The following is a 111,611-nucleotide window of genomic DNA, read 5'->3' as shown; positions in this document are numbered from 1 at the left end:
TCGCGTCCCGGCTTTGGTATCGAACGCACTCACCATCCCCTCGATGGTCCGGTGCTCTGTCGGGTCAGTAAGTAGTCCTTGGCCCGGATTCTCGACCTCTTCGTATCGCTGTCCGGCGCTCCGGGGGTACCGAATCAACTCCGTTGACCCGTTGTACCAGTAGCCCTCGATACCGGCGTAGTTCGACGGCGCGAACTTTTCCGTCCGTTCGGTGCGAGTGATTCCGTAAGCCCGTGCCTCCGCCCCAACCTGACGACGACGGGTCGTGACACGGCGGGGGTCCCCATCGATGACGAGCCGCTCCGAGAGTGTGAGCGTGTAGTTCGTCCGCATCAGAGCTTGTCGGTGGAGCTCGGCAAGCCGACCGGCGTCGACGCCCTCTGCCGAGAAGGCTTCACTTGCTTGGTCCGGCACGACGGCGGGGGTTACGGTGGGTGTGTCAGAGGAGCGCTCGTCTACTCCAACCAATCCCTGACAGCCGGCGAGCAGCAAACATATGACAAGTAGCCACACCGCTCCGTACCGTCCAGCAGATGTACTCGCCACGGGCGGTTACCTTCTCTCGTCTCGGTTCGGCCAGTGTCGTGCTGGCATGATGGTGGATTCGTTCGAATCGTAGTCCAGAGCCATGGACGATTTCATTGGGTATCACACGTCCGCTGTCCACCTAAGTGGTTCGCTAGTCGCGGTCCGACTCGGAGTCGCTCTCCAAGGAGTGGAAAGACACCGACGTTCATTTTTCCGGGACGACGATCGTTTCACGGAGGCGCCCGAGACCAGTAAGTACCGGGTACGTCCACTGTTCGTCGCCATAGAGGTATTCGCAGAGCTGGTGGCCGTTGGTGAAACCGGACGTTCGAGTGCGTCTAATCATTGCCTGCCGGTTGCATGCGACTTCGTCGATACGTGTGAGGAACGTCTTGGCGTACCAGTAGGGGATATGAGCGCCGTCCAGTTCTTCAACGAAGTCCCGAATCTGTTCTTGTGCCGTCTCCAGTGACTGCTCCTCCGCGTCGAGTCGCTCAAGCATCGCGGTCCGTTGTTGGATACTGTTTTTCGCAGCGGTGACGACGAGTCCTCGTGTCCGTTCGGTGAACGATGTCTCCGTGGTCGGATGGACTACGGCGGCGAGTTCTGAGCCAAACTCCGCCTCAACGTCCGCAAGCAGCGTGTTGTTGTAGACGTCGTCGTAGTGACCCACGCTCATGACCGTCTGCTGGTAGGCATCACGTACCTTTGGGAGTTTCCGGCTTTTCGCACCGTCGATTCCGTCAGCGTGTCTCCACTGTGGCGGCTCACATTCGATCTCCTCGACTCGGTCAAGGAACGTTTCGAAGGCTCGCAGTTCGGCTTTGACCTGCTCTCGCTCATGCGAGATGATTCGGAGTGCGGTAGGGAACGGCGAGAGGACGTAACCTCGAAGCGACTCGAAGTACTGGGTGGACGAGTCGTACTCAGCGGTCGACGCCATCGGTGTGGTAGTTGTACACAATCACATATAAATATTTATTTACCCATACTACTGTCACGTCCTTTATTCGTTTCAACCGAACTCGAACGCGAGTCGAGTCGAATACGAACTTCGGAACTGCCGTCCGGTCCGTCTAGATGGACAAATTTCGAGTCCGTTGATCGTCGTTTCCTATCGTTCCATCGTGTAGCGGCCTGTTCGATAAGACGGAACTGGCTGAGATGGCTCGATTGAATCCCCAGGTAAACGAGCTTGATATAAATAGTTGAACGGGGTTCCGCCCCAGAACATCACACCGTCTCGAGTCGAGTGAATCGAACCAAGGGGCAGACTCCAGCGACCGGAATCATCGAGGGAAAGTCTAAACCACCTAGCTGATTGGGCTAATTGTCAGTATGTCAAGCCCAGCGCAACTCGAGCCGGTATCAAGCGGAAGGAATTCGTAATCATTACTCTGCCCACCTTCTATAACAAGCTTAATTTTGTTATATTTGGTGGAAAGTGCTCGATCTTCGAGGGCTTATTTCCTCCAACTGTTCTCGGAGTGAGAACGCACACCGGTTGGAGCGTATGCAAACGCTACCAGATACTAAACGCAACGGGAGCACAAAATTACGAAACCGGCTCTGGAGTAGCTTCCACAACGTTTAACGCTTAGCTACATAAGCGATAGACGCTAGTTTACACATGAGATATACATTCTAAGAATATTGTAGACTGGCAACTGGCTACCGGAGTCGACGAACCAACTGCGACGAGGTGTACGGCCGAGACTACCAACAGTAGAACCACACCAGGGTTATTTTGTACGAACGTCAGCCCAAAACGGCGTGGTCACGTGATACAGTGTCGCGTTATCCGCCCGAGCAGGGCGGAGTCTATGACAGGAGTCGCCGGGCTACGGAGTCGGCAGGTGGCGCCGCTTTACGGCGTCGGCGGTAATGGCAGATTGCCAGAGCGGTCGGTCGATTCACCGAGCGTCGTCACACACCACAGGTACTCGTTCCTTCGACAGGGTCCCACGTGAGAGTCCCCTCTCGCCATCATAGGATTCACGACTCCAATCGACGAATCCCTCAAGACGCAACCACGGATCGGTGTACTCCCCTTTTCGACTATTCGCGAACGCATGACAGCGGCGACCCGCATCTAACCGTTGGTTGAACTCCAAACGAGACCATATCACGAGTATGGAATAGAAAGGGGAAAAGCCATCTTAGAGACGCTAATACGCACGAATCCGTTGGCTACGAATCGTGCAAAATCTGGATGGGCCCTGCCGGGGGCCATCCAGAACGTTCGGGACGCTCAGCCAGCCGAATATCGGCCTAACAGTCCACAACGTGCCGGGTCAGAATCGTCGTTGTTGTCGGTAGCTTCGCACTCAGACCAATGACAGACGAACTGGAACCACTATCACCGGCAGAAGCTCGGCAAATGTATCTCGACGAACGACGCCACGAACTCGCGGATGCGACCATCCAGGCGCATGGGTATCGACTGAAGCAGTTCGTTGCGTGGTGTGATACCGAAGACATCGACAACATCAACGAGCTATCCGGGCGTGATATTCATCGCTTCCGGGTCAAACGCCGAACCGACGATAATCTGGCTACAGCGACAATGAAAGGCCAGATGGCGACGATGCGCGTGTTCCTCAGATTCTGTGCCAGTATCGATGCGGTCAAAGGTGGCCTCGATGAGAAAATCATCCTCCCGACGACCACCGAAGCCGATGCTCGTGAAGAGTTGTTGGAAGCCGATAGAGCCCGCGACATATTCGAATTCCTCGACCAGTACAGATACGCCCAGTTGGAGCATGCGCTACTCGCAGTACTCTGGCACACTGGGCTGCGGATCGGAGCCGCAGTTGGCGTTGACATCGAGGATTACGATCCAGACGAACAGTACCTCGCGATGGTCCATCGCCCCGAGCAGGGAACGGCACTCAAGAACGCCTCAAAGAGTGAGCGACTGGTCGCACTGAGCGATAGCGTCTGCCGGATACTCGATGATTGGCTTGAGCACAATCATCCCGGTATCGTGGATGACTGCGGTCGGAATCCGCTGTTTGCTACGTCCAGAAGTCGACTAAGCAGGAACCGCGGTAGGACGATCGCGTATCAGTATACTCGGCCGTGTATCTACGCAAAAGAGTGTCCTCACAGCCGGGAAATCGACGACTGTGATGCATATCGAACCGAAAAGGCACACTCCTGCCCGTCAGCGCTGAGTCCGCACCCGGTTCGGCGCGGTGCAATCACCCACCACTTGCAGTCGAATACACCAGAGAAAGTAGTCAGCGACCGGATGGACGTTGGACTGGGCGTGTTGGAACGGCATTACGACCAGCGCACAGAACAAGAGAAGGTTCAGCAAAGGCGACGGTACCTTCCTGATGAATAGCTTTCATTCGGTGCATATTGTTTTGCACGAGGTAGAAGATCAGTTTGTACCATATCTGTTTCCTTGAATCGAAGTTGTGTCTGCGCTTCCCGTTGGCTTCAGTGATTAGTTACCCTGTGCTTCATTGTCGTCACCTCGGATATTCGTCGATGGGGGCGCCCACACGATCCCGAAGTTCGAGCACTCTAATTTTACGTTTTTGTCACCTAACATCGTGTGAAATCCGGAGTGTCGTGCCCGCAGTCGCACGAAAATTTGATTTCCATCATAGTAAAAAATTTACATAAAGATAAAAGCTGTTTCTTTCGAAGTGATAGGAACTAATGCATTTGCAGAATCCCAGCCGCCGTTTCAAAATTAAATTTATAACTGACACATAACCAAATTCACTTGGCTACATATGCGTTTTACGTTGTGAGAATAGGAATTAAGCACCTTTGAACAAGGTATTTTGACTACGTGCTCCAAAATATGACCACAGACAGTTGCACGTGAATGATCAGGGTGACGAATCAGTCCCGACCAGAACTATATTTAAAATAAGTGATGAAATAGTGTTAAGTCCTATCGTGTTAATATCTGTCACATAGGTTCGCGACAGGTTGCAGACCCAGCGGTAGCCTACAGTAACACCATGACCACCGAATGTGAGATACTCGATCGGGCAGCAAAGCGTGTCACGGAGGAAAAGCAGAGCCTACAGCAAGAGCGTAGGGCATTCGAAACGTTCCGCGAGTCGGTCAGCCAGGCCCAGACAGCCACCGGCAACGGTGGAACAAGGACCGGATGTCTCCTCGAAGCATACAAAAAGACGGTTATGTCGACGCCAGACTTCGAGGCGACCTACGATGAACTGGTTTCTGAAAGCCTTGAAGCCGAATTCACGCCGTCGCTGGCCGATGCGCTCCAGGAGGACGAACCGGTGACACAGCAGTTCAAGCGGAATTTGCTGGTTGCGACGACCGAGGCTATCGAATCGCGTACCCGATTTATACAGGCACTGGAGACCGAACACGAGTCGGTGCGAACGGTCCAGAAGGCAGTCATCGATATTGAGGATATGCTTCAGGAACTGCCGGCCTGTACGTTGGGATGCCTCCAGTTCGAGAGGTTCGTGGACATCTGGGAGACCTACGAAGAGGCTGTCGAGCGATGTGACCAACGTTCCGAACAGCGACAACACCACATCGCCGAGCGGCAAACCATTGACGAGCACGCGAACGTCGGGGCACACGCTCTCAATGCCTACCTCTACAGCGACCTCAAGACCCAATTTCCAGCGTTGCATGCCCTCGCCAAAACACGATATCGCATCGAACAATGTCGTGGCGAGGCGACCGGACCGGCCAGTCACGCACTGGACGGCAACTGCGACAGCGGCGTTGGAGCATCATTGAACTGAAAGGTCAAGACTCCAGTCGACAGTTGTGTCTCGAGGGAACTAAATCCGGATGGAAGCGCTGAAGGCGAACGGTGTAGAGACAGGTTCTAACGACGTCTTAGGCAGACGTATAGAATTTAGAATATTTTTGCCCTACGAAGAGAACACTGGCGTAGTCTATCCAAACGCTAGATGGTCAGTACCAGAATCAAAGTCGGGGAGCACCTTCCTCTTTCAAGAATTTCGCGATTTCATTTTTGAGAATTTCATCGGTACCCCCACCGATGCGGAACCCTCTTGCGAATCGATAGAGGTACTCGAGATCATGGCCTTGCATGTAACCATTGGCACCGTGAATCTGTAGCGCCTCGTCAACGACAGTTCCCGCAGTCTGTGCTGCGTACAAGCTCGCCATCAGTGTCTCCATTGGGTCGGGAACTCGCCCTTGGTCAACAGCGTTCTTCCCCGTCTGGAACAAGAGCTGGCGGGAGGCCTGCAACTCGGTGACCATATCGGCGAGTTTGAATTCGATACCCTGGAAATCTCCAATAGGTTGACCGAATTGTTTTCGGTCCTGAGAGTAGTCAAGCGCTTTATCGAGCGCACACAACGCGGTTGCGTTCGCGATAGTGGTTCCCGCAAGACGCTCCCAATTCAACGCTTTCATCTGGAGTTTGAATCCCTCACCCCGGGTCAAAACGTTCTCTTCCGGGATGATGACATCGTTCATGCGAATCTGGGATTGAACTTCTCCTGCCATGTTTGTGAAGTCGCTAACGAACTCAACACCGTCTGCGTCAAGATTCAAAATAAGGGTCCCCATCCCTTCAGGGAACATCGCCCATATGATAGTAGCGACACACTCTGGTGCCGAACTCATCCAAATTTTTTCGCCGTTCAGCACCAATTCACCATCTCGTTCCTCAACCGCCGTTGTCATTGCCTTCAAATCGGACCCCGCTTCTGGCTCAGACATCCCGACAGCGATTCGGTCTTCGGCCTCCATAATCGATGGGAGATATCGTTCTTTGACAGCTTCGCTACCGAACTCTTGAATAGCACGCGGAGAAATGAGATGCTGGTCACCATAGTGCCAAGCGGTCAACGGGCACTCACGCCCGATTATTTCCGTCGCGAGTATGGCCTCAAACTCCGTCATCCCCGCGCCACCGTATTCTTCGTCAAAGTTGATACCATAAAACCCGTGGTCTGCGAGAATTTGCAGGTTCTCCCATGGCATTTCACCGTTCCAGTCAGATGCGGTCTTCTCGAACTCCTCCTGAACAATATTTCGCAATGACGATACTATCATCCGTTGCTCGTCGTTTAGGTCAAGCATACAATAACCTTTGAAAAGAATCTACATTAACTCTTCCCCCGCACTAATGGCTGCGTTCAAGCGTAATTCTAGAGTAAAAGCACCTGGAAACGCGACAAATCGTGTTTGCCAAAATCACGGAGACTAGTTTCTGCAATGCTCCATATAGTATGCCACCATCTTGTTGATATTCTCCACGTCATTTCACAACCACTCTTGGATTCGGTAGCCAAGAGTACCACATCGATTCAAGAGAGGTTTCGCGTCTATCGTTCCGGGGCGTTCTCTCGGACGAAATCGATGGTGTCCTGCATCGACGAACCGGGACCGAAGATTTCGGAGACTCCCAGCTCATAGAGTTCCTCTCGGTCGTCGTCGGGGACGATACCGCCGACCAACACGAGGGTGTCCTCGAATGCGTCGTACTCTTTCAGCCCATCGATGATTTTCGGGACGAGGGTGTCGTGGGCCCCCGACAGAATCGAGATACCGAGCACGTCAACGTCCTCCTGAACTGCCGCCTGGACGATTTGGTCTGGCGCTTGGTGGAGCCCCGAGTAGATGACTTCGAATCCAGCGTCGCGGAAGGCCCGAGCAATGACGTGGGCGCCGCGATCGTGGCCGTCGAGTCCCACCTTCGCCACAAGACACCGAATCGTCCGCTGACCATCCGTGTGTTCGGCGCTCATGCTAGACTCGCCGTCTCTTGATAAGCGCCGTGATGATCCTCGAACACTTCCATGATTTCACCCATCGTCACGTACGCTTTCACCGCGTCGATGATGTAGGGCATCACGTTCTCGCCGTTGTCAATGGCTTCCGACAGCTCTTCAAGCATCTCTTCGACGGCCGCGTCGTCGCGTTCATCTTTGACCGCCTTAAGCCGCTCAAGTTGCCGGTTACGGGTTTCAGGGTCGATTTTCAGGATGTCCGGATCGGCCTCTTCGTCGATGGTGTACTCGTTGACGCCAACGACGACCTCCTCGCCCGAATCAACACGTTTCTGGTATTCATAAGAGGCATCCTGGATTTCGCGGTGGAAGTACCCCTGTGGTATGCCGTTTAGAACACCGTCTCGGACAGATCCGTCACCCATCTCTTTGATCTCCTCGATGTAGGCCATTATTTCGGCCTCCATCTCGTTAGTGAGTTTTTCGATAGTAAAACTGCCGCCCATCGGGTCGACGATGTCGGCAGCGCCGGACTCATCTGCGATAATCTGCTGGGTCCGCAGCGCCACCCGAACGGCCTCCTCGCTCGGCAGTGCGAGTGCCTCGTCGTAGCTGTTAGTGTGCAACGATTGGGAACCGCCCATGACTGCTGCTAGGGCTTGAATCGTAACTCGGACGATATTGTTCAGCGGCTGTTGGGCTGTCAGCGATTGACCCGCCGTCTGGGTGTGGAACTTCAGACGTTTCGACTCGTCGGCCTCGGCGCCGTACCATTCTTCCATCACGCGAGAGTAAATGCGTCGTGCGGCGCGGAACTTCGCGACTTCCTCGAAGATGGAGTTATGTGAGTTGAAGAAGAAGGACAGTAGCGGCGCGAACTCGTCGATTTCGAGGCCGCGGTCGAGACAGTCCTCGACGTAGGCGAAGCCGTCCGCCAGCGTGAACGCTGCCTCCTGTACAGCGGTCGATCCCGCCTCGCGGATGTGATACCCTGACACCGAGATCGGGTGGAACTTCGGCGTCTCCTCAACGGCGAACTCGACGGTGTCGGTGACGACATCCAACGAGGGTTCAGGTGGGATGACCCACTCCTTCTGTGCGATGAACTCCTTGAGCATGTCGTTTTGAAGGGTTCCGCGGACCTCCTCACGGGGAACACCCTGCTGGTCGGCCAACGCGATGTACATCGCATAGATAACGGCAGCGCTGGGGTTGATGGTGAAACTCGTCGAAATTTTGCTGATGTCGATGCCGTCGAAGAGAATTTCCATGTCTCGGAGGGTATCGACAGCGACGCCCTCCTTTCCAACCTCGCCCTCGCTCATGGGGTGGTCGGAGTCGATACCCATCAGACTCGGCATGTCGAAAGCCGTCGACAGTCCCGTCTGGCCTTCATTAATTAGGTAGTGGAACCGTTCGTTGGTCTCTTCGGCCGTGCCGAACCCCGCAAACTGCCGCATCGTCCACGTCCGACCGCGGTACATCGTCGGGTACGGACCACGCGTGTACGGTGGTTCCCCGGGATAGCCGAGGTCCTCGTCGTAGTCGATGTTGGACACATCCTCCGGCGTGTACAGCCGGTCGACCTCGTGGTTCGAAACCGTTGCGAATCGCTCCTTGCGCTCGCCTTTCTCTAGAAACGGCTCCAGCGTCTCGGATTCCCACTCCTGACGAGACTCACGGATCGAGTCAAGGTCTTTTTGGTCAAACATATCACAGAGATTGTTATCATATGGCAAAATACTTGCCATTGATGCAGATACTCGTGATGACACCAGCAGACAGCGTGATCTATTGAGGCCAGGTATAACAGATTGGCAACCATATTCGACCGATGTACTCACACGAGATGAATTTGAGCATAGCCGTGAAATTTATCATGGATTGGATTTGAATATCCGACTCGGAGGGTAACAAAACTCAGTAATCATGGTTGCAATTATTGAACCAGTTGGAAAGGTAGAGCGCTCCGTTCCGGTAAGCGCTACCCGCTGTACAAGTGCGGATAGCCGGGACCTGCAAGACAGGAAATCGTATGCCAAGAATTTGCGAAGAACCAGATCCGAATGAGTTCCAAAATTACACCCGAGGACTACGAGGAGGATCTCGGGACTACCGACGTATACGAATACGGTTTAGTTACCCGGCGTGATGTTCGCCGATACGCACGTGCCGTTGAGGACGACAATCCGATTTTTCACGATGTCGAAGCGGCCCGAAGCCAAGAGTACGACGACCTGGTTATCCCGCCGAATTTTCTTCCTGCGATTATTGAACGGTCCACAGGATGTCCTGATGACAATCTTCGAGAAGATGGACTCGACCCTCATCTGTATCCGATAGAGTTACCATCGGATTCGATTCTCATGGGTGGTGGACAGAAATTAACCATTGAGACGTACGCGACAGCAGGATCCAGAGTCACGATCCACGAAACGTTTGTCGACATATATCAGCGTGAGAGCGCGTCGATGGGGCAACTCACGTTTTTGGAGTTACAGTCGGAGTATTTCACCGATGCTGAGACCAGGGTGTTGAGTTGTGATGAAACCGTGATTGTGGGGGACAGACAATGAACGATATCGACAGCGTATCGGTGGGGGATCGACTGACGCTGGAGAAAGAGCCGAGTCGACCCCAACTGTTCCGCTTCAGTGCGATGGCGTGGAACCCACATCGAATCCACTACGACCCAGAGTACGCAAAAGACGTCGAAGGTCACCCAGACGTTCTCGTTCAGGCACACTTCCATGGAGCCTCGATCCAACAACTACTTCTCAACTGGTTGCCTGCTGACGGACGGTTAGCCGAGCTTGAGTGGAGTAACGTAGGTCGGGCCGTGCCCGATGAAAAATTAACCGCCAATGCGGAAATCACTGCAATTGACGAAGAGCATGGTCGTATCGAATTCGAAGTGTGGACAGAATCTGACGAAGGGCGGTGTGCCGACGGGACAGCGGTTGTCGTACCTCACGAGTGAGTGTAAATAAGAGAACAACGGTTTCGAGGCAAAGAATCGACTCTGACAGTTCTCTCCGGCGCTTCAGGGAGTGTTTGAGTCTCTGGTTTAGCTATTCTTCCTCTCGAAGTGCGCTCTTTTCGATTTTTCCGATACTGGTTCGGGGAAATTCATCGACGAACTCGATTTCTTCGGGGACCTTGAAATTCGCTAAATTCTCTTGCGCGTACTCGAAAACCTCTTCTTCGGTGAGATCGTCAAACAATTTTATATATACTTTCACAGCTTCGCCGTAGATTTCGTGGGGTATACCCAAGGCGACAGCTTCATCGATGTTGGGATGTTCTCCGAGAACTTCTTCGACTTCAGCTTCACTAACGTTCTCACCACGGGTTTCAATGATATTCTTTTTCCTATCTACGAAATATAGGAACCCATCGTCATCAAACCGACCGAAATCTCCCGTGAGGAACAGTCCATCTTCGTTGAAAGCCTCCTCAGTCTTTTCCGGCATATTGTAGTATTTTTTCAGGACGGTCCGGCCACGTTTTGCGTTGACAGCTATTTCACCCCGTTCCCCGATATCGACTTTGTTCCCCTCATCGTCCAAGATGTGAAGGTCTCTCCCTAACACAGGGCGGCCTATGGACGGCCATCGACGCTCATTGTACACAGGAGCGAGCGTCAGAAGAATGAGCGCCTCGGTACACCCGTAGCTGTTGAGCAAGGAGACATCAAACCGATCTTCGAATTCGTTCTTCATTTCCTCAGGGACATTAAACGCGGTAAAGGCGTGTCGCAGGTCGTTATCCCCGTCGGTTCCCGATTCAGGAGTAGCCATCAGTGCACGAACCTGTGTCCCAATGCAAGTGGTTACTGTTGCTCGGTGTTTACGCACCTGATCCATGAACTTTGAGGCTTTGAATTCCTCATACAGAATAGCTGTAGCGCCAGCGGTTAGTGATGAGAAAATTGCTAGAATTTGTGGACTACCGTGATACAGTGGTAGTGCAGATAGGTTACGGTCGGAGGGTTGCAGGGCCAGATGTTTGGCGATACGCTCGCCGCCAGTCATTAGGGTAGCGTGAGTGTGAAGGGCCGGTTTCGGCATACTCGTCGTCCCTGATGTGAATAGGATTTCGGCGTGGTCTTCGGTATCAATCTCTGTATCAGGGAGGTCCGGTTCGGCGTTCTCAACCAGTGAGGAGAGCAGCAAATCCCGCTCTTTTTCGATTTTCTCTGGACGAGCCCACACGATTTCGTCGATATCAGTTTCTTCGATCCCCGCCGCAATGTCGTCCTCAAAATCGGGTTCGGTAATCAGTAACTCCGCATCCGCGATATCCAGCGTGTATTCGATCTCTCTAGGTGTGTGCTGTGTATTGGAATGAACCGCTACGGCACCGAGCTTCATCAAGGCAAACCAGACCTGAACGTACTGCGAGCAGTTCGGGAGATGAATCGCTACATGGTCTCCTTTCCGAACCCCCAGTTCGTCGTGGAGTGCTCTCGCTGTCGTATCTATCTTTTCATTAAATTTTTTGTACGAATATACTTCTTCGTCACCTTCAGCCGACTCGTATATTAAAAACGAGTCATCACCAGAGGTGGCCACTCGGTCTTTCCATAGCTTACGGATGTTTCCACCGGAGACGATATCCATGGAAGCCGATTATACGAACACATATAAAAATTTACCCCCATAGCATATTGTTCAAATTTGCTGTTTGGAATTCGTGGCAAAACTACAACCCAGTCCTGCGGGTTTCGAATCCACATGTCTATTTGCTAGACAAAGAACCCTGGCGATTCACGTTCATAGCCGGTTCAATATCACCCCCATACTGGAGGACATGTTAAAGCTAGAGGGTTTAGCTATTTTGAACCGATTTACGCCTTCAGTAAAGAATGAGATCGCTCAAAGCTTGGTTGTAGAACAGATGCCGGATAGCTGGCAGTAGTCTCGAGGTCAACCGCAGCAATCAGCCAGTAATGCATATTATTCACCCAGATTTCGGTCTCGTCAGTGGCCAAAAATTCGGATGTGAATCCTTGTGAATGGTGGGTCGACATTAAGACCGTTGACGATAGAGACGGTATCTGACAGCCATCATCCGGTCATATTCAGTCGGGGACGACCTGCATCCTCAATTCAAATGTCCCCTCGCTCTCCAGTGCTCACAGCGTCGGAGGACACGTTGCTTTTGATGAGGCGGCGGATTTCTTGCATATGCAATGAAAATTGCGGCATCACCTTCAGGACTTATACTGGCAGAGGTCCGCAAAGGCCCTACCGTGAACAGTACCCTTTGCACGGCTGAAGCGACAGCAAAGCATATACACCGCTGTAAATAACCCTCTGACACGAGAATGAGTACAGAAGAATTCATCAATTCTGCACCATTAGTCCAGCTCTTGGGGATCGAAATTACAGAAGCAAACGATGGATACGCGGAGGGAAAGTTAGATTTACGCAAGGAACTTTCTGGACACTCGGATAAGGTAATCGCTCATGGCGGCGTGACGTATTCACTCGCGGATACGGTCGGGGGCGCAGCGATGATGTCCAAAATAAACCAACCTCCGCCAACAATCGATATGCGTGTCGACTATCTGAATGCAGGGACCGGAACACTGTTTGCGGAAGCTACTGTGGAACGTGTCTCTAGGTCGGCAGGGGTCGTTCATGTGAACATAACCGATAATGAGGACACTCGAATCGCGGTTGTCAGAGGCGTGTACGACGCTCATGGCTGGTAACTGAAGTGTAAAAGAAAATACCAAGCGATTCGATGCGTTGGCAAACTACAGACGGTCAACTCCTTACAGAATCGGCGGCGCTGAGATTACTCTACGCCACCACCAGCTAAGCCAAAAAACTCACCCGAAAAATGGTCGGACTGACAGAACACCTTGATTGGTTCACCAGACTCTGCAACGTGTTTCGAATCCTCCGTGAGTCCCCACTCTTGTGACGTCCCCTCAATCACCTCCCCTTCCTCGTCGTATCGCCGAGTAGTTAGATAGAGGGTTTCCCTGTCGTCTCCAACAACGTACTCGTTTTCCACTTTATGTTGACCGCGTCTGTGGATACCCAAGAATCGTTTTCCGTCCTCCGTCTCGTTGAACCGAGACTTGAGTATGGACGGATTAGAAAGCCTATCGTCGTTATCTTGGTTCGACATCACGCTCGACCCTTTTTCGTATGGAATGATAAATTTATGGGCAGCTCCGTGAGCTTACATCCAAACAGCAATTCTCTAATTTCGTATATACCGAGATGTCTGTGTTTTTATGCAGCATATCGTACGACGACTGAGTGTGCTACACTCATGGACGCATGTACCAGGTCGAATTGCAGATACTTCGAAAAGTATGTTTCTGCTGATGGTTCTGTGAGTTCCTCGATGGTCATTAGTAATTTAGACGCTCATTGCGCCAGAGATTACATTGATCTACGAACTGTGAAACCCACTTATTCTCTATTCGGTAGGACCAATTCCACACCTCTGTTTAATACTCACCGTACGGCGGTAATTCGAAACTCTCGTCTTTGACCTCCATCGATTCGGCGAACTGACGCATGTAGTGGTCAATGTCGTCGCCGATTATCGGGGCGCCGTGTGCAGGTGCGATAACTTCTGGTTCGTATTTGTCCAGCAAGCCCATGATTCGCGAGACGGTACGCTCGGCATCCACGTACTTCGCCCACGCCACGAAGTCATCCGCGTAGTAGTCGTCGATATAGTTGTATTCGAGACCTTCTCCGTATTCGTTTGATACCAAATTACACTGGTTTCCTTCATGGAAGTATCCAAACCCTTCCAGTGTGAACCACACGTTGTCGACCTCGTCGAACACCCAAGTGGTCGTCTGAACGTCGATTACCGGTACTTCGGTGAGACTCATTTTCCGGCCCTCGATGGATATCGGCCCGACCAGTTCGTCGAAGCCGGTAACCGGCGTCGGGATTCCCGATACTTTCGCGCCTCCGATGGGGAAGACCACCTCCATGTTCTCCCACGTCTCCTTGAAATGACCTGCGTTCCCGGAATGGGGAGTGTGGGGTTTGAAAATGAAATTTGCATCCGGACCTTCGGGACCCGTAATGTCCTCAACCTGTTCTTTTAGTCCCTCGGCGTGAAGGAACGGACCATCGTCAAGCAAGATGTAGCTCCCCTCGTGTTCGATGATGTAGAGCGAGGTGTGGATGTGGTGATCTGCATCCGGTGCTTCGGTGCACTCATGAATCCAATACAGACTGTCTGTGATTTGTCGGACCATTGGTTTAGAACGATATGTCGGTGAGTTCTTCCGCGCTAACGTATTCGGTACCCAGTGAGCCGTCTCGAGAGATGCGCTCAACCATTGAATCCATCAGCCCCCGGTATCGGTCGATTTCCTCTCGAATCGGCTGTCCGTGAGCGGGGAAGATATGTTCGATATCGTAGTTGTCGTAGAGATGATTGTGTTGGTCGATTATTTTCCACGGATTACAGTTCGGAATATACCGGAAAGCCCGCCCGTTGTACTCCATCATTTGGTCTTGGGAAACACGGTGTTCGAGTTCATCAGCCCACTTGCCGCAGTCACCACTACAATGGGGGAATCCATAGGAGTCGACACAGTAGAGGCCCTTATCCTTGTGGTCATACATCCACAGTGTCGGTGCCCCGTCCTGCCAGACAGGTTCTATGAATTCGACAACTCGACCGCCACCCAAGTCAATCGTATGCCCAGGTTCAACTAACTCCGCGTCATCGAAGTAGTGGAATTCAGGAGCAACTCGAGACGGCTTCCGGGCAATCAGCGTCGAATGGAGTTCTTCTTGTAGTTCGTAGGTATCGTCGGCGTCTTCTTGGTAATCTGGGTGCACCATGGCCGCTTCCCTACTAATCGGGTATGCGTTCCCCACATGAGCAGCCTCGTCGTGGGATAACACGAGATACGACAATTCCACATCTTCCTTCTCAAGAATCTCTCGAACCCCGTCGGTAATGGCGTTTCTGACATTCGGAGACGACGTGTCGAACAACAGGGCTTCGTCCTCACCGACCAGCAGATACGTATTAATCGGCGTGTGGAACTCGTGACCGCGCTTGAACCACTGTGGGTTCTGAGCGGCTTTTAGTTCGCGGAGATGAGGGTTGATAGTACATTCCTCAAGAAGATAGACACCTTCGGTGAGTTCTGTTGGCTCATTGAGGAACGAATCAGGACCGTCGATTCGCCTCGAATGAATTTCATCCCGTTGCTGCTCCGTCTCTCCCGATTCTTCGCCTTCGGACTCCGAGACCTCCGAAGGATTTGTATCGAAAACCATTGCGTGTGCGCAATAGATTTACGTCCGCATATAATTTTCCCCGCTCCCCGATATATTCCAGGCATTAGTGAGGATACACGCAGAGAGCACAGCGTATAACAACGTTTTCGACTGCTGAAAATCAGCAGCACCGAGGTCGCACACCGCTATCAGACGGTCCGAATAACCGATTTAACACCGGTTTAGCCATCAGTTTACAATTTTTACCGGTAGATTTATCCCATACCACGTTATGTGTTATCATGGTGCTTTGGGTATGTACAAAGATATGCTCATCGGTGACGGGGTACTCCATTCCCTGAACAACTCCGACGAGAACCTACGAAACAAAGAGGCCGAACGGTTGATGGAAAATGTCGTAGAGCTCCAGAAGGGGCAAGCCCTGGAACCAGAACTTGCACATTCCAGAGAACAGTGGTGCAGGAACTGGACCGCCGATGAAATCGAGGAAGCGACGTTTCTAGAAAGCGATGTTGACTTCGGGGTCTACCACTCGACGCCGATTTATGACCTTTTTTATGACGGGTATTCCTCGTTGGAAACCGGCCTCAAACTGAAAGAAAACAATCCCAAGCGTGTGAAACTCTTGGGTGACGTAGACCCACTAGGGAAAGACGCAATAGATGAAATGGAACGGCAGGTCGAGGAGTACGGTGTTGATGGCTTCAAAACGTATCCTACGTACTACCGCAATGACGGACGAGTACGCGAACTACGGCTTGATGACGACCTACTTCCCATAGTAGAGAAGGCACACGAATTAGGTATCAAGCACATCGGCTCTCATAAAGTGCTCCCCCTCGGACCCGTTGGCATCCACAACGTCGACCCGAACGATGTCGCGGAAATAGCCGCGATGTATCCAGACATCCAGTTCGAGTTACTCCATCCCGATATCCACTACATTCACGAAATTAAGCCGATGACAGCCAACTTCGATAATATCTGGCTCAATCTGGAGCTCTCGCTGGGAATCCTCGCCCTCCAGCCGCGACGATTCGCCGAAGTTCTCGGGGAACTGGTCCTTCATGGTGATCCGAGTAAAATCATCTGGGCGACAGGGGTACCGCTTGTCCATGCCCAGCAATACATTGAGGCCTTCTGGGAGTACCAGTTCCCGGAAGACATGCAGGAAGAATATGGCTATCCAGAGCTAACCGACGAGATGAAACGTGGAATTCTCGGCGAGAACCTCATTAATCTTTACGACTGGGACGCCGACGAACTTCGAGAGCACGTCCAGAACGACAAGTGGGCAGAGCGTCTCGAAGAAGAGGGTCGGCCGGAGCCGTGGTCGTGTGCAGGGATAGATGTCGAACCCGAGCCAGCAGCGGGTGACGACTGAGATGTCGGTTGAGAGTCAAGCGACGCAGGACCACGTCGTTCAGCAACTTGAGGAGGTACTTGATCCCTGCAGCTGCAACACCGCAAGCCCAGTCAGTATCGTTGAGCTCGGATTAGTCGAAGAGATACAGGTGGAAGACCGATCAGTCTCAATCCGTTTGCTCCCAACCTCGCCTATGTGTCTTTACATGGGACAAATAATGAGGGACGCTGAGCGAGAAGTACAGAAGATTGACGCCATTGATGATGTTGACATTGAGATAATTAACGCCACCGAAAAAATGTGGAGACCGGAGCGGCTGTCCGAAGATCTTAAGAAGGCACGAGATGCTGGACAGCTCATCAAAAATTCACCTGAGTAACCGAACGAACCCAGAGGACTGCCTTCACCGAAAGTCATTATTTTTAGAGACAGTCCCATAATGGGCCGATTGTGAACGACTCTACCCGATCTCACCGAATAATTCCCACCCCAATATGACAATTATTGTATGAAAATGTTGATACAGATGTATGTACACACTACTGAGTATGCCGTACAACGGTTATCAAGACTACTTCGAGAAACCAGTGATACTCAGCGTCGCATTGACGGGGGGCGCCCAAGGTAAGGAAGCCAATCCGAACCTCCCCGAGCAACCTGAAGAGATTGCGACTGACCTCGCTGCTTGTGAGGAGGCAGGAGCGTCGATAGCTCACATTCACGCGAGAGACGAGGACGGGAATCCGACGACCTCCGTTTCGAAGTTCCAAGAGATACGTGACGCGATAGACAACCACTGCGACGACATTCTCGTCAATTTCACCACCGGTGGGTTCGAACTCGGGCCCCACCGCCTACGGCCCGCCCTTGAAGTTGAACCACAACCAGACATGGCAACGATTGACCTCGGGCCACTCAATTTCGGATACGACACCTCAGCACTCAACACGAGAGAACAGAACGAAACATACGCCCGCGAGATGCTCGAAAACGGGGTCAAGCCTGAACTGGAAATTTTCAATACGGGGCACCTCCCTGAGATGCAGTATCTTGTTGAAGAGAATTTACTCGAAGAGCCATACTGGTGTACGCTCGTGTTTGGCATGCAGAACGGGATTCCTGCCCGGCCGCGGAACCTCGTGAACGCAGTCGATAATCTTCCAGATGCCTCCGAATGGCAGTGTCTGGCAGTCGGTCGACACCAGCTACCGCTGACCACAATGGCCATGTCGATGGGTGGCCACGTCCGGGTCGGAATGGAAGACAACGTATTCTACGACAAGGGAGAACTCGCAGAAAGTAACGCTCAGCTCGTCCAGCGGGCCGTGAGAATCGCGGATGAACTCAATCGTCCCGTGGCGACCCCCGACGACGCCCGGAGGATTCTCGGCCTCTAATCCAATCAATTACACCATCCTGACGTTCGGATATTCATTTTCACCGCGACAGCATAGGACGATATAGAGACATCAGATACCGTATGACCGGGGTAGTTCAAGGACGTTATTAGCGATATAGTTCAGTTTCATTTGGTCTGTAATGGGAGCGATTCGCTGATGGCGGGCGTAGCTCCAGATAGCGGCGATACCGTAATCCTCCGTTGCGCTAGCTCCACCAAACGTTTCGAGCGCGTTATCGGCCGCTTCGAAGCCTGCCTCTCCAGCCTTGAAATGGGCGATATTGGAAAGCTCGCCGACGTTATCATACCCTTCGTCGTAGGCTCGTGCCGCTCGTGTCGTCATGGTCCGGGCAGTCTCTAAATTGGCGTGTGACTCCGCTAGTGGATGCTGGATAGCCTGATGGGAACCGATCGGCTCCCCCCCCCCCAGACTTCCCGCTCTTTCGCGCGTTCGACCGCCTGATTTAGAACCCACCGACCCCGACCGATATGTTCGGCAGCAACGCTAATCCGCTCTGGGTTGAGTACGTCGAATATCGGCTTGAAGCCACCATGAACCTCTCCAATAACCTGTGATTCGTGTACACGGAGGTCGTCAATATGCACGGTGAATGTTCGTTCGCCTGCTGGCCAGTAGATGTCAAGGCCCACCGGATCGTATTCGATTCCGTCGGCTTCCGGGTCCACCAAGAACACGGTGAGACCGTCAGTTCGGTTGTCCGCTTCTTCCGGCTTTTTTGTTCGTGCGAGGAAAGTGTATCCGTCAGCGTGGTCTAGTCCGGAATTGAACACCTTTTCGCCATTGATGACGAACTCGTCACCATCTCGTTCGGCAAACGTCTGGGTGTTAAGCATATTCGAGCCGGCTTTTTGTTCGGTGACGCCGAGCGCCCAGCTCTTTTTACCCTTAGCCAAGGCCGAGAGATGCTCTTCTTTCTGCTCATCGGTTCCATATCTTGAAAGCACGATGCCGCCGAAAACCGTATTCAGCGTAAACCGGCTACCAAGCAGCCATCCTCCGGCCTCGGAAAGTGCCTCGATTGCATACACCAGTTCTTCCATTCCCATTCCCTCGCCACCGTGTTCAATGGGAATCGGGATGCCGAAGAATCCGGCCTCGGCAATAGCCTCAATGTACTCGGTTGGCTCCTCGTCGGCCAACCGCTTCTCCCGGAAATACGAATCACCGAAGTCTTCAGTGATATCATGCGCGATATCGACAAGCATCTGCTGCTCGTCTGTGAGCTCTTGACCCATACAAATCACGTTAGGTCATAGCAACATATAAATTTCGAGTGAGTACATTCCAATAGCTCCTCAACACCAACCAAACACACAGGACCCATAGACTACCAGATACTGTATTTTTTAAAAGAGTCGTGCGGTTACTGGTTGCTCAGTGTTGACCGGACTTTCGCTAGGCCGAACACATCGCCAATCAGAAAGAGGAGAGAGACCCCTCCGGCAGCAACCATGACCGTCGGTGGGCCGACGAGGATGGCCAATCCGAGTCCGAGGTATAATCCTCTCAAGGGGATACCGATAGACCTTGCACCGTTGTGTCCACTTAGTCCCATTCCGAGTATCACGAACCCAAACAGAACGCCAAGGAATACTAACACCGTACTTGGGAAACTCCAGAAGATGAGCGAGTCGTTGGCAACAAAGGCAAACGGGAGTACGAACGCTGGCGCACCGATTCGGAGCGCCTGCTTGCAGGTACCTATAAAGCTACAATTCGCTATGCGTGAGCCGATGGCGCAACAGAGGGCAACAGGTGGTGTGATTGCCGAGAGCATCGCGAAGTAGAACACGAACAGGTGTCCGGTGAGCTGCTGGACGCCGAACTCAAGAAGTGCTGGTGCGACGAGGAAAACGACAAGAATGTACGCTGCCGGTGTCGGCATTCCGAGGCCGAACAAGAGACTCGTAAGCATCGCAAGCAATAGTAGAAGCACAAAAACGCCACCTGCAAGGCCAAGCATCTGAGCGCTAATCTTTCCCGAAAGCCCGGTCTGTGTGACCATCTGGACGACGATTCCGAGCGCACCGAGGACTCCGAGCAGCGGAACCATTTCAAGGGCGCCTTCCTTGACCCCCTCGAGATACGAAGCGCCCAATTCTTTGAACGTGTCAACAGTGATATTTTCTTGATAGACGGTCCAAAGGAAATTAATCGCGATGAGCGAGAGAATCGTGTACAAACCCGCACCCAGTGGCGTCATTCGGAGAACAACAAGCGTAAACAGCAACACACCCAGCGGGACAATAAAGTAGTACCCCGTCGAGAACACTGAGTAATCGATTGGTTCGTCCGATGTGTCGATGGTCCAGTTGTTTTTCAGTATCAGCAAGTGGATGATAATCGCAATAGAAATGAAAAACAGTAGCGCTGGGAGAGCAGCACCACGTATAACTTCGAAGTAGGAGATGCCGATAATTTCAGCCATCAGGAACGCAGCAATCCCCATCACGGGCGGGAGGACTTGAGACCCTGATGATGCAACGCTTTCAATTGCGGCGGCGTACTCGTCTTTGAGGCCCTGGTCTTTCATCAATGGAATAGTAAACGTCCCGGTCGTCGCCGTATTGGCTGCCGCGGCACCGGTCATCGAACCAATAATGAAACTCGAAACGACCGCAACGTGCGTTATTCCCGTCGTGACTTTGGATCCAATCTCCGTTCCGACGCTCATGACATAATCTAGGAGACCAAGTGATTTAGCCATGCCAGCAAAGACTATGAAAATGGCGACCCACGTTGCACCGACCCGCGGAATAAATCCATAAACCCCGTTAAGAGCCATCGTATTATTGAAGACGATTTGATTGACGTCCATCCCCGAGTGACTGAAGATCCCGGGCATCCATGGGCCGGCAAAGCCGTACAAGACGGTCAACACGGTGAAGAGAGAAATGATCCATCCAAAGGCAACCTTGGTAGCGTGGAGGATAATCAGCATGATGAGGATACCGACGTACAAATCTGCGGAAGTCATCCCTGCGAGCGGTACATCGACACGAATCCGGTCGAAGTGATACTCGACATACACCGAAAACGCAAGAGACAGGACCGCGATCAACGGATACGCATAGACAGCGATCTTTCGAAGTGGTCTCATTCGGGCTAACAGCGCCGAAAATCGGTCGTCAGTTGCTTGCGAAAACGAAGACCAGTCATCCCTATCCACGAACTGGTGGAGGTAGAAAACAGCGAGACCCGGACCGAGGAAGAGGTTAAGAAAACGGACTCGGTTCATTCCAAGCGTAGCAGCGTACCAAAGGAGCAGGAAGACTAGGTAGATACTGAAGAAGTAAATACCTGCAGTAGCCAAAGAGTCAAAATCAATCTCATCGTCAATTATTGAACGGGTTATCATGGGGTCTGATTCTGTCGTCTGTTCAGGAAGTCATAAAACTATCGCCGAAAGCGATTCTGTTGTGAAATGACCGCCGTTACAGCAGGCCCTGATCCTCGTAGAAAGACTGTGCTCCGGGATGGATGCCTCCTCCGTCGTAAAAGGCCCGAGTCCAGTAATCCATATTTTCATGGAAGCTAAAGGCGCTGTTGGCCTCTATCAGTGCGTCTAAATTATTATTCATCGTGCTCAACATCGTCGAGATCGAGCTGTCAGAGACCTCCGTGGTTGACGCCAAGAAGAATCCGATATCCCAGCCGATGTGATCGCCATCCGGCACCCTGTCGAAGTCGGGGATCTGTTCCTGTTCCCAGGTGACCGAACTAATAAGTTCATCTTCGACAATCATATCACCGCCGTCGGGCCACTCGACGACGTACGTGTCTTCACTCGCCATAATCTGTTCGACCCATGGGACTATGACTTCGAAGTTAGTGAGGGTTATTGCAGCCGCGTCGATGATCCCTTCACTGAACGCTCCCTGCTTGTCGCCGAAAGCGACATCGGGGAAGTCGGCATCAACACCATACATATCACAGATACGCCTGGTGATTTGATTCACCGCTGCACCCTCTGGGCCCGCTCCGATACTACGACCGTCTAAGTCCTCAATAGTTTGAACACTCTCGTCGTTGGTAATTAGCATCCATGTAGAATAGTTGTACGTGACCACTTGGTCAAGACTGACACCAATGTCGGCATACGGCTCGTTCCCCGCCTCAAGATTGGCAAGTTCCCAGTTACCGACGAACGCGAGGTCAGTTTCGCCACGGGCGAACCGGCCGATGTTCTCACGGACGCTGCCACTCGGACGAACGTCCAGTCGAATCTCATCGGTTGCATCGTTGACGACTGCCGCGGTAGCTTGACCTTGAGCGAACGCGTTCGTTCCCTGTTGGTGCATACTCACCACCAGTTCGGTGGCACCGCCACCAGAGCCGTCGTTGCCATCAGAGTCGCCGTTACCGTCAGAATCTCCGTTGCCGTTTCCATTTCCATTCGACCCACCGTTACCCGAACAGCCGGCAAGGGTTAGTGCCCCACCTGCAGCCGCTGCTTGGATGTACCGCCGCCTACTCATTCGGTCTGATAATTCGCTCCCGCTAGTCTCTGAAGAGTCTCGTGTCATAGATTGTTACACCTTCACAGGAGTGGTATTGTTTAGAAGTTATAAAATTACTGGTGTCGGTATTTAAAAGAACGCGTGATTAACCGATTTTCACGAACTTCCGCTACATGAGACACCTTTTTCTCATCCTAACGCATCGGTACGAATATGTTCCAAGTATTGCTGCCTGTCGATTCCGATGACGACCGTGCGATAGCGGCGGCAGAAGCCGTTGTATCATTACCGAACGCACCCGAAGAAGTGCACGTGACTATGCTGAACGTCGAAGAAGAGTTCGAAGTCTCAACGGAAGGCGGGTCTGTGCGTTCCGAAGACTGGTACGATGAGACAAATTTCCCATCAAGTGTCGAACAGGCAAGTGCCTATCTCACTGATGCTGGGGTAAGCGTCAAGCAACGACGAGTACACGGAGATCCCGCGAAAGCCATCCTTGATGTCGCGGGTGAGATTAAGGCGGACCGTATCATCATGTGTGGGCAGAAGCGGACGACAGTAGGAAAAGTGCTGTTGGGAAGTGTAACCCAATCCGTGTTACTCAATGCCGATATTCCGGTGACAGTCGTGTACGCCCGTACGTAGCGAGAGCTGTTACCGAACAGGACCGGGGGACAACGGCCGGTCTCACTGATTGTGACCCAGTATAAGCGAATCCCTCTTGATTTCGGTGGCGCCTGTTCCAATAGCCTCAACTTGAAAAGCAGGGGAACTTTTAATCACAACGTAAGTTGAGTGGAGGTACATGGAGATCCCAGTTACTGCTGCATCTCTCGGTGTCGTCCTCGCAGTTGTTGCTGCCATGCTGTTCGCAGTCCAGAACACCTGTGTGCGCCTCGGGACGGAGAAAGGGGATGTCACCGGCGTTATGATGACTTCGCTGATTTGTAATGTCCTCATCTTAGTGCCAATCGTCGTAATCATCTATCCACGTCCGTACTTGGACCTATTTACACCGGTTTCGTTCCTCTCGTTTGCCGCAGCAGGGCTGTTCGGGTCGCTGATAGCGCGAGTACTTTTGTTCAAGAGCATACAGGTCATCGGAGCGAGTCGTACGACACCAATTATATCCTCAAGCGTCTTTTTCGCTTCAGCTCTCGCAATCATTTTCTTAGAAGAGACGTTGACGGTGCCGCACCTCCTCGGTATCGTCCTGATTGTCGGTGGGGTGGCATTCATCTCTTGGGAGACAGCGACGGCATCGAATTCAGAGACATCGCTTCGAGAAGTCGGCATCTCACTGTTGGTTCCACTCGCGGCCGCAGCGGCAACCGGAATCGAACCGGTGTTCGCCTCGCTGGGACTGTCCGAAGGAACGCCGGTGCTTCCCGGCGTGGCGGTGAAAGTGTTGGCTGCAACGATTGGATTCGGCACATACGTTCGGTTCAAATCTTCTTTTCGAGTGCCGATTCGGCAACCCATTTTTCGATGGTACATCGCCGCTGGTGTCGCGGCGTCGCTGGGATTAATCTCCTATTTTGCGGCTCTAGAAATAGCACCCGTTGTCATCGTTGTGCCGATTTTACAGACGATTCCACTATTTGTACTCCTACTGTCCGCGCTTTTCTTGCCACAGCGGCTTGAGCAAATCAACAGACGCCTCATTGCCGCCGCAGTTATCGTCGTGGTGGGAGCAACAGTAGTTTCCTTATCCGGATAGGACCCTCCACCCGTAAGCGACCGCCACCAAACAAGTGGGAACAAGGCACAAAAGCTATAAAACAACCGAGACGAAACACGCAACTCAGATGAGCCAAGATTACCCCGAGCAGGTACAAACCCAGCAGGCAGGGTTATCGAACTACGATTCGGAGTTACTACGGCGGATGTACAGAATGATGCGCGAAATTCGCGAATTTGAGTATACGGCCGATGATTTGAGCGACGCAGGAGAGATTCCAGGACCGATTCATCTCTATCTCGGTCAAGAGGCGGTCGCAGTTGGAGCGTCGTTGGCCCTCGGCGAGGATGACGTCATCGCGAGTACGCATAGAGGTCACGGCCACGTACTCGCCAAAGGCGCCGACATAGACCGGATGATGGCGGAATTGGTCGGCAAGGAGACTGGACTAAACCGCGGTCGGGGGGGGGTCAATGCACATGGTGGATTTCTCGCTTGGAATCTTCGGATGTAACGCAATTGTCGGAGCCAGCGTCCCCCACGCAGCGGGGGCGGCCTTCAGCTCGAAGATGGACGGCGACGACCGAGTTTCGGTCTCGTTTTTCGGGGACGGTGCCTCGAACCAAGGTGTCGTTCATGAAACGATGAACATGGCCTCCATCTGGGATTTACCGGTCGTGTTCTTATGTGAAAACAACCAGTACGGAGTCAGCACCAGTCAAGAAGACGCTGTTGCTGGCGAACAAATTTCGGGGCGAGCGGATAGCTACGACATGGACGGAGAGACGATTAACGGTCAAAACGTCCTTGAGGTGTATGAAACCATCCAAGAAGCCGTCAAGACGACACGAGAAACCAGTCGCCCTCGGCTAGTAGAGTGTAAGACATACCGGTATAAGGGCCACTTCTCCGGCGAGAAGGACTTGCTTAGGGACCGGCCGTATCGAGCAGAGGAAGAAATAGAGGAATGGAGACGCGAGCGCGACCCGATAGACACGTTCCGGAAGGCACTCATCGAGGAGGATGTTTTCACCGAAGAAACCCTCGATCAGATTGACGTGGATGTCAAAGCGCGCCTCGAAGACGCCGCCGAATTCGCACTCGAAAGCGAGTATCCAAGCGGCGACCGAGCACCCGAATACACCTACTCCGAACAGTCGTACCCCAACTTCCCCGCAGAGAAGTACTAATATGAGCAACCAAAGTTACATCTCGACCATTATTCAGTCGTACCACGAATCACTGAACGATTACGATGACACGTTCATCATCGGCGAAGACATCCAGCATGCGCTGATGGGAACGACTCGCGACCTCGTCGACGAGTTCGGCGAAGAGCGAGTGTGGGACGCACCGATATCGGAGCAGGGGTTCCATGGGCTTGCTATCGGAGCAGCTATGGACGGTAAGCGACCCATCATCGAATACCAGATCAACACGATGGCGTACATGGCCATGGACCAGTTGGTTAACAACGCCCAGAAGCTCCGACACATGACTTACGGGCAGGTGTCGATTCCGCTCACGATTACGGTACCACAAGCCGGGACTCCCGGGGGAAGCGCGGCCCAGCACTCCGATAATCCATATCCGTCGTTGCTCAATCTCGGTATCAAGACTGTCGTCCCAAGTACGCCATATGACCAACTCGGCCTGTTCCGGAGTGCCGTTGCCGAGGACGATCCTGTGATGGTGTTCTGGCCCGCACCCGTAATCGGCAATAGAGCAGAGGTTCCGGACGAGCACTATACGATACCGCTCGGGGAGGCCGACATCAAACGCGAAGGTGAAGATGTCACGGTCGTCGCTATCGGAGAGACCGTCCCCGACGTTCTGTCTGTCGCTGAAACCCTCGCACCGGAGGTGAGCATCGAAGTCGTGGACCCACGGACCCTGCTACCGCTCGATGAGGAGACGATACTTGAGAGCGTGGAGAAGACTGGTCGGGCTGTTGTCGTCGATGCGACGAACCGAACCTGCGGGACAGCCGGGGAGATAGCGTCCCGTATCTCGGATAAGGCGTTCTGGTACCTCGATGCGCCAGTTAAGCGTGTGACACGTGCGGACGTTCCCGTTTCGTACAGTCCACCGGAGGAACAGTTTGTTATCCCTGACGAAGAAACAATTACGGAAGCGATTCGTGACGTAGCGCCCTGAGGACTATCGTTCCGTCGACCCAATCGTTTATACCCTTCCTCGAATACCCTTCGTTCATGGCTGAAGAGCAACAGGAGACAGAACTGCTTGTTGTAGGTGCTGGTCCCGGTGGATATGCAGCCGCAATTAAAGCTGCACAACGCGGGGTCGATACGACGCTCGCCGATCGCGACGCTGTCGGGGGGGACTTGCTTGAACTACGGGTGTATCCCATCGAAGGCACTTCTCACAGCAACTGGACAACTGGAAAACATCCGGAATGCCAATCGAATGGGTATCGACGCCACTGCCAGCGTCGACGCCGAGAAGATGGTCGCTTGGAAAGACAAGGTGGTCGATAGTCTCACAGATGGTATCGGCGGTCTTTGTCGGAAGAGTGGCGTTTCAATTCGCGAAGGACACGTAACATTCGTCGACAAAACGACAGCGCACATAGACACAACAGAAGGCTACGTGGAGATGTCGTTCGATGCAGCTCTCATCGCAACGGGGAGCCAGCCCATCGCCGTTCCGAACTTCGAGTTCGATGGCGATCGAATCCTCGATTCCCAGGGTGCATTGTCGCTGTCCGATATCCCGGATAAGCTCGTCGTCATCGGTGCTGGCTACATTGGTATGGAGCTATCGACGGTGTTCGCTCGCCTCGGAACTGATGTCACCGTAATCGAAATGCTCGACGAGGCGTTGGCAGCTTACGATGAAAACCTCTCGCAGCCAGTCGTGAAACAGCTTCGTTCGCTGGGCGTAACGTTCCAGTTCGGCGAGGCGGCCCTCGACTGGCAGGAAAACGGCGAAAGTATCACGATCTTCACCGAAACCGAAGACGGGGAGATAGCCGAATACCGGAGTGATAAAGCACTCGTCGCAGTTGGACGGACGCCGGTGACCGACGGACTCGGGCTTAATGCACTTGGATTGTCAACGAGTGAACCAGGGTTCATCGAAACAGGCAGATATGGTGAAACCAACGTCGAGAACGTCTTCGCAGTAGGTGATGTCGCTGGCGAGCCAATGTTGGCACACAAGGCGACCCACGAGGGGATTGTCGCCGCCGAGGCAATTGCCGGCGAGAACCCGACCACATCCGAACAGCCGATTCCAGCCGTCGTTTTTACAGATCCCGAGATTGGGACTATCGGAAAGACGGAACAGGATGCAATTGATGCAGGATACGATCCTGTAGTGGGTGAATTCCCGTTTACTGCAAGCGGACGCGCACAGACGAGGAATAAGACGGATGGGTTTGTCCGACTTGTCGGAGATTCAGAGACAGGGGAAATTATCGGCTGTCAAGTGGTCGGCGAGGAGGTAGCTGAGTTGCTCGGTGAAGTGGGCGTCGCGATGCGTGCAGAGCTGACGCTCAATGAACTATCATCAACCATTCACACCCACCCGACACTCTCTGAAGCGATTATGGAGGCGGCGGCGGACGCACTAAACGAAGCAATCCATATTTAGACGCGATCCAACAGAAGGGGCCACGGATCGCGGACGTGCTCATCGAGTGTTGCGAGGAACCGTGCTGCATCGGCACCGTCAACGACGCGGTGGTCAAACGATAGGTCAAACCCGATGTGTTTTTTGAACGCAATACTGTCGTCGTTCGGAACGGGAGCCTCCGAAATGGCATCGATACCGAGAATCGCAACCTCGGGAGGGTTGATAATCGGCGTGAAGGACTCGACACCGAAACCACCCAGATTCGAGACAGTGAATGTACCGCCAGTGATATCATCACTCGTGTAATCTCCGTCAAGTACCTTTTGAGTGAGCGACTGGCGCTGTTCGGCGAGTTCCGTCAATAATCGCGATTCAACATTCTTGATGACAGGCGTTACGAGACCACCTTCGATATCGACGGCCACACCGATGTGTTGGTCGTTATAAATGGTGTGAACATCGTCTTCGAGGGTTCCATTGAACTCGGGATATTCAGTGAGCGTCGCTGAGACAGAGATTAGTAGGAGATCCGTGATTGAGATGTCAACCTCTGCGTAGCGATCAGCGACCTCCGCCGCTTTGAGGAGTTCCTCAACATTAACTTCGCGGTGGACAGTTACATGCGGTGCTTCGCGGTGGCTCTGTCCCAGTCGCTGTCCGATGGTTCGTCGCATCCCCGAGAGTTCGCGTTTCTCCTTGATGCCTTCAGTAGCTCGTTCGATATCGGCGACGGTGACGACATTCCGGGGTCCTGTTCCCTCAACTGTCGCGGGGTCCACACCAAGTTCGGACGCTCGCTGCCGAGCATCAATAGTCGTTTTACCCTCGGATTCCGCCCGCCGTTCGATATCCTCGGAAATCACCGCGCCTTCTGGACCAGATCCAGTAACGTTCGATACGTCAATGCCGAGTTCCTCTGCACGCCGTCTCGCCGCCGGGCTCACGCGGTTGGGGTGCGAGGGGCCGCCACCGTGTGTTCCAGACGCTTGGCTCTCGGAGTTTGCTTCCCGTCGCTCTGCATCAGTGTCCTGTTTGGAGTCAGTAGATTCTGAGTCACCTGCATTCGGTTCGGTTTCGGAACTCGTGTCTACGTCAACCGATGCAAGGAGGTCGTCAATCGATTCGTCGGGTGCAGCGACGACGCCAAGTGGCGTTCCCGGAGAGACGGTTTCTCCAGGCTCAACAAACGTCTGGCGTAGTACACCATCCTCGCGTGCGTCGATTTCTGCAACCGTTTTTTCTGACTCGATTTCTGCAATCGGTTGCCCCTCAGTGACTGACTCGTCGATATCAACCAGCCACTCAATGAGCACCCCCTGTTGCATGCCCTGTTCAAGTTTGGGCATATTTACTAAGTACGCCATTTGTCTATCGTGATATCACGCCCAGTATAAAGACTATTCGTCTAAGCCACAATTTATCAAATAGGAAGTCATACGCCTGAGCATGTCAAGGAAAAAATACAGGTACAAACCGAAAAAAAAGATGGAGAGTTTCAGCGGAGGTGAGACATTGTGACGGGCGCGATAGATATCTGGGTGAACCCGTTCACGGAGGATGCTACGGAACGAATGGCAGCTTCTGCGATTCAGGATATCGCAGACCTCGTGGGGGAAGAAGGACTGTACCAAGATGCCGGACAAACGCCGGCTGAGTTCGTCGACTATATGGACGCCTACAACGTGGATATGGCTCTTATTCCATCTTTGAAGTTCGACGGTGATAATAATCCGCGAGATGGAGTAAAAATCCCGGAAAGTTTGGTTGCGGATATCTGTGAAGAGAACCCGGACCGTTTCAAAGGCTTGGTCGGGATTGATCCGTTCACTGGGATGGAAGGCGTTCACAGACTTGAGCGGTACGTGGAGGAGCACGGATTTGTCGGTGCACACATCGTTCCCCACGGATTCCATTTGCCAACCAACCATCGACGGTACTATCCCTTCTATGCGAAGTGTGCCGAACTCGACATTCCAGTGATAATTCAGATTGGTCATACGGCAGTCCGGATGCCAAACGATCCGGGGCGTCCGAAGTACCTCGACGACATCGCACTTGAATTTCCCAGTCTAGACATCGTCGCGGCAAATATCGGCTGGCCGTGGACCACCGAAGCGACCGCACTGGCATGGACCCATCCGAACGTCTACATCTCGACGACCGGACACTCTCCCCAATATTGGGAGACGGAATTCGTCGATTTTGTCCGAGGGCGGGGACAGGACAAAGTGATATGGGGAACGAGTTACCCAACTATCGAGATTGGGGAAACTCTGGCAGGTGTGTCAGACCTGAATCTGGGTACCGAGTCGGAGCGAAAACTGCTCTCTGAGAACGCTCGACGCGTCTTCAACCTGTAAATAATCACGAAGCAACGTTCCGTTCGGCCCTTGGGAACACTCAACGGAAGCAGACATCGTTATCAATTCGGAGTTCGATTTCGTTGGCTGCCGAACGAATAAGGGATTTCGTATCTTCGAGGTGTTCACCCGTCAGACGCTGGCGTGGTCCTGAAACGACGACTGAGCCGTAGATTTCCTCTGTGCCGGACACCGCTACAGCAACCGATTTTACCCCACGGTTGGTCTCATCGGAAGTCACAGCAATACCGGTATCTCGTATGTCTTTGAGGTCTTTCAGTAGGGTTTCCGTGTCCGCGATAGTTTTCGGCGTCTTCTGGTCAAACCCTTGCTTGTCCGTGATTTCCCTGACCCGCTCGTCTGAGTACCCAGCCAGTATCACTTTGCCCGCAGCCGTCGCGTGGAGGCCGGTCCGGGTACCGGACCGACAAACGAGGTCAACTCCCCGTTCTCCAATCTCTCGATAGAGATAGACTGCCTGACCACGCTCCTCAACCACGAACCAAACCGTCTCCTCAGTGTCGTCCGCCAGCTGACTAATCGGCGGAGTGACGGCTTCTTTGAGAGCAAGACGCTCACGGGTGTAGCTTCCGTGATCCAGAAAGCGAAGAGAAAGGTAATACGTGTCGTCCTCCTTGACCACATATCCATGCTCGTGTAGCGTCATGAGGTGGTCATGGACAGTGCTTTTCGCCATCTCTAGGTGGGTTGCCAACTCCGTAACGCCGGCACCGTTCAGCGCCTGTAGCTGGTTAATCACGCTGAGAAGTGTGTCGGCCGTCTTCACCGTTCGGGTTGGCTTCATCCTATTCCACGAATATGCGCCCGGTATAAAAACACTTGTGCTGGTAGGCGGAAAATAAACATTCAGTTTAGTGTTGATGTTCGGGTTTAAGGAACAGAACAAGAAACATATTTGAACAACCACACAACATATTTTTCGCACATAATTTAGATATGTATACTACTATACTCTTATTTATAACACAATTCTTCAGAAAGAGACAGATTTGAATGGCAGTCTTAGCGAACTTGTGTTCGGCCCGTGTGAACGAGGACCACAGTTTTGATAACAGCGTTATGCTTGTTATCTCATAGTGAACTGGCCCTATAGCTGATGAAGTATCTACTTGTCATATGTATCAGGGAGTATGTTTCTGGGCCAGCTCTACAAGGTAATAATGGAATCAGGTGCAACGGCGTCTCAAACACGACAGTGTCGATCTTGGCACCGAAAACTGAATCGTACCAAGCGATTCGAACATTCCATAACGATGTTAGGATTGTTATTGTCTATCAGAATTGCAAAGCGTTAATGTGTGACCCGCACATTAATCCAGACATATGAGTACAAAAAAAGTTGAACCGAAAGGAGCGCTTTCCGTTCGTAACATCGGTGGTATCGACGAGACGGAACTCACCTTCGAACCAGGGATAACAATCCTCTCGGGCCGAAACGCCACCAACCGAACCTCGCTGCTACAATCAATCATGGCAGCTCTCGGCAGCGACAACGTCTCTATCAAAGCTGACGCCGACGAAGCACACGTCGAACTCACCATCGATGGAAACACGTACACCCGGACGCTCCAGCGCCGCAACGGCACGATTCAAACCAGCGGCGACCCTTATCTCGACGACCCAACCGTTGCCGACCTCTTCGCGTTCTTGCTTGAATCTAACGAGGCCCGACGCGCCGTCGTCACCGATGCGAACCTCCGTGACATCATTATGCGACCGGTCGACACTGACGAAATTCAAGCCCAAATCGACCGACTCCTCGACGAACGACGGCAGCTCTCCGACGAACTCGACGAACTCGACTCACTCAAAAACCGCCTCCCCTCCCTCGAAGAAGAACGCACCCAACTCCAACAGCAAATCGAGGAGAAACAAGCCGAACTCCAAGACCTCGAAGCCGACATCGAGGAGCGGGACACCGACGTCGAACAGAGCCGCGACGACAAAGCCGAACTCGAAAACACACTCGAAGTCCTCCGCTCGAAACGCTCAGACCTCGAAACCGTCCGATACGAACTCGAAACCGAAGAAGACAGCCTCCAATCGCTTCAGGCCGAAAAACAAGAGGTCGAAGACGACTACGAGAACCTCCCCGAGACGCCCGCTGGCGACCTCGACGAAATCGAATCCAAAATCGACCAACTCCGAAGTGAAAAACAGGCCCTGGAATCCGAAGTCAACGAACTCCAGAGCGTCATCGGGTTCAACCAAGACATGCTCGAAGATGCGGGCAACGGCGTCTTCGACGCCCTCCAGACCAGCGCTGAAAACGACGACGTGACTGACGAACTACTGCCCGACGACACCATCACGTGTTGGACCTGCGGCAGCGATGTCGAAGCCGACCAAATCGAAACCACCGTCGAAAAACTCCAAGACCTCAGCAAAGACACCGTCAGCGACATCAACGAGATTGACGCGGAACTCGATGACCTCAAAGAGCAGCGCCGCGAACGCCAAGACCAACAGCGCCAACGCGAACGCCTCGAGCGCCGCCAACGAGAACTCGAATCTGAAATCGAAGACACTGAAGCCCGGATTCAAACCCTAACCGAACGTCGAGACGACCTCCGGGAGGAAATCAAAACCGTCGAAGCAGAGGTCGAAGAGCTGGAAGACGAATCCAACGAGGAACTCCTTGAGTTGCACAAGGAGGCCAACCAGCTCGAGTACGACCTCGGATCCCTCGAGAGTGACCTAGAGCGCATCGAAGACAACATCTCGTCCATCGAAGCCCGACTCGACGAAGAGAGCGACCTCAAGAGTCGTCGCGAAGCCATCAACGACGAAATCGAGGAATTGCGGACGAAAATCGAACGTATCGAACAGCAAGCCATCGAGGGGTTCAACGACCACATGGACACGGTGTTGGAGACGCTCGACTACGAGAACATCGCTCGAATCTGGCTCGAACGAACGGAACAGCAGGTCCGCGAGGGCCGTCGAAAGGTAACCAAGAGCGTCTTCGAGTTACACATCATCCGCCAAACCGAGTCGGGAACGACCTACGAGGATTCGATAACGAACCTCTCCGAGAGTGAGCGCGAAGTAACAGGGCTAATCTTCGCCCTCGCGGGCTATCTCGCCCACGAGGTGTACGAGACCGTCCCGTTCATGCTGCTCGACTCCCTGGAAGCGATTGATTCCGACCGCATCAGCCGCCTCGTCGACTACTTCGCCGGCTACAGCGACTTCCTCGTCGTCGCGCTACTGACCGAAGACGCCCAAGCACTGGACGACTCCTACAATCGGATTACCGAAATCTAAGATTCACCACCTGGAGATTCAGTCGGTTTTCTCGTCGAGGATTTCTTTGAGCCGGCTCTTCCCGAGTTCCTCGATGAGGACGGACAACTCGAGGATTTTCTCTTCGCCCAACTCCTCGACGAGCGCTTCGATTTCGTCGGGCGAGAAGGTGCGTGCGAGACTCGACATCGTGTCGATGACTTCGCCGGTTTGCTCTGCAACCTCCGGTGTGGGAGCGATTGTGAGCGGCCGATTGACGAACTCACCGTCCTTGTAGTAGCAGAATCGGAGCTGGTTGTCCTCTGTCTCTTCCGGCGTGACGATTTGGACGACGCCGTATCCGTCTTCCCACGTCTCAATCGTTTGTTCGAGCAGCGTTCTATATCGCATATACACAACGTATTACGCATGAATACGTAAGCGTTTTCATTTGTTATAGTTTTGTGAGTCCATGCCCTTCGCCCTTTGCACCTAGTCCGGTGGAACTCGAATATGTTCAGCCCCTCCAATGGCACCCAGGATTGGGTATCACAATCATCCGTCGGTGAGGAACGGAATCGGATCGACAACAGGACGAGAGTCTGTTTCTATATCCTGAGTCGTCGCTATTCCCAAGCACCCTTTACCGCCTGCCGTCGATCATTCAATCTATCCTGCTCGGTACGGGGGTCGTAGTGTTTCTTGATGACTTTAACTGAGACATCGAATCGTTCACTAGCCAACTCCCGCCGCAAACCACCGCTGAGATGGTTGACAATCGACCCACGTCGAATAGCATGGGGATAGTAAGATTGGTTGCAGGGGTCCGAATCTGGATTGCAGCCACCATCACAACACGAATGAGAATTCGTTTGAGGCTGCCACCGACAGCCCGTTGCTTCGTAGACCCACCGTCGAAGCGTCGATCGGGCAGCTCGGCCATATTCAGTTGCAAATAGAGGCTTCCGTCCAAACTCGTCAGTAGCGGCTGGACGCCCCACCTGAATGTAGAGCTGGAGCGCGTCCGCGACGGTGTCCTCAAGGACGATATTCCGTTCCCCATCGCCGCTGGAACCGGTATCGTCATCGCCATTTTTCAACCGTGTACCACTCTCGGGACGATGACGAAATCGGAGTTCGTTGTCCTGTGTATCAAAATCATCGACATCGAGTGAATGGACACCCCCGATACGAGGACCTGCGTTCCAAAAGAGCGCGACGAGTGCGTGGAGTCGCGATCCTCGACGATGCTTTTGGAGATTGTCGAGTACAGCAGTTATCACTCTCTTCGGTATCGCCTCGTCTCGAGCAGTTGGGGTCAATCCTAATTCTTGCTTATCAAGAATTCGGTACACCGCTTCACCACACAATTGGCGCTCGTTGAGCCACCGAAGCCATCCTCGAACGTTCTTCGTATAGGTGAGTACGGTTGCATCCGAATCGTACTCACCTTGGAGTTCATCAACGTAGGCGTCGACGACTTCCGTTGAAAGCTGGCCAGGGGACGTAATATTTCGCTCATTAGCAAAGTCGACAAAATCAGGAATTGTACGCTTGTACTGGGCTTTCGTTGCTGGACTACGATTCTGTCTCCGTGAAAGAAATCGTTGATAGAGCTCCGAAAGGGTAGCAGAAGTCGAACTGTCGCCTAATGGATTATTTGTCTCCCCGGTGGAGTTGACCACTTGGAGGATTTGATCTACAATCTCAGGGTCATCAATCTCAGACAACACAGTTGCTATTTCTTCGCTCATGATGGCGTAATCGCCTCCAAAGCAGCGTACTGGTAGAGATCATTAGGAGAGAGTGGAACCGGCATGGATAACCTGCTGGGGTTGTGACTAGGAGTACATACGTCAAGCTGTTCTACTGGGAACTGAGAGGCGGTACGGCTCGCATCTCCTATTGAACGACGGAGAGTCGAGACACTCATCCGCCCATTTCGAGAGGTAAAGAGTGGCTCATTATTGCCGCTCACGGGTTCTCGTTCGTGCTCGAGGTACATTTTAAGTGCTTCACAGGTTAGCTCCGAAATGCTGGCAGTGTATTTGCTAACCAACCCTGCGCTGCCCACAACGTAATCCTGCGAAACATCCACTGTGACGGTCCCTTGCTGGAGATTAATATCAGCACAGTCAATCTGCACAAGTTGTTCCACGCAGCTTTTCGACTCAATCAACAGTTCCGAATAGACGTGAACGCGGGAGCCAAACAGACATTGGCGCAGATACATTAGGAGACAGTTGACAGCTCTCGAGAGAGCTGTTTTTGTTGAGGTGCTTCGAGCAACAATCGTCGAGAGATTTTGTGCGAGGGCTTGCAGTCGGGGAGAGTCACTCGTTATGAGATTTGCCACGACTTCGATTTTTGTAGCTCTCGGACTTCGAGATCTGATGTAGGCTAGAAAGTTCGAGAGGGAAGATGCATATCCGGAAGCCGTGTCTATGGATTTCTCTAATTGTATGACTGCATGTCGTATGAACAAATACGCGTGGTCCGCTGTTGGTAGTGACCGAGGTTCGCTATTTTCCGAGTACCACTCAATAAAGCTTGAGAGGGTAGTTCGATAAGAAGAGACTGTTGGGTCAGAAACTGAATCAGTGAGTTCGCTGCAAAACCGGTCAACTGCACCTTCCAGAGACCTCGCTTGGGCCGGTGTCCCTCGATGGAAGTGGTTCATACGACCCCCCCTGCTACACCACCATTTGTGCTGGATAGTCCCCCTGAGATCAGCTGATGGCCACTGAATGGCCATTTTGAGTCTTCAAACCCGTCTTTTACCAACTGTAGTGGCTACTGAGTGACCATCGGCTAAATCGCGTATACTTATTGAAGAAGTAGTAAATCAGATAGGTCTGGAAGAGGATTAGAAATCGCGTAGTCTTTTTTGTGAGTCAAAAATCGAACGAATTATGTTATCGTATTCCCCCTCAGTATGTTCGTATCTCTTTGTTGTGGACATATCGCTATGATTCGCTGCTTGCTGCCTCGCCTCACTAGGTGCCCCAGAGTTCTTAAGAAATGTAATATAGGTGTGCCGTAGGGCATGTGGCGTGACTTTTGACCATTTTCTCGTTATTTCTTTTCCATTTCTAGTTTCGGTAGTTGTTCCTAAAATATCCTGAATACCAGCGCGTTCAGCTGCTTTTTTAACAGGTATACCAAAAGATGCGTTGCACCCGAGTTTCCCAATACCCTTTTTCGAGGGAAATACGTAGTTGTGCTCCATCGGTGATGAGTGGCTTTTCCGCCCAACCTTTTCCCATTGTTTTAATTTGAGCGAAAGAATTTGAGGCATGGCAGCTGAGTAAGCCGGACCTCCACCCTTGGGGTTTCTAACTCGAATTGTTGATTGTTCGTAATCAATATCATCAAGCCGGAGGTTACGAATTGCCTTATTTCGTAAGCCTGTACAAAATACAGTAAAGGCCATTAGTTTATTTCGTAGATATTTGAAGGAACTCAATAATTTTTCAACTTCTTCGATGGTCAATGCTTGCCGTTCAAATCCTCCGGCAAAAGAATACCCCCTTAGACTGTGTCCTTTGATAATTTCATAAGACAAATTTGCAGTCTTGTCAGATAAGGTATCAACATAGTGATATATATTCTGAATGGTTGTCTTGTACCCCCTCACGGTTTCTTCCGCTCTTCCCAAGGACGTTTTGTACGATAAGAATTTCAAATAATGTTTAAAATCTTCAGATAGCAAATCAACACCCAGATCCCGCAAGAAATCAACATACTGCCGCTCGTTACATGCCGATAATCGAATACTGTGCTCTGTAGATTTCCTCGCCTTTCTAAGCTCTAGCCAATTCTTAGAGACCTCATGGCGGACTCGATGAGGATCAGTCATCAATTTGTCCTCCTGATTGATTAATACCGAATGTGACAGAGTCTACACCTTCAGTATTAATCCGGCCTAATTCTTGTAACTCCAAGAGACACCGAGAAACATCGGTTTTTGATCCGGGAATTTCTGTGAGGATTGATTCGAACGTTGTTCTATTGGGATGGTTTTCAAGAATATATTCGAACACCTCACCAGTTCCATCACTTAATTGTTGCTCTGAGGGGATATTGAATGCATTTGGATTCTCTCTTGATGGCTTATCTCTCTGAGATGTGGATTCCTCACAGTCGGATTCAAGCAAAATCTTCTCAATCTGATCCAATTGAACGGACATTTCCCTAAGGAGATTATCTCCGCTCCCCTCAAGCGTCTGCGAGTGGTCCTCGATCGCATTCCGAACACACAAGCTGGCATTTCCACCATAGCAGTTCTCAGCTATTTCATTCAGACGGTCATCATGATATTCAGTTAGAGTAAACCGCCGAGCATTGAATCGAGACCCATTGCCTGATTGATTTTCAGGCATGCTATGTCCACCTCATAATCTGCGCGATACAGACTGAAAACGCGGGGACACTATCGGCTTCAACAGAAGAGAACCCCAAACGGTTGCTTTTGGTTACGCCTTCTGAACGGTTCACGTGCTTTTTTACAGTGCGGCCGCTATTGGCCGCTAGAGCTGGTGTTTGCATTGTTCGAGACCGGCTCTATGTCCGGGGTGGCCTCCCCGGGCAGATTATGGCACAACTGCACAGTCCATGATCTGCGATGTCATCGAGCCGGTGTGTGACGATTACGCCAAAGAAGATTATAACTTTTGGTTAATTATAGACGTAAGAATATTGCAAACCAGTAAGTATAATGGAACTTGGTATGGTATTTTTACTTTCTCTATTTATTTTGTAATAGAAACCAATACATTATGTTAAAGGCTATAAGTATTCAGAACCATATTGCCGCAATTGTTGCTGGTATTAATGGAGGTCGACGGTTAAGGCTAAGAACTCTCGAAAGAGTGGCGTGACTGTTAATCAACCAACAGTAACTAACAGACTATTCAGTAATAGATAATACATTATTTTATTTATTTATTAGAAGATACTAGTGCGGAGACAGATGGGAAACCGGATAATATGATGTCTAAAGCGCCTCATTTCGGCAAATTAAATCGGTGCATCTTATTCAGGAGCAGTTTTCGTTAGAAACAGGCTGCATACAGACTAACAGAGGGTATTTATTCGGTATCTACTCCAGAATCAAAACTGGAATATTCATACCAATTATATTATGAGTGCTTCAAAAGAACAATAATCAGACCATCGAAACAGCACCAAGTCAACTACCGTAGATAGGGAGCTCCGCAGTGAATGTGAGAATAAAATTAAGTTGAATTATACGGTAACTCTCACAGATTGCACCTGTTGGGAAAGTACTTTAAAACATCAAAATCGTGTAGATATGGCAGATTATCGCGGTGGATCAAACTTCGCTCGAATAGACTCGAACCCATCTCTCGAGCCATGTGAGTATCCTTTGGTCGTCTCAGAGGTGGAGTGATTCGCAATGAGTTGCCTGTAAGGTAGACTCACACCTGCTTCCTCGAGTAAAGTGATACAAGAATGACGAAGAGTATGTACCGTGACCCGTTTCCACTCTCTGTATTCCTTCTCTGTATTCATCATTTGCTGCTGCTTGGTGGACAGTCGAGATCGACCAATCACGCCCTGAATCCCTGCTTTTTCAGCGGCATCAACGATGATTTTGTTCAAGCTTTCATTCCGGCCGAGCTGTTCTTTCGTCTGACCAGGAAATAGATACGGACCTCCTAGTGCGAATCCCCCACGGTGCCCACGAATCCAAATTTCGAGTTCATACGATAATTCATCACTTATCGGGACGATGTAGGGCTTCGAGTTTTTGGGGTTAGGAACGTAGATTGTAGAGGCTTCAATATCGACATCTTCTATTCGGATACTCCGGAGGTCAGAGTTTCGCAGCGCGGTTTCAATCGCGACAATCGCGATTAACCGATTTCGATAGCTGTTGAACGAATCGAAGAGTCTACGAATCTCTTCCCGAGAGAGCGCAACTCGTTCTATCGGCTGGGGCGTCCGATATTTGCTAGTGTCTATTTGTCTGAGTCGTAAGGGCTCTAATGCGAGTTCGTCACCTGCGTCGGTCCAGAGTCGGATGTATCGATAGAGCTCACTTATTGTCGTCAGCTTACCTTGTATGGTTGATTCACGATTACCGTGTCGTACACAATCCTCGATGAAGCAAACGACATCCTCCAATTGAGCATCCAGTACAGAACAATCTCGACTGTGTAGGAATTCGACGTACTGTGTCAATAGAGAGTCGTACGATTTGACCGTCGTTTTCGCAAGAACAATCCCGTCATTGCGGCGCAGATATTCCTGAGCGTATTCGTCGGGTACCCGGTATTTGACCGGCGATTGGGACTCCTCATTCATTGAATCCACCAGTTTGGCAATATCCAGGAAGTCCATAGCGATGGCTCCCTTCCTCTATTTCAACCACATACGCTTGATCGATGAGCTGACCTAGGGCAGGTTGAACACGAGAGAGCGGTAATTCCAACTGCTCGATTAAATCATCCACCCGAAGAGGCCTTTTTGCCTCATTCATTCTACTGTAGAGGCGCCACATCTCGTCGGACATTCCGAGTCGTTTAGACGAGGCAATTTCATCCTGCGGCACCTCCAGTATTTCTCCCCGAATCTCAGTAATCTCATCCAGAATCTCTTCCTGTTGGATTCTGATTGAATCCACCTGCCCTGCAAGACGTTGCGTTGCAAGTTTGCCTTGGCCGTTCAGGGACTCTCTGTGATCTTCGATAGCAGCCCGAAGACAGAGACTTACATTTCCCTGATAGTGCCGATCGGCCAAATTAACTAACACGGCATCTTGAGGCTCTGGGATGGTGAACTTCCGCCGAATAAACACCGGCCCATCTTCACGACTCATAGGGGGGCACCTCGCAACTCGTCCGGAGGGAATAGGCTGAATACTTGGGCCCATATCCGCCAATAATTCTCAATGCTGCCCGAAGCGGCGGCTTTCGCTGAATTTCGGTAAGCCTCAGATGGACGGCTTCGTGCAAATTCGTTTAGTTCGAAGTCTTCGAGTGTCTGGCCAAAATATTGCTCCAAGATATTCTCAAACTCTGCATGATAGAAGCCTCGAAGCGATGGCTTGTCGATTCCTGAATTGCATACCAAACGGCGTCGGAGAAATTGAAGCGTTTCGGTTGAGGGTGTAATCAGGACGACATCCAAATACCGATACGGGTTCAGCCGGCTGTACAGTTCCTCAAGTAATTCCGTCTCAGTGGTGGTCTTACCGATACCGATACGAGCAGCGTGAGACTCAGTTAACCCGGCAGCATTCCCAATCCCAAGCTCCCAACTACAGATGTAGGAGGCACCATCAGTTGATTCATCCAAATTAGGAGTGGGGTTCTCTGAGTGCTGTTCTACATCTAAAAGCAAGAACAGCCAACTCTCTCGGGTTTCATCGGCGCTGTACCAGTTACGTGCCGCCATTGATTCCCTCCGGTGGTTGTTGCTCGTTGAGTCCAGGATCAACGAGTTGTCCGGGCGGACCGATACCAGTACACGCGGGACAGTCAGGAGTAGAATAGTCAGTCTCTGTCGAGTTTTCTATCTGCCAATCGTGGGTGGCGTCACAACGGCTACATTGCCAGTCGTATACGCGATACTCTTCCGCGAGGTCGGGGTATTCCCATGCAAGCGTCGGAGTGAGTCCCACCCCTTGGTGAGCCTCAAGATAATCGACTACTTTTTTTCGCGGATACTCAGGAAACCCTGGAAGTAATCCGGTCGGGGTACTGTCCCCATATGCCAGGTCTCCTTCACCGCATCGTTCGCGATACGGACAAAATTCACATTCCCAATTGTATTCCGGAGTTGCTGGCGGAAGTTCTTCATCGAGGCGATACGTGGTCTGGGTCTCAGCCCACGTAATGAGAGTCTCATTCCAGAACGCCTCATCGAATTCAATGAGGAATGACCGAATTTCGAGACTCGTCCGGCCCCCATACAATATCACGGCTTGATCGATGTCTCTCTCGTACTTCTCAGAAAGACCGTGCATATACGCATGCGCCTGGGCTTTGTGATGTCTATTGGGTTCGGTGACGTTGTCGACCGTTCGCTTTGTCTTAATCTCGAATAGCAGGAGAGGAGTAGAATCGGAGTCGACGACTACAGGGTCCGTCTCACCTCGAATACGTATTTCACCTACATCAGTTTCGACGACGAAGTCCACCCAAAGAGAATTACAGACAAACGTCTCCTCATCAGCAACAGCGTCTTGGAGGAATGGGAGCACGAGATCTTCTTCAAAATGCGTTCCGAACCAGAAGATTCCACGAGGGTCAGTCGTCTCCTCGGGAGCGTTGAGCTGGCTATAGTATGTTTTTCGATGGCATTGCAAGAGACGACTTGGGCTGTGTCGTTCCGGTGGCGTTACCGGGCTAGGGCCGTTGAAATACGGCTGGCCATTTCGGATGTTTTCTACGGTCTGTCGGTGTTGATACCAGTCTCTGAATGCCTCACTACCTATTCTGGCGTAGATATTCTGTACATCCGCCTGATGTCTACTGGCCACCCTCACCACCCCATAACAGAGAGCGTGCAGTAAGGTTGGATAAGCGTCTGCTTGTCCAAAGTAGCGTTCCTGGCTTCGGATTGGGGTGGATATTGACTCACGAATAGAGATAGGAGTACACTGACTTACTCAATCACCCGTTGACGTCTATATTTCAACGCTACCAAACCCGTAGAGGGCGTCGACCGTAGATTCATTCACGATGATGAGAAGTAGTGCGATAGTGAAGTTCGGGCCGGGAGAAACAGTCTGACGCTCCGGGTCATAGATGATAATGTCGACCTCCGCGAGAGTTGGTAGATGCGTCTGAGCAAGCGCGTTGTACACATTTCGGTAGGGTTCACCAGTAGCCTGCCGAGCGGTAATCCCCATCTCGTGGCCAGCTATTTCCCGTGCAAGTTTGCGAACCGAGAGAACGTTCTCATCTGCAGCCTTCAGCTTTTGAACTGCCAACCGTCTCCTGTTTGCTCGAAGCGCATGGTACAAGTTCGACAAAAATTCCGAATCGATTTCGGTCATAAACACTCCCATGGGAGGTAGTCGGGCATTGGCGTTCGTTCATGTGTCCAGTAGATGCGTTCCAAGGTATTAGTTCCTCTCCCGGAACAAATTCATATCTGACACCATCCGGCCGATTTAGTTGATGAATGATGGCCCCGGTCGGAAACCGACAGTCACGGATGATGAAATTCTGAATCTTTTTATGTCGTCTGAAGATCCGGTTCTCACAACTCGCGAAATCGCTGATGATCTCGAAATCGGACGACGAGGAGCACTAAAGCGACTGAAGGACTTGGAAGACAGAGGATTCCTCAAATCTAAGGAGCATAGCGGCAAGCATACTGTCTGGTGGTATCCTGGCCACACCACAACGAAGCCGGTTCGTCCTGAGTAGGACCGGCAATACAACGGGCGTTAGAGCTGTTGAAGCCAAGCCTTCGGCCGAGGTCGAGCTATTTCGAATATTTCGATGAGCGTCTTCTTGGGTGCAGCGATTAACGATCTGCGTAGTCAAATACTTACAACCGGTTGGGGATATTTGGACCTATTAGCAGATTTATCCCAAGATTTCTCTTACTAGAAATCTTTAATGGAAACGATAGCATGTGATAAGTATGGAAGGCAACACCACCTCACCAACCGTTGACCGAACAGTCGAGATAATTAGTGCCGTCGATAACGAAGAGTGTGCTAGCCTTATCGCCGATATTGTAGCCCACCCGAAAGGCCTCGTTTCACCGAAAGAATTCGCGATTCTCAATCCTCCGCTTTCGAAGTCACAGATCAGTAAGCGACTGAACAAACTCCGCGAGTCAGGTGTTGTCGCATACGAGAATTCTCCAGATCAGAGCCCTGGTGAACCACGCCGATATTATCACCTCACGAATGAAGCTCGGGAGGTGTTTGACCGCAACAACATGTTCGCACCGGGGCCGCTCAGTGAAATGTTTGATCAAATTGACCATAGCGAAGAATTCCTCAAGTTAATCGAGAAGCCGCGTCCGAGTGTGGATACTGAGGCGATTAACACCAATCGGCGTTATTGAATCCCTTCTACGGTGTGAATTACAGCAGTACTAAGACAAAATGACACAGAAACAATACATGATTGTATTGACTGCTGTGTTCATGGTTCGAGCGGTATTCGATCTCGAAACGGTGTCATCGATGGTCCCCAACGATGAACTGCTTGAATTCAGAGACCCCCATTATTTTGAACTCCAGAGCGCCGGGAGTGCCATTGAGGAAGACAGCGAAGTAATGGACCGAAAACACCTAACCTGTAACGGCTGGGGCGAGGAGAACGAGTTAACGCTAATCGAAGACATCAACGACTCCCTCGAGGCAGTGAGCCCGGAGCACAAGTATCGAATACACCGCCACCCTGATCCCGACCGTTAACCGTGGAAACAGAGCAAACCTCTCGTCTGACAGCTTTAGAAGTCCGGTCACTCCGGGCTCTGCTTCCCGAATATCGGGAAGAGGTCATCGACCGCCTGAAGATGGTCGAGTCAGTCAAAAATCTCTCACCATGGAATCAGCTCAGGGTAATCGGCTGGCTCGTTGACCACGGCGCCGACATCGACAGTCGAATCGCAATCTCCGCAGGGATTGACCTCGCCAAAGACCTAGACCCGTCCTCGCTTGATGCCGAGCTCCGCGGAATGTTGAACTACCGGCTTGGCACAGCATATTCGAACCGGATGTCCTTGGAGGCCGACCGGGGCGACGAATGGCTCTGGGAGAACACCGACCGGGAACACGCAATCCGGCACTATCGCCTCGCAATTCAGGAGGATACCGTCGACGAACTCGCGCCCCTGGAACAGTGGCGGTCGTTCACGAACCTAGGAAATCTGTATTCGACCATCGGGCGGTTCGTCGAGGCGTTTGACTTTTGGAATGAGGCGCTAATCCGCCAACCGTACTTTTTCCCCGCCCGCGGCCAACGCGGCATCGGCTTCTACACATATGCGAGGTATGACTACGACAACGGGCATCGTGGAATTCTGCTGAAGAAAGCATACGATGAACTAGAGAAGGCCAAGATGGACCGCCTCGTAGGGCTCTCTCCTGAGAACACAGTCCAACAGTTCGAGCGGTATCAAACCCGAATCGCAGCCGAGTTCGAGTCTCCGCCCCCGTCTGATGAGATTCTTGAATTCGAGGAGAGTGACCTCGGGGATAGCGACGAGGAGCGAGCGTATCGACGGTGGTGTCTCCGGCATCGTCTCTTCTTGAACACGCTGAATGAGGTAACGGACGAGCCGATTGCTGCTCAAGATACGCTCCATCTGGGCCAGCTGCAGGACGCACGGACGGAACGAATCGTGACTTGTCTGGGGTTATGGAATCACTTGGTCGAGGAGTTCGTGACTGCCCGGTATCTGCTGTACGAGGGGAGTCACCCAAACGGCCCGCACTTCGCGGATGCGGACGTCCATCTGACGAATACGCTGGATTACCCCGTTCACTCTGTGTACGGTGAACAGCTGAAGATTGCGCTCCGGACAGCGTACTCTCTGTTCGACAAAATCGCGCAGTTCATCAACTACTATTTCGAATGCGGCCGCGACTCAGAGGACGTCTCATTTACCGACATCTGGTTCCAGAACCGGCACGGGAGCACCCTGCAAGAGAAATTTTCAGGCCGGGCGAACCTGCCGCTTCGAGGACTGTACTGGTTGAGTAAGGACCTGCGAGATGATTCGCTACGGATAGAGAACTCGCTGGATTTGGCGGGGCGAGAGCTTACTGAACTGCGGAATGGTGTCGAGCACCGGTATGTGAAACTCACAGCGTGGGAGGCAACGGAGCGACAAGCGGGTCATTTCACAGATGAATTAGCGACGAAGATGGCACGAGACGAATTTGAGACAAAAGCAGTCACGATGCTGCGGAAAACCCGAGCAGCACTCATCTACCTCGCCTTCTCTGTCAATCTCGAAGAGGAACAGAAGCCGAGCCGAGAGTTGCCTGCTATGCCTCTCGAGTTTGGGGCACTTGGGAACGCTCTCCAGTGACGAATGGTTGTGGCCGAGAGGCTTTGTTGAAACCCTGCCTTCCCGACTCAGAAGTAACATTCCCCCACGAGTGTTATCGTTGGCTTCTCACGCTAACCTAAGGGCAGTTGGTTGGTCTCTTCGGGTTTCCGGTTCGACGAACTGGTGGGAGTGCCACGCGCCCTATCACGAGCCTATGGCGGGGTTCAGCCATTCAGAAAACCAGCAGCTGCTAGGAAGCAAATGGAACTAGGAGTGATTCAGGGTCGCCTTCTCGAAGGGAGATTCACCAGCCGGGATGAGCAGCTCCTGTCGGTCTTCGACTCGTTCGGCCAGCTCCCATTTCAGGTACTGTCTCGCCGTCGTACCAGCGCACCGTCGCGAGCGCACCGTTCCCGACCGTCCTCCCTGTTCGACCGTCTCCGAGTCGTACTGTAGCCCGAACCACAGCGTCCGATAGGCGGTCACCTCGAACGTCGTCGACGCTGACTCGGCCGTGCTAGTGGCCGACACTCCCGAGATGGTTGGGAAGACAGAACCGGCACTTTGTCGGGCTGCCTGGACCTGACGCCATACAGGACCGGCACTCGCTGTCGGTGGTCGACGGCGCATCGGGGTAGCCACCAGAGCTCGTCGTGGCGCGTTACCGTCGAGGATTACCTTCACACCCGTCGTCCAGCCTCGTGTCCGGAATATGGGACGCCTCGCCAGTCAGCCGTAGTTTCGCAAAGTCAGAATATCGGTTATGCTTCGGTTGGTTCATACTTTCCGTCGGTTTCGCATTTCAATATCCGGACCCCTTCGCTCGCAACGCATTCTTGATTATACGAGAAGATACAAACATATATGCGAGTTTAGCGCCAACACTGTCCTAAGAGGTGCCAAGCATGTCCGAATCATCGCGAGATGGGGTCCAGTCGTGGAGTCAGTCGATGAGTGCCCGCGAACGCATTCGAGCGGTCGCCGAGACGCTCCGCGAACCGCGGTCGGTCAACTGGATCAGCGAGCAGGCCGACGCCGCCTGGAGTACGACCAACGAGGAACTCCAAGATCTCGTCGACCAGGGCCAGCTGCGTCGCGTCGAGGCCGGCGAGACAACCCGCTACCAGCCGGACACCACGCGACTGCTCTTCGAGGAGATCCGCACGCTCATCGAGGAGAACACCCGCGAGGAGCTTCGGAGCGAATTGGCCGCGATTACCGAGGAGATCGAAGGGTGGCAGGCGACCTACGACGTCGAGACATGGGAAGAGCTCGAACAGTCGCTCGCCGACGGCGACCTCGCAAGTGCCGAGCTCCGCGAGCGCCACGACGTCATCGCGTTCTGGCGTGAGAACGAGGAGGATCGCCGCCTCATCAAGCACGCACTGGAACTCTACTCAGACGTCGAAGCCACCCGCGAGCAGATGACCGACATGGCTGACCGCGCCACGAGCTAATCCTCCTCTCTCACAGAATGATCTTTCTTGCCGGTCGCGACCGCTATACACAGCGGACCCTCCTCCGCGACGTTCACGACCGATTGACGAACCAGCCAGGGTGTGAAGAGGTCCGCTATCGCCCGTCTCGACGCCGACCCCGGTACATCATCGCGGATGTCGATCCGACGACTTTCCTGAGTGACTCTTACGACGCGACGACTGCGCGACTGGAGATTCGCTTCTGGTACCCCGCCGGCGTCGACCACGAATACTACCGCATCAACTGGGTCGAACCGGACCGGAACCTGATGCTTGGCTTCCACCAGGACGCCGATCATCCAGACCTTGGGCCCTGTCATATCCAACTCAACCACGAAGACACGCCGGTTAATCGGCACGAGGCGACGTTTCTCGATGCGCATCCACTCGCCGTTCTCGATGACCGACTACAGCAGTTCTTTCCCGCGCTAGGTGCGATTCACTGGAAGAATGGAGCGCCCTCGCTCCCTACCTGGCCTGTCTAGACAGCGAGTTCATCAATCCTCTGTGATGCATCCGGACGGTCGTTGGTAATACAGAAACCTATCTACGCCGAAACTTTTTGATGTCCAAATCATGTGAGTCTGGTGGAATATTCGCGCTGTGGATTCAGCATGCTGCGGGAACCAATCATTAGCTGAGAATTATGCGTTACAAATTCACCGAGGCTACTCCAAGGAAATGGAAGACAACAATACACCAGATCGAAACGATGCAACTTATCCGTTCTAAGATTTCCTACCGCTCAAGGATAGACTTGTCACTCGAAGCCATTTGTTGAACGCGTTCAAATTTCTTTTGGCGATCACGTTCAATCGCATCCAGATCTCGTTCACCGGGAGGGTTTTTTGCCTTCCTGTATTCCCATTCCATTCGTTTCATATAGCTATATAAAGTCGATAAGGCGATTGAGGTATCGAATTTCTCTTCGATAAGAGCCATGACCTGCTTGTGTGTCCAAAAGTCATTTTCAAAGCCGTGCTGTCTCGGACCATCTCGGAGGTAGGCGGCTAATTCCAACAACTGATCGTCATCTAAGACTGGCTCTCTTTTTGGGGGAGAACTAGCGTCAAGTCCCATCATTCCCTCCTCCTCGTACGTCTTTTTCCACCGTGATACAGACGAAGGATCAACATCGAGTTTATCAGCAACTTCTTGACGGGAAAATCCGTCATTTAGGAGCGTAATCGCTTCTTTCCGACGAGCCTCCTGTCTTTGTAACAACGTCTCCCGTCGGGTCATGTTTACCGAATTTGTGCCACCGCTATATATTTATTAGTCATAGGAGGTAGCACAGCAACTCAGTAGTATAGATTGATAAATTATTGGCTCTTTCAGGACGTAGAAAGCTCTATCTGACCAGACTGTCAGGTGGAAGTTATGAGAGCAGAGGGGGAGGCTCCGTAAAGAGCTGCTTCGATTATGTACGCTGGTGTTGATTGGGCAGGGAAAAGCTGGTTTGCAGTGTTCATTGACAAGAACGGCAATCCAGAGGGGAACGTGTATCCGACACTGTGGAATCTTTGGCGCGACCGAAAAGAGGATCTCAGCCAAATGCTGATAGACATACCGATTGGATTGTGTAGCGCCTCTAAGCGAGCCTGCGACGTAGAGGCAAAGAAGTACGTTGGCAGCAAGCAGCAGAGTAGTGTCTTCTACACTCCGACTCGCGACGCCGTGTACGCAAAAAACATTGATCAGGGTAAACAAGAGCACGAAAGTCACGGTGCCGGATTCGGCATTCAGAGTCAGGCGTGGAGTCTCGTCCCTCGAATCCGTGAGGTGGACACGTTCTTGCGTGAGTGTGAGAAGAGCGAAATGGTGCTGGAGACGCATCCCGAGGCGTGTTTTGCTGCGCTCAATGGCGATCCCCTCGACAATTCAAAAAAGAACGATGCAGGGAAGCTGGAGCGTCTCTCTCTTCTTGAGGAGGCTGTCGAATTCGATGTCAAACAGTTCTACACGGATGCGGTTGAGAACTATCGGAAGCCCGCGTATGCCCCGATGATTGGCTCAGAAGACGACATCCTGGACGCACTCGTTGCAGCGGTCACTGCTAGAGCCTCGGAACCGCCCTACCACTCGCTCCCTCGCAAAAACCAGCCGGATTTCGACCCGAAACTCGGGCGAAATATCGAGATCCTCCTGCCTTCCCAGCGGTAAAGCCAACATAGAATAGCCTCCTGAATATTTTGTCAACAATACTGGTAGAAGATTATCACCCCTTGGCCACAAAGAAGCCAGCATCCCCTAGACGATCTCCGAGCCAGCGGCGCTTTTTTGTAGTTTACCTCGCAGTTACTTTCATGACTCTCCAGCAAATCACCGCGAATGACATCGCGGGCTGGGACTCTCTCGACGATATAGCCTCCTCTTTCGAGAAGCGCGGACTGAAGCCGCGGCCGAACCTCGGCGACGAGAACGAACTCGTCCTCCAACTCACCGATAACGAGTTCATCGTCCTCGTCGAGGCCGGGGCCGGAGAGTCGGCAACGGACTTCAAGCCCGACAACCGGAACCGCCGCACCAACCTCGTCGCCACCAACGACTATGAGGAGTTCACCTTCCTCACGCGTATCCGCAGCTGGGAGGGCCAGCAGCACGGGCGCATCAAGCACCAGAAGCTATCGTTCACGAAGGAGCAGATGACGAGCGAGAGCGGCGAGAAGAACACCGTCCTCCAGAAGCTCAACAGCATCGAATACGGGTCGGTCGAGGCGATTCAGGACTCGCTATACGACACGAAGCAGGTCGTCAAGGAGTTCTACCAACAGTTCGAGGATCTCCGAACCGACCTCGTGCAGGAGGTCGCCGGCATCCCGGACGACCGCGGCGACGCCAAGCAGCGGTACGTGCAGGTCGTCCTCGACCGGATGATCTTCCTCTACTTCATTCAGGAGAAGCGGCTGCTCGACCGCGACATCGACTACCTCCACAAGAAGCACGAGGAGGTCGTCGACGAGGGCGGCGATGTCTACGAGGAGTTCTACCACCCGCTGTTCTTCGAGATGCTCGCCGAGGGGAAGCAGGATCCCGACTTCGGGAGCCTACCGTACCTGAACGGCGGGCTGTTCTCGAAGAACCCGGTAGAGGAGGAGTTTGAAGACGCCCGGCTGGGCGGTTCGCCCGAGCGAACCAACGAACTGTTCGACGAGATTCTGGACTTCCTCTCGGACTGGAACTGGAACGTCGACGAGCGCCTTGACATCGTCGACCCGAAGAACCTCTCGCCGGCAGTCCTCGGCCACATCTTCGAGCAGACGGTGAATCAGAAGGAGATGGGGGCGTACTACACTCCAGAGGAAATCACGGGGTTCATGGCCCGCAGTTCGATTCACCCGTATCTTCTCGACCAGTTGAACGAGGCCGTCAACGCCGAGTACGAGGAGATTGACGACGTGTTCGGGTTTTCGGCGGCCGACGCCGCAGACGGCGCTGAGGCGCTTGCAGACGGTGGAGCCGTAACTGCCCATGTGCCGACGGAGCACGTCCAGATAGACCACGTGGAAACACTTTACCACGACGTGCTGACTGAGATGCGTGTTCTCGACCCTGCCGTTGGGAGTGGAGCATTCTTGCTCGCCTCTCAGGAGGTGCTTCTGGACATCTACATGCAGTGTATCGAGTTCTTTCAACAGTTGGAGAGTGAGGGACAGGGTTGGGAGTTGGAGAACCGGACACGTGACGAGTTAGAAACCATCGAGGCTGGCCGTGGAAATCCTTCCCTGTACGCAAAGCGTTCTATCATCCTGAACAACCTATACGGGGTGGATATTGACGATGGGGCGGTTGAAATCTGTAAACTCCGCCTCTGGCTCTCGATGGTGGCGGACATCGAGGACGAACCTAGTGAGGTCGAACCCTTGCCGAACATCGACTTCAACATCCGACAGGGTAACTCCCTCATCGGGTTCACCGAGGTCATGGAGGTTGCCACAGAAGCAGGGGACGGTTCGCTGAACAACTGGGGAGCGGGCACCGAGTCCAGCGTCAGGGAACTGTACCAAGACGTCATCGAGGCTATCGACCGGCATCGAGAGGCGACGAGCGCAAAAGAGGCCACAAATGCCCGCCGCCTCGCGGAGTCTCGAATCGCTTCTCACAGTGAGGTGCTGGACGAGAAGGTTCTGAGCCAGTTCCGCGAGGCAGGTATCGACGATGTAGACGCGGATGTCCTCGACGAATTCCATCCTTTCCACTGGGTTCTGGAATTCGCACCAGTGTATCGCGACGGTGGGTTCGATGTCATCATCGGAAATCCACCGTGGGACGTACTCACGGTCGACCGAGATCACTTCTTCCCAAAGTACGACGAGCGGTTCCGTACTCGACCTCCGGGCGAGAAAGACGAGAAGCAGGAGGAATTGCTCGAAGATCCGGAGATACAGGTGGCATGGAATGAGTTCCAACGGGAGATGGAACTCAAGGCGGAGTATTACAACACCACAACGCAGTACGAACTCCAGAGTCCGACCGTCGGTGGGAAGACCGTTGCCACCGAGAACGAACTCTCGCTGTTCTTCTTCGAGCGAACGACTCAGTTGGCGAGCGAGGACTCATACGTTACGCAGATTATGCCCGGGAGCTTCTTCCTCGGTGCTACGGGTAAAGATCTGCGCCAGTACCTGATAGACGAGACTACGCTGGAACACTTCGTCCAGTTCCAGAACAAACAGATATTTACTGACCTTCACAACAGTTACCGTTTCTCTGTCTGTACGTTCAAAAACACAGGTTCTACTGATTCGATTCGCGGAGCGTACAGCATCGGTGATCTCTCGCTCCTGCCGCACTTCGAAGAGAGAGCAATCGACGTACCCGTCGAGGTTCTGAAGAATTACTCCCCCGAGTCTGGGATTTTCCCATTCTTCCGATCTCAGAGGCTGATAGACGCCCTCTCGAAGATTATCCAGTATCCCCCAATCGGACAGGAGGTGGAGGACGCGTGGTTCGCCATCCTCTACATGAAAGAACTCGACCGAGCGACAGACTCCGACCGCCTAGTGGAGTCTGAAGAAGAAGGCGAGTACCCGATTTACGAGGGGAAGAATATCCACCAGTTCGCATACAACAACGAGATAGCAGACCACCTGACTCCAATCTCGCTGTGGGGCGTTAGCGATGACCAGCCGGAACGAAGTGCTAAGCACAGAGTTCGGATGAAGAACTTCAGGTCACGAGACGTGAACACGAGTCTGAAGAAGTCCATCTACCAGAAGTTCGACGGATCGGGATCGCAGAAAGGATTCGTCAACGACCTACTAGAACAACACGGACGCCCCGAATTATCGAAGGAGGATGTCTTGCTTGACTGTACCGAGTATCGAATAGGGATACGGAATATCGCAAGAGCAGATGACGAGCGGACGCTGATAGCAACCGTTCTACCAAAGGGTGTGGTGACCGTTCATACTATCTGCACCATCCGCCCATTTGTGATCGATCCAACCGAAGAAGATCTCAGTAATTACCCGATGCACAGCGCATACAAGCGGGCGTTCACTGATAAGGAACTCTTCGTACTACTCGGACTCCTCAATAGCGTGCCGTTCGATTATCTGATGCGGACGAAGGTAGACAGCCACATTGTCCAGTACAAATTCAACGAGTCGCAACTGCCGCGGCTCACAGACGGAGACGACTGGTTCCACTACATCGCAGAACGGGCTGCGCGTCTGAACTCATATGGAGAGGAGTTTGAGGAGATGCGCGAACGGCTTGGAGATATTTCACCTGCTAGGTTTGAGGAAGAACGGCAAGAGTTACGAGCTGAGATTGACGCTGCTGCTTTCCACGCGTATGGACTGGAGCGTCGTGAGGTTGATTTCATTCTCAATGATTTCCATCGGGTGGAAAACCCCCGAATCATGACAGAGGAGTACTTCGATATGGTCTTCGAGAAGTTCGACGTACTCGCCAAAGAAGGCCCGTTTGAGTAGTAGTTAGTCCCGTATCTCAGCACAGGGCTCAGGCTGGCCCCACGCACTAACCCCCTCTCGATTCGGGTGGAGACCGACCGACATAACGCCGGTTTCGAGTATTCTTCCACTTCCACCACGGTGACCATCCGCTTATACGGATTCACCATGGATGTTCAGTTGGATGGTACGAGAAAAACCCACATCCACAAAGCAGATCGCCGGCGTCGTTGCCACACCGCTCCCCCCGACCCGACGAGAGACATGAGCATTCCGGAGTCTCAGTTCGACAACTGGCACGGCACAGGAGCGGATGCTGGGTCGGCGACGGCCCGGGAACGAATCATCAACGCCCTCGAGATGAGTCGCTCGGCAATCGACGACGACGCGGAGGTGGATACCTTCCTACAGGGTTCCTACAAGAACGACACCCACACGTACGGTTCCAGTGATGTCGACATCGTCGTCAAGCTCGAATCAACGTGGCTTTCCGATACCTCCAATCTCGATTCGGGAGAGCAGGCGCGCTACGACAGTAACACGTCGGACGCTAGCTATACGTACAGCGAGTTCAGAGAGGATGTCTTCACCACGTTGAAGACCCGCTTCAACAGTCCGTCATCGAAGCCGGTAAAGTGGGACGGGAAGGCCATCGAAATCAACGACGGGCCCCTTCCGGTCGACGTGGACGTGGTTCCGTGTCGCGACTATCGAATTTATCATTCCTACCCGGAGAACGGTGACCCCGACATCGACCACGGGATGGCGTTCCGGCCCCGATACGGATTCAACCGAATCACCAACTTCCCCAAAATCCACTACGATAACGGAACTGAAAAACACTCGAATTACAAGGAGACAGTCCGGATTTTCAAGAACACAAGGGACTACTACAACGAATACTGGAACTCGTTGTTCTCCATCGATGCGCCATCGTACTTCATCGAGTGCCTCATCTACAACGTTCCCGAGCATATCCTCCGGCGGTCGAGTCGGAGCGACCGCTTCGTGGAGATACTTGACCACCTCCAGAGCGACTCTACTGATCTGAGTACGTTCGATCAGGTATCCGAGATGGAGGGACTCTTCGGCGACAGCAACACGCGGTGGGAGATTAGCGAGGCGGAAACAATGCTCAGGCGCCTCCGGTCGATGTGGGACAACTGGTATGACCAGAAGCAGGGGGCCGACATCCGGCTGGCTCAATCATGATTTCACGCAGAAAACTCCAAAGATGGACGAACTCCGGAACAGCCAATCAAGAGGAAGCACGGGACACACACCGGGAGATACGAGATGAGTTGAGCGAAGGCTCGCTTCAGGGAGTCAGTGAGAGTCTAGAGTTCACCACCTACCTCCAGGGATCGTACCGAAACACGACGATGGTGTACGATTCTGGGGATGTCGATATTCTAGTCATCCGGACAGATACGTACCATGCCGACTTCTCCGAAGCTCCTGCCACGTCGACCAAGGTTGCCCCTACACGCAACCCGCGACAGATGTTCGAAGAACACGCCGAAGGGGTGTACCGAACCCTACAAGCGCAGTACGGCACTCGGAACGTCGAACGAGAAGAGAAGGCAATCGATGTCGAGACCGACGATCTCCCGCTCGGTGCTGACGTGGTGCCCTGTCTCCAGTACCGACGATTTTGGTCACGACACCCCGGCAATCACATGAAGGGAATCGTGTTCTGGGCAGACGATGGGGCAAAAATCGTGAACTTCCCCCAGAGACATCGGATTATGGGTGAGCGGTTCAACAAGTGGTGTGACGGGAATTACAAGGCAACCATCCGGCTATTCAAGAACTTCAGAAACGCACTCGTGGAGCGCGGTACAGTCGACAAGGAAGTCGCACCGTCGTACTTCATCGAGTGCCTGCTCTCGAACGTAGAAGTAACCAATATCGCTGAGGACGATATTCGGGAGCGAGTTGAGGGAATTCTCCATGAGTTGGAGTCGGACGCAGAGGACGAGTTTCCGGAATACACGGTACAGCACGGAATGCAGCCACTATTCGGTGAGAGGACTACTCAATGGGACGCGGCGAAGGCACAAGAATTCATCGAGGCAAGCCACACGCTCTACAACGGGGACTAGTACGGATGCACACCTATTCCACCGACAATGACAAGCGACCAACTGTGTACGGAGTTCTCGGGTTCGCAGCGTACCTTCTCGTACTCATCATCGGCTGGGCGACCTCTCTCCTCGCCGCCGGCCTGCCAGCAATTGCGGGAGGAACTATTTCGTGGGGACTGGCTTTTACTATCCTCTCTGCGGGTTTCATTAGACGCGGATGGAAGACCCCAGTCGCCCGCTCAACTGGCGCGTCCAGAGCCCCCGATTTTAGCGGTGATTGGAAGGGATATATCAAGACCTCGTACGAAGGCCATATCGACGAAGAAGCCCTCCACGAATCCAACGATACGGAGGCAGAGATGCAACGTGTGGCGGCTAAACTACATATTGACCAAACGTGGCGGAAAATCAGCGTTCACCTGTCGACTGAGAACTCTGAGTCGGATAGCACCGGCGCAACCGTCCTGACTAAGGAAGGCCGCTGGCCAAGCCTGACGTATCAGTACGGGAACGAGCCAGACGTGGATTCGGAAAGCTCGATGAGGGCGCACGACGGTACTGCTGACCTTTCACTGAAACGAAATGGCGAGCAGGACGTATTGGAGGGTTTCTATTACACCGGCCCCGGAAGGGAGAACTACGGAGAAATGTATTTCGAACGGCAGCCGTGATTGGTGCTTCCTCAGCATGGGCGAATCGCCAAACATCCCGATTCCACTTCCACCACGGTACCGTCTCCTTCTTGTGCCTACGCCAGAATGCGGCAATATGTGCAATATCCAGAAGTCGGTCACAAATCGACAAAGAGGGAGGAATAGCACGTAATGGCGGGGATGGGGCGACGAGCGTTCCTCACAACATCCGCGGGAGTCGTCGGTGGGGGAGCAGCAATCCAGCGCGGGCTCGCATCATCGGGGCATCTACAGGAGGACATAGACTTCGAACAACTAGTGAGAAGCGTTTTTGAGTCGGTTCCTGACGGAACAAGCGAATTAAGGAACGTGTTGGCCGATTTGGCAGGCCTACTACGGGAGAATCTAGCTCCGTTTACGCCCGATGCCATAGGTGAAGCTATTCAGTCGGTATCGAAAGCAAGTTCGGCGGCGCGTAGACTAAAATATGGTATCGAGATTCTACATAACAACGATATCGCTCAGTATCTCGATGATGCGTGGGTAGTTGCCTTCCGAAACAAAATCGGGGTCATCACCCGATTCCTCCCTCTTGTTGGCAGCTTCAACAATCTCTACGGTCACGCTCGAACACTTGACAAAGCAGTCCAGAACAATTGGATCTTATCCGATGTGAATGAAGAGAAGTTTGAGTTGTTCGGATACTCGCTAGCTGCCTTCTGTCTCGAAGTGGGTCTCTGGTACGTCGGTGCGCCATACAAGATGGCTTGGAAGGGAACACGGTTCGTTAGCAATCGGACGCTCCTGCGCGGTATCAACTACCTCGATAACCGCGTCGTAGCGCTCCTGATGAGCGAGATTCACTGGAAGATTCGTGAGACGCTGTACGAATCGATTAACGCGGACAATGTCGATGCGACCGTCGAAGAGCTTAGCTACTATATGTCCCAGTTTGACGAACTACAGCAGGCAGCGCGGGACTACGAACTACGAAACGAGTCAGAATCTTACATCCAGGAGGTTGATGTGAGTATCAGCCGCTCTGATTTGCGTCAGTTCGATTTCATCGGGGCAACAGAATCACAGCAGTCTTCTGACGACGATGAGTGGCTGGAGGGTTGGTTGGACGGCATCTTCTGAGCGTCGCTCTACCGTCCGACCACCCCCCAACAGACGAGGCGGGCCTGTACGGCACTCTCTCCGACGAGGGTGTCCTGATACTCCGACGAAGCCTCGATGTTCTTCTCGAGGAACGCGTCCAATTCGGTGAGGAACTCCTCTGGCGGCCACTCGGTGAACGACTCGTACTCAGGATGGTGGCGGAACGTTTCCCGGAGGATGCGATCCTCGTCTGTATTGGCCAGCTTGACATCGTTCAGCCGGTCATGCAGCGCGGCGGCCCACGCTTCGAGCGTCCCGTGGTCGTCGACAGGTGCAGTCTCGTCGCCGTGGTTCGGCACGAGATAGTGGCTAATGAAGTCCAGAATCGTCTCTTGCTCCTTCGAGAGCTGTTCGCCCTGCTTGAACGCGGCCCCGACCTGTCCTTCTCGGATGTTCTCTAGCCGAGTATCGAGGTGCTCCTCAATGATGTCTCGGTTCGATAGCACGGACTCGGTGTTCCCGGAAACCGGCTCTCCATCTGTCTCCGGTTCGATTCCTAAGTGTCGCACCGGACGCTCGTTCACCTCGCCAGCGAACGGCTCGTAGTAGAACGCCCGGCGGACGCGTCCCAGCGGTGCGGGTTCGGCCTCGCCGCTCTCCTCGTCCTCGAACCAGAGGTGGGCCAGCCCGAACACGCCCGGTCGCGGGCCGCTTCCGTGATCGATTGCGTTCGTGTACAGGAACTCGCGCTCGCCGGGAGCATCCTCGAAGTAGTCCTCGGCGAACTCGAAGTCGTCCGCGTCAAGCCCGTAGTCGTCGTTCAGCTCCTGCTTGAGCAGGTACCGCTCGAACGCCGCGGTCTCGTCGCTCCCGGCGTTTCGCAATAGCGGGTTCTTCGAGGTGTCGTCCAGTTCGTTGTAGTCGTCGACCTCCCGAGACTCGCGAAGCGACCGCTCGATCTCTTCAACCTCCAGCTCGCCGATGGTCTTCTGCGTCTCGACGCCGGCCCGCTCCAGCACGGCGTCCTCGTTCGGGTCGAGGATGTTGTTCTCCTTGCCGACGATGAGCGCGATGTCGTCGATCTTCGCCTGCAGCCGTTCCAGCAGCTTGATCGCCGCCTCAATGTCACCGTCGGGGTAGAAGTTGTGGACGTACTTGTCGGCGGTCGAGCCGATGCGGTCGATGCGTCCGACGCGCTGAACGATTCGCATCGGGTTCCACGGCAGGTCGTAGTTGATAGCGACGCTGATGTCCTGTAGGTTGACCCCCTCGCTGAGCGTGTCCGTCGCGACGACGTACTGGAGTTCGGTCTCGTCGCTCTCTGCGAGCGTCTGCTGGTAGCCGGATGCCTCCGGCGCGAACCTCCGGATGACATCCTGCTTGTTCTCGTCGCCACCCTTCACCACGGCGCTGTTGGCCTCTGTCAGCGGTGCGTCGGGGTCGTCGACCAGCGTCCGGTGGACGTAGTCGGCGGTCGCCCGGTACTGCGTGAACACGAGCACCTTCTTGTCGTACCCGTTCAGCACCTCGGTCAGCCGGTCGATCTTCGGGTCGCGGAACTCCCGAAGGGCGAATACCGCCTCGTAAAAGTCCAGCGTGGCAGTATCAGCGTCTACCAACTCGTAGCCCGAATAGAGCTGCGGATTGGGTTCATCCTCGGGAACGTCCGGGAGGACGGCAGCGCCGTTGTCGGCGAGCCACTGCTCCAATTCGACTTCGGCGTCGGCCACCCCGCCGGCGTCCTCGGCCACCCGGCCGATGAACCGCGAGAGGAAGTACGCGATGAGCGTCAGATCCTCGCGGACGTACCGCTTCACCTCGCCCACCGTCGCGTCGGCGAGTTCGAGTTCCTCGGTGTCCTCGCCGCCGTCAACCCGAAGGGCGCCGGTGTCGAAGCCGAACTCCTCGAGCGTCTGTTCCAAGTCCTCGGCGGCGTCCTTCCCCTCCACGAAGTCGTCGAGGGTCGCCGACGCCTCATCGTCCTGTACCGCCCGGAGCACGTCGATGTCCTCGTCCTCGGGCAGGTCATTGAGGAAGCCCAGCAGCGCCCGCTCGCTCTCGTGGAGCGTCTGAATCGACTGGACGAACGCGTAGGTGGAGGACTCCAGCCGTTTTAGGAGGTTCAGCTTGTACAGCGCCTTCAGCGTCCCGCCGGCCTGCGGGTTCCGGATAGTGATGTGCGGCAGGTGGAGCGCGTCCATCACGTCCGGGAGCATCCGGTAGATGGGCTGGTAGGCCGCCGGGAGGCTGTACTCCTCCTTGTGGAGTTCCGGCGGCTTGAAGCTCATCTCGAAGTCCTCGTCGTCGCGGATGGTGTCCTTGACGTGCTTGCGTGTCCGGAGCACCATCACCTCGTTCAGAATCTCCGAGATTTCCTGCGAGTGCTGCTGGAGTTGCTCGGTCAGCTCTTGCTCCTCCTCGTCGGACACCTCTTCCTTGCCGGCGGCAATGCGCTTCCGCTGCTCTGACTTCTCGATGTAGTTGTCGAACGCGTCGAAGTCCAGCGAGGCCTTGTTCATCAGCTCCTCCGCGCTCGTGAACAGTCCGATGAGGTTCTTCAGGTCGGTCGCGGAGTTGTTGATCGGCGTCGCCGTCAGCATGATCATCGTTTGCTCGCGGAGCAACCGGAGGTTAGCGTGGCGACGCGTCCCCTTGTAGTCGTCATCGTGGTCGGGATTCGGCCGCCACTTCCCCGAGTTGCGGAAGCGGTGGGCCTCGTCGATAAGTACGACATCGAACGCGTCGTCGAGTTCCTCCACTTCCTCGTAGGAGAGGTTCTGGAACTTGCTGATGCTCACCACGTCGAGGTGGGTGCCGTCGACGTCGAGGCCGAAGTACGGGTCGCCGTCCTCGTCGGTGGCGTCCTGTAGGAGGTCTCGCCACTGGCCGGTGAGATTCGCCGGCACGATGAGCAGGCACCGGTCGCCGCGCTGGCGGTAGTCGTAGAGCAGCTCGCTCCCGATGAACGACTTGCCGAGGCCGACCGAGTCGGAGATGATGCAGCCGTCGTATCTGGAGAGCTTCTCCTTGGCGCTCTCGTAGCCGAGCGTCTGGAAGTAGTAGAGCGGACTGTCGCGCGTGCCGACGTTGCCGCTCAGCTCGTCGTACGCGAGGAGCTTGTACAGCTCGAACGGCTCGATGTACGTGCCGAGTTCCTCATCATCGTCCTCGTCCTCCTCGTGGGTCGTGCGCTTCCACTCCTTGTAGCGGTCGCTGTTCTCGATGATGCGGATGATCTCCTCGGAGAAGTCCTCGGCGTTGGCCCACTGGTTGTCGTACCACTCCTCGAACGCCTCGGCGTCGCCCCGCTCCTGACTTGTGAGGTTGAGTTCGATGTTGTGCTGGTGGCCGCTCTGCGAGAAGTTCGACGAGCCGACGATTGTCACTGCGGCCCGGCTGTCGGTATCGCCCTCGCGAACGCTCGGGTCGTCAACCGCGCCCCGGAAGCAGCCCCCCTTGGCGTGGAAGTAGCCCTGCTCGGGGTCGCGAACGCGCACGTCAACGAGACCGCTCGCGATGAAGTCCCGGAGTCGGTCGAGCCGCTCCACCTGTGGGTTGTTCAGCTCCTCGATGTCCTGCTCAAGTTCCTCGTGGAACTGGTCGCGGAGGCCCTGTCCGCTTTCAATTTCGTCCGCAGTCTCCCGGTTCGTTCGCCGCCCCATCAGGATGCGCAATGGCGCGTGACCGAGTTCATCCGGGTCACGGAGGTTAGAGAGGTCGTCCTTGAACAGGTCGAAGCCGGAGAGATAGAAATAGCCTGTGGCGATGCGAATCTCCTCACAGTCCGGGACGACCTTCTTGTACGCGTCCTCCAGCGTGGAGTTCGCGTTGTCGACGAGCGGATCGAGTGAGAGCATCGGATACTGTGACAACGAAGGTCTGTTTTTTAATACTTCGCTCGAATAGGGAGTAATCCATCTCAAATCACGGATGACGCAACGATTCTCACCTGGCGACCGCGTTCGAATTGATATTCCGGATGTGACCGATCTCGACCACGAACGGTACCACGGACGAGAGGGCACAATTACCGAAGTCATCGAAGATGATGCGTCCGAAGAGACGGGTGACGAACGAGATGCCGTACTCTATCGAATCAAATTCTCCGATGGCGAGACCGCGGACTTCCGGTGGCGCGACCTCCGACCACCGTTCGAGGGCTGAGCCTGCCAAGAAGAATGACGGAGTCAGGGTTAGACGCTAAGGGTGAGGAGTGACCCTCGCTCATCACAGATTCGTAACTACAGGCTGAGTCCTGACAACGAGAGAATCAGGGCTACCGTCGATATTATCGAATTAACCCCCTATCGGCAAATTTGCACAGGCACAACCACCGATTGATTTTGTATATCCCCCCTTTTCGACTATTCGCGAACGCACGACAGCGGCGACCCCCGTCTAACGGTTGGTTGAACTCCAAACGAAACCATATCACAAATTTGGAATAGAAAGGAGAAAATCAACCTTAGGGGCGCTAATACGCACGAATTCGTTGGCTACGAATCGTGCAAAATATGGATGGGCCCTGCCGGATTTGAACCGGCGAATCGCCCGGTATCCCATTCCGACGGATGAAATATCAACAATCGGAAATATGAGCCGGGTGCTGTGACCAGACTTAGCTAAAGGCCCTGTGTTCGGTGGTTTTCGCTCGGCCCTCTTTAGTTTGCCGGGAGCGGTCGTCGACGGCGACACCAACACCCAAACGCCCGCCGCTCGATACACCGGTATGTTCAGATTCGAGTACGACCCAGGGACCATCCGCTACGGCGAGAACTGCGTGCGCCACCTCGGCGAGGAACTCGACGCGGTGGGCGCCGACCGGGCCCTCGTCGTCACGGGGACGACCGTCGGAACGACACCGGAAGTCATGGACCCGGTTCGGGAGGGCCTCGGCGACCGACTCGCGGGCGAGTTCGCGGAGACGACGCCGGAAAAGCGGCTGGAGACGGCCTTCGCTGGCGCCGACCGCGTCGCCGAACTCGATGCCGACGCCCTCGTAGCAGTCGGTGGCGGCAGCAGCCTCGATATCGCTAAAATCATCGCCGTCGTCGCCGACGCCGAGGCTTCCCGCGAGGAACTCCGAGAGACCTTCGAGTCGAGTGGGTCGATTCCGGCCCCCGAGGGCGACCTGCGGCCGGTCGTGGCCGTGCCGACGACGCTTGCGGGTGCGGACCTCTCGATGGTAGGCAGCATCACTACCCGCGCCGACGGTGGGCTGGTCCGCGGCGGCGTCTACGACGAGCGGTTGATGCCCGCGGCGCTGTGTTACGACCCCGGGTTGTTCCGGACGACGCCTCACGGCGTGCTGTGTGCCTCGGCGATGAACGGCTTCGACAAGGCCGTCGAGACAGTCTATGTGAACACCGCGACGCCGATAACCGACGGGACCGCGGTTCGAGCCTTACGGTTGCTCTCCCGTGGTCTGCCGGCACTCGGGGCTGGCGACCGCGACGACGAGACGCTACACGACGCCGTCGTCGGGACGGTGCTGGCCCAGTACGGCTGTTCGCGTCCGGACGGGCTGACGCTGTCGTTGATTCACGCCTTCGGGCACGGCCTCGCCAGAGGGTACGACATCCAGCAGGGCGGCGCCCACGGCATCATCGCACCACATGCCCTCCGGTATCTGTTCGCGGAGGTCGACGGCGGCCGTGACCTGCTGGCGGAGGGCTTCGGCGTCGAAGCCGAAACGCCCGAAGCGACCGCCGAGGGCGTCGTCGAAGAAGTCGAAGCGATACGCGACGGCCTCGGCCTGCCGACCCGCCTGCGGGAAATCGACGACATGGCCGAGTCCGACCTGCCCGACATCGCCGAGGACGTACACACTGATGGGCTGATGCCGTACTGTCCCGACGAGCTGAATCCGACCGTCGAGGAGCTCGAAGCGGTGCTGCGAGCGGCGTGGTGAGGGACCGAGAGAACGCTATTGGGCACGTTTTCGGAGAGAAGTACGCCGCCGCCAGGTCTCGAACCTGGGACAACCTGGGTAACAACCAGGTGCTCTACCAACTGAGCTACGGCGGCACGTTGCAGTCGTTCATACCCGGATACGACAAATAGGGCTTTCGCTTCGCCCCGGCATCGACACGCTTTACCAGCCGACGGCGCAACCGCGAGTATGACATTCGAGTCGGTCGTCTCGGAGGTCCGCGACCGGGTCGTCCCCCAAGCCGAAGAACGCGAGGCCCTGGAGAGGGTCGTCGCCGACCTCACCGCTCGTGCCGAGGCCGCCATCGAGGACCTCCCCGTCGAGGCGGACACGCGGCTGGTCGGTTCGACCGCCCGCGGAACGTGGCTCGCCGGCGACCGAGACATCGACCTCTTCGTCCGGTTTTCGCCGGACCTCCCGCGTGAGGACCTCGAACGCTACGGGCTGGCGGTCGGCCACGAAGTCGTTCCGGAGGGCCACGAGGAGTTCGCCGAACACCCCTACGTCAAAGGCGAGTACCGCGGCTTCGACGTGGACTGTGTGCCCTGCTACGCCGTCGATGACGCCGCGAACATCCGCTCGGCCGTCGACCGGACGCCGTTCCACACCGCGTATCTGGAGGGGCGAATCGATTCGCTGACCGACGACGTTCGGCTGGCGAAGGCGTTTCTCGGTGCGGTCGGCGCCTACGGCAGCGACCTCCGGACGAAGGGGTTTTCCGGCTTTCTGACCGAACTGCTCGTCGTCGAGTACGGCGGATTTCGGGAACTGCTCGAAGCGGCCGCCGACTGGAACCCCCCGATTCAGTTCGACCCGGAGAACCACGGGACGAAATCCTTCGACGACCCGCTGGTCGTCATCGACCCGACCGACCCCGAGCGCAACGTCGCCGCCGTCTGCTCGCCACGCAACGTCGGCCGACTGATTCACTACGCCCGCGAAATGCGTTCCGACCCCCGAATCGAACTGTTCGAACCCCACGACCCCGGCCCCATCTCGGCCGACGACATCCGAGATTACGTCGCCGACCGCGGAACGGTGCCCGTCGCCGTTCGCTTCGAGACCCCGGATATCGTCGAGGACCAACTGTACCCCCAACTCGACAAGTCGCTGTCGGGCATCGAGGGCGCCCTCGAACGGGCGGGCTTTTCGCCGCTCCGGAGCGCCCGATTCGCCGAGAAGACGGCGGTACTGTTCGTCGAATGCGGCGTCGCCGAGTTGCCGGCCATCGAGCGCCACGACGGCCCACCGGTCGGCGTCCGCTCACACGCCGAGGGGTTCTACGACGCCTACGCCGACGACGAGAGCGTGGCCGGGCCCTTCATCAACGAGGCGGGACGGTACGTCGTCGAACGGCCGCGAGAGGCTCGAACGCCCGCCGAACTCGTCGACTCGAAACTGTTCGAGGTGTCGTTGGGGCCGCACGTCGAGTCGGCGCTGGAAGCCGACTACGACCTGCTAGTCGGGCGAGAAATCGCGGAACTGGCCGAGGAGTTCGGCACCGAGTTGGCGTCGTACTTCGACCCGCAGCCCTGACGTCGGCTACAGGTCGTGGGCATCACGAACGTCGGCGAGCACTCGCTTGGCCTTCGAGAGGATTTCTCCCTCGGGTTCGACGGGTTGGCGGCCGTCGAACGTCTCGTGGACCATGCCCACCGAGTCGGACAGCGCATCGAGACCGTAGCCGCCTTCGAGAATGAACGCCAACGCGGCGTCGCTGTCCTCCGCGATGGACCGAACCCGGTCGGTGAGGACGCCGTACCCCTCCGTCGAGACGCGCATCCGCGAGATGGGGTCGTGTTGGTGGGCGTCGAACCCCGCGCTGATGAGAAACAGGTCCGGGTCGAACCGGTCGAGTGCGGGCGCGAGCAGGTCGTCGACTGCGGTGGTGTACTCCACGTCGCCACAGCCGCCGGGCAGCGGCGCGTTGAGAACCGTCTTCCGGGCGTTCGGGCCGCCCGTCTCCAGGATGTCGCCCGTCCCCGGGAACAGGCCGCGTTCGTGAAACGACGCGTAGAACACGTTCGGGTCGTCGTAGCAGATGTCCTGCGTGCCGTTGCCGTGGTGGACGTCCCAGTCGAAGATGGCGACGCGGTCAACGCCGTCGCGCTCCAGTGCTTGGTTGGCCGCGATGGCGGCGTTGTTGAAGAAACAGAACCCCATCGCCTCGTCGGTTTCGGCGTGGTGGCCCGGTGGGCGGCCGATTGAGAAAGGGGTCTGTCGGCCGTCGGAGCCGTCCAGCGCCTCTTCGGCTGCCCAACAGGCCAGTCCCGCCGAGGCGCGCGCGGCGTCCCACGTCGCTTCGACGGCGACGGTGTCGGCGTCCCACGTTCCGCCACCGTCGGCACAGAACTCCTCGACGTCCGCAACGTAGTCGGGGTCGTGGACGGCTTCCAGCGCCGCTCGGTCCGCGAAACTGCCGTCGTCGTACTCCACGCCGTGGCGTCGCTTCAGTCCGCGACGGATGGCTCGAAGCCGGTCGGCAGTCTCGGGATGTCGTGAACCGGTGTCGTGGTCGAGGCAGCGGTCGCGGTAGCCGAACCTCATTCGAAGTAGGGCTGGAGTTCGTAGTAGGTCTCGACGTCCTCGGCCTTGATGGTTCGACGGTCGGCGTGGCGCGCGAGGATGGCGGCCGCGGCGGCGACGGTGTCCGCGTACGATTCGAGGACGCCAGCGAGGGCGATTCGTGCGTCCATCGACACCCGATACCGGTCGTCGATATCGAGGCGCGCGATGCGGTCGATGGGCGCGACCGGCAACTCCAAGGTGTCCTTGTCGACGACCGGGGCATCGAAGTCCTCGGCCATCAGCGTCTTTCGACCGTCCTCCGTCGCCTGTTCGGCCGCCTCGACCGCCAACTCGGCGCCGCGGGACTGAACCCGACGCGCGAGCTCCTCGGCGGCTTCGGCGCTGACCCGCAGGTTCCCCGCGTTCCGGCGAATGACGGTATCGACCGGAGCGAACGGTAGCTCGACGCTCATACCCCACACGCGGGCCGAGTCGGCCTTAACTGTAACGCAGGCGGCGCGACCTCAGAACACGTCGTCTGCGACGAACCGTTCGCCGTCGCGCCGGCCTCGAACCGTCACTTCCTGTCCGAGGTGTACGTCGGCGTCGGTCTCGACGTGTAACGTTTCCTCGCCGCTGTCGAGGATGACCGGGTCGCCCGGCTGGACGACGGTTCCGGTGAACGTCTCCTCGTCGCTATCGTCGCTTTCCTCGCCGTCGTCGGCATCGACTTCGGATTCGCCACTCGATGTGGGCTTCGAGCCGTTGGCGAACTCGTCGAGGCCGGCGGAGTCCCCGCCGCGGTCCGGTTCCGCACCGTCGATGACCGTCACCGTCGAACGCCACCCGGCGGAGGCTTCGAGGTCGTCCTGCCAGCCCTCCTGTATCTCTACCTCGGCACAGAACACCTCGTCGCCGGGGCCGAGGTCGAGGTCGGCTTTGTCGCCCCACAGCGCCACGCGGATGTCGCCGGTCTGGTCTTGCACGCGAATGTTGCGGACCTGCCCCTCCGAGCCGTCGTCGCGGTCGAAGGTCCGCTTCGGGTCCGCCGAGCGAACCACGCCCGCGATGTCGGCCGTCTCGTCGAGTTCGAGGGCGTCGATGTCGGTCGCTTCGGGAACGAACTCGACGGTCTCTTCGAGTTCGTCGACGGCACCGCGGTCGCCGACGTGCAGCTCCAGAGAGCCATCCCGTTCCCGGACGTAGCCGTCGACGACCTCGACGCTCTGGCCGGCGTCGAGTTCCTCGGCGCGGTCGGCTTGCTCGTCCCACAGCGTCACCCGAACCCGGCCCGTCTCGTCGCCCAGCGTCAGGTTCGACACCCGACCCTCCGACCCGTCGTCGCGGTCGAAGGTCCGAATCGAGTCGGTGTCGAGGACGACCCCTCGGAGATTCACGTCCGATTGGCCGATGGTCAGCGAGTCGGCGGTCACCTCGCCGCCGACTTCCACGTCGACATCCGCGTCGGGTTCGCCCTCGACTCTGTCGGCGCTCACTTCCAGCCCGTTGTAGCCGTCCTTCGGACGACCTTTCACGCGCAACACCTGTCCCGGTTCCAGTTCCTCCTCGCCCGCGACGGCGTCCTCGCCCCACAGCGCCACGCGAACCGACCCCGACTCGTCGGCCACGTCGATGTTGAGCACGTTGCCATCCTCGTCCTCGCCGTCGCGTTCGAACGTCCGGAGGTCGCCGACGCTCGTCACTTTCGCGAGGAACTTCGCCTCCTCCATCCCGGGTTCGATGTCCGCGATAGTTTCGACTTCGCCGCCGTCGAGGTCGTGGGCGATGAGCATCGCGGCGGTCTCCTCGTCCGCCAATCCCCCCATCTGTTCGACCTTCTGTTCGACGGCCTCGCGGAACTCCTCTTTCTCGACGTCCGCGTCAAGTTCCGCATAAATATCGTCGATGGCGCCCATTGCTATGGAGGGCAAGTACGGCCACCCGAAAAGCGTTGTCGTTGTCGGTGCGACCGGCCGCTACGGCGTCGTTTCGACATAGCGTCGCTGGCCGCGGCTTCGGTCAAAAACCCTCGGTCGGTCGCTACCGGCGTCGGAGCGACCACTCGCCGTCCTCGAACTCCGCGACGGCGTCGAACAGCGACGACAGCGTCGCCACCTCGCGGTCGTCGTGGGCCGCGGGGTCCATATGGAAGTGTGCGACTGACTCGGCCGTCTTTACGCGATTAGCGAGGACGTGGAGGAACCGGAACGCCCGCTGGAGTTCGACGTACTGCAACAGTGCGGTCAGCGAGTCGAACGTCACGACCGTGTTCGACCCGCCGTGCTCCGAGAGATACTCGCTGACCGTGATACCCAATCCCGTCAAGTCGCTCGGATTCTCGACGCAGGCGGCGGTGTTCGGACCGTAGGTGACCGGACCGCCGCTCGCCGCGGCCGCCGAGCGCGTCGTCTCGTCGGTGCTGACGATGGTACACTGCCGGGGACGGTCGCCGACGTACTGCTGCCACTCGTCGAGCCACTGGTCCGGCGAGCGCCGATACTCGACGGCCAACACGTCCAGCGTCGAGGGCCGCTCCGGCAACAGTCCCTCGTAGTACGACCGGCGAGCAGCGCTGCTCATCGTCGGTGCGAGCACCAAGAGGTTCGACACCCCGTCGAGGTCCATCCCGACATCCTCCCCCGAGGAGTTCCCCACTGCGTCGCCGGCCGACATTATATTCCTACTTATAATTCTGTTGTAATAAATATACGGGTAGATGACGGAGAACCGACTGGTCGTCGGATAGTACGTGGCTGTCGAATCGTAACCCCTATACGTCGAACCGGGGTAAGAACAGATGAGTCCGGGTAGGGTAGTGGACTATCCTCTTGGCTTGCGGAGCCAGGGACCGGCGTTCAAATCGCCGTCCGGACGTTTCTCTCGACGCTACACCGCGAGCGTAGCGAGCAGCAGCGTCGACGAAACTCTACGCGGAGATTTGAACACGACAGTCGCAACCCGCGCAACCGAGCGAAGCGAGGTGAGCAGGACCGTCTGTCACCTGTTCAAATCGCCGTCCGGGCTTCCCGCCCGGACGTGCTCCACGCTCGCTTCGCTCGCGTGGAACTCCGTCCGGACGTTTCTCTCGACGCTACACCGCGAGCGACTGCTCGCGCTGGAGTTTTGCCGACCCGTCCCCAACTCGGCGTATGGACCACCTCCGTGCCGGCGCGGCGTTGTTCAACGCCGGCCACTACCTCGCCGCTCACGAGCCGTGGGAACACCGGTGGCTGGAGGCACCCGCCGGCGAGCGCGACGACTGTCTGCAGGGGCTCGTACAGGCGACGGCGGCGACGCACAAGTCCCGCACCGGCAACTGGTCGGGGGCGGTCGGGTTGGCCGAAAGCGCCGTCGAGTACCTCGAAGGCTGTGACCACGACGAGTTACGGGCGTGGCTTCGCGGCCTCGCCGCCGACCCCGAGTTGGGCGAACGCGAGCGGCCGCCCCGCCTCCGCATCGACGGCGAGACGGTCACAACGGCCGATTTGCAGTTCCCCGCCGCCGGCATCGCTGCCGAGGCGCTCGCGGAAACCCGCGGCGACGAACTCGTCGAGCAGGGGGTCGGCTACGCCGAAGCCGATATCGCCGACGGCAACGAGACGAGTCCGTTCGTGACGCTGACGCTGGATTACCTGCGCGGCGGGTCGCCGACGGCCCGAAAACGGCTCGTCCAGCACGTCGAACGGCGGCAGGCCCGGGAGGCCGACGTGGACGGGCTCTTCGAGTGAGTTACCCCGGAATCTAACCGTTCGGCCGCAGAGAGCGTAGCCATGCGAGGGTTAGTCATCGGACGGTTCCAGCCGTTCCACGAAGGGCATCGTCGGCTGGTCGAAGAAATCGCCGACGAGGTCGAGGAGGTCGTCGTCGGCATCGGCAGCGCCGGCCAGTCACACACGAAGCGAAACCCCTTCACGTCGGGTGAGCGCGTCCAGATGGTCCAGAACGTCCTCGATGAGGTCGACGCCAAGACCTACCTCATCCCCATCGCCGACGTGGAGCGAAACGCCGTCTGGGTGAAACACATCGAGACGCTGTGTCCCCGCTTCGAGGTGGCCTACACGAACAACCCCTTCGTCGAACGGCTCTTCGAGGAGGACGGCTACGAGGTCCGGGGGACACCACTGCACAACCGCGAGGAGTTCTGTGGGTCGGAGATTCGGCGACGGATGCTGGCCGGCGAGGAGTGGACTCACCTCGTCCCCGACCCGGTCGTCGCGGGTATCGAAGAGATAGACGGCGTCGAACGGTTGCGGAAAATCGAGTCGACGGACGACCCGGCGGAACGTGAGGGGTAGGGCAGTCAGTTGTCGGGTTCGTCTTTCGGTTTTCCTTCGAAGGTGAACTCCGCGGAGTTGTCCCGCGGTTCGTAGCCGAGGACCTCCTTGGCGCGCTCGAGGGAGTAGTACTTGCGGTCGTTGTCGGAGATACCGTAGACGATTTCGTAGTCGTAGTCGGCCTGCAAGGCACGGTCGTGGATGTGCGCACAGTCCCGATAGGAGAGCCACATCGCCTGCCCGCGTTCGTACTCCTTCGGCGGGTGGTTCCGGGTGAGGTTGCCGATGCGGATGTTGCACACCGAGATGCCGTGTTCGTCGTGGTAGTAGCGACCGATGGTCTCGCCGGTGGCCTTCGAGATGCCGTAGAAGTTCCCGGGGCGTGGCAGTTCCGTCCCGTCGAGGAGGAACTCGTCGTCGGTCCGATAGAGGTCGGGTTTTCGGTCGGTTTCGTAGTGGCCGACGGCGTGGTTCGAAGAGGCGAAGACGAACTTTTCGACGCCAGCATCGATTGCGGCGTCGTACAGCACTTTCGTCCCGTGGATGTTGTTGTCGAGAACGGAGTCCCACGGCGCGTCGCGTCGCGGGTCACCGGCGAGGTGGACGACGGCGGAGACGCCCTCACACGCCTCGGCCATCAGTTCCTCGTCGGTCACGTCGCCGACGAAATACGGGTGGTCGGGGTCGAACGGCGGCGGGTTGTGGAACAGGTAGCGCCAGTCGTAGTCGTCGCCGAGGCCTTCCCGGATGGCCGTCCCGACTGCGCCCTTGGCTCCGGTGAGCAACACGGTGTCGTCCATTTACGTGACGAAAAGCGTGAGACGGACAAGAAACGTGCGGTTCGTTCGTCGTCGGGGGTCGACCGACGTCAGTCCGCCGCCGCGGGTTCGTCGTCGAGTTTGACGAGTTCCTCGACATCGGGAATCTCGGCCTGTGCGTCGGTGATGATGTCGATGCGGCGGGTGAGTTTGTCGCGAGCGTAGTTGACAAGCGGCATCGGGTCGATGACGCTGTCGCCGACCGAGACGGTTTCGGCGACCATCGGCATCAACTCCATCAGCGTCTCCTGGACGACTTGCTCGTCGACGCCGTCCTCGGCGAGGTGTTTCTGGACTTTCTGCATCCCGAAGCCGACGTGTCGGCCCTCGTCGGAGCGGATGTAGTTGATACCCTTCACGAGCCCTTCGAGGTGCGGCGTGTCGCGGTCCGGCGGGGTGAGCGGGTCGTCGTCATCGGGGCCCATCGCCGACGTGATGCCGAAGTAGCCGGTCTGGGCGAGAATGGATTCGACGACGAGGTGGTAGTGACAGTACGCCCGGACGCGATTTTCTGGCGTGTCGTCGGTCAGAAGCGTCTCCATCGCCTCCTCGGTGCGGTCGAACAACTCGATGTAGCCATCCGGGAAGAAGCGCTGGTCGGTGGGCGCGACTTTCTCCCAGCCTCGTTCCTCGGCGACCGGATAGATGACTTCTCGCCAGTAGCGGTCGAAGAACTGGGTGTGTTTGGCCTCCTCGTAGATTTGGCTGGAGACGAACATCTGGTCGTTGATGTCGTCCAGTGCAATCATCAGCGGCGCGAGGTCCTCGGTGACCGCCTCCTCGCCCGCCCCGAACAGCGCGAGATACTGCATCGTCTCGAAGAACTCCTGTTCGGTGCCCTCCATCTCGATGGCCCGCTTTCGGTCCTGTTCGATGAGTTTCCTCTCGATGTCCTCGTAGGGGTCCCAGTGGTTGTAGACGGCGTGTTTGAAGTAGCCGCCACCGACGGTGTCCTCGCTGATGCGCATCTCTCGGCTGTCGTCACGAATCTGTGTCATGGACGGACACACCTACCGACCACTACAGAATCGTCCTGTTGCCTCGAATGCGGGGTGGTTTATGTTATTAGTCGACACGGACCACTCTCGAACCAACTGCAGGAGGGCGCTACTGTCCCTCGAACTCCGGGTCCCGATTCTCCATGAACGCCGCGACGCCCTCGGCGAAGTCGTCGCTGTCTATCATCGTCTCCTGGGCCAGCGCCTCCTCTCGAAGCGTCTCCTCTAGAGAGCGCTGGTGGCTCCGGTAGACGAGTCGCTTCGCGGCGCCGACGGCCATCGTCGGCCGGCCGGCGAGCGTCTCTGCGCGGTCGTCGACGAACGAGTCGAGTTCCTCGGCCGGTACGGTGTCGTTGGCGACGCCCAACTCGACGGCCTCCTCGGCGTCGATTCGGTCGCCGGTGATGACCAACTCCAGGGCCTTCCGGACGCCGACCAACCGCGGGAGGACGTACGTCGCACCGGTGTCGGGCGCGAGTCCGATGTTGGTGAATCCCCACTCGAAGAAGGCGTCCTCGGCGGCGTAGACGAAGTCACAGGCCGCCGCTATCGACCCGCCGGCGCCCACCGCCGGCCCGGGAACCTTCGCGACGGTCGGTTTCTCCATCCGAATCAGTCCGCTGGCGATGGCGTTCAGCCCGTGTTCGAGTTCGGCGGCGGGACTGCCACCGCCCATGTCGCCGGCCAAATCGAGACCGGAACAGAAGGCGTCACCCTCGCCGGTGATGACGACACAGCGAACCGAGTCGTCGTAGGCGGCGTCGTGGATGTGTTCGGCCATCTCCTTCGACGCCGGGGCGTCGACGGCGTTCTTTCGTTCGGGGTTCGATATCGTGATGGTCGCGACGGCACCGTCGCGGGTCAACTCGACGCTCATAGACGTTCCCCCGAGGCCAGTGACTTTACTCTGTGTATCGCGAGGGAGAGGGCTTATCGGCGCGACGCCCCTCGTCGTGGTATGGAATCCGGGACGGACGACGGCGAAATCGACGCCGACGCCCCGAGCGAGGGGCCGGGCGACGGCTGGGTCACCGTCCGCGGCGCGTTGGGCGGGCTCGCGTTGCTGTGGCTGTCGGCGATGTCCGGCTTCGGCGCGCTGCAGGCGGCGGTGTACGGCGTGCGGACCGACCCGCTTTTCGGCCTCGTCGCGGCCGGCGCCGTGGCGCTATCGGCGCTGGCCGCCTACGGCTCGCTTCGCTCCTTCGGCCTGCGCTGAACCTACTCCTCCGAGGACATCCGGACGGTCAACACCGGCACGTCCGCGGTGCGGACGATGCGTTCGGTGACGCTCCCGAGCAGGTAGCGGTCCAGCCCGCTTCGACCGTGTGTGCCCATCACGATGGCGTCGATGTCGGCCTCGTCGGCGTACCCGAGGATAGCCGTATGCGGCGCCCCCTCTTCGAGGTCGGTGACGACTTTGACGCCGGCCTCGTCGGCACGGGCGCGAATCTCTTCGAGGGCGTCCTCGCCGATGTTTCGAATCCGTGCTTCGACCTCGTCGTCCATCATCTCCGGTGCGTAGGGGATATCCTCGACGACGAACAGGACGTGCAGTTCCGCGCCCGTCGCTTCGGCGAGTCCGATGGCTTCTTCGACTGCGCGGTTGCTCGCGTCGCTGCCGTCGGTCGGAAGCAGAATCCGGTCGTACATGAGCGGAGTGTCGCCCCCGGGGTACAAAGAGATGCGGGGCGGCCGCCGTCTTCAATCGGCCAACAGCGCCGCGTGTTTCTCCCGTATCTTCTTCAGTTTCGGGTTGATGTTGACGACGCAGTAGGTGTCGTTGGGGTTCTTCTCGAAGTAGTCTTGATGGTACTCCTCGGCGCGATAGAACTCGTCCAGCGCTTCGACCTCCGTGACGATGTCGTCGTCGTACAGCGGCTCGAGGTCCTCGATGACCGCCTCAAGAGTCTCGCGTTGTGCGTCGTCGTGGTAGAACACCACCGACCGGTACTGCGTGCCGATGTCCGGGCCCTGTCGGTTCAGTGAGGTCGGGTCATGGATGGTGAAAAACACCTCCAGGAGGTCCCGATAGGAGATGGTTTCGGGGTCGAACTCGACCTGAACGGCCTCGGCGTGGCCGGTCTCCTCCCGGCAGACGGCCTCGTAGGAGGGGTCATCGACGTGGCCGCCGGCGTAGCCGGAGACGACCGACTCCACCCCGTCGAGTTCCTTCAGCGCGGCCTCGATACACCAGAAACAGCCCCCTGCGAGCGTCGCGGTCTCTGTCATGGTTCCCGATAGGGGTTCGAGATGCTTCAATTGGTGGTCGGCGGGGATTCAGTCGTCGGACCCACCGACCTGTTCGTGTTTGTGCAACAGCGCCATCCGCTCTTTGAGGTCGACGCCCTTCTTGTCGTAGGCGCGGATGCGATAGAAGTACAGCGCGGCCGACAGCGCCATCCACGCGAGGACGACGGCGAACGCCGAGGGTGCACTGGAGACGACGAGGACGGTGAACGCCAGCGAGACGACGACGTTGCCGACGGCGACGATTCGGAGGACGGGCATCGGGAGTTTGTAGATGGAGTACTCGTAGCGCTGGGGGAACACCTTCGGGAGGTTCCACAGCGCGACGCCGCCGATGGCGAAGGCGATGAAGATGCCGGTGACGACGACGACGACGAGCCAGTCGAGTACGTCCGGCGGCGTGATGGCGTCGAGTTGGCCGACGAACGGCGCCGCGAGAAGCGGCGGGATACCGAACAGCAGGATGGCCCGATGCGGGGTGTTGTAGTCGTCGTGGACCGACGCGAACACGTCGGGGACGACCTCGTCGCGGGCCGCCCGCATCACGGTCCGGGAGTAGGAGGTGAACAGCGTGTTGACGGTCGTTGCGGCAGCGATGAGTGCTGAGACGCCGACGACCAGCAGAATCGGCGTCGGGAGGACGCCCGTCGCGACCTCGGCGAGGCCGCCGTCGACGGGTTCGCCGCCGAGTTGCCCCGAGACGGTCATGTTCTCCAGCGGAATCGCGCCGATGAGCGTGAACACGATGGCTATCGACAGCACCGTCACGATGGCCATCCCGATGGCGAGGACGCGCGGGATGTTCTCGACGGGATTTTCGAGTTCTTCACCGATTTCGATTATCATGCCGAACCCCTGGAACGGGATGTACAGCGTGACGACGGCCAACAGGAACGGCGCGAAACTGTCGGCGAACGGTTGGCCCTCGCCGGAGGGGAACACAGGCGTGTAGTTCGCGGTTTCGACGTGTGGAATCCCGCTGACGACGAAGGCGACCATCCCGAGAATGAGCGCGATGACGAACGCGATTTGGACCTTCGTGACGATTTGGACGCCGACGTAGTTCAATACGAGAAACAGGCCGAGCAGTCCCCACACCGCCGCGACGGTGGGGACCGACCCCATACCGAGCGTGTCCAGCAAGCCGTTGAGGTAATCCGAGAAGCCAACGGCGGCAAAGAGTAGGTACGACCACACCGCGAGCACCGGTACCGAGACGCCGAGCATCCCCCAGAAGGGGCCGACCAGCCGCGAGCCGTAGACGTAGATACCGCCGGCGACGGGAATCGCCCCGCCGAGTTGTAACAGCAACAGTACCCCGAGCACCATCGGGACGATGGAGACGAGAATCGCGACGGTGATACTCGGGCCGGCCGCCGCGGCCATCTGCGTCGGGACGATGAAGATGCTCATGCCCAGCGCTGTCCCGACCAGAAGCGCGACCGCCCCCCAGAGTCCGACCTGTTCGTCTATCAGTTTGTATTCGTCGGCTGACATCGTGGTGTGACGGACCGTACCACGCAATCGTCTTTAGTGTATCTCCGGTTTTCGGCCGCCGTTTATCAGTGATTCTCGCTATCGTCGCCGGAACAGCCGTTCCCGGAGCGACCGCGAGGACGGTCGCTCGGCGAGCAGTACCGGTGTCTCGATGTCTTCGAGCACCGACAGCGCGAGCGACCCACCGACGACCCGCGACAGGAGGCCCCGTTCGGTGGCTCCGATGACAACGAGCGAATGGGATGCCGCGGCCGCTTCGATTGCCGCCTCCACGTCACCCGTCTCGACCAGCAATTCGGCGTCGACGAGGCCGTGCTCGGTGGCCCATTCGGTGAGGAACGCTCGCCCGGCCTCGGCGTCGCCGTCCTCGGCGACGTACAACAGCGCCACCTCGGCGCCGACCGTCTCCCGGAGCGCACGGGCGACGGCCGCCGACAACTCCGAGGAGTAGCCGCCGGCGGTCGGAACCAACACCCGCGAGGGGTCGAACGACTCGCCGTCGAAGACGAGGAAATCACACGGGAGGTCGTGGGCCAACTCCTCGACGACGCCTTCGGCCCGGCCACCGAAGCGGGCGCCGCTGTACCCCATCACCACGGTGTCGGCGTCGTTGGTTCGGGCAGCGTCGAACACCTCCGCGAGGCCGCGATGAGAGAGCACCGTCTTCGTCTCGACGGGAACGCCGACTGCTTCGGCGTCGGCCTCCGCCGCCGCGAGAAGGTCGGCGGACTCGGCGTCGATCCGCTCGCGGTTCTCCGCGGCCGCCGACAGCGCCGTCTGGTCCGGTACCTGTACGATGTGTATCGCGAGGACGTGCCCGTTTTGATGTTTCGCCAACGCCGCCGCAATCGAGACCAGCGCCGCCTCGGTTCGGGGATTCGACAGCGCGACCATCACCGTCGGCCCATCGGAGCCGTCCGCCCGCTCGTCGGTCGAGGTCACGGCGGGTGTCTCACTCGTTGGGCAGCGCGACGACCGGTAGCGTCGCCTCGGTAACGAGTCGGACCGACGTATCGCCCGACAGCAGTCGAACGAGTCGACTTCCCTCGCGGGCGACGAAGGCGATAGCCGTCGCGTCGTGACCGTTCGCCTCCGCCAACAGCGTCTCGACGACATCGGTTCCGTACGCCGTATCTCGCTCGACGGCAACGTCGTCTCCGAGGGCGTCTTCGACGACATCGAGGATGTCTTCGGCGTCTTCTTGGCGTTTCTCAAGCGGCGCCTTGTCGATGCCGCCGCCGGCCTTCTCGATGACGTGGACCGCGACGACCTGCTCGATTTCGTCGAGATATGGCGAAAGCGCGGCACACGTCTCGGCCGCGTCGTCTTCGGTCGCGACCGGAACGACCACGCGCTGTAGGAGAGTCATACTTGGTGGTACGCTGGGCCGTCCGTTAAGCCTTCCCTCGCAGTCAGGAGGTGGTGAATCCGGCTGTCTCGTCGTACTCCTCGAGAACCCACTCCAGTTCCTCTATCGCGCGGAGGATGGCGACCTCGGCGGTGTCCTCGAACTCCGAGGAGGGCGGGTCGTAGTCGTCGTACTGGGCCTCCAGTTCCGCGATTCGCTCTCGAATCGCCGCTTCGTCTCGCATACCTCGAGACACCGCCGGAGCCCTCTTTGTCCTTGCGGCGTCGAGCGCGCCGCCGGAAGTCGGAAGCCGCTGGCTCCCCAACACCGGGTATGGCCGACGAGATTCCCCAAACCGACGAGGAGTGGCGCGAGGTGCTGACCGACGAGGAGTACCGAATCCTCCGCGAGCAGGCCACCGAACCGAAGTTCACCGGCGAGTACCTCGGCAAGGACGACGACGGCAACTACTGCTGTGCCGGCTGTGGCGCCGTCCTCTTCGACTCGGAGACGAAGTTCGACTCGAACTCTGGGTGGCCCTCCTTCTACGACGCCGAAGCGAATTCCGTCGAGTTGCGCGAGGACCGCAGCCACGGGATGGTCCGCACCGAGGTCGTCTGTGCCCGCTGTGAAGGCCATCTCGGACACGTCTTCGACGACGGACCGGAACCGACCGGTAAGCGGTTCTGCATCAACTCCGCGGCGTTGGATTTCGAATCGGAGTAACCCCCACGCCGGGAATCGAAGTGATAATCCTCATATAACGCGCCCGACAAGCGGCGACAAGGATGTCCACGAACGACACCAGTGGTGTGAGCCGACGGGATTTCGTCCGGGTCACTGCTGGCGCGACGGCCGCGGCCGCCGCCGCGTCGACCTCGGCGACGACCGCGTACGCACAAGAGGAGTTCGACTACGGCGGTTGGTTCGAGGGCGTGCCGAACTTCGAAGGCACCGTCGACCGGACCGGCGAGGACGAGGTCCGCGTCATCGTCGGTCCCGGTGGCGACCTCGTCTTCGACCCGCCGGCGATTCACGTCGACCCCGGAACGACCGTCGTCTGGGAGTGGGACCAGGGATTCCACAACGTCGTCGAGAAGGAATCCGGCGAACGATACGGCAGCGAACTCGCCGACACCACCGGGACGACCTACTCGGTTACCTTCGAGAGCGACGGCATCTCGACGTACGTCTGTGAGCCGCACGAAACGCAGGGCATGAAAGGCGCCGTCGCCGTCGGCAGCGGCGAGGGAACGCCCGATATCACCGAAGGCGAGATGGGAATGGCCGACGGTGGCGACAGCGGTGGCGGCGGCAGCGGCGACGGCAGTGGCGAGGGCGGGGACGGCGAAAACGGCGGCAGCGACGGTGACGGCGGCAACGGTGAAGGCGGCGACGGGAGTGGCGGCGACGGTAGCGGACTCCCCGGCAACGACGTGTTGGCGCTGTACGGCATCGCGCTCGTTCTCGCGTTCCTCTCGCCGATTGCCCTCGTCGTGTTGATGCTCCGTCAGGGTCAGGACGAACCCGAGTACTGAGCGGTCTCACCGGCGGTGAGCGTTCGTTTTCGGGTCGAGTTGGCGCTCGTAGAGGGGGGAACAGCCACCCTCGGGGATTTATATTTCCGGCCATTACGGCGAGACATGACCGACCTCTCGTTGGACGCCGAGCAACTCGACCGCTACTCCCGACACATCATCATGGACGGCGTGGGACCGGAGGGACAGAAGCAGCTCCTCGATTCGAACGTGCTGTGTATCGGTGCGGGCGGTCTCGGATCGCCAATTATCCAGTATCTCGCCGCCGCGGGCGTGGGCACCCTCGGCATCGCCGACGACGACGTGGTCGAGCGGTCGAACCTCCAGCGACAGGTCATCCACGGCGACCCCGACGTGGGGCGGCCGAAAGTCGACTCCGCACGGGAGTTCGTCGAACGACAGAACCCCGACGTGACCGTCGAGACCCACGAAACACGCGTCACCGCCGACAACATCGAGGGACTGCTCGAGTCCTACGACGTGGTCGTCGACGGGTCGGACAACTTCGCGACGCGATATCTCGTCAACGACGCGTGTACGCTCGCGGGCGTCCCGTTCGCCCACGGCGCCATCCTCCGGTTCGAGGGGCAAATCACGACGTTCGAGGCGAACGACGACGGCCCCTGCTATCGGTGTCTGTTCCCCGAGGCGCCGCCGGCGGGTACCGTCCCCGACTGTGCGACGGCCGGGGTCCTCGGCGTCCTCCCCGGGACGGTCGGCTGCATTCAAGCGACCGAGGCCGTCAAACTCATCCTCGGGTACGGCGAGACGCTCGACGGTCGGATGCTGTTCTACGACGCCGGCGACATGACCTTCGAAGAAATCGCCATCGAACCACGCCCAGACTGCCCGGTCTGTGGTGACGGCGAAGAGCGAATCGAGTCGATACACGACGTGGAGTACACCGAGACCTGCGCCATCTGAGCGGTCTCAGGGGGTGCGTATCTCCTCGCGCTCGAATCGCTCGCCGCGCCAGCGCCAACTGCCGAGTTCGGCGTCGTCGGCCAGCGAGACGATGACGTAGGAGCGGTCGGGCCACGCCGCCAGTCGAGCGTCGGTGTCGCTCGGTTCGGCCGGTCCCCGTGGGTGGGAGTGGTAGAAGCCGACCACGTCCAGTCCCGCCGCGTCGATGCGTTCCAGGAGGTCGAGCTCCTCGGTCGGTGCGATTTCGTAGCGCGTCCGCGGCGTCGGAGCGGCGTTGTCCGCCCGATAGCACCGCTGAACAGTCGATGTTTCGGTGCCGTGGTCGCCGGCCAACACGCCGACGACTTCCTCGGGGACGCCCTCGCGGGCGTGGGCGAGTATCTCCGCTCTGAGTTCCGACGGCAACGCGAGCGTCATACCGTCGTCCGAGCGAGCGGTCGTGTCGCCCACTCCTCGGGCGCTTCGAACGTCTCGGGATGCAGCAGTGCCGCCAGCGTCTCCAAGGTGTCGACGACTCGTGGACCAGGGCGGTTCATCAGGTGGTGGCCGTCCATCGCGTAGGCACGGTTGGTCTCGACCGCCCGGAGCTGCTCGAAGCCCAGCCGGTCCGTCAAATCCGTGAGGTTCTCGAACGTCTGTTCGAGTTCGAATCCACACGGCGCCGCGACGAGGACGTCGGGGTCGTACTCGCGGATTTCGGCCCACTCTCGCGGCGTCGAGGCGTCGCCGGGGTCGGCCAGTCCGTAGCGACCGCCAGCGAGGTCGACCAACTCGGGCACCCAGTGGCCGGCGACCATCGCCGGGTCGAGCCAATCGAGGATGGCCACCTCCGGTCGGTCGTCCGTGTCGCTCACTCGGCGTTCGACCGCCTCGACGCGACTCCGGAGGTCGGCGAGGAGGCTCTCGGCACGCTCCTCCCGACCCAGCGCCGCACCGATTCGCTCGATGTCTTCGAAGATGTCACCGAGGCTGTGGGGGTCGGTCGTCAGCAACTCACAGTCCAATCCAAGGTCCGCAATGGCCTCCTCGACGACGACGGTGTCGACGGCACACACCTCACAGATTCCCTGTGAGATGACGAGGTCGGGGTCGGCTTCGGACAGTGCCTCGCGGTCGATGGCGTAGACCCCGCCGTCGGCGTCGGCCTGTTGGACCTGTTGGTCGATGTCGGTGCTGGACGCGGAGGCGTCGATTCGGGATTCGACGACGGACGGTACCCCGGTCGCCTCCGGTGGGTAATCGCACTCGTGGGAAGTCCCGACGGGTTCGACGCCGAGGGCGTAGACGATTTCGGTCGCCGACGGCAGCAGTGAGACGACGCGCATATCTCCTGTAGGGACGCCAGCGGGTTAAAGGAACCCCGCGACGACAGTCGAGTCGTGCGGGTCGACTACCACACCCACTCGACGTACTCCGACGGCCGCTTCATGTGGTCGATGTGCAGCGCCGCCGAAGACGCCGGCCTCGACGCTATCGGCTTCGCCGACCACTGCAACGTCTCCTCCCGGCCGGCCCAGAAGCGGGCGAAGAAGGCACTCGGATTCAACCTCGACGTGACCTACGAGCGTCGACGCGACGCCATCGAGACCGTCGACGACCGCTTCGATATCGACGTGTACGACGGCGTCGAGATGGACTACGACGCCCGGGACGAGGAGACGATTGCGACGTTTCTGGACGAGGCCGACTTCGCCTACGCCATCGGCAGCGTCCACCACCTCGACGGGATGAACGTCCACATCGAACCGTACTTCGCGAAGAAAAGCGACGACGAGCGCTCGGCGTTGGTCGACACCTTCTACGAGGAGGCGGTCGCGCTGCTGGAATCGGAGTTGTTCGACATCGCGGCCCACGTCGATTTAGTGGAGCGTAATCCCGCCCTCCGGGGGTATGCGACCGAAGACCACTACAGAGCGGTCGCCGAGGCCGCCGCGGATTCGCGGACGAAACTCGAACTCAACGCCGGTCGCATCCTCGCCGACTACGGCGAGTTCCATCCCAATCCCGACTTTCTCGACGTACTGGCGGAATACGGCGTCGAATTCGTCCCCGGCACCGACAGCCACGACCCGACCGAAATGGGCGAACGAAAAGAGGAACTGGAGACGTTCGTCGCGGTACACGGCCTCGAAACCGCCGAGTTGTCGCTTTAGACGTGGAAATCGTAGAGGTCGTCGCCGACGTGGTGCAGCGACTCGACGACTTTCCCGCTGTCGCCGACCATGTCGTCGCCGTCGGCCTCTGCCCGACCGATGGCGAGGGCCTTGCTGTGGGTCTCCTCGACGATGACGACGAGGTCGCCGGGTTCGATGTCGTCGGTCGCCTCGGTGATGCCCGGCCGCATCACGTTCGCGCCGTCGGAGACGAAGGAGATGGCTCCCGAGTCGACGGTGACGACGTGGTTCTGTGGCGGATACTCGTTTGCGCCGCGGACGGTCAAAAAGAGGTCGCCGTCGAAAGAGGCGACGAGCGGGTCGCCGTCGACGAGGACGACCTCGCGGTCGACGTCGGTGAACTCGACGCGTTCGTAGCTGTCGCCGTCGAGGTCGACGCCGAGGTGGTCGGCGAGGTCGGCCTCCAGTTCGCTGATTTCGTCCGACCGGAGGTGGTGGCGTGACTTCACGTCCATACCCGAGAGTCAGTCGTCACCGGCTAAAAACCGCCGGTCCGGCGGTCCGAATGCTCACGTGTCGCCGCCACCGCTAAGACGGGAGCGCCCAGTAATCCAGTATGATAGATTTACGCAGCGACACGGTGACGAAGCCCTCGCCCGCGATGCGAGAGGCCGCCGCCGACGCCGAAGTCGGCGACGACGTGTACGGCGAAGACCCGACGATTAACGACCTCGAGGCGACGTTCGCCGAGGTCGTCGGGAAGGAGGCCGCACTGTTCGTCCCCTCGGGGACGATGGGCAACCAAATCGCCGCGAAGGTCCACACCGAAGCGGGCCAAGAGGCCCTCGTCGAACGCGAGAGCCACGTCTACAAGTGGGAGTTGGGCGGCCTCGCACAGCACGCCGGCCTGCAGGCGCGGACGATAGACGGCGGCGACCGAGGCGTCGTGACGCCCCGAGCAGTTCGGGAAGGGTACGTCGAAGAAGACGACCACCGTCCCGGAACCGGGCTGCTGTGTCTGGAGAACACCCACAACAGCAAGGGCGGGACAGCCATCGCGGCCGAGCGCATCGACGCCGCCTGCGAGACAGCCCACGACCACGGCGTCGCGGTCCACCTCGACGGGGCGCGTCTGTTCAACGCCGCGGCCGCCTTGGAGACCGACGCCGCCCGCCTCGCCCGCGAGGTCGATTCGGTGATGTGCTGTCTCTCGAAGGGGCTCGGCGCGCCCGTCGGGTCGATGCTCGCCGGCAGCGAGGCGTTCGTCGAGGCGGCCCACCGGGTTCGGAAACTGTTCGGCGGCGGAATGCGACAGGCCGGGATGATTGCCGCGCCGGGACTGCTCGCCCTAGACAACCGCGAGCGACTTGCCGAGGACCACGAAAACGCCCGACGACTGGCCGAGGAACTGGATGCAATCGAGGGACTGTCGGCGCGAGAGCCGGAGACGAACATCGTGTTGGTCGAAACCGCAGACCCCGCCGAGGCGTTCCTCGAACGCTGTGAACGCGAGGACGTGTTGGGCGTCCCGTTCGGAGAGCACGTCGTGCGGTTCTGTACGCACCTCGACGTCGATACTGACGACATCGACGCCGCGGTTCGCCGAATCGAGCGGGCGGCGTGAGTTCGGTTACTTCCGGCCTTCGCGCATCCCTTCGGAGAAGCTGAGCAGCGTCCGCCGGAGGAGCAGGAAGAAGGCGAAGACGATGAGCAGCAGCACCAGGATGATGCCGACGAGGACGGGGTCGACCTCAGGCAGCTGCAGGGGGAACATACTCGCCGGTTGCCGCGCCACCGCAAAATCGTTTCGGGGCGACGACTCGGCGACACCGCGACGGAACAAAGTTCTTAGCCCCCCAGTTAAAAACGAACAGCAATGAGTCTCCTGCCCTCCAGCCCGGACGTCTCTCCCGACGGTGAGCCTCGGGTCGTCGGCCTCGACAGCGAGGAGGCCGACGACCTGATGGCCGCGCTCTCCTCGACGACGGCCCGGCAACTCCTCGCTGAACTCCACGAGGAGCCGGCGCCACCCGGAGAGCTCGCCGACCGGGCCGACACCTCTCTGCAGAACGCCCAGTATCACCTCGAAAAGCTCGAGGACGCCGGCGCAATCGAAGTCGTCGGCACCGCCTACTCCGAGAAGGGCCGGGAGATGCGCGTCTACGGTCCCGCCGACAGCCCGCTCGTCATCTTCGCCGGCGAGAAGGAACGCGCCTCGGGGCTTCGAGCAGCGCTGTCGCGACTGTTCGGCGGCTTTCTCGCCCTCGCCGTCGGCGCCCTCGCCGTCCAGGAACTGTTCGGCGGGGTTCCCGAAAGCGCCGCCCCCACAGGCAGCGGGGGCAGCGACGCCGGTGGAAACGGTGGCGGCGTGGAAGCAACGCAGACACCGACACCGGAGACTACGCCACAGGGAACCACGACGGCGACTGAGAGCAACGACGTGGGTGCCTTCGACGCAACGGAGACGCCTGCACCGGAGGCGACCGAAAGCACGACGACGGCCGAACCGATGGACACCCCCGCAGCGACCGAGCAGGCGTCGACGCCCGCCGAAACCGCTACACCGACGCCCACCGCCGAAGACGCGGCAACGCCGGCCGATGGCGCCACCGAGTTCCTCGACCCGCTGTTCGACGCGCTGTTCGGGGCGGGGCTGGAACCGGGCATCGCGTTCTTCCTCGGCGGGGCGACGGTGCTGACCGTCGTCGTCGCGCTGACGTATCTCCGGGGACGGTAGGGTCGGCGTTTCGATACGTTAAATCGCCGTTTGACCTTCCGTTGATGCCTTATTATCACCGGTAGACGTATCTGACGCGCTGAACGCTTCGGCCCTCCACTCCCGCTGACGCCCCCTCCGACATCCCCCGCCCGGCGTTCGGCGCGTTCCTCCTTCATCACCCGCCGAGCGACGGCTACTCGAGCGGCCGCGGTTCGACGACGAATCGCTCGAACACCTCGCCGGAGGGGTCGGCGAGTCGGCCCTCGGCGCGACCGGCCGCGTCGTCGAACTCCAACTCCGCGTGGGCGGGTCGGTTCCACCGCGGGTCGGCGTGACTCCCCGGATTCAGCATCGGGACGGGGGCCTCACGGAACTCGGGGGCGTGGGAGTGGCCGAACACGAGGAGGTCGGCGTTGGCCTGCCGGCCGAGCATCGACAGCGCCGTGTCGGTGTGTTCGTGGCCGTGGACGACCGCGATTCGGAGCCCCGCCCACTCGACGAGTTCCTCGGCGGGGACGCGCTCTCGAACCGCCGGCGGGTCGTTGTTGCCGTAGACGCCGCGGAGGTCACAGCGGGCTTCGAAGGCGTCGAGAACCGTCTCGGTCATGTAGTCGCCGGCGTGGATAACGAGGTCGGCCGCGTCGACGGCCTCGGCGGTCCGACCCTCCAGTCGCGTCGAATCACGGCCGTGGGTATCCGAGAGGACGACGAGCATACCCGGGGTAGAACCCGCGGCCGCATGACACCAACGCTTAGTGTGTCCCCGTGGACGGGACCCTCATGGCAGGTAGTACGGGCGTCGTCCTCGCCGCGATGTTCGCCAACGGCGGTATCGCCGTCCTGAAGTTCATCGGCTTTCTGTTGACCGGAAGCCCCTCGATGCTGGCCGAGACGTATCACTCCATCTCCGACACTGGCAATCAGGTGCTGTTGCTGGTCGGCATCAAGTACAGCCAGCAGGACGCGAGCAGGACCCACCCGTTCGGCTACGGGAAGGCGCAGTTCTTCTACGCCTTCCTCGTCTCCGTGCTGCTGTTCGGCATCGCCGGCTGGGAGAGCCTCAAACACGGTATCAGCGAGGTCCGCGCCGGAGGTCACCAATCCGAGGCCGGCCCCGCGGAGTTCCTCGGCTACACCATCGACATCACGCCGCCGGTCGACCCCTTCTGGATAGTCGTCGCCATCCTCTTGGGCGGTATCACCTTCGAGACCTACGCGTTCGTGAAGGCCAACGCCGAACTCCGGCGACAGATGGAGACCTACGGCTGGTCGGGCTACCGGGAGGCCTTCGACCGGACGAGCGACCTGACGACGCTGACGGCGTTCACCGAGGACACCGTCGCTCTCGCGGGGTTGGTCGTCGCGCTGTTCGGTATCGTCGCCACACGCATCACCGAGAACCCCATCTACGACGCTTTCAGCGCGGTCGTCATCGGCGTGTTGCTGATGGGCTTTGCGGTGCTGTTGGCCATCGAGAACAAACGGCTCATTCTCGGCGAGAGCCTCGCGAGCGACGTCGAAAGTGACCTCCGGAGAATCGTCGAATCCCAAGAGAGCGTCACCCACGTCGACGACTTCCGGACGATGTTCATCGGGTCGGGTCAGGTCCTCGTCACCGCCGACGTGAGTTTCGATTCGGGGCTGACGACCGAGGAGGTCAACACCGGAATCAGCGAGATGGAGGCGGCGATGCGGGAGCGCGACGACCGCGTGAAGACCGTCTACATCGAGCCCGAACTGTAGCGGCCGGCCGTTTCGAGTCCTTTTTCCACCGCTGGCGACTACCTCGCGTATGCTCACAGCGGGCGTCATCGCGGTACAGGGCGACGTGGCCGAACACGCAGCGGCCATCCGTCGGGCCGCAGAGCGCCACGGCGAGTCGGTCACCGTCGAGGAGATTCGGACCGCCGGCGTCGTCCCGGAGTGTGACCTGCTGCTCATGCCCGGTGGAGAGTCGACGACGATTTCGCGACTGCTCCGCGAGGAGGGCATCGACGAGGAGATTCGCGCCCACGCCGCGGCCGGCAAGCCGATGTTGGTCACCTGTGCCGGCCTCATCGTCGCCAGCCGCGACGCCAAAGACGACCGCGTGACGACGCTCGACATCCTCGACGTGAGCGTCGACCGCAACGCCTTCGGCCGACAGAAGGACAGTTTCGAGGCGGCCCTCGACGTGACCGGTCTCGACGAGCCGTTTCCAGCCGTGTTCATCCGCGCGCCGGCCATCGACGAAATCGGCGACCGAATCGACGTACTCGCCACGTTCGACGGGCGGCCGGTCGCCGTCCGAGCGGACAACGTCGTCGGAACGGCGTTCCATCCGGAGTTGACAGACGACTCTCGTATTCACGGCCTGGCGTTTTTCCGATAGCGGCATCGACACGGCCCGCAAGCGAGTGGCTTTTTGAACCGCCGTCACCTCCCAACTGTATGAACGCACACATCGAGGGGGTTCGTGTCGCCGAGACCGCCTCGGGACTCGCGGCGGTCGTGACGCTCGGCGTCGAGGACGACGACGAGGTGTTGCCCATCTTCATCGGCGTCGAGGAGGCGACGAGCATCGCCCGGGGTCTCGACGCCACCGACATCGGCCGACCGCTCACCCACGACCTCCTGTTGGACGTGATGGAGGAACTCGGCGGGCGCGTCGAGCGCGTCGTCGTCTCCGGTCTCGACGACGGCACCTACGTCGCGGACCTCCACCTCGAAACGCCACGCGACGAGGCGGTCGTCGACGCCCGACCGAGCGACTCACTGGCGCTGGCGGCCCGAACGAACGCCGACATCGAAGTCGAAGAAGCGGTCTTCGAGACGAACCGCGAACCCCTCGACGAGTACGACGAACTCGACGACATCCGGGAGGTGATGGCCTGATGGACGGCGGCAGCGACGAGGACGTACTCGACGAACTGTTCGAAGTCATCGAGTCCCGCAAAGCGGAACTGCCGGAGGACTCCTACACCACCTCGCTGTTCACCCACGAGAAAGGCGAGAACGCGGTGTTGGAGAAGTTGGGCGAGGAGACGACCGAACTGATTCTGGCGGCGAAAGACGACGACCGCGAGGAGTTGGCCCACGAGGCCGCCGACATCGTCTACCACATGCTCGTGTTGCTGTCGATGAAGGAGATGGACCTTGAGGACCTGCGGGCGGAACTGCGGGAGCGGCGCTAATCGGTCGGGACGCGGTCGACGTGGTGGACTGCTTCGGGAGAGAGGAGTCGCCCGCTCGGGAGTTCGAGCCAGCCGTTGGCTTTGATTCGGACGGGCCCTTCGTGGAGAACCGTCTCCCCATCGGCATCGGCGTAGACCACCGCGACCTCGTATCGCTCCTCGAAAACGTCCGAGAGGGCTTCGCGGACGGCTTCTGCGGGGGCAATCATGCGTCCGACTACGAGCGTGTTGGCAAAAGTGTTGATGGGCGATTCGGACGACTACTGACGTTCGAAGCGGTAGGTGACGATTTCGCTCGTCGGGTCCCACTCGAAGTTCCCGCCGTGGACCATCTTCATTCGCTCCTTGTACGCCTCCAGTGAGTCAGAGCCTTCCCGCTGTGCGTCCTCGTCGGTCAAATCGCCGAGCGTGCGCTCCTCGACGCTGGCCACCTCGAAGGTCGTCTCCTCGATGGCGAAGGTGTCGCCTTCGGTCGCATAGCGGTTCGAGGCGCCGCGGCTGAGTTGCGTCACGTCACCCGCGAGGACGGCCTGTTTCACGCGGTCGTTCGGCAGGAGTGCGTCGGCGTCGATGGATGCCATACCGACCGTTGGGGCGCCACGGACTTAATCGGCGAGGAACCCGCCAATCGCGCCGCCGATGGCGCTGTCGATGGCGAAGACGACGGCGACGACGGCCCCGATGGCGAAGACGCCGAAGCCGGCGAGGACGCCACCTGGGCCACCGACGGTCGCGCCGACGAGCGTGACGAACGCCGCCAGCGCCACGGCCGCGACGAGGCCACCGAAGGCACCGGCCAAGAGGCCGTGCCACGCACCGCTGGCGAGGCCGCCGCCAGCGACGACGCCCGCGACGACACCGGCGACGAACCCCGCACCGAGGTGGCCGACGACCGGAAGCGCGAACGCGAAGAGACTCGCGACGACGCCGACGAGAAAGCCGATGACGACCGCACGCCAGTTGGTCATAGACCGACGTAGGGCGGCGGAAGACAAATCGTTGCTGGCCGACTCGGCGCGACGGCCCGACAGTACGGAACACCGATACACGGCGCTTATACGGCCGGACGTACAAACGAGGGTATGCACTTCGAAGACCTTCCGACCACGCCCCGGTCGGAGGAGTTGGTCGACAAGGCGTTCTCGCGGGCGGCACGCGCGGGGCGAGCGAAATCCGGGTTCGAGGCCCAGGAGTCGATGCTCCAGACCGCCTCGAACATCCTCTCGGACAACCTCGGCAACGTCGTCACGTCGTGGCCCGACTTCGAGTTGGTCGACGAGTTCTACTACGAACTCGCCGACGCGACGCTGGCCGACACGGACGTCGATGGCGTCGACGCGCTCCGGCAGCGGCTCTCGGAGGTCATGTGGGCCAGCCGGCAGTGTGACAAGATTCGCGAGGAGTACCACAGTCGCATCCGCAACGCCGACCTCGAAACCGCACGAAAGCTCCGCAAGCAGGCCTTTGCCCGACTCGCCGACGTGACCGAGCAGGTCGAAGACGACCTCCTGGCCATCAGCGAAGCACGGGACGCGCTGAAAGTCCTCCCCGACATCCGCGCCGACGAACCGGCCATCGTCGTCGCCGGCTACCCCAACGTCGGCAAGTCATCGTTCGTCAACGACGTAACCAACGCCCGCAACGAGACGGCGACGTATCCCTACACGACGACGGGCATCAACGTCGGCCACCTCGAACGCGACCGAATCCGCTATCAGTTGGTCGATACGCCCGGGCTGCTCGACAGGCCCGCCGAAGAGCGCAACGCCATCGAGGCCCAGGCGGTTTCGGCGCTGACGCACCTCGCCGACGCTGTCTTGGTGATGCTCGACGCCAGCGGAGCCTGTGGCTACCCGCTGGAGGACCAACTGGAGTTGCTCGCCGACATCGAATCGCAGTTCGACGCTCCCGTGGTCGTCGTCTGCAACAAGGCCGACCGGTCGACGGACGTGGAAGCCGACCACTACATGAGTGTCGAGACGGGCGAAGGCGTCGAGGAAGTCGTCGATGCGATGGTCGATGCGGTCGGGTACGAAGCCGAGTTGCCGTTCGAGGGGTAGCGAGACTCCGAACGGAGTGAGGAGTCTCGATTAGCGAACGGCGGCCAGCGGCCGCCGTGAGTAGCGAGACGCCGAGCGAAGCGAGGGGTCTCGTACCGAAACGGGGAGCGAAGCGAACCGTAGAGGAGTAGCGAGGTCGCCTGCGCCGACCTCGTACCGGAACCGGATTTTCCTAACTGAACAGCAACTTCCGGCCGAATCGTGGGAGCATTCCGATGGTCGACGTCGAGAAGGCGACTGCAGCGGTGGGGGAGGGGAGTCGGTCGCCGAACACCCAGCGGTAGCCGCGAACGGGGGTCAGTGCACCGAGGGCGAGAATCATGTGGACCGGAATGTCGACGGTGGCGTGTTCGACCGGGCGGAAGTGGGGGTTGTAGTGGTCCAGGGAGACGACCCAGAAGGCGGGATACTCGCGTATCTGGAGGTGGTCGCCGCGTTCGCGTTCGCGGTAGACGGCGAGGGCGCCCTTGTGGACCGACCACGGGAAGTTCGAGGAGACCACGTCGAGGTCGGCCGGGAGCGTGGGTTCGTCGACCTTGGAGACCCGAACGGACCCGTCGTAGCCGAGCGCTCGCGCCAACGGAATCGCCTCGCCCCAACTGTCGACGGTCGTCTCGTCCATACCTTCAGTACGGTCGGAGCGGATATAAAAAGCGGGCTGTCGAGGGACAGCAGGTGACGCGGGCGCCGCGTGGGCCGTCAGTTCGTCGTCGCGTTGTAGGTCACGCGGACGTTGTACGACACGGTGACGTCGCCGGGAGACACCGAGGTGCCGTCGGCGGCCGCGCCCGCGGCGGCGGCCTCGTATCGAACCGGCGCGTACCGCTGTTCGGAGGCGTCGACATTCGCGACGCTGGTGACGCTGAGGTCGCCGTTGTTCGCGATAGTGTCGGCCTGCAGTCGCGCATCGCTCATCGCGTCGGCGATGGCGTCCGAGCGGAGTTCCTCGCGACGCTCGTCGGAGAGCGTAAAGGAGACGTGGTTGACCTCGGCGCCGGCATCCGCGGCGGCGTCGATGACCGCACCGACGCGGTCGGGGTCATCGAGCGTCACCTCGAACTGGTGTGCGCCACGGTACTCGGGGGCGTCGCTGGACTGTTCCTCACGAGGGGGTCGGCGGTCCTGTCGGATGCGGTACTCGCTGGTCTCGTATTGCTCCTCGGAGACGTTCGCCTCGGCGAGGTTCTCACGGAGGTCCGCTGCGCCGGCCGAGAGGTCGTCGCGAACCGTCTGGGGGTCGTCACCTTCGGCGGTGACGGCGATTCGGAGGACGGCCTGGTTCGGGGCGGCATCGGCCTCGCCCGTCGCGTCGACGGTAATCGTCCTGTCCGCGGTTTCGTCCGTGTTCTGTGCGCCGGTCGGCATCATCATCGCGGCGCCGACCAGCCCCGCTGCGAGGAGGGCCGTCGCCACGACGAGTGCCGAGAGTTTCTTCGGGGACATACACGGAGGTAGTCGGCGGGAGACAGCGTATAAACGACGGTAGCTCAAAGAGGCTTTTGAGCCATCAGCTCTCCTCGATTTCGAGGTACCGGACCTGAACGTCCACGTCGAGACCGTACTCGGCGGCCAGTCGCTCGTCGATAGCGGCCGCAAGCCCCGGCCGCGGCGCGTCGGGTGGGACGCCGACGGTCACGACGACCTCCGAGGGGCGCTGGAGGAGGACGTACTCGCTCGTCGTCCTCACCTCGAGTTCGACGAGTTCGTAGCCGTCGTAGGCGGGGTCCTCGAGTTCGGCGTCGACGCCGGCACGGATGTCCTGTTCGGTGGTGGCGGTCTGATAGGAGTCGAAGGTGACGCCGCCGAGGAACAGCGAGAGGACGGCGATAGCGCCGACGAGAAAGACGACGCGCTTGAGCGTCGCCACGCGGGCCTGGTCGCGCTGGAAGAACCGCTGGGGGCGGTAGCCGGAGTACCACAGCACGACGAGCGCCGCGAGGTTGATAGAGAGGACGTTGACGGCGACGAGGACGGCCGAGCCGAGCGCGAGCGACGGTTCGCCGTAGGCGATACCGATGCCGACCGTCGCCGCCGGCGGGATGAGCGCGACGGCAATCATGACGCCGACCAGCGCCGCCGAGATGCCGGTCATCAGGCTTATCGCACCGGCGACGCCGGCGCCGATGGCGACCGCAAGCGACAGGAAGTTCGGCGACAGCCGCTCTTCGACCTCCGAGAGCGCAAGCGGGTCCAACCCCGGCGGAACGAGGTTCGTCGTCTGAACGAAGATGGCGAAGGCCGTCGCCGCGACGATAGAGAGGACGATGCCGAGCAACTGCAGTACTGCGCCGCGTCTGAACAGGTCCGTGTCGTCGATGACGCTGCCGACCGCCGCGGCCATCGCCGGGCCGATGAGCGGGGCGATGACCATCGACCCCACGACCGTCGCCGGGGAGTCGAGCAGCAGTCCCGCGGTGGCGATAATCGCCGAGACGACCGTCATCACGACGTAGGTCGGCAGCGACGACGCCAGTTCCTCCGCGCGCGCTTCGAGTTCCTGTCTGGCGATGCGCTCTTCGCTCTCCTCCTTTTCCGCGTAGCTCTCCTTCAGTTGTTCGAACCGTTCGGAGACGACCGTTTCGGCGCTCAACACGACGGTGTACGCCTCGCGGTCGAGACCCACATCTCGGAGTTCTTCGAGGATGGGTTCGACCGCGTTCGTCGGGAGCGGGAAGTACGCGACCGCGGTGTACTCCCGGCCGCTCGTCTCCTCGGTGACGACGTAGTCGATGCCCTCATCGTCGAGGACCCGGAGGACGGTCTGTCGCTTCCCGGCGGGGATGGTCACCTGGACGAGTCGCACAGACGGCCGTCGGAGCGAGGGGCGTTAACGCTACCGAACAAGCGGGCCGAACACGAACGGGACGGGGTTTATCGGCAATCCGACCGTACGACGTGTATGGTCTCGACAGGCGATTCCGCACCGACGTTCACCGCAACACTCGGAACCAGCGACCACGAATCGTTCGATTTGGCCGACGAACTCGGCGAGGGCCCCGTCGTGTTAGCGTTCTTCCCCGGCGCGTTCACACCGCCATGTACCAACGAGATGGTGGCGTTCCAAGAGCGGCTCGAACACTTCGAGGACGCCGGCGCGACGGTGTACGGCGTCAGCGCCGACTCGCCGTTCTCACAGGGCGCCTTCCGCGAGGAACACGGCATCGAGTTCGACCTCGTCAGCGACATGGCCGGCGACGCCATCGGCGCCTACGACCTCGAAATCGACATTCCCGACCTCGGACTGTTCGACATCGCCAACCGCGCCGTCTTCGTCCTCGACGGTGACGGAACGGTCGTCTACGAGTGGGTCGCCGAGGACCCCACGAACGAACCCGACTACGGAGCGGTCCTCGAAGCCGTCGAGTCGGCCTGAACCCAGGACCGCGCTCCTTATCCGGTCGAACCGTCAATCGACGGTATGTTCGATACACGCCCGAACCGCGAGTCCGAGGTCGTCCTCGTCGGGCGCTCCAACGTCGGGAAGTCGACGTTGATGCGGGAACTCACCGGCCACTCGAAGTTCGCCACCGGCGGCAGCCCCGGCGTCACCAAGAAACCCAACCACTACGACTGGGCCGCCGAGGACTTCGTCATCACCGACCTGCCGGGATTCGGCTTCATGTCCGGCGTCCCCGAGGAGGTTCGCGAGGACATCAAACGCGACGTGGTCCAGTACGTCGAAGAGTACGCCGAGAACATCCTCGTCGCCGTGTTGGTCGTCGACGGGAAGGCCGTCGTCGACATCATCGACCGCCACTCCGGCCCCGAGGAGATACCACACGACGTCGAGATGTTCGGCTTCCTGCAGGAACTCGGCATCCCCACCGTCGTCGCCGTCAACAAGATGGACAAAGTCGACGACCGCGACCAGCGACTCGACGACCTCGCCGAACGCCTCGGGCTCTACACCCCCTGGCAGCAGTTCGACGAGATTCTCGCGCCCATCTCCGCGAAACGTGGCAACATCAAAGCGCTCAACGACGCCGTCCGACACCACCTTCACGAACAGCAGCGCGACGATTTGTTCAAGTTCTTCTAGTGAACCTTTTTGCACGGTCGCTCGCCGAGGGCGAGCGACCGGCAAAAACGTTCATGAAAAAGACACGTCGGGCCTCCCGTTGGTCGGCCCTCGGTCCCGTGCGTGGCGGCTTCGCCGCCACGACGGTACGGTTGCGGGCAAGCCCGCAACCCGCGCCTCACTGCGTTCGGCGCGGAGAACCGCGCTCGCTTCGCTCGCGCGGATGCTACATGCTGGCGGACTGTTGAGGTATCTCGTCAGAACTGGAACGGTGGCTCAGAGAAAGTCCCTCATCACAAGGGGCTCAGAGGGGGTAACTTTCGTCACCGCCACCGAGTCGTGTTTTCGGGCCGGAGCGGTTTGAATGCCAGGGGTTTGCGCTCGTTGGGACGATACGGGATTGAACCCGAGCGTCACTCAACGAGCTGAATCGTGTTGCCGTTGGCGGTCGGGTGGAGGTCACGACCGATTTTGTAGCCCTCGCTACTTGCTAACTCGACGTATCCGGAGAGGCCCTTCAGGTTCTGGTGGGCGGGGATGAGGTGCTCCGGTTGGAGGGCGTCCAGCATCTGGTAGTGGCCCTCCTGAGAGAGGTGCCCCGACACGTGGATGTCGTCGTAGATACGAGCACCTTGCATCTTCAACAGCGTTTCAGCCTGGTATCGCTGGCCCTCGTTGGTGGGTTCGGGAATGACCCGAGCCGAAAAGATGACCTTGTCGCCCTCGTCGAGTTCGTACGACGTTTCGCCGCGTCCCATGCGGGTGAGCATCGCCCGAGGTTCACCTTGATGGCCGGTGACGACGGGCAGGAAGTTCTCCTTGCCCTCGTTCATGATGCGCTTGAACGCGTTATCGATGCCGTTGCGGCGGCCGTACATCTCCAAATCGTCCGGGTAGTCGGTGATTCCCAGTCGGTCGGCGGTGCCGCTGTACTGCTCCATCGAGCGGCCCAGCAGAATCGGCTGTCGGCCGATGTCCTCGGCGAACTCGACGAGCGAACTCACGCGGGCGATGTGGCTGGAGAACGTCGTGGCGACGATGCCACCGTCGTAATCCTCCAGGGAGTGCATCACGTCTTTCAGTTGGGCTCGAGCCACGGATTCGGAGGGCGTCTTGCCCTTCTTGTTCGCGTTGGTACAATCCTCGATGTAGCAGAGGACGCCCTCGCGACCGATTTCCCGGAACCGCTCCATGTCGATGGGCTCGCCGATGACCGGCGAGTGGTCGATTCGCTTGTCGAGGCCGTAGACGACGGCCCCTTCGGGCGTGTGGAGCACCGGATTGATGGCGTCGATGATGGAGTGGGTGACGTTGACGAACTCGAGTTCGCACTCCTCGCCGATGGACATCGTGCCGCCGGGGTCCATCTTGACGAGTTCGTTCTGAACGTCGAACTTGTCGTCGTCGCGGATTTCCTCTCGGACCAACTCGATTGTGAACGGCGTGGCGACGATGGGTGCGTCGTAGCGGTGGGCGAGTTTCGAGATGGCGCCGATGTGGTCGAGGTGGCCGTGTGTCGGGACGATAGCCTGTACGTCTCCATCGAGGTCGCTCATCACGCGGTCGTCCGGAATCGCACCCATATCGATGAGGTCGAGGCTGTGCATCCGCTCGGTTCGAACGTTGTCGTGGATGAGCACCTTCGAGAGGTTCAACCCCATATCGAAGATGACGATGTCCTCGCCCGCCCGAACCGCAGTCATCTGTCGTCCCACTTCCTCGTAGCCGCCGATAGTAGCGATTTCAATTTCCATTATTCGTTCCGATCATAGCAGCCCGAATCCCGAGAGAACCGAGAAATCAGGAGAGAGGTACCGCATCGCGTCGTCTCGACAAATCCAGAACGACGACTCCCCTAAATGGACAGCGCGTATTTCGGTTAGTAGATTCTTTCGGTCCGAGCGGTAAATACCCGCTGATGACGCTGAATCTCTATCCGAACACGTAACAGAGCCGAAACGGAGACACCGGACACCCGATTCGTCTCTGTCCTCCCCGTTCCTCTAGCGGTTCGTTTGTCGAAGCATCGGAAGCGAACGTCGTACAACGAACGAACCGAGAGCGAGTGTGGTATGAATGGGGGTGTCGGTTCCCGGACCGTGACACTCGCCTCTGGAGGATATGAGACTCGGGGACAAACCTGTAGCTGATGCCAGAAGAAGTACTATTCAAAACCGAGCAGCAGCATACGCGGTCGGAAATCGCCGAGGCACTCGTTTCAGCGGCCGAACAAATCGAATCGGGGACCGTCCAGTTAGAGAGTGACACGGAAACACAGGACGTTGCCGTCCCCGAGACGCCTCGCTTCGAAGTCGAACTCGAGCGACTCACCGATTCGGAGACGGGAGAGGAACGGTACGAACTCGAATACGAGATTCGGTGGACGAAGTAGCCCAGCCTCTCCTAATCGAAGCTCGGTTTCGGAGAGTTCGACGTCAGTCCCGCATCTCTTCGGGCGGTTTGAGGTACTCCAACCCCCAATCACGCATCGAGTAGATAACCGGCTCTAGGGACTGACCGAACTCCGTCAGAGAGTACTCGACGCGGAACGGCTTTTCGCTGACGATTTCGCGGTCGATGAGGTCGTTCCCTTCGAGGTCGTCGAGCGTATCGGACAACACCTTACTCGAGATTCCGTCGACTTCCTCTTTCAGCGCGTTGAACCCCAGCGGTCCGTTTTCGAGTAATCTGTGGATGATGACGGGATGCCACTTCTTGCCGATTAGCGACGAGGTCGTCGTAATCGGGCACCATTCCTCACCGGCACACCAGACCTCTTTGCGGTTGTCGTTCATGAGAATACGTTCGTGTGGGAGACACTTATAGTTACATTACAAAACCTACTTTCATAAAGTAACCTGCCGAGACCGGCCGGTCGGCGAGGGGTCGAACACGGGAAACGCGGCCGCTCCTGAACGGCAGTGAGACTCAGATACACGTCTCCCGGGAGTAGTACAGGTCCGACTGTATCCAGGCGTTTTCCCCGTTTCGGTCGTATATCAGCAGGTCCGTACCGCCAGTATCGACCGCGGCGAAGCGGTCCAGCGACACGGCGTCGACGCCGACAGTCGGACACTCACCGGCCGAACACGTCGTTTCGGTTTGCATTTGGGTCACCTATAGAACGTAAGTTACGTATAGTAATCAATAAGCGCTCGCACACCTTCCGGTAAGGCGGTAACGTGATGGTAAGGGCCTGGACCGCCGCCAACGCAGTTCCGGACGAACACCGCTGATTCCGTGCCCGTCGTACCCCGTGAGGTCTGCGTAACGCCGTTACTGTGCGGTTAGATAACGCATATCACACCACGAACGAACAACGTACTGGAGGCACGACGATGGACAGATTCGCAGTACTGCTCAACACGAGCACCGACGAAGTCGGACAGACCGCAAACGGCCTCGAGTACGCCCTGGACCTCGACGAGAGCGGCAAGGAAGTCGAGGTGTTCTTCGATGGCTCCGCCACCCAGTGGCCGGGCGAGCTCGCCGCAAACCCGGAACACCCAGTCAACGGGGCCTTCCAAGAAGCAAGGGAACGGGGGCTACTCGCCGGCGCTTGCAGTGCTTGTGCAGGGGCCTTCGAGACGGAAGCGGAATTGGAGGAGGCGGGTATCGAACTCCTCGGAGACGGCGACCATGGGCCATCAGTCGGCGAACTAACCGACGAGGGGTTCGACCTGCTCACCATCGGCTGAACGGGTCGGCCGATTGCTCACCGGTTCGAACGACACGGAGCGCGATTCGGTTACTGAGCGGTTAGCTGCCGTTTATGCCGAAAGGGCCAGAAGGTCCGCCGTGGTCCCAGTCCCATCACCGACACTGCTCGTACTCGTCGGCGCGGTCCTGCTGGTCGCCGGCGTCGTCAACGGCGTCGCTGGGTTCGGGTTCGCCATCGTCGGGACGATGGTGCTTGCGACGGCCTTCGACCCGGCGACGGCGGTCGTGTTCATGATTCTCCCGATTCTCTCGGTGAACCTCTCGCTGGTTCGAGAGCTCTCGGTTCCGGAGTTGAAATCCTGCGGGCGGCGGTTCACGCCGCTGTTGCTCTCGGCGCTGCTCGGAACCGTCGTCGGGATGGCCCTCCTCGACCGCCTCCCGGATGCCCCGCTGCGAATCGGTCTGGGGCTCATCTCGCTGGCGTTCGTCCTCAACGCACAACGCGTCGTGCCGGTTCCGGGGCTGGCACGCGCCAAGGAGGGGTGTTTCGTCGAATCGACGCCCGCGATGGTCGGCGTCGGGTCCGTCTCCGGACTGCTGTTCGGCGGGACCAACGTCGGCGTCCAGCTCATCGCCTACGTTCGGAGCTGTGACCTCTCGCACGGCGTCTTCGTCGGCGTCGTCGCGTTGGTGTTTCTCGGACTCAACGGAATCCGCGTCGCCGCCGCCGGCGCCCTCGGACTGTACCCCGACAGCACGGTGTTCGTCGCCTCGCTCGTCGCCGCGATTCCGGCGCTGCTCGGCGTGGCACTCGGCAAACGGTTCCGAAGTCGTGTCGGGGAGCGGCCCCGTCGAGCCGCCGTCCTCACGCTGTTGAGTATCATCGGCGTCCGTCTCGTCCTCGGGGGAGCCGGTATCGCCTGACCGGTCGAACAGCGAGGCGGCAGTCACGGCACGAAGACCAACTCGCCGGTGGCAGCGGCGACCACGAGCAAGTAAAACACCGTCCCGAAGGCGGCACTCGCGACGACGACGCGGTCGGGGTCCCGACGCGGGAGGGTGTGACGGAGGAGCGGCACGTCCCGTAACTCCGGCCGTGTCAGCAGGTGGTTCATCGCGACGGCGAAGGCGGCGACGAGCAGCGGCCCGACGCCGACGCTGTTGACGGCGGCCAACAGCGAAGCCGTCGTCGCGTCGGTGAGCGCCAGCGTCGCGACGGGGCCGACGACCGACGCCGGGTCCGGACCCACCGGGAGCAGCGCCCCGTAGTTCGCGAACAGGAACAGCGCCGACCCAGCAGCGATGGCGAGGAACTTCTCGGCCATCCCCAGTCGCGGGGGGAGGAATCGAGGGAAGACGAACAACCCCACAAGGAACACGGCGTTCATTCCGAGCCACGGTCCGAGGTCCTGCAGCGCCAACGGCAGGCCCGTCGCGAGGATACCGACGCTGAACCAATCGAGGCTCAGATACTCGGTCTGTGGGCACGTCCCCGAGAGCACTCGCTTTCGGTGGCCGGGATGGGCGAGGTGAAACCCCGCCCGCAACAGCAGAAACGTCGGCACCAAGAGGAGATACGCGTACAGCCGTATCTGGAGGCCGGCCGGCGAGGCGACCGACCCGATGACGATGGCCGTCGAGAAGTCGATGACGCCGTTGACGAACCAGAAGGTGAGAATCGACGGCGCGAACAGACAGCCGTTCAGAATCGCGGTCAAGTGGCCACTGGAGAACGTGAACTCCTGGGAGAGGAGGCCAGCGAGCGCCGACCGCAGGTTCCGACCGACTTCGATGGGGCGTCTGAGCCCGTCGAGGAGCGTCGCCTGCATCTACCGAGACGTCGTGCCCATCAGTATTTGCGGTTTCTCCGAATGGTACTCGGAACGGACAGCCGCGGTCGGTCCGACACCACGACGGCGTCAGTTCTCCGGGGTGTCGCTCCGTCCGGGGACACCCCGCCCCTGGTAGAACTCCCCGCCCCAGTGGCTAATCCAGATGTCCTGATTGGCGAGGTACAGCGCCCACTCGGTGTCGAAGCGGTCGTCGGTGACGGACCACTCGTCGGCGTCAACGTCGTACTCGACTTCGGCGTTGTAGACGGCGGCCTGTCCGAACTCCCCGCCCGCCGCCGGCGGCAACGGCAGCGTGAACTCGGCGCCCTCGTCTCTGGACTGGGGGGCGCTCGGCTCGCTGGAGTCGGCCGCGGTTGAACGTCTGATTGAAGAACCTGGCGTAGTTCTCCCTGATATCCATATCGAGCAAGGCATCGGCGGCGTTGAGACCGCCGGTGATGTCGCCGGCGTCGCGTGCCGTAATCGTGTAGGTGCTGTCGCCCGCGCCGCTGGCGTACACACCGGCGTCGTCGTCCCACAGTTCGTCGGTGAGGTAGCCGAGGACGTCCTCGGCGGTATCGCTGTGGTCGACGCCGTCGAGTTCGGAGGCCCACAGCAGGCCCTGAGCGACGATGCCCTGTGTCGCCGCCTGGTTGTCGGCGCCGTTCTCGACCATCCCGTTGCCCGCGAGGTTCGCCTCGATTTCGGCGGCGAGCCCGTTGGCGTAGGTGGCGGCTGCCGACCGGAGTTCGGCGCTTCCGGCCTGCGGTCCGTAGTACCCGACCGCCCCGAGCATCTGTCCGGCCGACCGAGTCGACTCCTGAGACACCACCTCGGCGGGGTCGAACAACTCCATCGTGGTCCGTGCGACCCCGTCGGTTATCTCCTGGATACCGACCGGGGTATCGAAGACGCCGTCGCTGTCCTCGTCTTTCGGGATGAGCGGTCGCGGGTTCACGTACCCGAACCAGTCGCCCTGGGCGAGGCTGTTGATGTCCGAGAGGAACCATAGCATCGCGGAGTGGTGGTGAGGCCGCCGGGTTTCGTCGACGATTTCTCCCTCGGCCGGCCGGTACTCCGAGAGCAACTCCCACGTGTCGCCGTGAGTCAGCGCGCCGTTCTCCCGGGAGCCGCCGACGAGCAGCGCCGCGTTGATGCCGACCTGTGCGAGCGTCGTGAGCAACTGCGCACGGAACTTCGCCGCTATCTCCGGCGGAAGAACCTCGAAGTGGTTCTGGAAGTTCTTCGCCCAGGTGATTCCTTTGAGGTGTGTCCAGGCCAGCGAGGATGGACTGACGATTCCCGAGGACTGGGATTTGTCCCACTTGAGCGTGCTGGCGTCCGGCCGCCCGGTGTCGTCTTCCAGTACGGGCCGTTGGGTGAACGACGGGTCGCCTTCGGTGAACGCCGCGAAAGTCAAGTTCGGGTTGTTAATCGGCGGCCGGTCAGTGTCGGCGTTCTCCAGCATCGCCGGCAGTCGCTGGTCCCGCATCTCCGCCATCTGCTCGTTGAGCGGGAACGGGACCCCGTTCTCCGCCATCGCGATGTTGGTACTCATGTTGTACAGCGAGTACCAGTAGGAGTCCCACGTCGCGTCGATCCAGTTGTAGGCCGCCGACTCGCCACCACCACCGCCGATACCGGCGAGTTCGAGCAGTCGCGAGAGGGTCTCCCGCGCCGAGGAACTCTCGACGTCCTCGGGGGCGGTCGTTCCGGGGCCACCACCGGGTTCCTCGACGACGACGAGTCCGACCATCCCGAGACCCTCGTGTGGCGAACAGAAGTAGTTGTACACGCCGGACTCGGAGAAGGTGTGCTCGAAGGAGTCGCCTTCGCTCATCACCTCGGAGTCGAACGCCGCCGCCCCCGACGGGAGACGATTCGGTTTGTCGTTGTCAGCGTGGTAGGCAGTTACCGAGTGACTCCCTGCCACGTCCTCGAAGGTGACCGTCGCGCCCGCCTCGGCCCAGACGACGGCGGGCGAGAACACGAACTGACCGGCCCCTTGGTCGGAATCCAGCGACAGCGCCTCGACGGTCGCCGATGATTGGAGGTCGTCCGGACCGCCGAGTACGTCCCCACCGGGCGATGCGTCGCCGCCCGACGCCGGGGTCGCTGTCCCGTCGGGCGTCCCCGTCGGCGTCGATTCGTCTTCGTCGTCCTCTGCTCCGGAACAGCCCGCGAGCGCGGCAACGGCCGCGACGCCGCCGAATCGGAGGAGGGTACGTCTATCGTAGTGCGTCATTGGGTACGAAACAGCATTGTTCTGACGTTCGTATCAACCTAAGCGAACGTTCCGGTAACTCGGTTACTGGCACGAAACCGGCTACGTTCGGAGTAAGGTGTGCATACTGTGTCTCTTCCTCGATGACGTATCAAATCGAGAGTAGTTCGACGGCGAGGACGATACCGCCGACGATGCCGAAGACGACGCCGAGGCCACTTTCCATCAGTTCCTCGGGGAGGTACTTCCCGACGCGAGTGCCGACGGTGCCGCCGACGAGGACGCCGGGTATCGACCACGCGACGACGTACCAGACCGGTGTCGCGCTGAGCGCGTGGATGGCTGCCCCGACGGACGCCGTGATGGCGAGGACGAACACGCTCGTCGCGATGGCGACCCGCGGCGGCAGTCGACACCGGATGACGAGCTGTGTCGTCACGATTTCGGGGAGGCCGGCGCTGATGAGGCCGGTGATGAAGCCGCCGACGGTCGACAGCGCGACACCCGGTGGCCGCCAGCAGGTGCTGTAGCGGTAGACCTCCCCGTCGGCGGCTTCGACGACCGTCTCGGGGTTCCGCTCGGCGCGTTCGCGCAAGTACTCCCCTTCGCTCTCGCCGGGTTCACACGTCTCCGGCGACGGGTAAAACAGCAGGAACCCACCGAGGACGAGCAGGCCGACCCCGAAGACGATTTTCAGAAGCGTCGGGTCGACATAGTGGGCCGCCAGCGACCCGACGACGATGGCCGGAACCGAGCCGAGCAGGAGCCACTTCGCCGTGGCGTAGTCGACGACGCCCTGCTTGACGTACGACCGGAGGCCGTTGCCCATCCCGAACACCTCGGTCATGAGGCCAGCGCCGATGGCCTGTGCCGGGGTCAATCCGACGACGAGCATGAAGAACGGACTGAAGAACAGCGCCCCGGAGACGCCCGAGGACAGCGCGACGAACGCGAAGACGACCGACACCGGAAACACCCACCAGTGGTCGAAGAACTGCGCCTCGGAGAACGGTACCGCGACCTGCCCCAACGGTGCGGCGCTGACGATGGCCGTCGTCGCGGCAATAGCAGTCAGAGAGACGACGACGGCCATCGACACGGTGCGGCCGTCCGACCTATCCATCGTCCCACCGTCCGAGCGTCGAGAGCGTGGTTACCATACGTAACCAACAATCGCATCGACAATAAGGGTATGACTGACCGAGCGGTAACGGCCTTACCACGAGGTGACCGTCGTCATCCACGGCCGCCGGCCAGTTCCGCGGCTTCCGGCAGCGAGCGGAGTCGGAGCATCGCAAGCGTGCCGACGAGCGGACCGATAGCCAGCGGCGCGAACGCCCACCGCCAGCCGACGGCCTCGGCGACGATGGGGGTCGCCTGAATCGACCCGAGCGTGAGCAAGAAGCCGACGGCGGTCTGCAGGGTCAGCGCCGTTCCGACGTAGGAGTCCTCGGCCAGCTCCGAGACGGCCGCCGAGAACTGTGCGGAGTCGGCGACGATGACGAACCCCCATAGGAGGACGAACGGAACGACGACGGCGGCGGGAGCGCCGAAGACGAACCCCGCGGCCACGCAGGCCGCCCCGCTGCCGACCATGCTGAGGCTCGTGACCGTCGTTCGACCGATGCGGTCGGCACCGAGGCCGGCGACGACCGCACCCACGCCGCCGATGCCGATGGCACCGAAGGCGACGAGGGCAGCGAACCCCGCCGACTGGCCACCGCTGGCCGCGAAACTCAGCTCCAGATACACCGGAATCCACGCCCAGACGGCGTACAACTCCCACATGTGGCCGAAGTAGCCGACGTTCGCCAGCAGCGACCCCCTATCGCGCAGGAGTCGGGGGACTGCCCTCGGGTCGAACGGGGCGGCGGCGGCCTGATACGGCCCCGAATCGACGAACAACACGAGGACGGAGCCGACGAAAGCCAGGCCGGCCGCCCCGAAGAGGACGAGTCGCGGCTGTCCGACGCCGCCGACGCCCCGCAGGAGGTGCGGCATCGCCGACCCGACGGTCAGCGCGCCGACGAGGACGCCGATTGCGAACCCGCGTCCCGAACGGAACCACCCGGCCATGATTTTCATGCCGGGCGGGTAGACGCCGGCCAAGGCGACGCCGGTGAGAAATCGCAACGCGACCGCCGGGAGAAACGAGTCGACGAGACCGGCGATAGCCGCCGTCGCGAGTGCGCCGACGGCCCCCGAGATGGCGAAGAGATACCGCGGCCGAATCGTATCGGAGACGGTGAAAACGGCGGACAGCACCGCCCCGACGACGAATCCCAACTGGACGGCGTTGGTCAGCCACGCCGTCTCGGCGCCGGACAACCTCCACGCGTCGGCCAACTCCGGACCGACTGCGGAGGCGCTGAACCACAGCGTCATCGCGAGCAACTCGGCAATCGCGAGGACGACGAGGACACGATAGCGGCCGGCCAGTACGTCGCTGGTCGTCGAATCACCACTCATCTACAGGTCCAATCGAGCCCCTGTGTATCAATGTCGTGGTGGTTTGGTGACGAACGTGCACGGGTTCCGAGAACGCAAAACCGGGCGGGAATACAAGACCGCCGGGAACGACGGTTCGGAACGTGGAATCCAACGCCTTCGAGACGGCCGAAGGCACGCCGCTGACGGCCGTCACCGCCGAGGAGATGGCCGCCGTCGACCGCGTCGCAACGGAAACCGTCGACCTCCCGCTGTACTCGATGATGGAGAACGCGGGGCGGAACCTCGCGAGCGTCGTCCGCAACCGACGGGACGGACGGCCGGTCGTCGTCCTCGCTGGCGGCGGCGGCAACGGCGGTGGGGGCCTCGCCTGCGCCCGACACCTGCTGAATCGAGACGTTCCGGTCACCGTCGTTACGGACCGACCGGCTGCTTCGACCACCGGTGCCGCGGCGACCCAGCGACGGATTCTCGAGGCCGCAGGCGCGACCGTCCGCGACGAAGTGCCCTCGCTTGCGGGTCGGTTCGCCGTCGACGCGCTGGTCGGTTACGGCCTCACCGATGCGCTGGACGGCGTCGCTGCCGACCTCGCGCGTGCCTGTGACGACGCCGACGGCGTCGTCTCACTCGACGTGCCGTCGGGCGTGAACGCGACGACGGGAGCGGTTCCGGGAGCGGCCGTCGACGCCGACGCGACCCTGACGCTCGCGCTGCCGAAGACGGGGCTCGGGCCGAACGGCGGCGAGTTGCTGCTGGGCGACATCGGCATCCCGGCGTCGGTGTACGAACGGCTCGAGATACCCTACGAGCAGCCATTCGAGGAGTACGTCGTTCCGATTCGAGAGTGAGTTGGCTACTCGGAGGCGGTGGCGGCGACGGCGCCGTCGTCGTCGGTGGGGGCCTCGCGCTCTATCGCCTCCAGGCGGTCCCGAACCGTCACCGTCGAGGTGCCGTCGGAGGACGGCGCGACGAACCGCAACCCGGCCGCGTCGTACTCTGCCAGCACCATCGTGGGGAACTCGATACCGCTGCAGTCGCTGCCGTCGATGGCAGTCGCGTTCTCGTGGTACTCGAAGCAGGGCCGGAGGGAACGGCCGTGTTCGTCGGCCCACGACTCGAAGGCGTCGATGCTGTCGAGGAGGAACTGCCCGGTTTCGGTCGACGCCGCCGCCGTGTTGGGACAGACACGCCCGCCGGTGACATGAACCGATAGTTCGATGGAGCCGGTCGCCGCCAGTCGCTGGAGGCGCTCGAAGACCGACTCCTGGGTCGGCCGTGTCGCGTTCGGCGCGAGCGACCGAACGAACAGTTCGATTCGAATCGGTCGTGAGCGGGAAGTCATACCGTACCGGTGGCTCCCGGCGGAGATATAGATTCGCTAACGGTTTCGTTGCCGGGTTACCGAGCAGTACCCGACGGCGAGACACGCGGCGTCCTCGCTACCGGTCGTCGAGGAACGCTGCCGCCCGCGTCTCCCCGAGCGACACCAACTCCTCGATGAACTCGGGGGAGCGGTCGGCCTTCGTCGAGCAGTGATACGCCTGTCCCATCTCGATTCTGTGGACGTTCGTTTTGGTGAACTGGTCCTCGGGGAGGAGTCCCTCGTCGATCCAGTCGTTGATACGTTCGATGAAGCCGAGTTCCTGGTTCAGCGAGATGTTGCCGGCGAGTTCGTTTCGGCGGTCGGATATCTCCTCGCCGGTTTTCGGCACCGACTCGCGCTCCTGTGGGTTAATCTGGACGACCCACAGCTCCTCGGGTTTGCGGTCGCCGTCGCCGACCATCAGGTCGTTGACGGGCGGGTTCTGGCTGAACAACCCGTCCCAGTGGTAGTGGTCGTGGATTTCGACGGCCCGGAACAACTCCGGTATCGCCGCGGAGGCCAACACCGCGTCGGCGGTCACGTCCTCGTTTGTGAACGTCTCGAACTCCCCGGCGTTGACGTTCACCGTCCCGACGACGAGTTCCGGTCGTTCGGGGTCGGCACACAGCGCCTGAACTTCCTCGAAGTCGACGTGGCGTTCGATGAGCGCCTTGAACTCCGATTGGGCCCACGTCGCCGTCGGCTGGAAGTAGGGACTCACCTGCGCGACTGGGAGACCGCTGGCTTCGAGTTGGCGCGTCCAGACGGCCGTCGCGTTCGTCACGCGGTCGAGTGGGTCGTCCGCAGCGACGTCGTCCCAAACCGCATCGAGCAGTTCGATTGCGCGTTCGCGCCCCTCGGTCGCCAACCCGTACCATGCGGCAACGGCGTTGAGCGCACCGCCGGAAGTCCCCGACAGCCCAACGAGTTCGTCGTCCTCGTCCCAGTTTTCGAGGACGTGTCTGAGAACGCCCGCGGTGAAGGCGGTGTGGCTGCCGCCGCCCTGACAGGCGATGGCGATTCTACTCATAGGTCGTTGTGTAGCCGCCGTCGAACAGTAAATCACCGCCGTTGAGGTGTTTGGCGTGCGAGGAGAAGCCGAACACGAAGAGGTTCGCCACCTCTATCGGCGTCATCATCTCCTTGGTTCGGGCCTGTCCGAGCATCACGTCCTCGACGACGTCCGTCTCGGAGAGGCCACGCTCTTCGGCCGTATCCTGTATTTGGTCGACCATCAGCGGCGTCAACACGTAGCCGACGCTCACGGAGAAACCCCGCAGCGTCCCCTCGCCCTCGGCAGCGATGGCACGAGTTAGACCGGTCAGACCGTGTTTCGCCGTGATGTAGGCGGGTTTGTCCCGCGTCGCGTAGTGGCCGTGAACCGACGACATGTTGCCGATTGCACCGACGCCGTCGTCGGTCGCCTCGACGTGCGGTATCACGAGCTGTGAGAGGTAGAACGGCGCCCGGAGCATGAGGTCCTGCATGAAATCGTACTTCTCCATCGGAAACTCGGCGATGGCGGCGATGTGTTGCATTCCCGCGATGTTGGCGAGATACCGTACCGTTCCTTCCTGTGCGGCCGCATCGACGGCGCTTCGAACCGCCGCGTCGTCGGTGAGGTCACAGGGTGTGGCGAACACGCGACCATCCGTGTCGAGGGATTCCGCGGTCGCGATGGTCTCTTCGAGACCGTCCTCGTCGATGTCGAGTCCGGCGACGGTCAGGCCGTTGGCGGCGAGTGCGACGGCCGTCGCCCGCCCGATTCCGGAGCCGGCGCCCGTGACGAGCGCGACGTTCTCCGGCGAGAAGTGGTCGTCCGCTATTTCGAGTATCTGTTCGTCGGTGAGCTCCGGCGGAGTAAGCGACCCTCCGGAGCCGTCGTCAGTGGTGTTTGCGTCTGTTGTCATCGTGTATATATTGCGTCGGAGCAGCCTATACGTTCGCTACGCGGAGTGTGTCGGCGGTGCTGCCCCCGATTACGCCAGTTTCGACGCAGCATCCCGAAACGCCGACTCGAGGACCTTGTTCATCGAGGGATGGACGTGAATCGTGTCGGCCACGTCTTCGACGGAGAGTCCGTGCCGGACCGCGAGCGTCGCCTCGTGGACGAGCATCGATGCCTCGTGACCGACGAGGTGACAGCCGAGCAGTTCGCCGTCGGGCGAAGCGAGCACCTTCACCAGTCCGTCGTCGATTTTGAGCGCCCGCGACATCGCGGCGTCGGCGTATTCAGCGCGCCCGACGACGTACTCGACGCCGTTCTCTTGGAGTTGACCCTCCGTCCGGCCGACGCCCGCGACCTGCGGTTCGGTGAAGACGGCGTGGCTCATTCCGCTGTAATCGACCGTCCGGTCGGCACCGTCCACGAGGTTCTCCGTGACGACCTCGACCTCGTAGTCGGCGGCGTGTTTGAACGGATGGTCGCCGATGATATCACCGATGGCGTAGACGCCGTCGACGTTCGTCTCCAGTCGGTCGTCGGTCTCGACGAACCCCCGGTCGTCGAGTGCGATGTCGGTGTTCTCGATGCCGATTCGGTCGGTGTTCGGTCGGCGACCGAGCGCGACGAGCAGTTCGTCGCCGGACACCTCGATGGTGTCGCCGTCGGCCGACTCGGCAGTCGCGGTAATCGTACCATCGGCCTCCGAAACCGAGGTGACGCGGTAGCCGGTGAACACGTCGTGGCGCCGTCTGGCGATGTCGGTGAATCGCTCGGCCACTTCGTCGTCCTCTCTGGGCAGCAGGCTGTCCTCCATCTCGATGAGCGCGACCTCGGTGCCGAGGGCGTCGAAGTAGTAGCCGAGTTCGGCGGCGATGTAGCCGCCGCCCATGACGACGAGTCGCTCCGGCGGCTCGGAGAGTCGAAGCGCCTCCGAACTCGTGAGGTAGTCCACGTCGGTGAGACCGTCGATGGCGTCGATGACGAGCGGGCGCGTCCCCGCGGCGACGAGCACCTTCTCGGCGGTGTACTCCGTCCCGTCGGCCCGTAGCGTCCGGTCGTCGATGAACTGCCCCTCGGCGTTGACGAGCGTGAGGTTCTCCTCGTTTCGCTTGCTCTCGGCCATCCCGTCGGCGATGTCGCCGAGCGTGCCGTGGACCTCCTCGACGATGGCCGGTACGTCGACGCCGTCGAGCGTGACATCGACGTGAAACCGGTCGGCGTCGGCGACCGCGTTCACCCGGTTGGCGTGGGCGATGAGCATCTTCGAGGGGTTACAGCCGCGGTTGAGACAGGTGCCGCCGAGCGGTCCCTTCTCGACGAGCACCGTCTCCAGTCCCGCCGCCGCGGCCGCCGAGGCAACTTTGTTTCCGGTTCCGCCACCGAGGACGAGTACGTCGACCGTCTTGTGGGCGGTGTCACCCGCCGCCGAATCCGTCTGAGACATGTACGGTTACTCAATTACTCTTAGTAACCTTAACTGCTGGCTGAGCAAGAGGAAACCGAGTTACCTGCGGCTCACCGAACGGACGCTGCGTTCTGCAGGCGGCGCTCGAAGTCGGTGGTCGCATCAAGCGGTCGGCTCAGGGTATCGACCGACACGACAGCGTCGCTGAAAGCGACGCCCGCACGCGCGGCTCGAAAAGCGAGGTTCCGAAAGGGGAGATGCCGTACCGTCGCCATCCATGGGGACTCCGAAAGGGGGGTGGGGGGTGCAACGACACACAGCAGACGGCCGGCGACCGTACGTTCGGCTTCGGAGAATATAATCGCTCGCTAACTGCCGGTTCAGGTACTAACACGCGTGTAACCACCGCCACCGTCTGTCTCCGGTCACCGATAGATGCAGTGAAAGCCGGCGACTCGCTGGTAGAACGCCGGGATGACTTCGGTCCGGAGGTCCGCCGACCGGTCCTCGGCGAAGGCCTCGTGTGTCAACGCCCGCGTGTCCTCGATTGCGGCATCGACGTGTTCGGGAACACCGGACTCGTCGGTGGTGCTCATGTAACTCCAGACAAACGCCGATTCGAGCGCGTCGAAGAACGCCTCGGTCGGTTCGAACGTCACCCCGGCGTCGACGAGTCGATAGTGGGTTTCACGGACGAGCGATTCGCCGTCGGCGAGCCCGTGGTCCTCGAAAGAGGAACTGGTCGTACAGTCGGGCGCGGTTCCGGAGTCGGGGGAATCGGTCGGGAGACTCACACAGTAGGTTACGGATAGTAACCATAAGTAATCCAGCCGACCGTGTCACGAACATGCACACACGAAAACCGCCAGACTGCGAGCTTTCCAGACGTCCGACAGCGCGCAGACGTGGTGGCGGCGACGGAGTCCATTACGTGCTGGTAATCCCATTACCTGTCACTCAGCGAATGCTTAATAGTTACCCTACAAAACCGAGTAACCGTCAGTAAGCGTCTGAGGGGCGACCCGTCAGATGCTTCCGATTCAAGAGGTACCCCACGATGGTAACACTACTCAGCGGATTGGTCGGTGGATTGCTCGCAACTATCGTCATGACGATGTTCATGATGGCGCTCGGCGACGACTCGCCGCCGCCGACGGCCCAACTGTGGGCGAAGTACGTCGGTGACGGCCCGGCCGAGGAGTACATGATGCCCGGGATGGCGCTACACATAATGTACGGCATCGGCGCCGGCGTCGCGTTCGTGCTGGTCGTTCCCGCGCTCGGATTCGGGTTGGAGACGCTCCTGACGGCCGTCGCCTTCGGCGCCGCCTACGGCATCGTGCTGACCGTCGTCGGGATGATCCTGTGGATGCGCGTCGTGCTGGCGATGGAGCCCGACCCGAAGATGATGGGGATGTTCACCGTCTTCCATCTCGTCTACGGCGTCGTCTTGGGCGCCGTCGTCGGGTCGGGCATCCTCGGCTAAACCGTCTCGCGACCGTCGGCATCGAGCGTCTCACTGACTCGCTTCGTTCCCTCATCCAACACCAACGGCCCCACCGGCCGGCAGCGAACGGAAACTCGAACCGAGCGGCGTACTCATCGCCGTCATCGGCTTCGTCGTCGCGAGGACGACGGTTATCGGGCACATGCTCTGGGGAATTACTCTCGGGAGCGGAGACCACGCGCACCTGCAGCGGGAATTGTGACCGAGGCGCACACCCCACACAAGGTTAATCGAACCCGAACCCAACTAGAAGTATGAAAACGACCAGACGGCACGTCCTCGGGTCGGTCGGTGGACTCGTCGCGCTATCGGGCTGTCTGGGTAGCGGAGAGCCGAACGAATCTGACGGGAGCGGGTCCGGCAGCGAGCCGCCGACGGCCGACCGGTCGCTACCGGAGGCGTACACCGCCGCCGAACTCCGAGATGCGGTCGAGGACGGCGGGCCGCCGAAGGACGGCATCCCTTCCATCGACGACCCGACGTTCGCGGCGGCCGCCGACGCGCCGTCGAACCTCGATGGAGCCGACCCCGTCTTCGGCGTCGAACTGAACGGCGAGGCCAAGGCCTACACCCAGTACGTCCTCGTCTGGCACGAAATCGTCAACGACACCGTCGGCGGCGAGCCGGTTTCGGTCACCTACTGCCCGCTCACCGGGACGGCACAGGGGTTTCGCCGCGGCGACACCGAGTTCGGCGTCTCCGGCCGACTCATCAACGCCAACCTCGTGATGTACGACCGCGGCACCGACAGTTGGTGGCCCCAGATGCTCGCGCGAGCCATCAAGGGGCCGATGCAGGGGTCGTATCTCGAGGAGTTCCGCGTCGTCTGGACGACCTGGGAGCAGTGGCGGTCGGCACATCCCGACACCGTCGTCCTCACCGAGGACACCGGCCACGCCCGCGACTACGGCCGGGACCCCTACGGCGGGTACAACCCACCGAGGGGCTACTACGCCGAGGACAACACGCTGTTTCGGCCGCTCGCGACGGACGACCGGTTCCGCCCCAAGACGGTGGTGCTGGGCAGCCGAACCACCGACGGCGCCCTCGCCGTTCCGAAGACGACCCTCCGAGAGCAGACGGTGGTCGAAGATACCCTCGGCGGCGTTCCGTACGTGACCGTCTACGACGATGCCCTCGATACGGGCTACGTCTACCGGAACCCCGAGGGACGGAACGTCACCGACGCCGACGGCGACGCTTCGGCGCCGACTCACGGACACGAAAGCGGCAATCGGACTCGCGGCCCGGCGCCGGGATTCGCTGGTCGTCATCGGTGCCGTCACCGTCGTGTACATCCTCGCGTATCTCTGGGCGGTGGGAAATCTCTCGTTTCGCCCCGACGTCAAGCCGGGCTTGCTCGTCGTTTCGGACCCCCTCGGACGGGCGTTCCTCCGAACCGGTCCCGCGTCGTTCGAAGCCGTCGCCGTCCTCGACACCGGGGTCGTCCGGTTGTTGGTCGCGCCGCTGAACGTCGCTATCGGGCTGTCGATAGCGATGCTCGTCGGCGTCAGCCTCGCGCTGTCGTATCTGGCCGTCGTCCGACCGCAGGCTTGCGGCATCGGAGCGGGGTCGGGGCTGCTCGCGTCGGTTCCGGCGTTGCTGTCGGGGACCGTCTGCTGTGGCCCCGTCGTGTTAATCGCACTGGGGATTCAGGCCAGCGGCCTGCTCGTGTCGCTGTTCGCGTGGCTGCTCCCTCTCGGCGTCGCGCTGCTGGTGGGGAGTCTCATCTACCTCGGTGGGAAAATCGACACCACCGACGTGGCAGCGGTGTAGCAACGCGTCTGCGGTCGGAGTTCGTACGAACGGTCGCTTTCGACCGGGAGAAATCACAGGGTTTTGAACCACGGCGCCGGACGGCGAGGTATGAGACGCCGAGTCGGGACGAGCCTCTACGCCGGACTGCTGTTTACGGTGTTGGGCGCCGTCGCGTGGGCGAGCGGCCAGCCGTTCGTCTTCCCGAGTCTCGGCCCCTCGGCGTACATTCTCGCCTTCGACCGCCGCGGCGAGCGGACCCACGCCTACCGCGTCGTCGGCAGCCACGTCATCGGTGCCGTCGCGGGGTTGGGCGCGTACTGGCTGCGTGGCCCCGGTGTCACGCTGACGGCGCTGCCGCCCGCGCTGTCGGCCGACGGCTTGCGGCTGGCGGCAAGCGGCGTCGTCTCCATCGTCGCGACCAGTTGGGCGATGATAGCGACCGACACGAATCACGCACCGGCGTGTGCGAC

117 protein-coding genes, 3 tRNA genes and 4 pseudogenes (1 of these 124 running past the window's edge) are annotated in these 111,611 nt (G+C 58.8%); 57 read left to right on the top strand and 67 right to left on the bottom strand.

The genetic code is table 11. The annotated features are described in order from the left end of the window. Positions 1-333: the 5' portion of a hypothetical protein gene (locus GJ631_RS02960; protein ID WP_156707714.1), read on the bottom strand. 288 nt of this gene lie to the left of the window's left edge; only the first 333 of its 621 coding nucleotides appear in the window; the start codon lies at positions 331-333; its stop codon lies beyond the left edge, outside the window. Positions 334-733: 400 nt separating this feature from the next. Then, positions 734-1,471 carry a hypothetical protein gene (locus tag GJ631_RS02955; protein ID WP_156707713.1) on the bottom strand — a complete coding sequence of 246 codons (738 nt, stop codon included), beginning with the start codon at positions 1,469-1,471 and terminating at the stop codon, positions 734-736. Between the two features lie 1,392 nt (positions 1,472-2,863). Between GJ631_RS02955 and GJ631_RS02950 the strand changes: the two genes are divergently transcribed. Both GJ631_RS02950 and GJ631_RS02945 read left to right on the top strand, forming a co-directional pair. Next, positions 2,864-3,877: a tyrosine-type recombinase/integrase gene (locus tag GJ631_RS02950; protein ID WP_156707712.1), complete on the top strand. Its 1,014-nt coding sequence runs from the start codon at positions 2,864-2,866 to the stop codon at positions 3,875-3,877. A gap of 634 nt (positions 3,878-4,511) precedes the next feature. Beyond that, positions 4,512-5,279 carry a hypothetical protein gene (locus GJ631_RS02945; RefSeq protein WP_197424771.1) on the top strand — a complete coding sequence of 256 codons (768 nt, stop codon included), beginning with the start codon at positions 4,512-4,514 and terminating at the stop codon, positions 5,277-5,279. A 187-nt stretch (positions 5,280-5,466) separates the two neighbouring features. Here GJ631_RS02945 and GJ631_RS02940 read toward each other — a convergent pair whose 3' ends face one another. The 3 genes from GJ631_RS02940 to GJ631_RS02930 form a co-directional block, all read right to left on the bottom strand. Continuing rightward, positions 5,467-6,597: an acyl-CoA dehydrogenase family protein gene (locus GJ631_RS02940; protein ID WP_156707710.1), complete on the bottom strand. Its 1,131-nt coding sequence runs from the start codon at positions 6,595-6,597 to the stop codon at positions 5,467-5,469. 245 nt (positions 6,598-6,842) lie between these two features. Then, positions 6,843-7,265 (bottom strand): cobalamin B12-binding domain-containing protein, encoded by a 423-nt coding sequence (locus GJ631_RS02935; protein WP_156707709.1) that lies wholly within the window; start codon positions 7,263-7,265, stop codon positions 6,843-6,845. Beyond that, the gene (locus GJ631_RS02930) at positions 7,262-8,959 is read right to left on the bottom strand and encodes a methylmalonyl-CoA mutase family protein (RefSeq protein ID WP_156707708.1); all 1,698 of its coding nucleotides are present in this window, start codon (positions 8,957-8,959) and stop codon (positions 7,262-7,264) included. The genes GJ631_RS02935 and GJ631_RS02930 overlap by 4 nt, the downstream gene beginning before the upstream one ends. A gap of 354 nt (positions 8,960-9,313) precedes the next feature. Between GJ631_RS02930 and GJ631_RS02925 the strand changes: the two genes are divergently transcribed. Next, positions 9,314-9,823 (top strand): MaoC family dehydratase N-terminal domain-containing protein, encoded by a 510-nt coding sequence (locus tag GJ631_RS02925; protein ID WP_156707707.1) that lies wholly within the window; start codon positions 9,314-9,316, stop codon positions 9,821-9,823. After that, positions 9,820-10,227 (top strand): acyl dehydratase, encoded by a 408-nt coding sequence (locus tag GJ631_RS02920; RefSeq protein ID WP_156707706.1) that lies wholly within the window; start codon positions 9,820-9,822, stop codon positions 10,225-10,227. Before GJ631_RS02925 ends, GJ631_RS02920 begins: the two co-directional genes overlap by 4 nt. A gap of 91 nt (positions 10,228-10,318) precedes the next feature. On the opposite strand, the gene GJ631_RS02915 is transcribed toward GJ631_RS02920, so the two are convergent. Next, on the bottom strand, positions 10,319-11,869 hold the full coding sequence (locus GJ631_RS02915) for an AMP-binding protein (RefSeq protein ID WP_156707705.1): 1,551 nt from the start codon (positions 11,867-11,869) through the stop codon (positions 10,319-10,321). Between the two features lie 707 nt (positions 11,870-12,576). Here GJ631_RS02915 and GJ631_RS02910 point away from each other — a divergent pair. Then, positions 12,577-12,966 (top strand): PaaI family thioesterase, encoded by a 390-nt coding sequence (locus GJ631_RS02910; RefSeq protein ID WP_156707704.1) that lies wholly within the window; start codon positions 12,577-12,579, stop codon positions 12,964-12,966. Positions 12,967-13,052: 86 nt separating this feature from the next. Here the strand turns inward: GJ631_RS02910 and GJ631_RS02905 are convergent, their stop codons facing one another. The 3 genes from GJ631_RS02905 to GJ631_RS02895 form a co-directional block, all read right to left on the bottom strand. Then, positions 13,053-13,391 carry a hypothetical protein gene (locus tag GJ631_RS02905; RefSeq protein ID WP_156707703.1) on the bottom strand — a complete coding sequence of 113 codons (339 nt, stop codon included), beginning with the start codon at positions 13,389-13,391 and terminating at the stop codon, positions 13,053-13,055. Positions 13,392-13,719: 328 nt separating this feature from the next. Then, entirely contained in the window at positions 13,720-14,490 is a 771-nt protein-coding gene (locus GJ631_RS02900; protein ID WP_156707702.1) for a hypothetical protein, read from the bottom strand. 4 nt (positions 14,491-14,494) lie between these two features. Beyond that, a complete protein-coding gene (locus GJ631_RS02895) occupies positions 14,495-15,529 on the bottom strand; it encodes an MBL fold metallo-hydrolase (RefSeq protein ID WP_156707701.1) in 1,035 nt (344 codons plus the stop codon). 268 nt (positions 15,530-15,797) lie between these two features. Here GJ631_RS02895 and GJ631_RS02890 point away from each other — a divergent pair, with 268 nt between their 5' ends. The 3 genes from GJ631_RS02890 to GJ631_RS02880 all read left to right on the top strand — a co-directional run bounded on the left by GJ631_RS02890 (position 15,798) and on the right by GJ631_RS02880 (position 18,253). Next, positions 15,798-16,874 carry an amidohydrolase family protein gene (locus GJ631_RS02890; RefSeq protein ID WP_197424770.1) on the top strand — a complete coding sequence of 359 codons (1,077 nt, stop codon included), beginning with the start codon at positions 15,798-15,800 and terminating at the stop codon, positions 16,872-16,874. After that, positions 16,840-17,235 carry a metal-sulfur cluster assembly factor gene (locus GJ631_RS02885; protein WP_156707699.1) on the top strand — a complete coding sequence of 132 codons (396 nt, stop codon included), beginning with the start codon at positions 16,840-16,842 and terminating at the stop codon, positions 17,233-17,235. Before GJ631_RS02890 ends, GJ631_RS02885 begins: the two co-directional genes overlap by 35 nt. A 169-nt stretch (positions 17,236-17,404) precedes the next feature. Beyond that, entirely contained in the window at positions 17,405-18,253 is an 849-nt protein-coding gene (locus tag GJ631_RS02880) for a 3-keto-5-aminohexanoate cleavage protein (protein WP_156707750.1), read from the top strand. A gap of 72 nt (positions 18,254-18,325) precedes the next feature. On the opposite strand, the gene GJ631_RS02875 is transcribed toward GJ631_RS02880, so the two are convergent. The 4 genes from GJ631_RS02875 to GJ631_RS02860 form a co-directional block, all read right to left on the bottom strand. Further along, positions 18,326-18,730: an acyl-CoA dehydrogenase family protein gene (locus tag GJ631_RS02875; protein WP_156707698.1), complete on the bottom strand. Its 405-nt coding sequence runs from the start codon at positions 18,728-18,730 to the stop codon at positions 18,326-18,328. Beyond that, positions 18,634-19,512: an acyl-CoA dehydrogenase family protein gene (locus tag GJ631_RS02870; RefSeq protein WP_156707697.1), complete on the bottom strand. Its 879-nt coding sequence runs from the start codon at positions 19,510-19,512 to the stop codon at positions 18,634-18,636. The genes GJ631_RS02875 and GJ631_RS02870 overlap by 97 nt, the downstream gene beginning before the upstream one ends. 128 nt (positions 19,513-19,640) lie before the next feature. After that, positions 19,641-21,635 carry a TRAP transporter fused permease subunit gene (locus tag GJ631_RS02865; protein WP_156707696.1) on the bottom strand — a complete coding sequence of 665 codons (1,995 nt, stop codon included), beginning with the start codon at positions 21,633-21,635 and terminating at the stop codon, positions 19,641-19,643. 76 nt (positions 21,636-21,711) lie between these two features. Next, positions 21,712-22,755 (bottom strand): TAXI family TRAP transporter solute-binding subunit, encoded by a 1,044-nt coding sequence (locus GJ631_RS02860; RefSeq protein ID WP_156707695.1) that lies wholly within the window; start codon positions 22,753-22,755, stop codon positions 21,712-21,714. Between the two features lie 195 nt (positions 22,756-22,950). Here GJ631_RS02860 and GJ631_RS02855 point away from each other — a divergent pair, with 195 nt between their 5' ends. The 7 genes and pseudogenes from GJ631_RS02855 to lpdA all read left to right on the top strand — a co-directional run bounded on the left by GJ631_RS02855 (position 22,951) and on the right by lpdA (position 28,033). Beyond that, positions 22,951-23,382, top strand: coding sequence for a universal stress protein (locus GJ631_RS02855; RefSeq protein WP_156707694.1), 432 nt, complete (start codon positions 22,951-22,953; stop codon positions 23,380-23,382). A 160-nt stretch (positions 23,383-23,542) separates the two neighbouring features. Further along, positions 23,543-24,457: an EamA family transporter gene (locus GJ631_RS02850; protein WP_156707693.1), complete on the top strand. Its 915-nt coding sequence runs from the start codon at positions 23,543-23,545 to the stop codon at positions 24,455-24,457. Positions 24,458-24,545: 88 nt separating this feature from the next. Next, positions 24,546-24,932, top strand: a complete 387-nt coding sequence (locus tag GJ631_RS18440) for a thiamine pyrophosphate-dependent enzyme (RefSeq protein ID WP_197424768.1) — start codon at positions 24,546-24,548, stop codon at positions 24,930-24,932. Then, positions 24,898-25,608, top strand: coding sequence for a thiamine pyrophosphate-dependent dehydrogenase E1 component subunit alpha (locus tag GJ631_RS02845; RefSeq protein ID WP_197424766.1), 711 nt, complete (start codon positions 24,898-24,900; stop codon positions 25,606-25,608). The genes GJ631_RS18440 and GJ631_RS02845 overlap by 35 nt, the downstream gene beginning before the upstream one ends. A 1-nt stretch (position 25,609) precedes the next feature. Beyond that, positions 25,610-26,575: an alpha-ketoacid dehydrogenase subunit beta gene (locus GJ631_RS02840; protein WP_197424764.1), complete on the top strand. Its 966-nt coding sequence runs from the start codon at positions 25,610-25,612 to the stop codon at positions 26,573-26,575. 56 nt (positions 26,576-26,631) lie between these two features. Beyond that, positions 26,632-26,763, top strand: a pseudogene (locus tag GJ631_RS19395) (FAD-dependent oxidoreductase); the annotation flags it as partial. A gap of 4 nt (positions 26,764-26,767) precedes the next feature. After that, entirely contained in the window at positions 26,768-28,033 is a 1,266-nt protein-coding gene (gene lpdA / locus GJ631_RS02835) for a dihydrolipoyl dehydrogenase (protein WP_370518541.1), read from the top strand. Here the strand turns inward: lpdA and GJ631_RS02830 are convergent. After that, entirely contained in the window at positions 28,030-29,379 is a 1,350-nt protein-coding gene (locus GJ631_RS02830) for a dihydrolipoamide acetyltransferase family protein (RefSeq protein ID WP_156707691.1), read from the bottom strand. The two genes, lpdA and GJ631_RS02830, sit on opposite strands and share 4 nt — an antisense overlap. Positions 29,380-29,529: 150 nt before the next feature. Here GJ631_RS02830 and GJ631_RS02825 point away from each other — a divergent pair, with 150 nt between their 5' ends. Beyond that, positions 29,530-30,375, top strand: a complete 846-nt coding sequence (locus tag GJ631_RS02825; protein ID WP_156707690.1) for an amidohydrolase family protein — start codon at positions 29,530-29,532, stop codon at positions 30,373-30,375. A gap of 40 nt (positions 30,376-30,415) precedes the next feature. On the opposite strand, the gene GJ631_RS02820 is transcribed toward GJ631_RS02825, so the two are convergent. After that, positions 30,416-31,180, bottom strand: a complete 765-nt coding sequence (locus GJ631_RS02820) for an IclR family transcriptional regulator (RefSeq protein WP_156707689.1) — start codon at positions 31,178-31,180, stop codon at positions 30,416-30,418. A gap of 539 nt (positions 31,181-31,719) precedes the next feature. Here GJ631_RS02820 and GJ631_RS02815 point away from each other — a divergent pair. Continuing rightward, positions 31,720-33,663, top strand: coding sequence for an archaea-specific SMC-related protein (locus tag GJ631_RS02815; RefSeq protein WP_156707688.1), 1,944 nt, complete (start codon positions 31,720-31,722; stop codon positions 33,661-33,663). A gap of 18 nt (positions 33,664-33,681) precedes the next feature. On the opposite strand, the gene GJ631_RS02810 is transcribed toward GJ631_RS02815, so the two are convergent. The 9 genes from GJ631_RS02810 to GJ631_RS02770 form a co-directional block, all read right to left on the bottom strand. Continuing rightward, positions 33,682-34,032 carry a hypothetical protein gene (locus GJ631_RS02810; protein ID WP_156707687.1) on the bottom strand — a complete coding sequence of 117 codons (351 nt, stop codon included), beginning with the start codon at positions 34,030-34,032 and terminating at the stop codon, positions 33,682-33,684. 215 nt (positions 34,033-34,247) lie between these two features. Beyond that, positions 34,248-35,375: a site-specific integrase gene (locus GJ631_RS02805; RefSeq protein WP_156707686.1), complete on the bottom strand. Its 1,128-nt coding sequence runs from the start codon at positions 35,373-35,375 to the stop codon at positions 34,248-34,250. A gap of 1,112 nt (positions 35,376-36,487) precedes the next feature. After that, positions 36,488-37,480 (bottom strand): site-specific integrase, encoded by a 993-nt coding sequence (locus GJ631_RS02800; RefSeq protein WP_156707685.1) that lies wholly within the window; start codon positions 37,478-37,480, stop codon positions 36,488-36,490. After that, on the bottom strand, positions 37,473-38,003 hold the full coding sequence (locus GJ631_RS02795) for a hypothetical protein (protein ID WP_156707684.1): 531 nt from the start codon (positions 38,001-38,003) through the stop codon (positions 37,473-37,475). Before GJ631_RS02795 ends, GJ631_RS02800 begins: the two co-directional genes overlap by 8 nt. Positions 38,004-38,943: 940 nt before the next feature. Next, entirely contained in the window at positions 38,944-39,987 is a 1,044-nt protein-coding gene (locus GJ631_RS02790; RefSeq protein WP_156707683.1) for a tyrosine-type recombinase/integrase, read from the bottom strand. Further along, a complete protein-coding gene (locus tag GJ631_RS02785) occupies positions 39,944-40,465 on the bottom strand; it encodes a hypothetical protein (protein ID WP_156707682.1) in 522 nt (173 codons plus the stop codon). Before GJ631_RS02785 ends, GJ631_RS02790 begins: the two co-directional genes overlap by 44 nt. Beyond that, positions 40,462-41,043: a hypothetical protein gene (locus GJ631_RS02780; protein WP_156707681.1), complete on the bottom strand. Its 582-nt coding sequence runs from the start codon at positions 41,041-41,043 to the stop codon at positions 40,462-40,464. The genes GJ631_RS02785 and GJ631_RS02780 overlap by 4 nt, the downstream gene beginning before the upstream one ends. After that, the gene (locus tag GJ631_RS02775) at positions 41,030-42,139 is read right to left on the bottom strand and encodes a PD-(D/E)XK nuclease family protein (protein ID WP_197424762.1); all 1,110 of its coding nucleotides are present in this window, start codon (positions 42,137-42,139) and stop codon (positions 41,030-41,032) included. The genes GJ631_RS02780 and GJ631_RS02775 overlap by 14 nt, the downstream gene beginning before the upstream one ends. A 138-nt stretch (positions 42,140-42,277) precedes the next feature. Continuing rightward, positions 42,278-42,649, bottom strand: a complete 372-nt coding sequence (locus GJ631_RS02770) for a hypothetical protein (protein ID WP_231753867.1) — start codon at positions 42,647-42,649, stop codon at positions 42,278-42,280. A 124-nt stretch (positions 42,650-42,773) separates the two neighbouring features. On the opposite strand from GJ631_RS02770, the gene GJ631_RS02765 reads away from it, so the two are divergent. The 4 genes from GJ631_RS02765 to GJ631_RS02750 all read left to right on the top strand — a co-directional run bounded on the left by GJ631_RS02765 (position 42,774) and on the right by GJ631_RS02750 (position 45,654). Then, complete coding sequence (locus tag GJ631_RS02765; RefSeq protein ID WP_156707679.1) at positions 42,774-43,025, top strand: winged helix-turn-helix domain-containing protein; 252 nt, start codon at positions 42,774-42,776, stop codon at positions 43,023-43,025. Between the two features lie 220 nt (positions 43,026-43,245). Continuing rightward, positions 43,246-43,677 (top strand): helix-turn-helix domain-containing protein, encoded by a 432-nt coding sequence (locus GJ631_RS02760; protein WP_156707678.1) that lies wholly within the window; start codon positions 43,246-43,248, stop codon positions 43,675-43,677. 58 nt (positions 43,678-43,735) lie between these two features. Then, complete coding sequence (locus GJ631_RS02755) at positions 43,736-44,032, top strand: hypothetical protein (protein WP_156707677.1); 297 nt, start codon at positions 43,736-43,738, stop codon at positions 44,030-44,032. A 2-nt stretch (positions 44,033-44,034) separates the two neighbouring features. Continuing rightward, positions 44,035-45,654, top strand: a complete 1,620-nt coding sequence (locus tag GJ631_RS02750) for an LA2681 family HEPN domain-containing protein (protein ID WP_370518540.1) — start codon at positions 44,035-44,037, stop codon at positions 45,652-45,654. 228 nt (positions 45,655-45,882) lie between these two features. On the opposite strand, the pseudogene GJ631_RS18435 reads toward GJ631_RS02750, so the two are convergent. Both GJ631_RS18435 and GJ631_RS19390 read right to left on the bottom strand, forming a co-directional pair. Further along, positions 45,883-46,116, bottom strand: a pseudogene (locus GJ631_RS18435) (DUF6735 family protein); the annotation flags it as partial. Continuing rightward, positions 46,105-46,396 (bottom strand): annotated as a pseudogene (locus GJ631_RS19390) (hypothetical protein); the annotation flags it as partial. The pseudogenes GJ631_RS18435 and GJ631_RS19390, both read right to left, overlap by 12 nt. 124 nt (positions 46,397-46,520) lie before the next feature. Here GJ631_RS19390 and GJ631_RS02740 point away from each other — a divergent pair. Together GJ631_RS02740 and GJ631_RS19385 are read left to right on the top strand one after the other, a co-directional pair. Next, complete coding sequence (locus GJ631_RS02740; RefSeq protein ID WP_156707676.1) at positions 46,521-47,072, top strand: hypothetical protein; 552 nt, start codon at positions 46,521-46,523, stop codon at positions 47,070-47,072. A 17-nt stretch (positions 47,073-47,089) separates the two neighbouring features. Then, complete coding sequence (locus GJ631_RS19385) at positions 47,090-47,578, top strand: hypothetical protein (RefSeq protein ID WP_156707675.1); 489 nt, start codon at positions 47,090-47,092, stop codon at positions 47,576-47,578. Between the two features lie 253 nt (positions 47,579-47,831). Here the strand turns inward: GJ631_RS19385 and GJ631_RS02730 are convergent, their stop codons facing one another. Beyond that, positions 47,832-48,335, bottom strand: coding sequence for a winged helix-turn-helix domain-containing protein (locus GJ631_RS02730; RefSeq protein ID WP_156707674.1), 504 nt, complete (start codon positions 48,333-48,335; stop codon positions 47,832-47,834). Between the two features lie 180 nt (positions 48,336-48,515). Between GJ631_RS02730 and GJ631_RS02725 the strand changes: the two genes are divergently transcribed. The 6 genes from GJ631_RS02725 (at position 48,516) to GJ631_RS02700 (ending at position 56,870) form a co-directional block, all read left to right on the top strand. After that, positions 48,516-49,256, top strand: coding sequence for a DUF429 domain-containing protein (locus tag GJ631_RS02725; RefSeq protein ID WP_156707673.1), 741 nt, complete (start codon positions 48,516-48,518; stop codon positions 49,254-49,256). 143 nt (positions 49,257-49,399) lie between these two features. Next, on the top strand, positions 49,400-53,032 hold the full coding sequence (locus tag GJ631_RS18885) for an Eco57I restriction-modification methylase domain-containing protein (protein WP_156707672.1): 3,633 nt from the start codon (positions 49,400-49,402) through the stop codon (positions 53,030-53,032). Between the two features lie 243 nt (positions 53,033-53,275). Continuing rightward, a complete protein-coding gene (locus GJ631_RS02715) occupies positions 53,276-54,223 on the top strand; it encodes a nucleotidyltransferase (RefSeq protein WP_156707671.1) in 948 nt (315 codons plus the stop codon). A gap of 89 nt (positions 54,224-54,312) precedes the next feature. Next, complete coding sequence (locus GJ631_RS02710; RefSeq protein WP_231753864.1) at positions 54,313-55,116, top strand: hypothetical protein; 804 nt, start codon at positions 54,313-54,315, stop codon at positions 55,114-55,116. Positions 55,117-55,121: 5 nt separating this feature from the next. Further along, a complete protein-coding gene (locus tag GJ631_RS02705) occupies positions 55,122-55,769 on the top strand; it encodes a hypothetical protein (RefSeq protein ID WP_156707670.1) in 648 nt (215 codons plus the stop codon). Between the two features lie 153 nt (positions 55,770-55,922). Then, the gene (locus tag GJ631_RS02700) at positions 55,923-56,870 is read left to right on the top strand and encodes a hypothetical protein (protein WP_156707669.1); all 948 of its coding nucleotides are present in this window, start codon (positions 55,923-55,925) and stop codon (positions 56,868-56,870) included. A gap of 8 nt (positions 56,871-56,878) precedes the next feature. Here the strand turns inward: GJ631_RS02700 and GJ631_RS02695 are convergent, their stop codons facing one another. Beyond that, entirely contained in the window at positions 56,879-60,688 is a 3,810-nt protein-coding gene (locus GJ631_RS02695) for a helicase-related protein (RefSeq protein ID WP_156707668.1), read from the bottom strand. A 73-nt stretch (positions 60,689-60,761) separates the two neighbouring features. Here GJ631_RS02695 and GJ631_RS02690 point away from each other — a divergent pair, with 73 nt between their 5' ends. Continuing rightward, positions 60,762-60,995 (top strand): hypothetical protein, encoded by a 234-nt coding sequence (locus GJ631_RS02690; protein ID WP_156707667.1) that lies wholly within the window; start codon positions 60,762-60,764, stop codon positions 60,993-60,995. 355 nt (positions 60,996-61,350) lie between these two features. Here GJ631_RS02690 and GJ631_RS02685 read toward each other — a convergent pair. Next, positions 61,351-61,463, bottom strand: a tRNA-Ile gene (locus GJ631_RS02685). A 97-nt stretch (positions 61,464-61,560) separates the two neighbouring features. Here GJ631_RS02685 and GJ631_RS02680 point away from each other — a divergent pair. Continuing rightward, positions 61,561-62,742, top strand: coding sequence for an iron-containing alcohol dehydrogenase family protein (locus GJ631_RS02680; RefSeq protein WP_156707666.1), 1,182 nt, complete (start codon positions 61,561-61,563; stop codon positions 62,740-62,742). Positions 62,743-62,785: 43 nt separating this feature from the next. On the opposite strand, the gene GJ631_RS02675 is transcribed toward GJ631_RS02680, so the two are convergent. Further along, positions 62,786-62,858, bottom strand: a tRNA-Asn gene (locus tag GJ631_RS02675). A gap of 94 nt (positions 62,859-62,952) precedes the next feature. On the opposite strand from GJ631_RS02675, the gene cca reads away from it, so the two are divergent. Continuing rightward, the gene (cca, locus tag GJ631_RS02670) at positions 62,953-64,299 is read left to right on the top strand and encodes a CCA tRNA nucleotidyltransferase (RefSeq protein WP_156707665.1); all 1,347 of its coding nucleotides are present in this window, start codon (positions 62,953-62,955) and stop codon (positions 64,297-64,299) included. A 6-nt stretch (positions 64,300-64,305) separates the two neighbouring features. Here cca and GJ631_RS02665 read toward each other — a convergent pair whose 3' ends face one another. The 4 genes from GJ631_RS02665 to GJ631_RS02650 all read right to left on the bottom strand — a co-directional run bounded on the left by GJ631_RS02665 (position 64,306) and on the right by GJ631_RS02650 (position 67,944). Next, complete coding sequence (locus tag GJ631_RS02665) at positions 64,306-65,310, bottom strand: histone deacetylase (RefSeq protein ID WP_156707664.1); 1,005 nt, start codon at positions 65,308-65,310, stop codon at positions 64,306-64,308. Continuing rightward, positions 65,307-65,744 carry a histone gene (locus GJ631_RS02660; RefSeq protein WP_156707663.1) on the bottom strand — a complete coding sequence of 146 codons (438 nt, stop codon included), beginning with the start codon at positions 65,742-65,744 and terminating at the stop codon, positions 65,307-65,309. The genes GJ631_RS02665 and GJ631_RS02660 overlap by 4 nt, the downstream gene beginning before the upstream one ends. A 51-nt stretch (positions 65,745-65,795) precedes the next feature. After that, on the bottom strand, positions 65,796-67,187 hold the full coding sequence (locus tag GJ631_RS02655; protein ID WP_156707662.1) for a single-stranded DNA binding protein: 1,392 nt from the start codon (positions 67,185-67,187) through the stop codon (positions 65,796-65,798). A gap of 124 nt (positions 67,188-67,311) precedes the next feature. Next, positions 67,312-67,944 (bottom strand): DUF835 domain-containing protein, encoded by a 633-nt coding sequence (locus GJ631_RS02650; RefSeq protein WP_156707661.1) that lies wholly within the window; start codon positions 67,942-67,944, stop codon positions 67,312-67,314. Positions 67,945-68,072: 128 nt separating this feature from the next. Between GJ631_RS02650 and GJ631_RS02645 the strand changes: the two genes are divergently transcribed. The 3 genes from GJ631_RS02645 (at position 68,073) to GJ631_RS02635 (ending at position 69,566) form a co-directional block, all read left to right on the top strand. After that, positions 68,073-68,145, top strand: a tRNA-Arg gene (locus GJ631_RS02645). A 275-nt stretch (positions 68,146-68,420) separates the two neighbouring features. Then, positions 68,421-68,999, top strand: coding sequence for a DUF309 domain-containing protein (locus tag GJ631_RS02640; protein WP_156707660.1), 579 nt, complete (start codon positions 68,421-68,423; stop codon positions 68,997-68,999). A 42-nt stretch (positions 69,000-69,041) separates the two neighbouring features. After that, positions 69,042-69,566 carry a nicotinamide-nucleotide adenylyltransferase gene (locus tag GJ631_RS02635; protein ID WP_156707659.1) on the top strand — a complete coding sequence of 175 codons (525 nt, stop codon included), beginning with the start codon at positions 69,042-69,044 and terminating at the stop codon, positions 69,564-69,566. A gap of 5 nt (positions 69,567-69,571) precedes the next feature. Here the strand turns inward: GJ631_RS02635 and azf are convergent, their stop codons facing one another. From azf to GJ631_RS02620, 3 genes are all read right to left on the bottom strand, one after another. Beyond that, positions 69,572-70,345 (bottom strand): NAD-dependent glucose-6-phosphate dehydrogenase Azf, encoded by a 774-nt coding sequence (azf, locus tag GJ631_RS02630; protein ID WP_156707658.1) that lies wholly within the window; start codon positions 70,343-70,345, stop codon positions 69,572-69,574. 68 nt (positions 70,346-70,413) lie between these two features. After that, positions 70,414-71,361, bottom strand: a complete 948-nt coding sequence (locus GJ631_RS02625; protein ID WP_231753863.1) for a ribonucleoside-diphosphate reductase — start codon at positions 71,359-71,361, stop codon at positions 70,414-70,416. A 109-nt stretch (positions 71,362-71,470) separates the two neighbouring features. Next, a complete protein-coding gene (locus tag GJ631_RS02620; RefSeq protein ID WP_156707657.1) occupies positions 71,471-72,238 on the bottom strand; it encodes an enoyl-CoA hydratase/isomerase family protein in 768 nt (255 codons plus the stop codon). Positions 72,239-72,319: 81 nt separating this feature from the next. Between GJ631_RS02620 and GJ631_RS02615 the strand changes: the two genes are divergently transcribed. Further along, entirely contained in the window at positions 72,320-72,577 is a 258-nt protein-coding gene (locus tag GJ631_RS02615; RefSeq protein ID WP_156707656.1) for a hypothetical protein, read from the top strand. 2 nt (positions 72,578-72,579) lie between these two features. Here the strand turns inward: GJ631_RS02615 and GJ631_RS02610 are convergent, their stop codons facing one another. From GJ631_RS02610 to GJ631_RS02585, 6 genes are all read right to left on the bottom strand, one after another. After that, positions 72,580-73,011, bottom strand: coding sequence for a universal stress protein (locus GJ631_RS02610; protein ID WP_156707655.1), 432 nt, complete (start codon positions 73,009-73,011; stop codon positions 72,580-72,582). 51 nt (positions 73,012-73,062) lie between these two features. Then, positions 73,063-73,590: a peptide-methionine (S)-S-oxide reductase MsrA gene (gene msrA, locus GJ631_RS02605; RefSeq protein ID WP_156707654.1), complete on the bottom strand. Its 528-nt coding sequence runs from the start codon at positions 73,588-73,590 to the stop codon at positions 73,063-73,065. A 48-nt stretch (positions 73,591-73,638) separates the two neighbouring features. After that, on the bottom strand, positions 73,639-75,105 hold the full coding sequence (locus GJ631_RS02600; RefSeq protein WP_156707653.1) for an APC family permease: 1,467 nt from the start codon (positions 75,103-75,105) through the stop codon (positions 73,639-73,641). A 78-nt stretch (positions 75,106-75,183) separates the two neighbouring features. Next, positions 75,184-76,047: a universal stress protein gene (locus GJ631_RS02595; protein ID WP_370518539.1), complete on the bottom strand. Its 864-nt coding sequence runs from the start codon at positions 76,045-76,047 to the stop codon at positions 75,184-75,186. Positions 76,048-76,057: 10 nt separating this feature from the next. Beyond that, positions 76,058-76,474, bottom strand: a complete 417-nt coding sequence (locus GJ631_RS02590) for a universal stress protein (protein ID WP_156707652.1) — start codon at positions 76,472-76,474, stop codon at positions 76,058-76,060. Between the two features lie 43 nt (positions 76,475-76,517). Next, positions 76,518-76,697, bottom strand: coding sequence for a hypothetical protein (locus tag GJ631_RS02585; RefSeq protein WP_156707651.1), 180 nt, complete (start codon positions 76,695-76,697; stop codon positions 76,518-76,520). Between the two features lie 89 nt (positions 76,698-76,786). Between GJ631_RS02585 and msrB the strand changes: the two genes are divergently transcribed. From msrB to GJ631_RS02570, 3 genes are all read left to right on the top strand, one after another. Further along, positions 76,787-77,179: a peptide-methionine (R)-S-oxide reductase MsrB gene (gene msrB / locus GJ631_RS02580; protein WP_156707650.1), complete on the top strand. Its 393-nt coding sequence runs from the start codon at positions 76,787-76,789 to the stop codon at positions 77,177-77,179. A 62-nt stretch (positions 77,180-77,241) separates the two neighbouring features. After that, a complete protein-coding gene (locus tag GJ631_RS02575; protein ID WP_156707649.1) occupies positions 77,242-77,991 on the top strand; it encodes a halocyanin domain-containing protein in 750 nt (249 codons plus the stop codon). A 105-nt stretch (positions 77,992-78,096) separates the two neighbouring features. Further along, positions 78,097-78,915, top strand: a complete 819-nt coding sequence (locus tag GJ631_RS02570; protein WP_156707648.1) for a molybdopterin-synthase adenylyltransferase MoeB — start codon at positions 78,097-78,099, stop codon at positions 78,913-78,915. Between the two features lie 6 nt (positions 78,916-78,921). On the opposite strand, the gene GJ631_RS02565 is transcribed toward GJ631_RS02570, so the two are convergent. Together GJ631_RS02565 and GJ631_RS02560 are read right to left on the bottom strand one after the other, a co-directional pair. Further along, positions 78,922-79,332: a desampylase gene (locus GJ631_RS02565; RefSeq protein WP_156707647.1), complete on the bottom strand. Its 411-nt coding sequence runs from the start codon at positions 79,330-79,332 to the stop codon at positions 78,922-78,924. Then, entirely contained in the window at positions 79,329-80,240 is a 912-nt protein-coding gene (locus GJ631_RS02560; protein ID WP_156707646.1) for a cobalamin-binding protein, read from the bottom strand. Before GJ631_RS02560 ends, GJ631_RS02565 begins: the two co-directional genes overlap by 4 nt. Before the next feature lie 54 nt (positions 80,241-80,294). On the opposite strand from GJ631_RS02560, the gene GJ631_RS02555 reads away from it, so the two are divergent. Then, the gene (locus tag GJ631_RS02555; RefSeq protein ID WP_370518538.1) at positions 80,295-81,068 is read left to right on the top strand and encodes a PHP domain-containing protein; all 774 of its coding nucleotides are present in this window, start codon (positions 80,295-80,297) and stop codon (positions 81,066-81,068) included. Here the strand turns inward: GJ631_RS02555 and GJ631_RS02550 are convergent. Continuing rightward, positions 81,065-81,544 carry an RNA-binding protein gene (locus tag GJ631_RS02550; RefSeq protein ID WP_156707645.1) on the bottom strand — a complete coding sequence of 160 codons (480 nt, stop codon included), beginning with the start codon at positions 81,542-81,544 and terminating at the stop codon, positions 81,065-81,067. The genes GJ631_RS02555 and GJ631_RS02550 overlap by 4 nt on opposite strands. Positions 81,545-81,645: 101 nt before the next feature. Here GJ631_RS02550 and GJ631_RS02545 point away from each other — a divergent pair, with 101 nt between their 5' ends. Then, positions 81,646-82,653: a low specificity L-threonine aldolase gene (locus GJ631_RS02545; protein ID WP_156707644.1), complete on the top strand. Its 1,008-nt coding sequence runs from the start codon at positions 81,646-81,648 to the stop codon at positions 82,651-82,653. 6 nt (positions 82,654-82,659) lie between these two features. Here the strand turns inward: GJ631_RS02545 and GJ631_RS18420 are convergent, their stop codons facing one another. Continuing rightward, complete coding sequence (locus GJ631_RS18420; protein ID WP_197424754.1) at positions 82,660-82,803, bottom strand: hypothetical protein; 144 nt, start codon at positions 82,801-82,803, stop codon at positions 82,660-82,662. A 102-nt stretch (positions 82,804-82,905) separates the two neighbouring features. On the opposite strand from GJ631_RS18420, the gene GJ631_RS02540 reads away from it, so the two are divergent. Continuing rightward, the gene (locus GJ631_RS02540) at positions 82,906-83,766 is read left to right on the top strand and encodes a winged helix-turn-helix domain-containing protein (RefSeq protein WP_156707643.1); all 861 of its coding nucleotides are present in this window, start codon (positions 82,906-82,908) and stop codon (positions 83,764-83,766) included. Between the two features lie 175 nt (positions 83,767-83,941). Here the strand turns inward: GJ631_RS02540 and GJ631_RS02535 are convergent, their stop codons facing one another. Then, entirely contained in the window at positions 83,942-84,463 is a 522-nt protein-coding gene (locus GJ631_RS02535; protein WP_156707642.1) for a metallophosphoesterase, read from the bottom strand. A 65-nt stretch (positions 84,464-84,528) separates the two neighbouring features. On the opposite strand from GJ631_RS02535, the gene GJ631_RS02530 reads away from it, so the two are divergent. The 4 genes from GJ631_RS02530 to hisE are packed head-to-tail and all read left to right on the top strand — an operon-like array spanning position 84,529 to position 86,921. Further along, a complete protein-coding gene (locus tag GJ631_RS02530) occupies positions 84,529-85,491 on the top strand; it encodes a cation diffusion facilitator family transporter (RefSeq protein ID WP_156707641.1) in 963 nt (320 codons plus the stop codon). A 49-nt stretch (positions 85,492-85,540) separates the two neighbouring features. Next, positions 85,541-86,119, top strand: a complete 579-nt coding sequence (gene pdxT / locus GJ631_RS02525) for a pyridoxal 5'-phosphate synthase glutaminase subunit PdxT (RefSeq protein ID WP_156707640.1) — start codon at positions 85,541-85,543, stop codon at positions 86,117-86,119. 59 nt (positions 86,120-86,178) lie between these two features. After that, a complete protein-coding gene (locus GJ631_RS02520; RefSeq protein WP_156707639.1) occupies positions 86,179-86,622 on the top strand; it encodes a bifunctional nuclease family protein in 444 nt (147 codons plus the stop codon). Beyond that, positions 86,622-86,921 (top strand): phosphoribosyl-ATP diphosphatase, encoded by a 300-nt coding sequence (hisE, locus tag GJ631_RS02515; RefSeq protein WP_156707638.1) that lies wholly within the window; start codon positions 86,622-86,624, stop codon positions 86,919-86,921. The genes GJ631_RS02520 and hisE overlap by 1 nt, the downstream gene beginning before the upstream one ends. Here the strand turns inward: hisE and GJ631_RS02510 are convergent. Genes GJ631_RS02510 through GJ631_RS02500 form a run of 3 tightly spaced genes read right to left on the bottom strand, consistent with a single transcriptional unit; the run spans position 86,918 to position 87,889 of the window. Further along, positions 86,918-87,130 (bottom strand): hypothetical protein, encoded by a 213-nt coding sequence (locus GJ631_RS02510; protein WP_156707637.1) that lies wholly within the window; start codon positions 87,128-87,130, stop codon positions 86,918-86,920. The genes hisE and GJ631_RS02510 overlap by 4 nt on opposite strands. Before the next feature lie 51 nt (positions 87,131-87,181). Continuing rightward, entirely contained in the window at positions 87,182-87,502 is a 321-nt protein-coding gene (locus tag GJ631_RS02505) for an ASCH domain-containing protein (RefSeq protein WP_156707636.1), read from the bottom strand. A gap of 24 nt (positions 87,503-87,526) precedes the next feature. Further along, positions 87,527-87,889, bottom strand: a complete 363-nt coding sequence (locus GJ631_RS02500; protein WP_156707635.1) for a DUF5518 domain-containing protein — start codon at positions 87,887-87,889, stop codon at positions 87,527-87,529. Between the two features lie 114 nt (positions 87,890-88,003). Here GJ631_RS02500 and GJ631_RS02495 point away from each other — a divergent pair, with 114 nt between their 5' ends. After that, complete coding sequence (locus GJ631_RS02495; protein ID WP_156707634.1) at positions 88,004-88,981, top strand: GTPase; 978 nt, start codon at positions 88,004-88,006, stop codon at positions 88,979-88,981. Between the two features lie 172 nt (positions 88,982-89,153). Here GJ631_RS02495 and GJ631_RS02490 read toward each other — a convergent pair whose 3' ends face one another. From GJ631_RS02490 to GJ631_RS02480, 3 genes are all read right to left on the bottom strand, one after another. Beyond that, complete coding sequence (locus tag GJ631_RS02490; RefSeq protein WP_156707633.1) at positions 89,154-89,603, bottom strand: hypothetical protein; 450 nt, start codon at positions 89,601-89,603, stop codon at positions 89,154-89,156. A gap of 77 nt (positions 89,604-89,680) precedes the next feature. After that, on the bottom strand, positions 89,681-90,424 hold the full coding sequence (locus tag GJ631_RS02485) for an SIMPL domain-containing protein (RefSeq protein ID WP_156707632.1): 744 nt from the start codon (positions 90,422-90,424) through the stop codon (positions 89,681-89,683). A 64-nt stretch (positions 90,425-90,488) separates the two neighbouring features. After that, positions 90,489-91,784: a TIGR00341 family protein gene (locus tag GJ631_RS02480; protein WP_370518537.1), complete on the bottom strand. Its 1,296-nt coding sequence runs from the start codon at positions 91,782-91,784 to the stop codon at positions 90,489-90,491. Between the two features lie 96 nt (positions 91,785-91,880). Between GJ631_RS02480 and GJ631_RS02475 the strand changes: the two genes are divergently transcribed. Next, positions 91,881-92,354 carry a redoxin domain-containing protein gene (locus tag GJ631_RS02475; RefSeq protein WP_156707631.1) on the top strand — a complete coding sequence of 158 codons (474 nt, stop codon included), beginning with the start codon at positions 91,881-91,883 and terminating at the stop codon, positions 92,352-92,354. Positions 92,355-92,399: 45 nt separating this feature from the next. After that, a complete protein-coding gene (gene engB / locus GJ631_RS02470; protein WP_156707630.1) occupies positions 92,400-93,020 on the top strand; it encodes a GTP-binding protein EngB in 621 nt (206 codons plus the stop codon). Positions 93,021-93,412: 392 nt separating this feature from the next. Here the strand turns inward: engB and GJ631_RS02465 are convergent, their stop codons facing one another. Further along, a complete protein-coding gene (locus GJ631_RS02465) occupies positions 93,413-94,753 on the bottom strand; it encodes a ribonuclease J (protein WP_156707629.1) in 1,341 nt (446 codons plus the stop codon). 395 nt (positions 94,754-95,148) lie between these two features. Here GJ631_RS02465 and GJ631_RS02460 point away from each other — a divergent pair, with 395 nt between their 5' ends. Further along, complete coding sequence (locus GJ631_RS02460; RefSeq protein ID WP_156707628.1) at positions 95,149-95,391, top strand: amphi-Trp domain-containing protein; 243 nt, start codon at positions 95,149-95,151, stop codon at positions 95,389-95,391. 43 nt (positions 95,392-95,434) lie between these two features. Here the strand turns inward: GJ631_RS02460 and GJ631_RS02455 are convergent, their stop codons facing one another. Together GJ631_RS02455 and GJ631_RS02450 are read right to left on the bottom strand one after the other, a co-directional pair. Next, complete coding sequence (locus tag GJ631_RS02455) at positions 95,435-95,794, bottom strand: helix-turn-helix domain-containing protein (protein WP_156707627.1); 360 nt, start codon at positions 95,792-95,794, stop codon at positions 95,435-95,437. Positions 95,795-95,927: 133 nt separating this feature from the next. Then, on the bottom strand, positions 95,928-96,116 hold the full coding sequence (locus GJ631_RS02450) for a hypothetical protein (protein ID WP_156707626.1): 189 nt from the start codon (positions 96,114-96,116) through the stop codon (positions 95,928-95,930). A gap of 221 nt (positions 96,117-96,337) precedes the next feature. Between GJ631_RS02450 and GJ631_RS02445 the strand changes: the two genes are divergently transcribed. Together GJ631_RS02445 and GJ631_RS02440 are read left to right on the top strand one after the other, a co-directional pair. Beyond that, on the top strand, positions 96,338-96,697 hold the full coding sequence (locus GJ631_RS02445) for a DsrE family protein (RefSeq protein WP_156707625.1): 360 nt from the start codon (positions 96,338-96,340) through the stop codon (positions 96,695-96,697). A 100-nt stretch (positions 96,698-96,797) separates the two neighbouring features. Beyond that, positions 96,798-97,583, top strand: coding sequence for a sulfite exporter TauE/SafE family protein (locus GJ631_RS02440; protein ID WP_370518536.1), 786 nt, complete (start codon positions 96,798-96,800; stop codon positions 97,581-97,583). A gap of 23 nt (positions 97,584-97,606) precedes the next feature. On the opposite strand, the gene GJ631_RS02435 is transcribed toward GJ631_RS02440, so the two are convergent. The 5 genes from GJ631_RS02435 to GJ631_RS02420 form a co-directional block, all read right to left on the bottom strand. After that, positions 97,607-98,488, bottom strand: a complete 882-nt coding sequence (locus tag GJ631_RS02435) for a hypothetical protein (protein ID WP_156707624.1) — start codon at positions 98,486-98,488, stop codon at positions 97,607-97,609. Between the two features lie 90 nt (positions 98,489-98,578). After that, positions 98,579-98,797 (bottom strand): hypothetical protein, encoded by a 219-nt coding sequence (locus GJ631_RS18880; RefSeq protein ID WP_231753862.1) that lies wholly within the window; start codon positions 98,795-98,797, stop codon positions 98,579-98,581. Further along, on the bottom strand, positions 98,727-100,736 hold the full coding sequence (locus GJ631_RS02430; protein ID WP_231753861.1) for a plastocyanin/azurin family copper-binding protein: 2,010 nt from the start codon (positions 100,734-100,736) through the stop codon (positions 98,727-98,729). The genes GJ631_RS18880 and GJ631_RS02430 overlap by 71 nt, the downstream gene beginning before the upstream one ends. Before the next feature lie 130 nt (positions 100,737-100,866). Next, complete coding sequence (locus GJ631_RS02425) at positions 100,867-101,838, bottom strand: sulfite exporter TauE/SafE family protein (RefSeq protein WP_231753860.1); 972 nt, start codon at positions 101,836-101,838, stop codon at positions 100,867-100,869. Between the two features lie 113 nt (positions 101,839-101,951). Further along, a complete protein-coding gene (locus GJ631_RS02420) occupies positions 101,952-103,184 on the bottom strand; it encodes an MFS transporter (protein ID WP_156707623.1) in 1,233 nt (410 codons plus the stop codon). A gap of 122 nt (positions 103,185-103,306) precedes the next feature. Here GJ631_RS02420 and GJ631_RS02415 point away from each other — a divergent pair, with 122 nt between their 5' ends. Then, entirely contained in the window at positions 103,307-104,011 is a 705-nt protein-coding gene (locus GJ631_RS02415) for an NAD(P)H-hydrate epimerase (RefSeq protein ID WP_370518535.1), read from the top strand. 5 nt (positions 104,012-104,016) lie between these two features. On the opposite strand, the gene GJ631_RS02410 is transcribed toward GJ631_RS02415, so the two are convergent. The 5 genes from GJ631_RS02410 to GJ631_RS02390 form a co-directional block, all read right to left on the bottom strand. Further along, a complete protein-coding gene (locus GJ631_RS02410) occupies positions 104,017-104,505 on the bottom strand; it encodes an HTH domain-containing protein (RefSeq protein WP_156707622.1) in 489 nt (162 codons plus the stop codon). A gap of 97 nt (positions 104,506-104,602) precedes the next feature. Further along, positions 104,603-105,556, bottom strand: coding sequence for a patatin-like phospholipase family protein (locus tag GJ631_RS02405; protein ID WP_156707621.1), 954 nt, complete (start codon positions 105,554-105,556; stop codon positions 104,603-104,605). After that, on the bottom strand, positions 105,549-106,436 hold the full coding sequence (locus GJ631_RS02400; protein WP_156707620.1) for an SDR family oxidoreductase: 888 nt from the start codon (positions 106,434-106,436) through the stop codon (positions 105,549-105,551). The genes GJ631_RS02405 and GJ631_RS02400 overlap by 8 nt, the downstream gene beginning before the upstream one ends. Positions 106,437-106,505: 69 nt before the next feature. Continuing rightward, a complete protein-coding gene (locus GJ631_RS02395; protein ID WP_156707619.1) occupies positions 106,506-107,915 on the bottom strand; it encodes a dihydrolipoyl dehydrogenase in 1,410 nt (469 codons plus the stop codon). 386 nt (positions 107,916-108,301) lie between these two features. After that, entirely contained in the window at positions 108,302-108,670 is a 369-nt protein-coding gene (locus tag GJ631_RS02390; protein WP_231753859.1) for a hypothetical protein, read from the bottom strand. 263 nt (positions 108,671-108,933) lie between these two features. On the opposite strand from GJ631_RS02390, the gene GJ631_RS02385 reads away from it, so the two are divergent. From GJ631_RS02385 to GJ631_RS02370, 4 genes and pseudogenes are all read left to right on the top strand, one after another. Then, the gene (locus tag GJ631_RS02385; protein ID WP_156707618.1) at positions 108,934-109,362 is read left to right on the top strand and encodes a hypothetical protein; all 429 of its coding nucleotides are present in this window, start codon (positions 108,934-108,936) and stop codon (positions 109,360-109,362) included. A gap of 275 nt (positions 109,363-109,637) precedes the next feature. Further along, a pseudogene (locus GJ631_RS02380) lies at positions 109,638-110,513 on the top strand (DUF3179 domain-containing protein); the annotation flags it as partial. 1 nt (position 110,514) lies between these two features. After that, positions 110,515-111,159 carry a hypothetical protein gene (locus GJ631_RS02375; protein ID WP_197424752.1) on the top strand — a complete coding sequence of 215 codons (645 nt, stop codon included), beginning with the start codon at positions 110,515-110,517 and terminating at the stop codon, positions 111,157-111,159. A 90-nt stretch (positions 111,160-111,249) separates the two neighbouring features. Beyond that, a partial coding sequence (locus tag GJ631_RS02370) for an HPP family protein (RefSeq protein WP_156707617.1) occupies positions 111,250-111,611 on the top strand: 362 nt, incomplete at its 3' end.

The sequence above is a fragment of the Natronomonas sp. CBA1123 genome (assembly GCF_009741925.1).
In the GTDB taxonomy this organism is placed as follows: Archaea; Halobacteriota; Halobacteria; order Halobacteriales; family Haloarculaceae; genus Natronomonas.
This window is presented reverse-complemented; position numbering and strand designations above follow the sequence as displayed.

Excerpts from the sequence above, each read along its gene's own strand:
- GJ631_RS02955 (WP_156707713.1), bottom strand. The coding sequence starts at position 1,471 with ATGGCGTCGACCGCTGAGTACGACTCGTCCACCCAGTACTTCGAGTCG.
- GJ631_RS02950 (WP_156707712.1), top strand. The coding sequence starts at position 2,864 with ATGACAGACGAACTGGAACCACTATCACCGGCAGAAGCTCGGCAAATG.
- GJ631_RS02945 (WP_197424771.1), top strand. The coding sequence starts at position 4,512 with ATGACCACCGAATGTGAGATACTCGATCGGGCAGCAAAGCGTGTCACG.
- GJ631_RS02940 (WP_156707710.1), bottom strand. The coding sequence starts at position 6,597 with ATGCTTGACCTAAACGACGAGCAACGGATGATAGTATCGTCATTGCGA.
- GJ631_RS02935 (WP_156707709.1), bottom strand. The coding sequence starts at position 7,265 with ATGAGCGCCGAACACACGGATGGTCAGCGGACGATTCGGTGTCTTGTG.
- GJ631_RS02930 (WP_156707708.1), bottom strand. The coding sequence starts at position 8,959 with ATGTTTGACCAAAAAGACCTTGACTCGATCCGTGAGTCTCGTCAGGAG.
- GJ631_RS02925 (WP_156707707.1), top strand. The coding sequence starts at position 9,314 with ATGAGTTCCAAAATTACACCCGAGGACTACGAGGAGGATCTCGGGACT.
- GJ631_RS02920 (WP_156707706.1), top strand. The coding sequence starts at position 9,820 with ATGAACGATATCGACAGCGTATCGGTGGGGGATCGACTGACGCTGGAG.
- GJ631_RS02915 (WP_156707705.1), bottom strand. The coding sequence starts at position 11,869 with ATGGATATCGTCTCCGGTGGAAACATCCGTAAGCTATGGAAAGACCGA.
- GJ631_RS02910 (WP_156707704.1), top strand. The coding sequence starts at position 12,577 with ATGAGTACAGAAGAATTCATCAATTCTGCACCATTAGTCCAGCTCTTG.
- GJ631_RS02905 (WP_156707703.1), bottom strand. The coding sequence starts at position 13,391 with ATGTCGAACCAAGATAACGACGATAGGCTTTCTAATCCGTCCATACTC.
- GJ631_RS02900 (WP_156707702.1), bottom strand. The coding sequence starts at position 14,490 with ATGGTCCGACAAATCACAGACAGTCTGTATTGGATTCATGAGTGCACC.
- GJ631_RS02895 (WP_156707701.1), bottom strand. The coding sequence starts at position 15,529 with ATGGTTTTCGATACAAATCCTTCGGAGGTCTCGGAGTCCGAAGGCGAA.
- GJ631_RS02890 (WP_197424770.1), top strand. The coding sequence starts at position 15,798 with ATGCTCATCGGTGACGGGGTACTCCATTCCCTGAACAACTCCGACGAG.
- GJ631_RS02885 (WP_156707699.1), top strand. The coding sequence starts at position 16,840 with ATGTCGAACCCGAGCCAGCAGCGGGTGACGACTGAGATGTCGGTTGAG.
- GJ631_RS02880 (WP_156707750.1), top strand. The coding sequence starts at position 17,405 with ATGCCGTACAACGGTTATCAAGACTACTTCGAGAAACCAGTGATACTC.
- GJ631_RS02870 (WP_156707697.1), bottom strand. The coding sequence starts at position 19,512 with ATGGGTCAAGAGCTCACAGACGAGCAGCAGATGCTTGTCGATATCGCG.
- GJ631_RS02865 (WP_156707696.1), bottom strand. The coding sequence starts at position 21,635 with ATGATAACCCGTTCAATAATTGACGATGAGATTGATTTTGACTCTTTG.
- GJ631_RS02860 (WP_156707695.1), bottom strand. The coding sequence starts at position 22,755 with ATGAGTAGGCGGCGGTACATCCAAGCAGCGGCTGCAGGTGGGGCACTA.
- GJ631_RS02855 (WP_156707694.1), top strand. The coding sequence starts at position 22,951 with ATGTTCCAAGTATTGCTGCCTGTCGATTCCGATGACGACCGTGCGATA.
- GJ631_RS02850 (WP_156707693.1), top strand. The coding sequence starts at position 23,543 with ATGGAGATCCCAGTTACTGCTGCATCTCTCGGTGTCGTCCTCGCAGTT.
- GJ631_RS18440 (WP_197424768.1), top strand. The coding sequence starts at position 24,546 with ATGAGCCAAGATTACCCCGAGCAGGTACAAACCCAGCAGGCAGGGTTA.
- GJ631_RS02845 (WP_197424766.1), top strand. The coding sequence starts at position 24,898 with ATGGTGGATTTCTCGCTTGGAATCTTCGGATGTAACGCAATTGTCGGA.
- GJ631_RS02840 (WP_197424764.1), top strand. The coding sequence starts at position 25,610 with ATGAGCAACCAAAGTTACATCTCGACCATTATTCAGTCGTACCACGAA.
- GJ631_RS02830 (WP_156707691.1), bottom strand. The coding sequence starts at position 29,379 with ATGGCGTACTTAGTAAATATGCCCAAACTTGAACAGGGCATGCAACAG.
- GJ631_RS02820 (WP_156707689.1), bottom strand. The coding sequence starts at position 31,180 with ATGAAGCCAACCCGAACGGTGAAGACGGCCGACACACTTCTCAGCGTG.
- GJ631_RS02815 (WP_156707688.1), top strand. The coding sequence starts at position 31,720 with ATGAGTACAAAAAAAGTTGAACCGAAAGGAGCGCTTTCCGTTCGTAAC.
- GJ631_RS02810 (WP_156707687.1), bottom strand. The coding sequence starts at position 34,032 with ATGCGATATAGAACGCTGCTCGAACAAACGATTGAGACGTGGGAAGAC.
- GJ631_RS02805 (WP_156707686.1), bottom strand. The coding sequence starts at position 35,375 with ATGAGCGAAGAAATAGCAACTGTGTTGTCTGAGATTGATGACCCTGAG.
- GJ631_RS02800 (WP_156707685.1), bottom strand. The coding sequence starts at position 37,480 with ATGACTGATCCTCATCGAGTCCGCCATGAGGTCTCTAAGAATTGGCTA.
- GJ631_RS02795 (WP_156707684.1), bottom strand. The coding sequence starts at position 38,003 with ATGCCTGAAAATCAATCAGGCAATGGGTCTCGATTCAATGCTCGGCGG.
- GJ631_RS02790 (WP_156707683.1), bottom strand. The coding sequence starts at position 39,987 with ATGGACTTCCTGGATATTGCCAAACTGGTGGATTCAATGAATGAGGAG.
- GJ631_RS02785 (WP_156707682.1), bottom strand. The coding sequence starts at position 40,465 with ATGAGTCGTGAAGATGGGCCGGTGTTTATTCGGCGGAAGTTCACCATC.
- GJ631_RS02780 (WP_156707681.1), bottom strand. The coding sequence starts at position 41,043 with ATGGCGGCACGTAACTGGTACAGCGCCGATGAAACCCGAGAGAGTTGG.
- GJ631_RS02770 (WP_231753867.1), bottom strand. The coding sequence starts at position 42,649 with ATGACCGAAATCGATTCGGAATTTTTGTCGAACTTGTACCATGCGCTT.
- GJ631_RS02765 (WP_156707679.1), top strand. The coding sequence starts at position 42,774 with ATGAATGATGGCCCCGGTCGGAAACCGACAGTCACGGATGATGAAATT.
- GJ631_RS02760 (WP_156707678.1), top strand. The coding sequence starts at position 43,246 with ATGGAAGGCAACACCACCTCACCAACCGTTGACCGAACAGTCGAGATA.
- GJ631_RS02755 (WP_156707677.1), top strand. The coding sequence starts at position 43,736 with ATGATTGTATTGACTGCTGTGTTCATGGTTCGAGCGGTATTCGATCTC.
- GJ631_RS02740 (WP_156707676.1), top strand. The coding sequence starts at position 46,521 with ATGTCCGAATCATCGCGAGATGGGGTCCAGTCGTGGAGTCAGTCGATG.
- GJ631_RS19385 (WP_156707675.1), top strand. The coding sequence starts at position 47,090 with ATGATCTTTCTTGCCGGTCGCGACCGCTATACACAGCGGACCCTCCTC.
- GJ631_RS02730 (WP_156707674.1), bottom strand. The coding sequence starts at position 48,335 with ATGACCCGACGGGAGACGTTGTTACAAAGACAGGAGGCTCGTCGGAAA.
- GJ631_RS02725 (WP_156707673.1), top strand. The coding sequence starts at position 48,516 with ATGTACGCTGGTGTTGATTGGGCAGGGAAAAGCTGGTTTGCAGTGTTC.
- GJ631_RS18885 (WP_156707672.1), top strand. The coding sequence starts at position 49,400 with ATGACTCTCCAGCAAATCACCGCGAATGACATCGCGGGCTGGGACTCT.
- GJ631_RS02715 (WP_156707671.1), top strand. The coding sequence starts at position 53,276 with ATGAGCATTCCGGAGTCTCAGTTCGACAACTGGCACGGCACAGGAGCG.
- GJ631_RS02705 (WP_156707670.1), top strand. The coding sequence starts at position 55,122 with ATGCACACCTATTCCACCGACAATGACAAGCGACCAACTGTGTACGGA.
- GJ631_RS02700 (WP_156707669.1), top strand. The coding sequence starts at position 55,923 with ATGGCGGGGATGGGGCGACGAGCGTTCCTCACAACATCCGCGGGAGTC.
- GJ631_RS02695 (WP_156707668.1), bottom strand. The coding sequence starts at position 60,688 with ATGCTCTCACTCGATCCGCTCGTCGACAACGCGAACTCCACGCTGGAG.
- GJ631_RS02690 (WP_156707667.1), top strand. The coding sequence starts at position 60,762 with ATGACGCAACGATTCTCACCTGGCGACCGCGTTCGAATTGATATTCCG.
- GJ631_RS02680 (WP_156707666.1), top strand. The coding sequence starts at position 61,561 with ATGTTCAGATTCGAGTACGACCCAGGGACCATCCGCTACGGCGAGAAC.
- cca (WP_156707665.1), top strand. The coding sequence starts at position 62,953 with ATGACATTCGAGTCGGTCGTCTCGGAGGTCCGCGACCGGGTCGTCCCC.
- GJ631_RS02665 (WP_156707664.1), bottom strand. The coding sequence starts at position 65,310 with ATGAGGTTCGGCTACCGCGACCGCTGCCTCGACCACGACACCGGTTCA.
- GJ631_RS02660 (WP_156707663.1), bottom strand. The coding sequence starts at position 65,744 with ATGAGCGTCGAGCTACCGTTCGCTCCGGTCGATACCGTCATTCGCCGG.
- GJ631_RS02655 (WP_156707662.1), bottom strand. The coding sequence starts at position 67,187 with ATGGGCGCCATCGACGATATTTATGCGGAACTTGACGCGGACGTCGAG.
- GJ631_RS02650 (WP_156707661.1), bottom strand. The coding sequence starts at position 67,944 with ATGTCGGCCGGCGACGCAGTGGGGAACTCCTCGGGGGAGGATGTCGGG.
- GJ631_RS02640 (WP_156707660.1), top strand. The coding sequence starts at position 68,421 with ATGGACCACCTCCGTGCCGGCGCGGCGTTGTTCAACGCCGGCCACTAC.
- GJ631_RS02635 (WP_156707659.1), top strand. The coding sequence starts at position 69,042 with ATGCGAGGGTTAGTCATCGGACGGTTCCAGCCGTTCCACGAAGGGCAT.
- azf (WP_156707658.1), bottom strand. The coding sequence starts at position 70,345 with ATGGACGACACCGTGTTGCTCACCGGAGCCAAGGGCGCAGTCGGGACG.
- GJ631_RS02625 (WP_231753863.1), bottom strand. The coding sequence starts at position 71,361 with ATGACACAGATTCGTGACGACAGCCGAGAGATGCGCATCAGCGAGGAC.
- GJ631_RS02620 (WP_156707657.1), bottom strand. The coding sequence starts at position 72,238 with ATGAGCGTCGAGTTGACCCGCGACGGTGCCGTCGCGACCATCACGATA.
- GJ631_RS02615 (WP_156707656.1), top strand. The coding sequence starts at position 72,320 with ATGGAATCCGGGACGGACGACGGCGAAATCGACGCCGACGCCCCGAGC.
- GJ631_RS02610 (WP_156707655.1), bottom strand. The coding sequence starts at position 73,011 with ATGTACGACCGGATTCTGCTTCCGACCGACGGCAGCGACGCGAGCAAC.
- msrA (WP_156707654.1), bottom strand. The coding sequence starts at position 73,590 with ATGACAGAGACCGCGACGCTCGCAGGGGGCTGTTTCTGGTGTATCGAG.
- GJ631_RS02600 (WP_156707653.1), bottom strand. The coding sequence starts at position 75,105 with ATGTCAGCCGACGAATACAAACTGATAGACGAACAGGTCGGACTCTGG.
- GJ631_RS02590 (WP_156707652.1), bottom strand. The coding sequence starts at position 76,474 with ATGACTCTCCTACAGCGCGTGGTCGTTCCGGTCGCGACCGAAGACGAC.
- GJ631_RS02585 (WP_156707651.1), bottom strand. The coding sequence starts at position 76,697 with ATGCGAGACGAAGCGGCGATTCGAGAGCGAATCGCGGAACTGGAGGCC.
- msrB (WP_156707650.1), top strand. The coding sequence starts at position 76,787 with ATGGCCGACGAGATTCCCCAAACCGACGAGGAGTGGCGCGAGGTGCTG.
- GJ631_RS02575 (WP_156707649.1), top strand. The coding sequence starts at position 77,242 with ATGTCCACGAACGACACCAGTGGTGTGAGCCGACGGGATTTCGTCCGG.
- GJ631_RS02570 (WP_156707648.1), top strand. The coding sequence starts at position 78,097 with ATGACCGACCTCTCGTTGGACGCCGAGCAACTCGACCGCTACTCCCGA.
- GJ631_RS02565 (WP_156707647.1), bottom strand. The coding sequence starts at position 79,332 with ATGACGCTCGCGTTGCCGTCGGAACTCAGAGCGGAGATACTCGCCCAC.
- GJ631_RS02560 (WP_156707646.1), bottom strand. The coding sequence starts at position 80,240 with ATGCGCGTCGTCTCACTGCTGCCGTCGGCGACCGAAATCGTCTACGCC.
- GJ631_RS02550 (WP_156707645.1), bottom strand. The coding sequence starts at position 81,544 with ATGGACGTGAAGTCACGCCACCACCTCCGGTCGGACGAAATCAGCGAA.
- GJ631_RS02545 (WP_156707644.1), top strand. The coding sequence starts at position 81,646 with ATGATAGATTTACGCAGCGACACGGTGACGAAGCCCTCGCCCGCGATG.
- GJ631_RS18420 (WP_197424754.1), bottom strand. The coding sequence starts at position 82,803 with ATGTTCCCCCTGCAGCTGCCTGAGGTCGACCCCGTCCTCGTCGGCATC.
- GJ631_RS02540 (WP_156707643.1), top strand. The coding sequence starts at position 82,906 with ATGAGTCTCCTGCCCTCCAGCCCGGACGTCTCTCCCGACGGTGAGCCT.
- GJ631_RS02535 (WP_156707642.1), bottom strand. The coding sequence starts at position 84,463 with ATGCTCGTCGTCCTCTCGGATACCCACGGCCGTGATTCGACGCGACTG.
- GJ631_RS02530 (WP_156707641.1), top strand. The coding sequence starts at position 84,529 with ATGGCAGGTAGTACGGGCGTCGTCCTCGCCGCGATGTTCGCCAACGGC.
- pdxT (WP_156707640.1), top strand. The coding sequence starts at position 85,541 with ATGCTCACAGCGGGCGTCATCGCGGTACAGGGCGACGTGGCCGAACAC.
- GJ631_RS02520 (WP_156707639.1), top strand. The coding sequence starts at position 86,179 with ATGAACGCACACATCGAGGGGGTTCGTGTCGCCGAGACCGCCTCGGGA.
- hisE (WP_156707638.1), top strand. The coding sequence starts at position 86,622 with ATGGACGGCGGCAGCGACGAGGACGTACTCGACGAACTGTTCGAAGTC.
- GJ631_RS02510 (WP_156707637.1), bottom strand. The coding sequence starts at position 87,130 with ATGATTGCCCCCGCAGAAGCCGTCCGCGAAGCCCTCTCGGACGTTTTC.
- GJ631_RS02505 (WP_156707636.1), bottom strand. The coding sequence starts at position 87,502 with ATGGCATCCATCGACGCCGACGCACTCCTGCCGAACGACCGCGTGAAA.
- GJ631_RS02500 (WP_156707635.1), bottom strand. The coding sequence starts at position 87,889 with ATGACCAACTGGCGTGCGGTCGTCATCGGCTTTCTCGTCGGCGTCGTC.
- GJ631_RS02495 (WP_156707634.1), top strand. The coding sequence starts at position 88,004 with ATGCACTTCGAAGACCTTCCGACCACGCCCCGGTCGGAGGAGTTGGTC.
- GJ631_RS02490 (WP_156707633.1), bottom strand. The coding sequence starts at position 89,603 with ATGGACGAGACGACCGTCGACAGTTGGGGCGAGGCGATTCCGTTGGCG.
- GJ631_RS02485 (WP_156707632.1), bottom strand. The coding sequence starts at position 90,424 with ATGTCCCCGAAGAAACTCTCGGCACTCGTCGTGGCGACGGCCCTCCTC.
- GJ631_RS02475 (WP_156707631.1), top strand. The coding sequence starts at position 91,881 with ATGGTCTCGACAGGCGATTCCGCACCGACGTTCACCGCAACACTCGGA.
- engB (WP_156707630.1), top strand. The coding sequence starts at position 92,400 with ATGTTCGATACACGCCCGAACCGCGAGTCCGAGGTCGTCCTCGTCGGG.
- GJ631_RS02465 (WP_156707629.1), bottom strand. The coding sequence starts at position 94,753 with ATGGAAATTGAAATCGCTACTATCGGCGGCTACGAGGAAGTGGGACGA.
- GJ631_RS02460 (WP_156707628.1), top strand. The coding sequence starts at position 95,149 with ATGCCAGAAGAAGTACTATTCAAAACCGAGCAGCAGCATACGCGGTCG.
- GJ631_RS02455 (WP_156707627.1), bottom strand. The coding sequence starts at position 95,794 with ATGAACGACAACCGCAAAGAGGTCTGGTGTGCCGGTGAGGAATGGTGC.
- GJ631_RS02445 (WP_156707625.1), top strand. The coding sequence starts at position 96,338 with ATGGACAGATTCGCAGTACTGCTCAACACGAGCACCGACGAAGTCGGA.
- GJ631_RS02435 (WP_156707624.1), bottom strand. The coding sequence starts at position 98,488 with ATGCAGGCGACGCTCCTCGACGGGCTCAGACGCCCCATCGAAGTCGGT.
- GJ631_RS02430 (WP_231753861.1), bottom strand. The coding sequence starts at position 100,736 with ATGACGCACTACGATAGACGTACCCTCCTCCGATTCGGCGGCGTCGCG.
- GJ631_RS02425 (WP_231753860.1), bottom strand. The coding sequence starts at position 101,838 with ATGGATAGGTCGGACGGCCGCACCGTGTCGATGGCCGTCGTCGTCTCT.
- GJ631_RS02420 (WP_156707623.1), bottom strand. The coding sequence starts at position 103,184 with ATGAGTGGTGATTCGACGACCAGCGACGTACTGGCCGGCCGCTATCGT.
- GJ631_RS02410 (WP_156707622.1), bottom strand. The coding sequence starts at position 104,505 with ATGACTTCCCGCTCACGACCGATTCGAATCGAACTGTTCGTTCGGTCG.
- GJ631_RS02405 (WP_156707621.1), bottom strand. The coding sequence starts at position 105,556 with ATGAGTAGAATCGCCATCGCCTGTCAGGGCGGCGGCAGCCACACCGCC.
- GJ631_RS02400 (WP_156707620.1), bottom strand. The coding sequence starts at position 106,436 with ATGACAACAGACGCAAACACCACTGACGACGGCTCCGGAGGGTCGCTT.
- GJ631_RS02395 (WP_156707619.1), bottom strand. The coding sequence starts at position 107,915 with ATGTCTCAGACGGATTCGGCGGCGGGTGACACCGCCCACAAGACGGTC.
- GJ631_RS02385 (WP_156707618.1), top strand. The coding sequence starts at position 108,934 with ATGGTAACACTACTCAGCGGATTGGTCGGTGGATTGCTCGCAACTATC.
- GJ631_RS02375 (WP_197424752.1), top strand. The coding sequence starts at position 110,515 with ATGCCCTCGATACGGGCTACGTCTACCGGAACCCCGAGGGACGGAACG.